102 protein-coding genes (1 of these 102 cut by a window edge) are annotated in these 84,545 nt (G+C 38.3%); 33 read left to right on the plus strand and 69 right to left on the minus strand.

Features of this window, described 5'->3' with window-relative positions:
* The 6 genes from tssF to B1202_RS11665 all read right to left on the minus strand — a co-directional run.
* Positions 1-282, minus strand: the start of a protein-coding gene (tssF, locus tag B1202_RS11640) for a type VI secretion system baseplate subunit TssF (protein WP_078190769.1). 1,527 nt of this gene lie to the left of the window's left edge; 282 of the gene's 1,809 nt are visible here — the first part of the coding sequence; the start codon lies at positions 280-282; its stop codon lies beyond the left edge, outside the window.
* A gap of 15 nt (positions 283-297) precedes the next feature.
* On the minus strand, positions 298-774 hold the full coding sequence (gene tssE, locus B1202_RS11645; protein ID WP_078190770.1) for a type VI secretion system baseplate subunit TssE: 477 nt from the start codon (positions 772-774) through the stop codon (positions 298-300).
* 70 nt (positions 775-844) lie between these two features.
* On the minus strand, positions 845-1,348 hold the full coding sequence (locus B1202_RS11650; protein WP_078190771.1) for an Hcp family type VI secretion system effector: 504 nt from the start codon (positions 1,346-1,348) through the stop codon (positions 845-847).
* A gap of 47 nt (positions 1,349-1,395) precedes the next feature.
* Positions 1,396-2,880, minus strand: a complete 1,485-nt coding sequence (gene tssC / locus B1202_RS11655; protein ID WP_078190772.1) for a type VI secretion system contractile sheath large subunit — start codon at positions 2,878-2,880, stop codon at positions 1,396-1,398.
* On the minus strand, positions 2,873-3,376 hold the full coding sequence (gene tssB / locus B1202_RS11660; protein ID WP_078190773.1) for a type VI secretion system contractile sheath small subunit: 504 nt from the start codon (positions 3,374-3,376) through the stop codon (positions 2,873-2,875). Before tssB ends, tssC begins: the two co-directional genes overlap by 8 nt.
* Before the next feature lie 15 nt (positions 3,377-3,391).
* The gene (locus B1202_RS11665; protein ID WP_078190774.1) at positions 3,392-4,087 is read right to left on the minus strand and encodes a hypothetical protein; all 696 of its coding nucleotides are present in this window, start codon (positions 4,085-4,087) and stop codon (positions 3,392-3,394) included.
* Positions 4,088-4,460: 373 nt separating this feature from the next.
* Between B1202_RS11665 and tssH the strand changes: the two genes are divergently transcribed.
* Genes tssH through B1202_RS11695 form a run of 6 tightly spaced genes read left to right on the plus strand, consistent with a single transcriptional unit; the run spans position 4,461 to position 12,103 of the window.
* Positions 4,461-7,133, plus strand: coding sequence for a type VI secretion system ATPase TssH (tssH, locus tag B1202_RS11670; protein WP_078190775.1), 2,673 nt, complete (start codon positions 4,461-4,463; stop codon positions 7,131-7,133).
* Between the two features lie 19 nt (positions 7,134-7,152).
* Positions 7,153-8,283 carry a type VI secretion system protein TssA gene (gene tssA, locus B1202_RS11675; protein ID WP_078190776.1) on the plus strand — a complete coding sequence of 377 codons (1,131 nt, stop codon included), beginning with the start codon at positions 7,153-7,155 and terminating at the stop codon, positions 8,281-8,283.
* Between the two features lie 5 nt (positions 8,284-8,288).
* Positions 8,289-9,653, plus strand: a complete 1,365-nt coding sequence (gene tssK, locus B1202_RS11680) for a type VI secretion system baseplate subunit TssK (protein WP_078190777.1) — start codon at positions 8,289-8,291, stop codon at positions 9,651-9,653.
* Positions 9,654-9,662: 9 nt separating this feature from the next.
* A complete protein-coding gene (icmH, locus tag B1202_RS11685; protein ID WP_078190778.1) occupies positions 9,663-10,466 on the plus strand; it encodes a type IVB secretion system protein IcmH/DotU in 804 nt (267 codons plus the stop codon).
* Positions 10,467-10,478: 12 nt separating this feature from the next.
* Complete coding sequence (locus tag B1202_RS11690; protein WP_078190779.1) at positions 10,479-11,150, plus strand: hypothetical protein; 672 nt, start codon at positions 10,479-10,481, stop codon at positions 11,148-11,150.
* Positions 11,147-12,103 (plus strand): M15 family metallopeptidase, encoded by a 957-nt coding sequence (locus B1202_RS11695; protein ID WP_078190780.1) that lies wholly within the window; start codon positions 11,147-11,149, stop codon positions 12,101-12,103. The genes B1202_RS11690 and B1202_RS11695 overlap by 4 nt, the downstream gene beginning before the upstream one ends.
* A gap of 43 nt (positions 12,104-12,146) precedes the next feature.
* On the opposite strand, the gene B1202_RS11700 is transcribed toward B1202_RS11695, so the two are convergent.
* The 9 genes from B1202_RS11700 to B1202_RS11740 all read right to left on the minus strand — a co-directional run bounded on the left by B1202_RS11700 (position 12,147) and on the right by B1202_RS11740 (position 17,705).
* Positions 12,147-12,911: an alpha/beta fold hydrolase gene (locus B1202_RS11700; RefSeq protein WP_078190781.1), complete on the minus strand. Its 765-nt coding sequence runs from the start codon at positions 12,909-12,911 to the stop codon at positions 12,147-12,149.
* A 175-nt stretch (positions 12,912-13,086) separates the two neighbouring features.
* Positions 13,087-13,971 carry an MBL fold metallo-hydrolase gene (locus tag B1202_RS11705; protein ID WP_078190782.1) on the minus strand — a complete coding sequence of 295 codons (885 nt, stop codon included), beginning with the start codon at positions 13,969-13,971 and terminating at the stop codon, positions 13,087-13,089.
* Complete coding sequence (locus B1202_RS11710) at positions 13,971-14,390, minus strand: DUF6691 family protein (protein WP_078190783.1); 420 nt, start codon at positions 14,388-14,390, stop codon at positions 13,971-13,973. Before B1202_RS11710 ends, B1202_RS11705 begins: the two co-directional genes overlap by 1 nt.
* Before the next feature lie 2 nt (positions 14,391-14,392).
* Positions 14,393-14,806 (minus strand): YeeE/YedE family protein, encoded by a 414-nt coding sequence (locus B1202_RS11715; RefSeq protein WP_078190784.1) that lies wholly within the window; start codon positions 14,804-14,806, stop codon positions 14,393-14,395.
* 240 nt (positions 14,807-15,046) lie between these two features.
* Positions 15,047-15,292 carry a hypothetical protein gene (locus B1202_RS11720; protein WP_078190785.1) on the minus strand — a complete coding sequence of 82 codons (246 nt, stop codon included), beginning with the start codon at positions 15,290-15,292 and terminating at the stop codon, positions 15,047-15,049.
* Positions 15,293-15,335: 43 nt separating this feature from the next.
* The gene (locus B1202_RS11725; RefSeq protein WP_078190866.1) at positions 15,336-16,067 is read right to left on the minus strand and encodes a zeta toxin family protein; all 732 of its coding nucleotides are present in this window, start codon (positions 16,065-16,067) and stop codon (positions 15,336-15,338) included.
* Positions 16,068-16,094: 27 nt separating this feature from the next.
* Entirely contained in the window at positions 16,095-16,355 is a 261-nt protein-coding gene (locus B1202_RS11730) for a hypothetical protein (protein WP_078190786.1), read from the minus strand.
* Positions 16,356-16,940: 585 nt separating this feature from the next.
* Complete coding sequence (locus B1202_RS11735) at positions 16,941-17,333, minus strand: hypothetical protein (protein WP_078190787.1); 393 nt, start codon at positions 17,331-17,333, stop codon at positions 16,941-16,943.
* Positions 17,334-17,336: 3 nt separating this feature from the next.
* Positions 17,337-17,705, minus strand: coding sequence for a hypothetical protein (locus B1202_RS11740; protein ID WP_078190788.1), 369 nt, complete (start codon positions 17,703-17,705; stop codon positions 17,337-17,339).
* Positions 17,706-18,822: 1,117 nt separating this feature from the next.
* On the opposite strand from B1202_RS11740, the gene aroQ reads away from it, so the two are divergent.
* From aroQ to accC, 3 genes are read left to right on the plus strand one after another with little or no spacing between them, the layout of a single operon-like run.
* Positions 18,823-19,278, plus strand: coding sequence for a type II 3-dehydroquinate dehydratase (gene aroQ / locus B1202_RS11745; protein WP_078190789.1), 456 nt, complete (start codon positions 18,823-18,825; stop codon positions 19,276-19,278).
* A 15-nt stretch (positions 19,279-19,293) separates the two neighbouring features.
* On the plus strand, positions 19,294-19,710 hold the full coding sequence (gene accB / locus B1202_RS11750; protein WP_078190790.1) for an acetyl-CoA carboxylase biotin carboxyl carrier protein: 417 nt from the start codon (positions 19,294-19,296) through the stop codon (positions 19,708-19,710).
* 17 nt (positions 19,711-19,727) lie between these two features.
* Positions 19,728-21,089 (plus strand): acetyl-CoA carboxylase biotin carboxylase subunit, encoded by a 1,362-nt coding sequence (gene accC / locus B1202_RS11755; RefSeq protein WP_078190791.1) that lies wholly within the window; start codon positions 19,728-19,730, stop codon positions 21,087-21,089.
* Positions 21,090-21,160: 71 nt separating this feature from the next.
* Here accC and B1202_RS11760 read toward each other — a convergent pair whose 3' ends face one another.
* Entirely contained in the window at positions 21,161-21,643 is a 483-nt protein-coding gene (locus B1202_RS11760) for a hypothetical protein (protein WP_078190792.1), read from the minus strand.
* A gap of 251 nt (positions 21,644-21,894) precedes the next feature.
* Here B1202_RS11760 and B1202_RS11765 point away from each other — a divergent pair, with 251 nt between their 5' ends.
* Positions 21,895-23,325, plus strand: coding sequence for a GGDEF domain-containing protein (locus tag B1202_RS11765; protein ID WP_078190793.1), 1,431 nt, complete (start codon positions 21,895-21,897; stop codon positions 23,323-23,325).
* 24 nt (positions 23,326-23,349) lie between these two features.
* On the opposite strand, the gene B1202_RS11770 is transcribed toward B1202_RS11765, so the two are convergent.
* Together B1202_RS11770 and B1202_RS11775 are read right to left on the minus strand one after the other, a co-directional pair.
* The gene (locus B1202_RS11770) at positions 23,350-24,510 is read right to left on the minus strand and encodes an MFS transporter (protein ID WP_078190867.1); all 1,161 of its coding nucleotides are present in this window, start codon (positions 24,508-24,510) and stop codon (positions 23,350-23,352) included.
* 263 nt (positions 24,511-24,773) lie between these two features.
* Positions 24,774-26,171, minus strand: coding sequence for an iron-containing redox enzyme family protein (locus B1202_RS11775; RefSeq protein ID WP_078190794.1), 1,398 nt, complete (start codon positions 26,169-26,171; stop codon positions 24,774-24,776).
* A gap of 248 nt (positions 26,172-26,419) precedes the next feature.
* Here B1202_RS11775 and B1202_RS11780 point away from each other — a divergent pair, with 248 nt between their 5' ends.
* The 5 genes from B1202_RS11780 to B1202_RS11800 all read left to right on the plus strand — a co-directional run bounded on the left by B1202_RS11780 (position 26,420) and on the right by B1202_RS11800 (position 30,788).
* Positions 26,420-26,893 (plus strand): CinA family protein, encoded by a 474-nt coding sequence (locus tag B1202_RS11780; protein WP_078190795.1) that lies wholly within the window; start codon positions 26,420-26,422, stop codon positions 26,891-26,893.
* A 189-nt stretch (positions 26,894-27,082) separates the two neighbouring features.
* Positions 27,083-27,466, plus strand: a complete 384-nt coding sequence (locus B1202_RS16390; protein ID WP_143221606.1) for a hypothetical protein — start codon at positions 27,083-27,085, stop codon at positions 27,464-27,466.
* An 84-nt stretch (positions 27,467-27,550) separates the two neighbouring features.
* Positions 27,551-27,847, plus strand: a complete 297-nt coding sequence (locus B1202_RS11790; protein ID WP_078190796.1) for a hypothetical protein — start codon at positions 27,551-27,553, stop codon at positions 27,845-27,847.
* Between the two features lie 40 nt (positions 27,848-27,887).
* Positions 27,888-28,583 carry a DUF421 domain-containing protein gene (locus tag B1202_RS11795; protein ID WP_078190797.1) on the plus strand — a complete coding sequence of 232 codons (696 nt, stop codon included), beginning with the start codon at positions 27,888-27,890 and terminating at the stop codon, positions 28,581-28,583.
* A 126-nt stretch (positions 28,584-28,709) separates the two neighbouring features.
* Complete coding sequence (locus tag B1202_RS11800; protein ID WP_078190798.1) at positions 28,710-30,788, plus strand: catalase; 2,079 nt, start codon at positions 28,710-28,712, stop codon at positions 30,786-30,788.
* 42 nt (positions 30,789-30,830) lie between these two features.
* On the opposite strand, the gene B1202_RS11805 is transcribed toward B1202_RS11800, so the two are convergent.
* Both B1202_RS11805 and B1202_RS16470 read right to left on the minus strand, forming a co-directional pair.
* Positions 30,831-31,679, minus strand: a complete 849-nt coding sequence (locus tag B1202_RS11805; protein ID WP_078190799.1) for a KilA-N domain-containing protein — start codon at positions 31,677-31,679, stop codon at positions 30,831-30,833.
* Between the two features lie 85 nt (positions 31,680-31,764).
* Positions 31,765-31,920 carry a hypothetical protein gene (locus B1202_RS16470; protein ID WP_171262646.1) on the minus strand — a complete coding sequence of 52 codons (156 nt, stop codon included), beginning with the start codon at positions 31,918-31,920 and terminating at the stop codon, positions 31,765-31,767.
* A 111-nt stretch (positions 31,921-32,031) separates the two neighbouring features.
* On the opposite strand from B1202_RS16470, the gene B1202_RS11810 reads away from it, so the two are divergent.
* Entirely contained in the window at positions 32,032-32,298 is a 267-nt protein-coding gene (locus B1202_RS11810; RefSeq protein ID WP_078190800.1) for an Arc family DNA-binding protein, read from the plus strand.
* 93 nt (positions 32,299-32,391) lie between these two features.
* The gene (locus tag B1202_RS11815; RefSeq protein WP_078190801.1) at positions 32,392-33,315 is read left to right on the plus strand and encodes a hypothetical protein; all 924 of its coding nucleotides are present in this window, start codon (positions 32,392-32,394) and stop codon (positions 33,313-33,315) included.
* 49 nt (positions 33,316-33,364) lie between these two features.
* Here the strand turns inward: B1202_RS11815 and B1202_RS11820 are convergent, their stop codons facing one another.
* Together B1202_RS11820 and B1202_RS11825 are read right to left on the minus strand one after the other, a co-directional pair.
* Positions 33,365-34,474 carry a hypothetical protein gene (locus tag B1202_RS11820; protein WP_078190802.1) on the minus strand — a complete coding sequence of 370 codons (1,110 nt, stop codon included), beginning with the start codon at positions 34,472-34,474 and terminating at the stop codon, positions 33,365-33,367.
* A gap of 12 nt (positions 34,475-34,486) precedes the next feature.
* The gene (locus B1202_RS11825) at positions 34,487-36,052 is read right to left on the minus strand and encodes an AAA family ATPase (protein WP_078190803.1); all 1,566 of its coding nucleotides are present in this window, start codon (positions 36,050-36,052) and stop codon (positions 34,487-34,489) included.
* Positions 36,053-36,237: 185 nt separating this feature from the next.
* On the opposite strand from B1202_RS11825, the gene B1202_RS11830 reads away from it, so the two are divergent.
* From B1202_RS11830 to B1202_RS11840, 3 genes are all read left to right on the plus strand, one after another.
* Positions 36,238-36,459 (plus strand): excalibur calcium-binding domain-containing protein, encoded by a 222-nt coding sequence (locus tag B1202_RS11830; protein WP_078190804.1) that lies wholly within the window; start codon positions 36,238-36,240, stop codon positions 36,457-36,459.
* A gap of 111 nt (positions 36,460-36,570) precedes the next feature.
* Positions 36,571-37,131 (plus strand): lipocalin family protein, encoded by a 561-nt coding sequence (locus tag B1202_RS11835; protein ID WP_078190805.1) that lies wholly within the window; start codon positions 36,571-36,573, stop codon positions 37,129-37,131.
* A 175-nt stretch (positions 37,132-37,306) separates the two neighbouring features.
* Complete coding sequence (locus tag B1202_RS11840) at positions 37,307-37,540, plus strand: DUF2171 domain-containing protein (RefSeq protein WP_078190806.1); 234 nt, start codon at positions 37,307-37,309, stop codon at positions 37,538-37,540.
* Positions 37,541-37,827: 287 nt separating this feature from the next.
* Here B1202_RS11840 and B1202_RS11845 read toward each other — a convergent pair whose 3' ends face one another.
* The 43 genes from B1202_RS11845 to B1202_RS12040 form a co-directional block, all read right to left on the minus strand.
* Positions 37,828-38,412: an N-acetylmuramidase family protein gene (locus B1202_RS11845; RefSeq protein ID WP_078190807.1), complete on the minus strand. Its 585-nt coding sequence runs from the start codon at positions 38,410-38,412 to the stop codon at positions 37,828-37,830.
* A gap of 434 nt (positions 38,413-38,846) precedes the next feature.
* On the minus strand, positions 38,847-38,972 hold the full coding sequence (locus B1202_RS16715) for a hypothetical protein (RefSeq protein WP_265733749.1): 126 nt from the start codon (positions 38,970-38,972) through the stop codon (positions 38,847-38,849).
* A gap of 132 nt (positions 38,973-39,104) precedes the next feature.
* Positions 39,105-39,491, minus strand: a complete 387-nt coding sequence (locus B1202_RS11850) for a hypothetical protein (RefSeq protein ID WP_078190808.1) — start codon at positions 39,489-39,491, stop codon at positions 39,105-39,107.
* Between the two features lie 60 nt (positions 39,492-39,551).
* Positions 39,552-39,785, minus strand: coding sequence for a hypothetical protein (locus B1202_RS11855; RefSeq protein WP_078190809.1), 234 nt, complete (start codon positions 39,783-39,785; stop codon positions 39,552-39,554).
* A complete protein-coding gene (locus tag B1202_RS11860; RefSeq protein WP_078190810.1) occupies positions 39,778-41,796 on the minus strand; it encodes a hypothetical protein in 2,019 nt (672 codons plus the stop codon). The genes B1202_RS11855 and B1202_RS11860 overlap by 8 nt, the downstream gene beginning before the upstream one ends.
* 13 nt (positions 41,797-41,809) lie before the next feature.
* Entirely contained in the window at positions 41,810-42,205 is a 396-nt protein-coding gene (locus B1202_RS11865) for a hypothetical protein (RefSeq protein ID WP_078190811.1), read from the minus strand.
* The gene (locus B1202_RS11870) at positions 42,202-42,555 is read right to left on the minus strand and encodes a hypothetical protein (RefSeq protein ID WP_078190812.1); all 354 of its coding nucleotides are present in this window, start codon (positions 42,553-42,555) and stop codon (positions 42,202-42,204) included. The genes B1202_RS11865 and B1202_RS11870 overlap by 4 nt, the downstream gene beginning before the upstream one ends.
* Positions 42,548-43,792, minus strand: coding sequence for a hypothetical protein (locus B1202_RS11875; RefSeq protein WP_078190813.1), 1,245 nt, complete (start codon positions 43,790-43,792; stop codon positions 42,548-42,550). The genes B1202_RS11870 and B1202_RS11875 overlap by 8 nt, the downstream gene beginning before the upstream one ends.
* 52 nt (positions 43,793-43,844) lie before the next feature.
* Positions 43,845-45,461 (minus strand): hypothetical protein, encoded by a 1,617-nt coding sequence (locus B1202_RS11880; protein ID WP_078190814.1) that lies wholly within the window; start codon positions 45,459-45,461, stop codon positions 43,845-43,847.
* A gap of 9 nt (positions 45,462-45,470) precedes the next feature.
* The gene (locus B1202_RS11885; RefSeq protein ID WP_078190815.1) at positions 45,471-47,438 is read right to left on the minus strand and encodes a hypothetical protein; all 1,968 of its coding nucleotides are present in this window, start codon (positions 47,436-47,438) and stop codon (positions 45,471-45,473) included.
* A complete protein-coding gene (locus tag B1202_RS11890) occupies positions 47,438-47,842 on the minus strand; it encodes a hypothetical protein (RefSeq protein WP_078190816.1) in 405 nt (134 codons plus the stop codon). Before B1202_RS11890 ends, B1202_RS11885 begins: the two co-directional genes overlap by 1 nt.
* Complete coding sequence (locus tag B1202_RS11895; protein ID WP_078190817.1) at positions 47,839-51,075, minus strand: tape measure protein; 3,237 nt, start codon at positions 51,073-51,075, stop codon at positions 47,839-47,841. Before B1202_RS11895 ends, B1202_RS11890 begins: the two co-directional genes overlap by 4 nt.
* Positions 51,076-51,161: 86 nt before the next feature.
* Positions 51,162-51,803 (minus strand): hypothetical protein, encoded by a 642-nt coding sequence (locus B1202_RS16620; RefSeq protein ID WP_228145161.1) that lies wholly within the window; start codon positions 51,801-51,803, stop codon positions 51,162-51,164.
* A 56-nt stretch (positions 51,804-51,859) separates the two neighbouring features.
* Positions 51,860-52,450 carry a hypothetical protein gene (locus B1202_RS11905; RefSeq protein WP_078190818.1) on the minus strand — a complete coding sequence of 197 codons (591 nt, stop codon included), beginning with the start codon at positions 52,448-52,450 and terminating at the stop codon, positions 51,860-51,862.
* A 73-nt stretch (positions 52,451-52,523) separates the two neighbouring features.
* Complete coding sequence (locus B1202_RS11910; RefSeq protein WP_078190819.1) at positions 52,524-53,258, minus strand: hypothetical protein; 735 nt, start codon at positions 53,256-53,258, stop codon at positions 52,524-52,526.
* On the minus strand, positions 53,251-53,421 hold the full coding sequence (locus tag B1202_RS16475; RefSeq protein ID WP_171262647.1) for a hypothetical protein: 171 nt from the start codon (positions 53,419-53,421) through the stop codon (positions 53,251-53,253). Before B1202_RS16475 ends, B1202_RS11910 begins: the two co-directional genes overlap by 8 nt.
* 9 nt (positions 53,422-53,430) lie before the next feature.
* A complete protein-coding gene (locus B1202_RS11915) occupies positions 53,431-53,853 on the minus strand; it encodes a hypothetical protein (protein WP_078190820.1) in 423 nt (140 codons plus the stop codon).
* Positions 53,828-54,343, minus strand: coding sequence for a phage virion morphogenesis protein (locus B1202_RS11920; RefSeq protein ID WP_078190821.1), 516 nt, complete (start codon positions 54,341-54,343; stop codon positions 53,828-53,830). The genes B1202_RS11915 and B1202_RS11920 overlap by 26 nt, the downstream gene beginning before the upstream one ends.
* 7 nt (positions 54,344-54,350) lie before the next feature.
* Positions 54,351-54,791 carry a gp436 family protein gene (locus tag B1202_RS11925; protein WP_078190822.1) on the minus strand — a complete coding sequence of 147 codons (441 nt, stop codon included), beginning with the start codon at positions 54,789-54,791 and terminating at the stop codon, positions 54,351-54,353.
* 7 nt (positions 54,792-54,798) lie between these two features.
* Complete coding sequence (locus tag B1202_RS11930) at positions 54,799-55,155, minus strand: hypothetical protein (protein WP_078190823.1); 357 nt, start codon at positions 55,153-55,155, stop codon at positions 54,799-54,801.
* A gap of 10 nt (positions 55,156-55,165) precedes the next feature.
* Positions 55,166-56,242, minus strand: coding sequence for a major capsid protein (locus B1202_RS11935; RefSeq protein WP_078190824.1), 1,077 nt, complete (start codon positions 56,240-56,242; stop codon positions 55,166-55,168).
* 3 nt (positions 56,243-56,245) lie between these two features.
* Positions 56,246-56,629: a hypothetical protein gene (locus B1202_RS11940; protein ID WP_078190825.1), complete on the minus strand. Its 384-nt coding sequence runs from the start codon at positions 56,627-56,629 to the stop codon at positions 56,246-56,248.
* Complete coding sequence (locus B1202_RS11945) at positions 56,629-57,612, minus strand: hypothetical protein (protein ID WP_078190826.1); 984 nt, start codon at positions 57,610-57,612, stop codon at positions 56,629-56,631. The genes B1202_RS11940 and B1202_RS11945 overlap by 1 nt, the downstream gene beginning before the upstream one ends.
* Positions 57,613-57,666: 54 nt before the next feature.
* Positions 57,667-58,869 (minus strand): phage minor head protein, encoded by a 1,203-nt coding sequence (locus B1202_RS11950; protein WP_078190827.1) that lies wholly within the window; start codon positions 58,867-58,869, stop codon positions 57,667-57,669.
* A complete protein-coding gene (locus B1202_RS11955) occupies positions 58,870-60,330 on the minus strand; it encodes a phage portal protein family protein (protein WP_078190828.1) in 1,461 nt (486 codons plus the stop codon). It lies immediately after the preceding gene.
* A gap of 12 nt (positions 60,331-60,342) precedes the next feature.
* Entirely contained in the window at positions 60,343-62,019 is a 1,677-nt protein-coding gene (locus tag B1202_RS11960; RefSeq protein WP_078190829.1) for a terminase, read from the minus strand.
* The gene (locus B1202_RS11965) at positions 62,016-62,510 is read right to left on the minus strand and encodes a DUF2280 domain-containing protein (protein WP_078190830.1); all 495 of its coding nucleotides are present in this window, start codon (positions 62,508-62,510) and stop codon (positions 62,016-62,018) included. The genes B1202_RS11960 and B1202_RS11965 overlap by 4 nt, the downstream gene beginning before the upstream one ends.
* Before the next feature lie 58 nt (positions 62,511-62,568).
* A complete protein-coding gene (locus B1202_RS11970) occupies positions 62,569-63,210 on the minus strand; it encodes a putative metallopeptidase (protein WP_078190831.1) in 642 nt (213 codons plus the stop codon).
* Between the two features lie 14 nt (positions 63,211-63,224).
* Positions 63,225-63,380 (minus strand): hypothetical protein, encoded by a 156-nt coding sequence (locus B1202_RS16480; RefSeq protein ID WP_171262648.1) that lies wholly within the window; start codon positions 63,378-63,380, stop codon positions 63,225-63,227.
* A gap of 120 nt (positions 63,381-63,500) precedes the next feature.
* A complete protein-coding gene (locus B1202_RS11975) occupies positions 63,501-63,710 on the minus strand; it encodes a cold-shock protein (protein ID WP_078190832.1) in 210 nt (69 codons plus the stop codon).
* Between the two features lie 370 nt (positions 63,711-64,080).
* Complete coding sequence (locus tag B1202_RS11980; RefSeq protein WP_078190833.1) at positions 64,081-64,350, minus strand: hypothetical protein; 270 nt, start codon at positions 64,348-64,350, stop codon at positions 64,081-64,083.
* Positions 64,351-64,456: 106 nt separating this feature from the next.
* Entirely contained in the window at positions 64,457-64,864 is a 408-nt protein-coding gene (locus B1202_RS11985; RefSeq protein WP_078190834.1) for a hypothetical protein, read from the minus strand.
* Between the two features lie 47 nt (positions 64,865-64,911).
* A complete protein-coding gene (locus B1202_RS11990) occupies positions 64,912-65,508 on the minus strand; it encodes a hypothetical protein (RefSeq protein ID WP_078190835.1) in 597 nt (198 codons plus the stop codon).
* A gap of 840 nt (positions 65,509-66,348) precedes the next feature.
* Positions 66,349-66,618 carry a hypothetical protein gene (locus B1202_RS11995; protein ID WP_078190836.1) on the minus strand — a complete coding sequence of 90 codons (270 nt, stop codon included), beginning with the start codon at positions 66,616-66,618 and terminating at the stop codon, positions 66,349-66,351.
* Positions 66,619-66,924: 306 nt separating this feature from the next.
* Positions 66,925-67,365: a hypothetical protein gene (locus tag B1202_RS12000; protein ID WP_078190837.1), complete on the minus strand. Its 441-nt coding sequence runs from the start codon at positions 67,363-67,365 to the stop codon at positions 66,925-66,927.
* A complete protein-coding gene (locus tag B1202_RS12005; protein ID WP_078190838.1) occupies positions 67,362-67,772 on the minus strand; it encodes a hypothetical protein in 411 nt (136 codons plus the stop codon). The genes B1202_RS12000 and B1202_RS12005 overlap by 4 nt, the downstream gene beginning before the upstream one ends.
* On the minus strand, positions 67,772-68,014 hold the full coding sequence (locus B1202_RS12010; RefSeq protein ID WP_078190839.1) for a hypothetical protein: 243 nt from the start codon (positions 68,012-68,014) through the stop codon (positions 67,772-67,774). The genes B1202_RS12005 and B1202_RS12010 overlap by 1 nt, the downstream gene beginning before the upstream one ends.
* The gene (locus B1202_RS12015; protein WP_078190840.1) at positions 68,011-68,754 is read right to left on the minus strand and encodes an ATP-binding protein; all 744 of its coding nucleotides are present in this window, start codon (positions 68,752-68,754) and stop codon (positions 68,011-68,013) included. The genes B1202_RS12010 and B1202_RS12015 overlap by 4 nt, the downstream gene beginning before the upstream one ends.
* On the minus strand, positions 68,751-69,560 hold the full coding sequence (locus tag B1202_RS12020) for a hypothetical protein (protein ID WP_078190841.1): 810 nt from the start codon (positions 69,558-69,560) through the stop codon (positions 68,751-68,753). Before B1202_RS12020 ends, B1202_RS12015 begins: the two co-directional genes overlap by 4 nt.
* Positions 69,557-69,865 (minus strand): hypothetical protein, encoded by a 309-nt coding sequence (locus B1202_RS12025; RefSeq protein WP_078190842.1) that lies wholly within the window; start codon positions 69,863-69,865, stop codon positions 69,557-69,559. Before B1202_RS12025 ends, B1202_RS12020 begins: the two co-directional genes overlap by 4 nt.
* Complete coding sequence (locus B1202_RS12030) at positions 69,862-70,116, minus strand: hypothetical protein (protein ID WP_078190843.1); 255 nt, start codon at positions 70,114-70,116, stop codon at positions 69,862-69,864. Before B1202_RS12030 ends, B1202_RS12025 begins: the two co-directional genes overlap by 4 nt.
* 58 nt (positions 70,117-70,174) lie before the next feature.
* Positions 70,175-70,621: a phage regulatory CII family protein gene (locus B1202_RS12035; protein WP_078190844.1), complete on the minus strand. Its 447-nt coding sequence runs from the start codon at positions 70,619-70,621 to the stop codon at positions 70,175-70,177.
* 21 nt (positions 70,622-70,642) lie between these two features.
* Entirely contained in the window at positions 70,643-70,897 is a 255-nt protein-coding gene (locus tag B1202_RS12040) for a hypothetical protein (protein WP_078190845.1), read from the minus strand.
* Positions 70,898-71,030: 133 nt separating this feature from the next.
* On the opposite strand from B1202_RS12040, the gene B1202_RS12045 reads away from it, so the two are divergent.
* The 5 genes from B1202_RS12045 to B1202_RS12060 all read left to right on the plus strand — a co-directional run bounded on the left by B1202_RS12045 (position 71,031) and on the right by B1202_RS12060 (position 74,862).
* Complete coding sequence (locus B1202_RS12045) at positions 71,031-71,693, plus strand: LexA family protein (RefSeq protein WP_078190846.1); 663 nt, start codon at positions 71,031-71,033, stop codon at positions 71,691-71,693.
* A 144-nt stretch (positions 71,694-71,837) separates the two neighbouring features.
* Positions 71,838-73,043, plus strand: a complete 1,206-nt coding sequence (locus tag B1202_RS12050; RefSeq protein ID WP_078190847.1) for a nucleoid-associated protein — start codon at positions 71,838-71,840, stop codon at positions 73,041-73,043.
* A complete protein-coding gene (locus B1202_RS12055) occupies positions 73,018-74,283 on the plus strand; it encodes a hypothetical protein (protein WP_078190848.1) in 1,266 nt (421 codons plus the stop codon). Before B1202_RS12050 ends, B1202_RS12055 begins: the two co-directional genes overlap by 26 nt.
* A gap of 83 nt (positions 74,284-74,366) precedes the next feature.
* Entirely contained in the window at positions 74,367-74,507 is a 141-nt protein-coding gene (locus B1202_RS16485) for a hypothetical protein (RefSeq protein ID WP_171262649.1), read from the plus strand.
* A 25-nt stretch (positions 74,508-74,532) separates the two neighbouring features.
* Positions 74,533-74,862: a hypothetical protein gene (locus B1202_RS12060; protein WP_078190849.1), complete on the plus strand. Its 330-nt coding sequence runs from the start codon at positions 74,533-74,535 to the stop codon at positions 74,860-74,862.
* 17 nt (positions 74,863-74,879) lie between these two features.
* Here the strand turns inward: B1202_RS12060 and B1202_RS12065 are convergent, their stop codons facing one another.
* Positions 74,880-75,206 carry a hypothetical protein gene (locus B1202_RS12065; RefSeq protein ID WP_078190850.1) on the minus strand — a complete coding sequence of 109 codons (327 nt, stop codon included), beginning with the start codon at positions 75,204-75,206 and terminating at the stop codon, positions 74,880-74,882.
* A 387-nt stretch (positions 75,207-75,593) separates the two neighbouring features.
* Between B1202_RS12065 and B1202_RS16625 the strand changes: the two genes are divergently transcribed.
* From B1202_RS16625 to B1202_RS12085, 4 genes are all read left to right on the plus strand, one after another.
* Positions 75,594-75,866, plus strand: a complete 273-nt coding sequence (locus B1202_RS16625) for a hypothetical protein (protein WP_228145162.1) — start codon at positions 75,594-75,596, stop codon at positions 75,864-75,866.
* The gene (locus B1202_RS12075; RefSeq protein WP_078190852.1) at positions 75,866-76,543 is read left to right on the plus strand and encodes an ERF family protein; all 678 of its coding nucleotides are present in this window, start codon (positions 75,866-75,868) and stop codon (positions 76,541-76,543) included. The genes B1202_RS16625 and B1202_RS12075 overlap by 1 nt, the downstream gene beginning before the upstream one ends.
* Positions 76,544-76,558: 15 nt before the next feature.
* The gene (locus tag B1202_RS12080; protein ID WP_078190853.1) at positions 76,559-77,740 is read left to right on the plus strand and encodes a hypothetical protein; all 1,182 of its coding nucleotides are present in this window, start codon (positions 76,559-76,561) and stop codon (positions 77,738-77,740) included.
* A 139-nt stretch (positions 77,741-77,879) separates the two neighbouring features.
* Positions 77,880-78,146 carry a helix-turn-helix domain-containing protein gene (locus B1202_RS12085; protein WP_078190854.1) on the plus strand — a complete coding sequence of 89 codons (267 nt, stop codon included), beginning with the start codon at positions 77,880-77,882 and terminating at the stop codon, positions 78,144-78,146.
* Between the two features lie 13 nt (positions 78,147-78,159).
* Here B1202_RS12085 and B1202_RS12090 read toward each other — a convergent pair whose 3' ends face one another.
* Positions 78,160-79,422, minus strand: a complete 1,263-nt coding sequence (locus tag B1202_RS12090) for an integrase family protein (protein WP_078190855.1) — start codon at positions 79,420-79,422, stop codon at positions 78,160-78,162.
* A gap of 513 nt (positions 79,423-79,935) precedes the next feature.
* Between B1202_RS12090 and B1202_RS12095 the strand changes: the two genes are divergently transcribed.
* Positions 79,936-80,442, plus strand: coding sequence for a GNAT family N-acetyltransferase (locus B1202_RS12095; protein ID WP_078190856.1), 507 nt, complete (start codon positions 79,936-79,938; stop codon positions 80,440-80,442).
* Between the two features lie 278 nt (positions 80,443-80,720).
* A complete protein-coding gene (locus B1202_RS12100; RefSeq protein ID WP_078190857.1) occupies positions 80,721-81,935 on the plus strand; it encodes an alpha/beta fold hydrolase in 1,215 nt (404 codons plus the stop codon).
* A gap of 551 nt (positions 81,936-82,486) precedes the next feature.
* Here B1202_RS12100 and B1202_RS12105 read toward each other — a convergent pair.
* Complete coding sequence (locus tag B1202_RS12105) at positions 82,487-82,717, minus strand: hypothetical protein (RefSeq protein WP_078190858.1); 231 nt, start codon at positions 82,715-82,717, stop codon at positions 82,487-82,489.
* Between the two features lie 236 nt (positions 82,718-82,953).
* Between B1202_RS12105 and B1202_RS12110 the strand changes: the two genes are divergently transcribed.
* Both B1202_RS12110 and B1202_RS12115 read left to right on the plus strand, forming a co-directional pair.
* Entirely contained in the window at positions 82,954-83,430 is a 477-nt protein-coding gene (locus B1202_RS12110; RefSeq protein WP_078190859.1) for a CinA family protein, read from the plus strand.
* Positions 83,431-83,508: 78 nt separating this feature from the next.
* Positions 83,509-84,126, plus strand: coding sequence for an aminotransferase (locus B1202_RS12115; protein WP_078190860.1), 618 nt, complete (start codon positions 83,509-83,511; stop codon positions 84,124-84,126).
* Positions 84,127-84,192: 66 nt separating this feature from the next.
* Here B1202_RS12115 and B1202_RS12120 read toward each other — a convergent pair.
* Positions 84,193-84,545: citrate/2-methylcitrate synthase (locus B1202_RS12120; protein WP_322852848.1), on the minus strand; the 353-nt coding region annotated here is incomplete at its 5' end.

Consider the following 84,545-nt stretch of genomic DNA (forward strand, 5'->3'; position numbering starts at 1 on the left):
GCTCACCACAGAACATGCAGGAAATGGTTTTAAATATTGAGGAAACATCACCTCAAAAATTGATCGGGTAAAAACGTCATAACTATCTGCAAGTTTTTTATCAATCCGTGCAGAAATTAAAGAAAAGGCTTGAATTAAACGCTCAATATGCGGGTCATCTATTTGTTCTTGGTTTAAAGACAAACGCTGGGCGATTTTGGGGTATTTACTAGCAAACTCACGGGATTGTTGTCCAAATTCCTGTAGTTGTTTTTCGTAATACGGTAACAGCTCTTCAATCACAGATAACCCACTTCATTAAGCTCTTGGAGAAATAACATATTGTTGTGTTGTTGGTTTTAATAAGGCATCAAAAATAACTGGTTCGTATAAAGGATGAATATTTAAATATGCCTGAATACTTAAACATAGTGCCCCCATATTATGGCCATCCATGAGCATTTCGACTCGAATCTGTTTTAAACGCGGTTCATGTGCAGCAATCGATTGCTCAATTGACTGGCAAATTTTGTCGCGATCCGATGGATTTGCAGTCGATAAGCCCACAAAATCGATAATGCCAAATTGCAAAATAGATTTTTTTGCTAATGGAAAGTCGTCAATCAGTTCATCTAATTTTGCCACACGACTATTGAGGAGATCCTCTAAATCGGAAGCAACAGATTCACGAAGTTCTTGCAAAGACAGACCTTGAGTCTGCTGAGCATCTGCTGGTAATAAGCGGTCAAATAAAGTCGTTCTAAAACCATAAGGATAAAGCTGATCGAGATTCATATCTTCTTATAAATATTTAAAAAAATGAAAATAGAGGCTACCCAAGTTAGCCTCTATCTGAATCCATCTATTACGCTGCGTATGAAGCAGTGTTGTTAGATAATGACCACTTCTTAGTAACAGCACCTTTCGCAGTACCGTTAATATCTTGTTGGTTATATGTCCACTCTACTGCAGCATATTTCAAACCAAATGATTCGTGCGGAACACCTTCATCATTTACAGTTGGAGTCACACTAGAAACCAACACATGTTTCAGTTTGATTTGAAGATATTTAATACGTTTATCGCCATTCGCACGGTAGAAATCAATTTGAACTTCATCAAATGTATAACCTGCTGAACATGCTTCCCAAAGTTTAGGGCTTGTCGCGTCTAAATCTTTAACAAAAACCATATCAGAATGTTCTACACGTTCTGCAGTGTGACCACCCACACTTGAAGAAGTCGCAGATTTAGGTTGACGGATGTTATGCGTCCAAGAGTTTACTTCTAACCAACTCTTGTGCTCTGCATCACGAGATTCGCCGTCTACTTTGTACTTACCACGAAATTGAATGTATATATCTTTCATTGTTCTGAATACCTATTTATTTAAAGTTATTATAGTGTTGACCCAAATTAATTTGAGGACTGAGGTAACTCGGTCACAAGTCGTAATGAAACAGACAACTCATCCAACTGGAAATGTGGTCTTAAGAAAACCACAGATTTGTAGTGACCAGGCAAAGCTGGATTTTCTACAACTTTTACAGAAGCTTCACGCAATGGATACTGAGCTTTAGCTTCTTGAGATGCACCATCATCGAGTAATACATATTGCGATAACCATTCATTTAAGAAGGTCTCAACATTACCAGCTGATGCAAAACTACCCACTTTGTCACGCATCATTGCTTTTAAATAATGTGCAATACGTGAAACTGCCATGATGTATTGGATCTGGCTAGACAATGCAGAGTTGGCATTTGCTGTATCGCTATCATATTTTTTAGGTTTTTGCGTCGATTGCGCACCAAAAAATGCTGCATAATCCGTATTTTTGCAGTGTACCAACGGAATAAAACCAAGATCACTCAGTTCTTTTTCACGACGGTCTGTAATGGCAATTTCAGTTGGGCATTTAAAGACCACTTCACCATCATTGGTTTTGAACGTATGGACAGGCAAACCTTCAACTAAACCACCACCTTCTACACCACGAATCGCAGCACACCAACCATGCATATCAAAAGCATTGGTTAAACGTGTACCAAAGGCATAAGCCGCGTTCATCCATAAATATTCATTATGGTTTTCGCCTGAAACTTCTTCAACGAAGTTAAATCCTTCAGTGGCAATACCTTCTTTTGGATCATATGGCAAACGACCCAATACACGTGGCATCGTCAATGCAACATAACGTGCATCATCACTTTCACGGAATGAACGCCATTGTACATATTCAGCGGTTTCAAAGATTTTAGACACATCGCGTGGACGATCAATATCAGTGAAAGATTCTAGACCCAACATATTCGGGCTTGCTGCCGAAATAAACGGTGCATGTGCAGCCGCCGCGACATGTGAAATTTGCTCAAGCAAGTACATGTCAGAAGGTGTACGGTCAAACTCAAAATCACCAATCAATGTTGCATAAGGCGCACCACCGAATGATCCATATTCTTCTTCATAGATTTTTTTGAACAACGTGCTTTGGTCAAAATCGGTCGCACCTTGGAAATCTTTAATCAACTCTTTTTTCGTCGTATTTAACATACGAATTTTTGTTAAAGAGTTTGAAGGCGTTTCTTGGCAGAAATAATACAAACCGCGCCATGTCGATTCAATTTTTTGAAATTCAGCATGGTGCATGATTTTACTTAACTGAGATGAAATCAATGCATCAATTTCAGCAATACGCTTATCAATTGATAAAGTCATATTGTCTGAAACGGTGATGGTACCTGCCATCACTTCTTTAGCAAGTTCACCGATCAAACTTTTTGCACGATCATGTTCTTGATCTGTACGCGCAATACGACTTTGTTCAACAATAGAATCTAAAAGTGAATATTCTTCGGTTGCTTCAACGTTTGCAGCAGTTGCAGTATTAAAATTACTCATTTTCTGCCTCCACACTCAACTTACGAATTTGATCAGTGTTATGTAACACTTCATCCAATAAATCTTCTAAGCGTTCATTATTTGAAATTTTATTACGCAAGTCAGACAGACGCTCACGCGCAGCAACTAACTTTTGTAAAGGATCAACCTGTTGTACAACTTGCTCAGGAGTAAAATCGGCCATGCTCTTAAATGTAAGATCTACCGACATTTTTCCACCGTCTTCAGTCAAGGTATTCTCAACTTGAAAATTAGCACGTGGCGCTAAAGAGTCCATGACTTCATCAATATTATCTAAATCAACATTAATGAATTTCTTGTCTTTTAATTTGGTTTTCTCTACTTCAGATGCCGCAGAGAAATCACCTAACACCCCTACAACGAATGGTAATTCTTTAATTTCTTTACCGTCGCCAACTTCAACATCGTAAGTCAATTGAACACGAGGAGGACGAATTCGTTGAAGTTTTTTCTGTACACTTTCACGTTTTGCCATGAGTGCTTTTCCTTGTTATTTATTTTTCAATGTATCGAAAGGTGAACCACTGGCAGCAGGTTTTTTCACTGTAGTCTGCGGTTTTGCTGTCGTGGTGGTTTTCTTTTTGCTTGCTACTGTAGTCGTTTGTTTAGGCTTGGTAGACGCTGTATTGGTTCGTTTTTTAGCTGGTGTTGTCTGTTTAGATTTCACATTGCTCGTAGATTCAGCGCTTTTTTCACGAACATCTGCGGCAGTAGACGTAGATTTATCAATCGTCGGCTGAATATAACGAATATTATCCGACAACACTTTGGCAGGAGAATAGGTCTGTTCATCTAGCGTACGATTTTCATTACTTCGCATATGATTCAGCGCATTATAAGAAATAGCGATACCTGCTAAAAAAGTGACATCAGTAAGTTCAGGCGACTGATAGTTCTTTTCTCGCAGCAGATTGACTGCTTGCAATGCTTTTAAATTGTAACCATTAGCTTGATATTTTTTGGCAATATCTACAAAGATTTCATTTTTTAAGTTCTCATTTTTCTTATTTTTTTTGTCACATAACTGATTATAAAAACCAATAATCTCTTGATCTGTATCACCTACTGCCAGCGGATAATCCTTTAAACAGGATTTTTTCACAGATGCCGCTTCATCTTTTGCAAAAACGGTTTGTGTTAAACTGGCTGCTAAAATTATAGGTAATAAAACACTAAATTTATTCAAAATTGCCTCTGTATTTCTACGTGCTAAAACTTAATTTATGTGGAGAAATCACCACTTATTTTCCCGTGGGTTTTCTCTTCATTTATCAAAATTAAAAATATGCTGCAGATTTAACAAAAAATAAGCACATAGAGTCAATACAAAAATGTGCCAAATGCCCCAAAGTTTGTCGACTATTTGTTTTTTTTTGTTTCATTTTATAAAAAAATCTTTTTCCTTTTTTTATTTAGTCTGTATTATATCGCCTAAAGCAAGACACTAATAATATATAAGGTGTTGATTTTAAAGTTTTTATTTTTATAGCAAGAAAAAAGAGATCACAGTCAAACTTGTAAAATTTCGTACTGTGGATTCTAAATTTGATGAGTTATTTATGAATAATTTAAAAGTTTTAATTACTAAACTTTCACCTCACGCCCGCATTTCACTCGAAAAGTCAGCCAATACATGTATTTCACAGCAAAATTATGAAATCGAAATTGAACATTTTTTGCTCGAATTATTAACCTATAACAATAAAAATGACCTTCAAATACTCTTAGAAAAATACAAAGTTTCTGCAGATGGTTTGGCAGATGACCTCAAAGAAAGTATCGCTCAACTTTCAAAAGGAAATACGCGCACCCCGATTTTTGCCCAATCCATTGTGCGCTTACTTGAACAAGCTTGGTTATTAGCATCTGCTGAACAAAATCCACAAATTCGTAGTGGTCATTTACTTGTTGCGCTCCTTACCGCGCCAGATTTATACCAAATTGCAGCAAGAGCCTCTTCCTTGTTCGATTTATTACCTATCGAAACGATTAAACATAAATTTTTAGATCTTTGCCTAAAGAGCATTGAAAATGAAGATTTAGCAACTGCATCACCAGATGAAAAATCAGCAGCACAAACGAATGCAACTACGCCAGTTAAAACACCTGCTCTAGACCAATACACCATTAATTTAACTGAAAAAGCTAAAAATGGTGGCATAGATCCTGTGATTGGTCGTGAGTTTGAAATCCGCCTAATGCTCGATATTTTGATGCGTCGTCGTCAAAACAATCCGATTTTAACGGGTGAGCCTGGTGTCGGTAAAACTGCCGTTGTTGAAGGTTTGGCATTAAAAATTGCAACCAACCAAGTTCCAGATGCTTTAAAAAACGTCAGTATTCATACTTTAGATATGGGCTTACTACAAGCGGGTGCCAGTGTTAAAGGTGAATTTGAAAATCGCTTAAAACAAGTCATTCATGAAGTTCAATCCTCTGCACATCCAATCATTTTATTTATCGATGAAGCACACACATTGATTGGTGCGGGTGGTCAAGCAGGTCAAAATGATGCAGCAAACCTATTAAAACCGGCGCTAGCGCGTGGTGAGTTAAGAACCATTGCCGCAACGACATGGGCTGAATATAAGCAGTATTTTGAAAAAGATGCCGCATTGAGCCGACGCTTCCAAGTAATTCAGGTCGATGAACCGACTGAGGAAGTCGCAATCGACATGCTGCGTGCCATGATTCCCGTAATGGCAAAACATTTCAACTTGCAAATTGACGATGAAGCTATTGTTACTGCAGTTCATGCATCACACCGTTATATCACTGGCCGTCAATTGCCTGATAAAGCGATTAGTGTCTTAGATACCGCTTCTGCGCGTGTTGCGTTAACGCAAAATGCACAACCTGTAAAATTGGATCAACTTCAAGCTCAATTACATAATTTGAAGCTTGAATTGGCGATTCTTGAAAATGAACATAAGAATATTCCGATTCACCACGAACGCATTGAAAATGTAAAAACACAAATATCCGCGCTTGAACAAGAGATTCAGTCGACTGAAGTACAGTGGAAAAAAGAACTCGAGTTTGTTCAACAAATTAAAACGCTTGAACAAGAGTCCGAGCAAAAACCAGAAAATATTGAAATTTTAAGCAATATTCGTAACCAATTGGCAACGTTACAAGGTCAAACGCCGCTGGTTTTTGAACGTGTAAATGCACAAATTATTAATGAAATCATTTCAGACTGGACCGGTATCCCTGTTGGGAAAATGGTGAATGATGAAATTCAGCAAATTTTGAAGCTTGAAACACAGTTAGAACAGCGTGTGATGGGTCAAGATTATGCACTACATCAACTGGTACAAGGCATTAAAACCTCTAAGGCAAAATTGGAAGATCCAAATAAACCTCAAGGCGTTTTCATGCTTGTTGGCCCAAGTGGTGTGGGTAAAACCGAAACTGCACTTGCGTTAGCAAACGAGTTATATGGTGGTGAGTCTCATTTAATCACAATTAACATGTCTGAGTATCAAGAAGCACATACCGTGTCGTCTTTAAAAGGTGCTCCCCCGGGCTATGTCGGTTATGGCCAAGGCGGCGTTTTAACCGAAGCTGTTCGCCGTAACCCATATAGTGTGGTTTTGCTCGATGAGATTGAAAAAGCACACAGCGATGTTCAAGAGCTATTCTACCAAGTATTCGATAAAGGTACTTTGGAAGATGGCGAAGGTCGTGTTATTGACTTTAAAAATACTACTATCCTGCTGACTTCAAATGCAGGCTCAAGTGCCATTATGCAGGCCTGTTTAAATCAGCCAGTAGAAGAATGGCCGTCAGCAGAAGAACTTTTAGATGTATTAAAACCAGCTTTATATAAACAATTTAAGCCGGCATTTTTAGGCCGTATGCGTATCGTGCCGTATTTCCCATTGCACGATGATCTGCTCGTACGCATTATTCAGCATAAATTAGGCAAAATCACCGCGCGTATTGAAAAACAATATGGTACGCAAACACGTTATACCGATGATTTAGTCGAATTATTATTAAGTCGCTGTACTGAGGTCGATAGTGGTGCGCGTAATGTCGATAACATTTTAAATGCGACGGTCTTGCCTGCTTTAGCCACTGAATTACTCATGGCGATGAGTGAACAAAAGATTCCATCGGTCATTGAAATCGATGTCAAAGATGATGAAATTATTTATGTTTTAGATCCTAAAAGTAAACCTGCGAAAAAACGCAGCAGCAAAAAGACTAAAACCTTAGAAGCATAAGCTAGGAACAATGTAGAATATGAGTTTAGAGCTCGACGCTTTATTGCAACCGATTACGGAAGATTTACCTTGCGGTAGTGATTTTTCATTTTCAAATGATTTTCATGCAATTAAAAAAGCTAAAACACAAGATGACCCGCTTTTGGATCAAGGCGACTGGATCGCAGAACCGAAACAGGCAGATTGGGGCTTTGTGCACCAAAAATCGTCAGATCTACTTCGCGAACAAACTAAAGATATTCGCTTATATGGTTGGTTGCTTGAAGCGTGGACTCACATTCATGGTTTTGAAGGGATTGCCAAAGGGATTGAACTTACACAAAAAAGTTTGCAAGACTTTTGGCTGCAACTTCATCCTGAAATTGAAGATGATGACCTTGATCAACGTCTAGGTTTATTACAAGGGATAATTAATCAAATCCCAACATTAATTAAATCAGTTTCAATCGTTCATGGCGCGGCAGCGTATTCCCTGTCCGACTATGATCGACTGCTCCACGTTCAAAACCAAAGACGTAAATCCAACCATGAAGATGATGATCAAGAAGAGTCTTTTAATGGTATGGAACAGTTTGAACATGCCTTGTTCAATACGTCAAAATCAATTCAATACCTGTATTACCAACAGTTTTTAGATATTTTAAACCATTGGGAAAACTTAAAAACGACTCTTGATGATTTGATGGGTTTAGATGCGCCAAGCTTTGCTGGCATTGACTCTCAAATCGAAATGATTCACTTAAGCTTGAAAAAAATCTATAAAGCAGATGCTTTTATCAATACATCGAGCGCTGAACAGGTTCAATCAAATTCTCCAATTGAAAGCCAAACACTACCCACTGTAAATTCCGTGCAGAATGATATGCAAATAATACAACAACAGCATACGCAGCAATTTAAACCTCAAGTGCAAAATCATCTTGAAAATCGTGAACAAGCCATGAAAGTCTTGCAAGATATTGCGGACTATTTCCAAGTGAATGAGCCGCATAGCCCTGTCAGTTATATGCTGCAAAAAACCATTAAATGGTCACAAATGCCACTGCATGAATGGTTAACTCATGTGATTAAGGATGAAAACCCTCTTGAAGCTGTACAAGAAATGTTAGGTGTTCAGCAACAAAGCAATGAATCAAATAGCGACTGGTAAAAACAATGTTTAAAGCAGAAAAAATTTTATGGGGTGAAGGATTATTTTTACGCCCACAACACTTTCAATTACAAGATGCTTATCATGAACAGCGTTTAAACCATACGGTTCGCGCAACGATACCGTTCGCTTATGGTATTCAAAGTTTAATTTTTGATGAATCACAACTCAGTACCAATACTTTGGCTTTGAATAAAGTCGAAATGATTTGGCAAGATGGCGAGATTTATCAAGCGCCTGCACAAGATTTATTACCTGAGCCTGTACTACTTGATTCATTAAATTTACGCGGCGAAATGCAAATTTATTTGGCATTACCGATTGTTCAACCGAATAAGCGAAACGTCAATTTTGAAGAAAATACCCAATCGAGTCGCTATCATTCACATTTGACTGAAACTCATGATTTGTTTACAGATGCGACGGCTGCTGAAATTACCTTATTACGTCGCCGTGCAGAGTTCAAAATCTTTGAATTAGGCCAAGAACCACAGCACAATCTTGATGGTTTTCTTTATATGCCAATAGGCCGCATCAAGCGCCAAAGTTCTGGTAATTTTGTTTTAGATTATCAATTTATCCCACCAATATTACATATTAGTTCGTGTGATTCGCTCATTACTGGGCTTAAACGAACGCTCAATATTATCAAAGCTAAAATTAAAACCATTCAATCGAATAATCGTGAAAACGAACAAAAGTTAATTGAATTCCGTTCAGGCGATATTGTGTCGTTTTGGTTGGTTAATGCGCTGAACACTGCACATGCAACATTAAACCATTTATTGCAATATCCAATGATTCATCCTGAACGTTTATATTTTGAATTATTACGTCTGACAGGTTCGTTACTGACCTTCTCGACAGCTTACGAAGTAGATCAGCTTCCACAGTATCAACATCATAATTTGCAAGAAAGTTTTGCTCAATTAGATGTGATTTTACGTGAGTTGCTCGATACGATTATTTCAAATCGATATATCAGTATTAACTTGAAAGAAACCCGTCAATCCTACTGGGTGGGCAGCCTTGAAAGTGACAAAATTACTCGCGATTCTCGCCTGTATTTAGCTGTTTCAAGTAGCGTGATGCCTACACATGATATTATTTCTTATGTACCGCTGCGCTTTAAAGTCGGTAATACCGTCGATGTTGAACAGCGTGTCATGGCGGCCCTACCTGCTGTTCCATTGCAACATATGATGCAAGTGCCAACAGCAATTCCAGTACGTTCAGGTGTAAGTTATTTTGAAGTTGAGCCAAATAATGATTTGTATCAGCGTATGCTTGATTCTGAATCGATCTGTGTTTACATACCAGCTGGCTTCCAAGATATCTCGATTGAACTTATTGCAGTGATGAATGGTTAAGGAGCAATCATGAATATTTCAAATAATGCCCCTTCACTTTTTGACGATGGTCAAATTGGATTAGGCTCTTCAAAACCAAGTGCTGAACCTAAAATCAACAGTTCAACCAATTTAGTTGATCTACTGCATGATGGTTTTTACATCGTATTCTTACTCAAAAATCAATATGTTCCATCCAGCCCTGAAAGTTTCAGGACAAAAATTATGGATCTATTAAACCGATTTGAAAGCCAAGCCCGTAAGCTTCAATTCAGCAATGAAGATATCACGGACGCAAAATATGCCTATTGCGCTTTATTAGATGAAACCATTGTCACCCAACAAGATGCACGTTTTTTTGATTTACAAAACAATTGGATGATGAATCCACTGCAATTAAGTCTTTTTGGGTCACAGCTTGCGGGTTACCGCTTTTTTGAAAATTTAGAGCAAATTCGCTCTAAGAATAAAGATCGCTTAGCCGCACTTGAAGTTTATCATTACTGCATGCTCCTTGGTTTTCATGGTAAATACCGACTTGAATCGATTGAAATGCTCAATTCACTCGTTGCACGTGTCGGCGATGAAATTGATTATATGAAAGGTAAAAAGGCGTTTTCGCCTTTCGCGGCATTGCCGGATCAAATTAAAAATATTATTCACCGTGAATTACCATTTTTTTGGATCATTATCTTTTGGGCATTGTTTGCTGTATTAGCATTTGGTGGACTGAAATATATGTTATCCAGTCAAAATAATCAGGCGTTATCACAATATCAAAATGTCATAACTGCCCCATCGGAACAGGCTTATATCACCATTCATTTACCATAAGACTTAGACACCATGGCAAACGAAAAATCGAATAACGTTAGAATTTTACAGTCGACTCAAAAGAATAATTTACCGCCTTTAGCTCATGCTGCGATTGGCTTTCTTGTTGGTGCAGCGGTCATTATTGTTGTTGGCCTGGGATATTTTTATCTAAGTTCTGACGATCAGCCTGCAAATGCAGAAATGACTACTTCTGCCCCAACTGAAGATAAAGCTGAAACTGAGGCAACCACTGCACCCCGTCAAAACGAAAATGAGCAAGCTTCAGCTGAAAAAGCGCTGCAAACCGTTCATGCAACTGAAGAAAAAGATCCGGATAATGGTTTATATTCGAATGATTTAGCTACCGCTTTCAATCATGGCAATACGACTAAAGTGACTCAACCTGTTCAATCTGTAGCGAATAACCGTTCACCTTTTGAAATTACCCAACCGCAGCGCCCTGTTGTAGCTGCTACAACAACCGTTAAACAACATATTCCAACCACATTAGCAAAACCAAAAGCTGCGCCAACAACAGCTAAAGTGACCAAGCCTACAGAGCCATCTACGAAAGCAGCCAAAGAAGATGAGCACTTTGAAGAGCCGATGGGCGGAACGCAAATTTCTGAAACCAAACGTCCAAAAGTGGTTGCTGCAACCAACACTGCCAATGCGACTGTGAGCGCTCCAGTTTCCCCATGATCATCTTTTTGGTTAGTTGTTTCTTTGTCTTAGCACTGGTGACAGTGCTTTGTTTTTCTTATGAACTCAGAATTAAAGTTCAGGATTTTTTCTTTCAAATCATTCCACAAAGTAAAAAAAGAATTCAGCACGCCAAAAATTTTGCTTATGAACTGAACTATGCTGCAGCACCACAACAGATTCAATCACACTGGCATTTACAACAATGGTGGATTTTATTTGCAGGCTTTTTACTGTTTGCCAGTATTTTATTATTTGCTTTTACGCGCCCGATTACTGCAAGTAAAGTAGAAGCAGATTATTTACGTAAAGTCGACCCACAAATTTACGCCATGCTCGATGGACAGGTTTTAGATGCACCTCCTGAGGTTGAAGAATATCTTGTTCAAGAGGCGATCGCTGAAGAAGCAGCAATGATTGAGCAACCATCTGTTATGGCCTCAAGTTTCAATCCAGAAGTTCAAGATATCCATACGCATTCGTTTTCAACAGATGTGCCTTCAGCAGACCGTAAATGGCATAAAATGAACCCTCGTTATAAGCAGCGCTTATTAATGGTGTTTAAAATTATGCGTGAACAGCATGGTTATGAAATGGTTTTGCTTGAAGGCTATAGAAGTCCAGAGCGTCAAAATAATTTAGCCACCAATAAAAATACCACTCGTGCCCGTGGTTTCCAAAGTTATCATCAGTTTGGTTTAGCAGCCGATGTCGCCTTTAAACGCAATGGCAAAGTGGTCATTACTGAACGAGACCCTTGGGCTATGCGTGGTTATCAACTTTATGGTCAAGCCGCTGAGTCTGTCGGTTTAACATGGGGCGGACGCTGGAAATCCATTCAAGATTATGGTCATACAGAATATCGTATGCCAGGCCTGAAAAAAACTGCAGAGATGGCGGCACTACTTACTTCTGAAGGTCAGCTTCAAGCCAATAACATTTCGATTGAGTAATTTCGATGTTGTGCCTGCAAAATATATTTGAAGGCACACCGTATTAATCTAAATAATTTTGTATTTGCTCTATAACTTCAGTTGTTTTTTCTGCATGTAGCCAATGGCCTGCACCTTCTATTTCTACAATTTTTGCATGTGGAAATTGGTGTTCTATCGCATTGATATGTTCCGCTTTTGAAATATAAGGTGACTCTCCACCTTTGATGAACAATACAGGCTGTTGCAAAGTATTTCCGATATTTTCCCAACCAATAATTTGGTCATACTGTTTATAAAGCGCATCTACATTAAACAACCATTGTCCTTTGCTAAAAGACTTGAGTAGAAACTGTATCACCATATCCGAATGAATATATTCACGCATAATTTCAACCGCTTGCTGTCTAGATTGAATTTGTGCATTTTGTACGGCGATCAATGCTTTAAATATTTCATCATGATGACGTTCTTGATATGCAAAAGGCGCGATATCCAATATAACAAGTTGCTCTACCCGCTCTGAGATTAAAGCCAATTGCATTGCGACCTTGCCCCCCATGGAATGGCCAATCACTGAAAACTTATCGATGCCAATTACATCTAATGTCTCAAGTACATCTTTTGCCATCTCACGATAATTCATTTCTGTACTTTGTGGTGATTTACCATGATTTCGTAAATCAAGCTGAATTACTGAATGTGAATTTTGAAAAGCTCTGGCAAGCATTCCTAAGTTGCTCAAGCTGCCAAATAAACCGTGAATAAAGACAAGTGGATACGTTTCTTCGCCTTCTAATTTTTGATGATATTCGTAATTTAGGATCATTTTTGATTACTTTGCTATGTTGATATTATGATGCCTAGTTGACGGAATGAAATCAAATGACAGTTAAAAATTATTAGACTTACTTAGGCTATTTGTATGTGGCAATGATTTAACTTGCTTAGGCTATTTTATAAATGAAATAGCCAACCGCATTCAACTTAAAGAATCTTTGTCTTTAATTTGTAGATTTAAAGTGATTAAAAGGAATTTTTAAATAGCGAATACCATTCCCTTCTGGTTCTGGAAATATACCTGCATCCATATTGATTTGTATCGCAGGTAAAATCAGTTTGGGCATAGCCAAATTTGCGTCACGCTGAGTTCGCATTGTGACAAAATCTTCTTTTTTCGTATCAACATGGATATGAATATTCTGCTGTTTTTGCGCATGCACGCTGCTTTCGCAGCAGTATTTTGACCGGTTTTCTGGTAAATAGTCATGACATAAAAATACGCGCATTTCAGGTGCTAACTGATAAATCTTTTGTACTGAGTCGAATAATACTGCCGCACTACCCTTGGGAAAATCACAGCGTGCTGTGCCATAATCTGGCATAAATAAGGTATCACCGACAAACACAGCATCATCACCAACAACATAGCTCAGACAAGCAGGTGTATGTCCAGGCGTTGGAATGTTATAGGCATTTAACTCACCGATTTTAAATGCCTCATGATCTGCAAATAAATAATCAAAAGACTGATGTGAATTAAAATATTTCACATCAAAATTATAAATGGCGCTGAATGCTTCCTGCACAATCTTGATGTTATGGCTCATCGCAATTTTGCCACCAAGAACCTGTTTTAAATATTGAGATGCGGTTAAGTGATCTGCATGCACATGCGTTTCTAAAATCCATTCTACGCTTAGGCTATTTTCTTGAATATAATGAATAATCAAATCTGCATGCTTCGTTTGAGTAGTTGCAGAAGCGGCATCATAATCCAATACACTGTCTATAATCGCACATCGGTTTGTTTGCGGATCGGCTACCACATAACTGAATGTATTGGTATTTTCATCAAAAAAATGTTGTACCTGTGCACGATTTGACATTAATTTGCTCCCGAAAATTTACGATGTATATAGACGCCCGCAAACATCGCTACAACGAAATAGATCGCTTGATAATAGCCAAGCCCGATCAAAGTAAAGGCTGGCGCAGGACAAATCCCAGCAATCCCCCAACCTATTCCAAAGATAACACTCCCCATGACAAGTTTTGCATCAATTTGATTATTACTCGGTAATTCAATCACCTTCCCATCAAAGGTTGTCGGTTTTGATTGACGAACGGCTATTTGAAATGGAATAAATGCAACTGCTATGGCTCCCATCATCACAAAAGCTAAACTCGCATCCCATTGCCCTGTTATATCAAGGAAACTTAAGACCTTTTCTGGATTAGACATGCCCGAAATCATTAAACCTAATGAGAAAATTCCACCAAAAATAAAAGCCAATATATTTTTCATCATTAAGCTCCGATTACATGTCTAATCACATAAACTGTGATGATCCCAGCCAACATAAAACTAGCAGTTGCAACGAATGAACGCTTAGAAAGACGACTAATACCGCAAATGCCATGACCGCTAGTACAACCTGAACCTAATCTCGTTCCGAATCCAACCAATACCCCGGCAATGATCATCATCCATGGACTTGCATCCAGTTCAATTGTCACAGAGGTCAATTGCCCGTAGATAAAAGGCACAATAAAAAGTCCTGCTAAAAACCAGATCGCAGGTGTTTTTAAAATCGTTTGGATATTCAACGTTTGCGCAATTAAACCACTGATACCGGCGATTCGACCATGTACGTATAGGTAGCCAACTGCGGCCAGGCCCAATAAGGTCCCACCGAGAAAAGCAGTTAGAAATGGATGCATATTCATCTGCCACAAAACATTATATGTTTTTATAATATGTTATTTAGAAAAAGATGCAAGCTCTCACACCGAAATATTCGTTCTAATTTGCTTTTTCCTAATTTAATAATTTAACGGTTCAAGAGTGTTTGATTAATTTATTTAGAAATAATTTATAAACTTGAAAAATCACGAAATATATCCTCGGAGATTTTTCAATAAAGGCTGTTTATTATGAAGTTAATTGAAATAATAGATAATTTATAGATCAATACTGATATCGCTGAGTGCATCGCTCACCCACGTTAAAGCATCTGAACCCAATTCTATAATATTCGAACCAATTTCAGCTAAGTCAGTCAAATCTACAGAAGACAACGGATCAGATGATGTGCTATTTTTTTGCTGTTCTTGTTCAGCTTGCTGCTCAATGGCTTGATCAAGATGAGTTTGATCTAATGGTGATGAGTTTGCATGCTGTTGTAATTCATAGTCGTTATTTTGCATAGGTTTATCCTGTTATTTTGTATTATATTACGTTCAGTTGATATTAATTTGGTTCAAACTCTTTAAGCACCTTATCTACAAACCACCACGGTAAACGCTGAATACTTGAATTCATCTTTAAAATTTCAGCTTGTTCAATTTCCGCAATGAAAGAAGCATGCTGTCCATCGGCAGAGTTATCAAATAAATAACTTCGATCCGTTGCTTCTACCGCCTGCATTAACAGATCCATACTTCGATAATAACGTTCGCGAATTTTTTGTTCTGGCACACCATGTCCACCCGTTTTCACGCGGTACTGAACACGTGAAATATTGATAACAGGATCAATAGTGGAAACATAATACAGATAGGTTCTAAAGCCTTTTCTTTTTGCTTCGCGTAGAAACTCCACCTTTGAAATATGGGACATCACCGTTTCAAAGGTAAAACTAATTTTTAGTTCTAAAAACTGCAAACGGATGTAATCAATAATTCTTGCACAAAGATATGAGTCAATCTGGTCTGGATGAAACTCAATTTTCCACGGATCTAATATCTGAGGTTTACGTGCTAATAGAGGAATAAATTCTCCATCAGCGGGACGCTTTTTCGTATCGAGAAAGTCAATTAATTCTTCTGATTTTAAAGCGGGATGGTAATCCAACAAATTGAGCCGGTGTGAATGTTTCAGTTGAGCTTCGAGTTCATCCGCATTTAAATATGCCCCAATATGATGGGGCAATAAATATTCTTTAACTGTGCTTTTACCTGAACCATTTGGACCCGCGAACATTCTAATGCGAGGTTGTGGAGGCATGTATTAAACAAATTCCTCTGTTTTCTTTTTACGTTTTAAAATTTTAGGTAGATCATCCACTTGTACAAAGTCGGCTGATACATCTTTTATTTGTACTTCTTGACCATTTTGCAGACGTTGAACCAGTTGTAGACCTTTTACATAAACCACAGTGGATGACGCACTTGCTTGTTCAAAAGCATGGCGAAATGCATGGATAGCAAGGCTCGGGATCATATCGTCCTCATATTGGCTTGCTTTCATTACTGAAGTATAAGCTGTCATGGAAACAACTCCTCAAACATCAAAAATAATGTGTTCAATCATCTTATCATACTCGCAATATTTGTCTATTTATCCATCAGTCATACTGAGAGGAAATCGATAAAAATTCAAAGTGCTTAAATCATTTAATTGTATTGCTCGAAAAGAATGTCGTATATGAATCAATGTGTGTGGATAGTTAATCAAGAATTATGTAAATGTTACCTACATTAGATTTATCACCCAATTAAGCATTTAATTTTTCACAAAAAAAATAGCCACTTATTCAGTGGCCAAAAGAGAACGACATCAACAAGTTGATGTATTAGTACTGACCTATGCAACAGGACCAGGGATGTTTGTTGCATATAAATCGTTCTAACCTGATCATAATAATGTGATGGACTTATCATTTTGAGCATATTTCATATCATTTTCTGACAATCTACATTTTCAACTTCCAAGATTATTAGAAACTGTACCTATAGTGAATAATGCTGTAATAATTTTGAAATATTAGACCATTTCGAATTATGAAAAATAGAACAAAATGAAAGAAAGTGAGGCTAGAGCCCAAAAGTTTTAGAAGAGAAATTTAAACCTAAATTATTTTGTAGGACTCGAACAAAATGCACTTTCGTTTAAGCCAGATGACTGCATACCCTGTTGCTGTTGTTGTAAATAATGCTGTGAAGCCACTCGCATTAGATTGGCCATTTCAAGAGCTGAGTTTTGCTGAGAAATTTCTAAAATCTGTCGATATGCATTCAATCTTAAACAAAACGCTTGAGTTTGCTGTTGACCCGTTGCAGTAGATGCAGGATCATCCAAAATAGCTTTGGTTGAATTAATTTGCTCAGTATATGCTTGTATCTGAGCATTATATTCAGCTTGAGTCAGTTGTGGAGTAACCGCTTCTTTCACATTTGCATGTATTACAGAAGCAGTAAACACAGAGAAAATAAAGACATAAAGTTTATACATCAATGGAGAATGCATAAATTAAGCCTCATCACCTTCTTTCCAGACATCTTCATAATCATCAGCATCGATCATAAAACGATAGCCTACATCCAAAGCTAAATACGGTAGCACTTCAGGCACGACATCTTGCAGTTTACGCACAGTCATTGTTTCAAAGTTATCTGCGCCTTCAAGCTCACCACCATAAATATACCAACTGACATTTTCATCACCTTCTGCAGGCTTACGAATACCAACAATTGGATCTTTATTTAAGGTATGAACAGCCACAGCAATTACATCATCGCCCTGCACTTCTACATATGCAGAACCCACTTCTTCACATAAAAGCTTTTGTTCTGCAATCAATTCTGCCAAAGGTGATGAATTTTGCGTATGTTTTGCCATGTTTGTTCTCAGGCCATATAGGTTTCGGGCATTCTACCGTGAATTACACGTATATAGATAAATTTTTTCCGTGCGAAAGCATTCGTGCCTTGTTTTATTAATTCATTTATAGCAAAAGACTCAATGCAGTAGATTCCATGTAAAGATATAAACAGGAATAAAGGAAACTTAATTCAAGACATATACCGCTCAAACACAGTAATAGATGAATAAAAAATTGAATCAGCATGCAAACAGCAAGCTTCTTTACCACCACAGATTTAACTTTTGCCAATACCTGTACAAATTTGGACAAATACCCAGTTTTCCAAACTTACATGATTTATGAAAGAAATCGTCAATGCCTTGCACACTTCATACATCCAAAACACTGACTAAAAAATACACAAGATGATTAATACGCTCATATATAGGACTATAAAATATGACTTAGCTACACAATAGATGCTCAGCTTATCTAAAGCTACCTACTTCCAAGGAAATATTCCCACAGAATATTCAATTCGCTAAGGCAAACAAAATATCTAGCGTGAGCCCTCTCATTTATGAAAGCATTTCATTGGCTTAAAAATATGCCTTATAAACCAAAAAATTAACTATCTTTTTAATTTTTATATACTTAGGATACAAATTAGCTTTATTCTTTCAAATAACTCGATTAAATGCCGCGAGCAATTTAGATTCCTTTACACTCGAAATAAGTTAAACCTTAGAATTTTTTAAATCGCTGTATAAATACCATCTTTACGACTATGCATGAGTAGGCTGTTCAACTGACGATCTATAAGGTGGATACACAAGCCATCTCACCTTTAAGATCATTCGCACTGATTATTGCTAAACGTATGCACCACGATAAAGCAAGTTTACACAAAAGATATCAACAGTTTTAGCCAATTGGGTTTAAAATGATGTCCTACAATATAACGATAAAAATGTAATCTTTTAACATTGCCAATTCTTTGCAAAGTTCGCATTATATAGCCCAATCTCGGCACATGCTTTTCACGTCAATTCAAAGAAATTATAAAAAAAATGTGGAATTTTATGCCATAATGAGCAAACTTTGCAGGTATCTTGCAAAGTAAATTTGCAACTTTTTATTGGAGCAAGCTGAATGAGCTCGACCATTTTGGTCATTCATGGACCGAATCTCAACTTACTGGGAAAACGTGAACCCGAAGTTTATGGCTATCTAACACTCGAAGATATCAACCAAAAACTGATTTCACAGGCTCAAAACGCTTCCATTTCTCTCGACACTTTCCAAAGTAATTGGGAAGGTGCTGTCGTCGACCGAATTCATCAAGCGCAACAAGAAGGTGTTCAATTCATCATTATTAACCCAGCAGCCCTGACACATACTTCGGTTGCTGTGCGTGATGCCCTTCTTGGTGTAGCCATTCCGTTTATCGAAGTACATCTATCAAATGTCCACGCTCGCGAAGCATTTAGACATCACTCCTATCTATCTGATAAAGCCGTTGGCGTTATTTGTGGTTTAGGTGCAAAAGGTTATGCCGCAGCACTAGACTTCGCCATCGAAAAAATTCAACCAACTTCTCAATCTTAATTAGGAATACTGTTCATGGATATCCGTAAAATCAAGAAACTCATCGATTTGATGATTGAATCTGACTTACAGGCGATTGAAGTTAAAGAAGGCGATCAATCTATCGCTCTAACTCGTCGCAATCCAGTTGTTGCTGCCGCTGCGCCTGCTATGGCTGCTCCTGCCGCTGCGCCTGCTGCACCTCGTTCACCACGTGGTGCTGTTGAGCCGTCTCCTATGGTTGGTGTGTTCTATGCTGCGCCAAATCCAGGTGAAGCACCATTTGTGAAAGTTGGTCAAACTGTATCTGCTGGTGAAACACTCGGTATCATCGAAGCAATGAAAATCATGAACCCAATTGAAGCAACTCAAAGCGGTGTGATTGAAGAAATTTTGGTTAAAAATGGCGAAGTGATCCAATTCGGTCAACCATTATTCCGCTATCGCGCTTAAGACCACGGGGAATCACAATGTTGCAAAAAGTTTTAATTGCAAACCGTGGTGAGATTGCGCTCCGCATCACCCGCGCTTGCAAAACTTTAGGAATTAAAACCGTAGGGATTTATTCCGATGCCGACAAAGACCTAATGCATTTACGCTTCTGTGACGAAGCCGTGTGTATTGGACCAGGTGCCAGCAGCGAAAGTTATCTTAATATCCCTGCCATTATTACAGCGGCTGAAATCACCGGTGCAGATGCCATCCATCCAGGTTATGGTTTCTTATCTGAAAACGCTGAGTTTGCTGAAATTGTAGAAAACTCAGGTTTTATCTTTATTGGTCCGCGTCCTGAACACATTCGCTTAATGGGGAACAAAGTTTCTGCCATTATTGCCATGAAAAAAGCTGGTGTACCGACTGTTCCGGGTTGTGACCATGCTGTAACGATTCACAATGCATTGGCAGAAGCCAAAGAAATTGGCTTCCCATTGATCGTAAAAGCTGCCTCAGGTGGTGGTGGTCGTGGTATGCGTATCGTTGAACGTGTAGACACGCTACTCGAATCTGTACAAGCTGCTCAACGTGATGCGGAAATGTGGTTTGGTGACGATACCGTTTATATGGAACGTTTCCTTCAAAAGCCACGCCATGTCGAAGTGCAAGTTCTTGCAGATGGTAATGGCCATGCAATTCACCTTTATGATCGTGACTGTTCTTTGCAACGTCGCCATCAAAAAGTGCTTGAAGAAGCGCCTGCTCCGGGTTTACCTGAAGAAGCACGTGCGCATATTCTTGAAGCATGTGTAAATGCTTGTAAATTAATGCAATACCGTGGTGCGGGTACATTCGAGTTCTTATTTGAAGAAGGTGAATTCTTCTTTATTGAAATGAATACTCGTGTACAAGTAGAACATCCTGTTACTGAGCAAGTTACTGGTGTAGATATTATCGAGCAACAATTACGCATTGCTGCTGGCTTAGGTTTGGATCTTCAACAAGAAGATATTCAACTTAAAGGTCATGCGATTGAATGTCGTATTAATGCAGAAGATCCATCTACATTTATGCCTTCACCGGGTAAAATCGACCATTTCTATGCACCGGGTGGCGCAGGTATCCGACTAGATTCTCATATCTATCAAGGATATAGCATCCCACCATACTATGATTCAATGATTGCAAAACTCATTGCGCATGGTAAAGACCGTGACACCTCTATTGCGCGCATGAAACAAGCTCTAGAAGAGATTATCTTAACTGGCGTGAAAACCAATATTCCGCTACATAAAGATTTGATTCTTCAAGATAAAAATTTCTGCGAACAAGCAATGGATATTCACTATCTTGAAAAGCATCTATTAAAGAAAGTCGAAGGACATGAAGATAAATAAATCTTCAGCGTCAAAAAAACCACTCAAATGAGTGGTTTTTTATTTTCATAATAAAAGGTCTATAATCATGCTTAAGGCAAAACTCGACGCAATGTCGCAAAACACTGCTGAGCCTGATCATTGGCACAGAAATTTATAACCGATGGACTTTTCCACTTTACAAAGTACTGTGAAATCTCGCCGGTTTGATCTTGAATATTGCCCGAACAATCCATCTGATTATTGTCATATTTCACTTGCAAAATCAGTGCTGGAATTTGCACATTCGGATCTTGCGCAGGTTGATAGTCATACACCCCTGATGACCACTCTTCACCGCTTTTGATCACAACATCATTATTACTCTTAAAATTATAATATTCGACGCACTTTTTATTGGTCGGAATTTCCATGCCCCATAAGCCAACCAATTCAGAACGTGTTGTCACCCTAAAGCTATTCACCGCTTCAACTTGATTTTTAGCCTCTGAATTTTGAGTTGTATTCTTATTATCTGCCGCCATCACCAACGATGAACTCAACATGAGTAAAACTGTAAGATATGCTATTTTCATACATTTAATCAGTCATATAAATCATGCTCTTAAAGTAACACATTTTTTTACAAATCCGCGGTTTATCACATTTTCATAACAATCATTTTTCATCTTTATCCAGAAAATCAATCTCTGTTAACGAAACTACAAATCAGCTAAATGCCAAACAAATCACACTTTTTACAATAAAATAATATAAAATCTTTTTTATCGTTTAATATACGAAAAAAACGAATTCTCCCATATTTAACCTAGGCTTACATAAGCTAATGAAACTGCATTCGAATAGTCTTGCTCCGCTTAATACACGCCACAGCATGGCTTTTGTCATAGTCGCTGCAGTTATTTTTTGCTGCTGCTTAGTCGGTATTTTCAGCCGCCCATTAAGCTATTTAGCGATTTTTTGGCCTGCGAATGCAGTGTTGTTAGCAATATTCTTAAGGTTTCCCAAACTCAGTAATCTGGGGGGATGGTTAGGTGCATTTACCGGCTATATGCTCGCAGATTTAGTGACAGGCAATTATTTCCAACTCACCCTATTTCTCACTTTTTCGAATTTAACCAACAGCATGGTATCGCTATTTTTTATGCGATATTTTCAGGTGAACTATCAAAACTATAATAAAGGTTTCACCTTTCTGACCATGATTGTCATCATCGCCTGCGGTGGATGTCTTGCGGGTGCTCTTTTTGCTATTTTCACCGTGCCTTATATACCCAATACGTTTATGTCGACCGATCGATTATCGATTGATTTTGGTATGTGGTGGATTACCGAAATTTTAAATGCGCTGATTATATTACCGCTTATTCTGTCTTTTCCTAAACTGGCCGATCTTAAACTTTATTTCAAAGATCGACGTCATCAAAGCTTTCAGATCAATAAAATATTTCCGGCAATTGCAGTTGTCTTCTGTGTATTTTTAACAGCAGTTTCTACAGGCTCAGGGGCAATTCTCTACCCTTTAGCGGCTCTAATTTGGGCAGCATTAACCTATCGATTATTTACCTTATCCCTAATTAATGCCGTGGTAATTTTAGCGACCTATTACAATTTAAATGCGTTCTATTTACACGATTCTTCGCTTGCCTATTTATCGACAGCAATTTCAGTCCGTATTGGCCTAGCCATGCTGATTCTGTCGCCGTTGATTCTTTGTATTATTAGCCGAAATCGGCACGAGCTATATAAAGAGGTTTTATACCTTGCAAATCATGATAGTTTAACGCATGCGATGAATCGTCGATATTTTTTCGAGCAAGGTGAGCTTTACCTACAAAACCAAATTCAGCTTAACTTTTCCATTATCATGATGGATATTGATCATTTTAAAAAATTGAATGATCAATATGGGCATTATGTCGGTGACCAAGTTTTACAAGAGTTTTCGAGTGTTGTGCGTAAGAATTTACGTGAAACAGATTTATTTGCACGTATTGGTGGCGAAGAGTTTAGTGTATTACTCACGAACATTGCAGCAACTGAAGCTCAAGGTATTGCTGAACGCATCCGAAAAGTCGTTGAAACTACGCCTATCATCATTGATGAACAAAATACGATTTATATTACGGTGAGTATTGGTCTGATTCATCAGTCTTTGCCCAATGCTCCAAGTTTGCAAAGTATGATTAACCAAGCCGATCAGGCCTTATATCAAGCTAAAGAGCTCGGCCGTAATCAGGTGATTTTAGTTCATTGAGACTTATCAAAATACTGAATTGTTTCAAGCTGGCTTTTGAATCGTTTTAGGCAAACCCACGACCAAAAACATGGCAGGTACAACAGCCAGTCCTGCGATCATAAAAATAACGGGTCCCGAAAGCGTGTCCCAATATCGGCCTGCTAAAATACTGCCACTCGCAACACCTAAGCCCCACATGGTACTGTATAGCGCTTGACCACGCCCTTGTTGACTTGCGGTAAAATTTTGAAAAATGATTCGCATCGCGATTAAGTGGAATAATCCAAAACTAAAGGCATGAATCGTTTGCGCAGCAAATTGAGTGATAAACACTGTCGGATATAAGCCAACTATCAACCATCGCATCCCTGTTAACCCCAGACAAATGAGCACTAAGTTTCGCCAAGAATATCGATTAAAAAAGACATTGGCATAGGCAAACATAATGATTTCTGCAATGACTCCGACAGACCATAAAAAACCGATTTGGCTCGTCGAAAAATCAGCTTGCTTAAGGTAGTTACTATAAAAACTATAAAACGGCGCATGCGAAAAGAGCAGAAAAAATTCAATGATAAAAAAACTCGCTACAACTGGTCGTTTTAAGATAGGCCAAAGTGGTTCAAGTTTTTTCTGTGAAGATGGTGCAGTAGCAGGCTCTTTAATCGTAAATGACCAAATAAATGTGAGAAATGCAATGCATAACAACATGATAGGCAGCATTGAAACAGGTATTATTTCTAGCAAAGCCCCTATTCCAAATACCCCAACAATGAAACCAACTGAGCCCCATTTTCTGACTTTTCCATAAAGTTCTGCACGACGCTCAGCTAACCAAAATAAAGTTACCCCTTCAAACTGAGCCAATATGGCATTTTGAAAGAAACTGAATACCAGCATGAGTAATGCAACAGACTGAAAACTGTTGGGAATTATAAAAATCAGAAACCAAATACAGGCTTCCATCCATGTTGCAATTCGGACTAAAAGCATGCGCTTGCCGGATTTATCTGCAATCCAACCCCAAATAAATGGGGCAAAAAAACGTGTCACAATTGCAATCGAAGATAAAACACCAATTTCTTGATAGTTAAACCCTTGATCCTCTAAATACAAACTCCAATACGGCATGAATGTACCCACTATTGAATAATAGAAAAAGTAGAATCCACCTAGTTTTGTTTGGATTGGAATTGATTGCATTTGGTTGTATTCACTTGTATTTTCAAACACTTAAATAATTTAATGGTTGTATAAGATTGCACTCATTTGGCTGTATTTGTAGCTCAACAGTCTACAAATGAGTCTACAAATTGCAAAAAAATATTTTTTTTGATTTTTTGTAGACTGCTTTAAAAACTCATTAATTTTCACTATTTTATCATTGTTTTTTGCATAAAAGAAAAACCGCCCGAAGGCGGTTATTTTTTGACGATGAAAGTTATAAATCTTTTGGAGTATTTATTTTATTGGCGGGCTAGAGATGGAAATAAACTCTCTACGATACGCTGGGTACTCCATAACCCAATTTCTTGATGATGCATATGAGGTGCTAAATACTTTAGAAGTTTGTTGATCTTGTATCCGGTATTCGTACTTCCATCATATTGTTTCTTAAGCTCAGCCATTTCATGGTTGGCTAAATAACTAAATGAATTGGTCTCTAGGAAGTTTTTCACAAACTCATTATTCACTTGGTTTTGCTTAGGATCTATTGATTTGCCAGCAATCCAATCATAGATAAAAGTCTTTTCAACAGCACTAAACACCCCAAACATTTTTCCCTCTTCGTCGTGAATCATCTGCCAAAATCTACTTTCTTCAGGTGGTTGATTCAGTTTTATCCACCCCATACGAACAAGTTCAAAAATAAACTCTTCAACACTGTCATCTTCAGACAACCATTCATTCGTTGTTTTATTATTAAACATGCACTTATTGCTATGCATGTGTTTACCAACGATTGCTTTTTTCTTAAATATTTCAAGCACCATCTTTTCAGTGCTTAAATTTTTAATTATCTGAACTGAACTCATTCCCTTGTTATTTAGGAGAAACCCGATTTTGAGTTTACGAATGAACTCTTCTTTAGATCTGTACCTTGTAGAAAGTTTTTTAATGGCATTGGTTGCAAGCTGCGCATGCCCATTATCAAAATTATCTATCGTGATATGAACATTAAAATAGTGTGCATCAATTCCAAGTTCTTTTAACTCGTAATTGCTAATTAGCAAATGTAAAGGAAGTTGTTCATAGCCTAAATTAAAACCTGCTATCTCTGGTATAAACTCTGAAGGTGCATAGGCAAGCGCAAGCTGTATTGCTGCTTGATGGTAATAAGCATCTGATAAGTTTAAAGAAAGTTGATTCAAACCATGTGCCAATAGTAGGTTGTCATACATTCGCACGTGATTGGCTTTTTCTGAACCGAGACCAAGTTCCTCTAAATATATCTGGATAAAATCCCTAAATACTGGATCATTCCAATACTGAGTAAAGCTGTACAGCCATGAACCATCCACTTTTTTTGTGGGTGCAACCTTGTATAAAAACTCATAAGCTTTACTAACTGATGAAAAATACTCTCTTCCTCCACCTTGCTTTCGTCTATCTAGGTATTCTTTATAATATTCACACTGTGTGCGGTTATTATGATGAATCCAATCGACAAGATGGTCTAGTTCATCTGGCATGTCACTGATATGGTCGAGAGTTTTTATTTCATTTTCTAAAACATTAAAAGCTTTTAATTCTTTGGCTGAAACCGGTATTGATGAGTCTAAGAAGAACTCAACGATTTCAAAATATTTCTGATGATCTTTGGTTATTAAGTTTAAGATTCTTTCTTTTACTGCTGTAGGCATTATAATTCTCTCGCGGTAAATGATTCTTCTCAACCATAAATCAGAAAATTAGAGTATTTGTTAATTTTTTTTAATGAAATTTAACACAATGTAATATTTTAAAAATTTTAATATATAAAACATATTCTTAGCATTGTTTTTAACCAATTGGTAAAAAGTAACAATTTTTTATGATGTGATTTAATTCACATATTCATATTTAAATATCAATTATGATTCTAATATAAAATATTTATAGGATAATTTATATGAAATCACTTTTTGACTTTATTTCTAAAAAATCCCTATCAATAACGCTATTTGAAAGTGCTAGTGCTGGATATTTAGCATATAGAATTTCACAAGATAAAAACTCTGGGGTACTTCTTGATGGCTCTATTGTTAGTTATGACTTACGATTTAAGAAGCGTATTTTAAATATAAAACAATCACTTATAAGAAAATATACGGCTGAGTCTCAACAAGTCACCACACAATTGATAGTGAATGGTAAAAAACTTTTTAAATCAGATATTTATATTTCTTGCACTGGGCTTTTAAAGCGTGGAGGATCTGAAAACAAATATAAACCTGTAGGTACTTTTTTCTATTGCATCTACTTTAAAAAAGACTTCTATAACTTCAAAATTACAACTAAAGGAAAACCTACTAAAAAATTAAAAATTCTATATAAAGCTATTATGAAATCACTTTCAAAAATATTAAAAAATTATTATTGTTAGCTTCATGTAATTAAATAAAACCCATTTATCCATATAAAACAGTACCCAATAATTTACTTTTAAACACAGTGAAACCTAATAAAGATTATGTAACATCTTAAATATTTAAATTAATAATATTCATGTTACTAATAAATGATCTACTGTAATTGAGTAGATTATCTAATCAATCTTTGAAGGAACAGTATTATGTCTATTTATAACCAAGATCAAGAGAACAACAACACTCAAAAGCCGCTGCACCAACAAAATCAGCAGTCTGATCAACAACGTCAACAGAATGGTCAGCAACAGCAGCAGCAACCCCAACATCAACAAAACCAGCAGTCTGATCAACAACGTCAACAGAATGGTCAGCAACAGCAGCAACCCCAACATCAACAAAACCAACAGTCTGATCAACAGCGTCAGCAAAATGGTCAGCAACAGCAGCAGCAACCCCAACATCAACAAAACCAACAGTCTGATCAACAACGTCAACAGAATGGTCAGCAACAACAGCAGCAACCCCAACATCAACAAAACCAGCAGTCTGATCAACAACGTCAGCAGAATGAACAGCAAGAGCAATAGTCAAAGTAACAACAGTAATTTTTATTTGCAGAAGTAGCCCAGGGATCACTACTTTTGCAATTTATTAAATAATTTATCGGAGTTATTACTATGAACGACCATCAAAATGAACATCCAATACATCATGACTGGCGTACGGATTACTCCAATAGACCGTACTATGGCGATCTTCAACGAGAAGTACCCGATATTGACTATGACCGTGATCTAAGGTCAGCTTATGAGCTTGGTGAGCGCGAACGTAATTTATACGGTGAGAATGCGCGTTTCGAAGATTCTGAGCCGGATTTACAAACCAAATGGGAAGAGTTTAAAGCAGATTCCCGTTTGAAATGGGAACATGCTAAGCATGCTATTAAGGATGCTTGGGATAAAATTTAAATCATTGTTTAAAAATTAGAATTACTAAAATGTATTAAACATGGACTTTATAAAAATAATTCTGCATGACACCTCTTTTAATTTTGCATTGGAAATTATTTTCCGATGCATCATTATGTTTATCTTAATTATTATATTTTTAAGATTTTCAGGTAAAAGAGGTGTCAGGCAACTTTCATTATTCGAGTTAGCTATTATCTTAAGTTTGGGTTCTGCAGCTGGCGATCCCATGTTTAATGATGATATCCCCATCGTACAAGCACTCATTGTGTTTGCAGTCATTATTCTTCTATATAGATTTACAACGTATCTAATCATGAAATCAGATACTTTTGAAACAATGTTAGAAGGTAGGCCAATGTATATCGTCAAAGAAGGCTTATTGATTGTTGAAGATATCAAACAGGAAAAATATTCATATGACGAATTTTTTGCTGAGTTAAGGCAAAACAAAATAGAACACTTAGGGCAAGTCAAATCAGCATTACTTGAAACAGATGGGTGTCTAAGTGTGATTCCTTATGCCAAAGATAATATTAAATGGGGACTACCAATTTTTCCTGATCACTACCAAAAAGCAAAGCGTTTTGATTCTAAAACATACTATTCATGCATGCTGTGTGGTCAAACACAATTTATTAGTTCTCTAAATGCTCAATGCCCCCGCTGCAAATGTGAGCGCTGGGCTGAATCTGCTTTTTATTGTGAAAGCAACTCTATTCAACCCTCAGATTGAACACAAAATAGACAATTTTTTACTTTAAATTTGCCAAGCATCTTTATTGTCTATATTAGCTTTATGCAATAGCAAAACCTTATCTAGCACATGTACTAAATAACATCAGACAAAGGGATGTAGCTCATGAAAAAATCAAATAATCCTAAAATTGATCAGTTTGAAAAAGAGGCATATGTAGATCCTAAAGGTAAAACACTGACCTCATCTTTGGGTGTACCTGTAGCCGACAATCAAAATAGTTTAAAGATAAATCAGACTGGCCCTACTCTATTAGAAGATTTTCTCTTACGAGATAAGTTAATTCATTTTGACCGTGAACGTATCCCTGAGCGTGTAGTGCATGCTCGTGGTGTTGGAGCGCATGGTTATTTTGAAGCTTATGAAGGCAACGAAAAATGGACTAAGGCTAAATTTTTGACTAACACTCAAAATCCAACACCAATCTTTGTCAGGATTTCTACAGTACAAGGTGGACGCGGATCAGCTGATGTAGTCCGTGATGTACGCGGGTTTTCCATTAAGTTTTATACCGAAGATGGAAACTACGATTTAGTCGGCAATAACATTCCTGTATTTTTTATTCAGGACGCAATCAAGTTCCCTGACTTTGTCCACGCTGTAAAGCCTGAAGATCCGAATGAAGTTCCAACAGGTCAATCAGCGCATGATACGTTTTGGGATTTCATTTCTTTAAATACCGAAGCCTCTCACATGACAACTTGGGTGATGTCAGATCGTGCTATTCCTAGAAATTTACGATCGATTCAAGGTTTTGGTGTACATACCTTCAGATTAATCAATAAAGAAAATCAGGCGCATTTAGTTAAATTCCACTGGACACCAAAACAAGGTGTAGCCCAAGTCGTTTGGGATGAGGCCTTAAAGCTTAATGGTAAAGATCCCGACTTCCACCGCCGCGATCTATGGGATGCCATTGAACGTGGAAATTATCCAGAGTGGGAATTAGGGGCACAGATCTTTACTGAAGAACAAGCGGCTCAATGGGACTTTGATGTATTAGATGCTACAAAATTGGTACCTGAAGAGCTCGTACCTATTACCCCACTAGGTAAATTTACTCTAAATCGCAATACAGATGATTTCTTTGCTGAAACAGAGCAAGTTGCTTTTAGTCCAGCCAATATCGTTTCAGGAATTGATTTTAGTAATGATCCTTTACTACAGGGTCGTTTGTTCAGCTATACAGATACACATCTGCACCGCTTAGGAACAGCAAACTTTAATCAAATTCCAATCAATAAGCCTGTCTGCCCTTTCCATACTAATCGACGTGGCGGATATGCAAACCATGAAGTCTATAAAGGTAAAGCGAATTATGAACCAAATTCTGTAGATGAAAATTGGCCTAGAGAATCTACTAATGATCCCCACGCATTTCGAACCCATCCTGAACAAATCGAAGGCAGCAAGTTAAGAATCCGACCAGAAAGCTTCGCAGATCATTTCTCGCAAGCGACCATGCATTACCAAAGTCTTGCTAAGCATGAACAGCAACATATAAAGGATGCCTATGCATTTGAACTTTCAAAAGTGAAAGCTATTGAAATTAGGGAGCGAGTTGTAAATGAGGTGCTTGCAAATATTGACTTGGATTTAGCTCAATTTGTAGCAAATGAATTGGGGTTAGATGCTCCGACTAAGCAAAGTAATTCGGTTAAGAAAGCTACCGTCACTAAATCTGATCACTTAAGCACATTGGCATACCCTGCATCTGATATTAAGCAACGTAAAATTGCACTGTTGGTACACAACGGTGCAAATGCATCCTCTATCGATGCAATTAAGACTTGGGGCGATTCAGAAAGCGCTGTAGTAGAAGTATTAGCGCCAAATGCCGCGCCGGTGAAATCTAACGATGGTAAAGAAATTGCAGTTGATGGACGTCAGAATGGCGAACCTTCAGTTACCTACGATGCTGTCGTTATTGTTGATGGAGATAATTTAGATGAGTTCTTGAATGATGGTGTAGCTAAACACTATGTATTGGAAACCTTTAAGCATCTTAAACCTATAGTTTTATTGGGTGATAAAGAGGCTTTAATTAAAGAGCTTAATCTAACTCAAGATGCTGCGCTTTTCACTTCACAAAGTTTCAAAGATGTCAGTGATCAATTTAAAATAGCGATACAGAATCACCGATATTGGGATCGTGAAGATAAAGTTGCTTCTATTCCTGCTTAATTTAACTAAGAATAAAAAACCGCCCTTCTGGGCGGTTTTTTATTACTTCAACAATCTGTATCTTGCATGTGGTAGTGTCTGAAGTTCAAACATGTGGTCGTAATCATAGTTTGGTATTTTGAATCCGCATTTTTTACTCACGTCTGAAATAGCACTGCTCATAGAAAACATATTGTCGTTGAGCATAGTCACCAGTAATGGGTTTAGTTTGGCCAATGCCGGGCTATGTGTGTACCACCATGCTTGAAAGAAGCGAGCATGTACGCACAGCATTTCTAGGGATTGTTTTTCATCTATATAGATACTGCCTTTTGACTTAATTTCTAGAGTTTCTAGGTAATTCACTGCATCTTGGAAATGAATGGCCAACAGATCGCTATAACGTGTGATACGGAAGTGTTTGTTATGACGCGACCACATTTCAGCGTAGATTTTGCGCTCACCCTCAGATCGACGGGACACGATTTCATGAAGTAAGGCTTGTTGCTCTGGTGATATTGATTGGCGGTCGTTAATTTTCCATTGCATAACCATTGCGTCATAAGCGCGGATCACCATTAAATGGAATTTTGCAAAAATCCACATTGCGTATGAATAAACGAGTTCTTTGACTACATATGTACCATTATTTTTGCCATCATTAACTTTACCAACAGCGGGCATCTGCAAATTTGCAGATGCCCCATTTGAGGGATTTTCAATCTCAGCAATTAGGTCTTTGGTTTGCTGATTGCGAATAAAGTAAGCAGGCTGGTGTTTCTTATCATACCCACTCGCTTTATGAAGATCATTCAAGCAATAACGCCCATCTTCATCCTGACGAATTGAAAATTCACCAATAACTAAAGGTTGGTTGTTTGGGTTTAAAAGATTTTGTTGTATAGTGGTCATAGTTCTAATCCTTGGTTTGGGTTAAACAACACGAAAGCTCCTTGATCCGCCAAGATTACTAGGGGCTTTTTTGTGTCTGTTGATTTCATGCTTTCGCACTCTTATGTTTTTCTACCAGTAACTTGACTGCTTCATTCATAAGATAAACGATTGATCTCTTATCCTCTTTAGCAATCAGCTTAAGTTCTTTGTGTAGATCGCTGTCTAATCGACCTTTTATGTAAACAAATTCTTCTTTCACAGCATTCTCCCTAGTCCCCATTTTGGGGTGTTAGATCATAGTACCCACTTTGGGGTTATTGGTCAATACCCATAATGGGGTTATTATTATTTTTATTTTTGGCAGTGTTTTATGAGCGAAGATCAAAGCAGCGTTGTTACCCTCAAGGTTCGCGTAACACCTGAATTTCGTGAAAAAATTATCTCCTCCGCTAAAGAAAATAATCGCTCTATGAATGCTGAAATAGTGCATAGATTGGAGGAGAGTTACTACACACGAGCTCATTCTGAAGATAAGTTTTTGTTATTTGGTAGTGAAGCTGAAAAAATAAAAATGGATTTACAAAAAATACAAGCGACCATGGATCAACTATTGAATCAAAAAAACCAAGAAAAGTAAGTCAGTTCTGACTTAGCATCATATCTGGTGCCTTCTTCCACAACCTCAATCCGAGGTTGTGGAATTTCTAAAACCTAACTACTTAATAAAAATATGAAATTTTCTTTTAACTTTGACTTAGCCGTTATCCTTTCATTCTTTACTGGCTATCTATACTGGTGTGGTTACTGGTATCAATATGGCTACACTAGTTTCTTTAATTATCCAATTACCCCATATGAGCTGCCTTTAATAGCTACCATAATACAAGGGTTGTTAATTTCTTTTGAGGGAACATTATATTTAACTCTCTCATTCGTCTTCATAGCCTTTTTAAGTGGATTTTCTTCAAAGCAATGGGATTTCGGCATTACGAAATTAAGCGCTTGGTGTGCAAACTTCATTATTCTTGTTTATTTTCTTATATCTAAACGCTTTAACCCATTTTTAGAAAACTTAATTGCAAGTAAAATTTCTAAGTTCTACATGCAATTCCAGATCCTTAATCCTCAAAATGTAGAAACCAATAATCAGGCGACACCCTCTCTTTTAACTACACAAAATTCAAAATGGGCGAAATTTAAAAAATGGATTATTACACTCAACCAGGATTCGAAAACGTATACAAACCACGTAATGTTTGAGCAAAATATGACCACCGATGCGATCTCATATCAAATTTATGGCCGCGATAAACGAACATCCGAGGCTCAAAATGTTTTAAAAACAGTTCTGTATTTTATGCTTATATTCCTTATTCTTCTTTTACTCATGTGGATGCTTAAAAGCGGGACTAAAGCAATCAACCGTGGATATCAGGATGCTCATTTGAATTATGTGTACACTTTTTCACCTCAAAAAGAGAATTCAGCACCAATATTTCCTTTGGTTAGTTCAAAGACCAAACCTGAGTTAAAGAACTATCATTTGACAGATTTTTGTATGCAAGGATCCTGCTTACTGGTTAATAAAAACAAAAATATTCAAACCTTTAAAATAGATGATTTGATCATCAAAAATAGGCCAAATTCGGATTAAAAAAAGCACCTTAAGGTGCTTTTTTCGTAAACCAGAAGATAAATACAATTTATAATCTAATTTTAGGCATAGCACATCCTAATTCAAATAGTTTTCTTCCATGATCTAACCAAATCAATCCGTCACTAGTATCCAATTGCTGATGAGGCGATTTTGGATGATTTTTAGATTCATGAGATAACCACTTAAGTACATTAACTGCCATGTTGCTACAAATTTGGGAAATTAATAAGTTCGGATGTGATCTATGAGGACTTTTATATGAACTAATAAAGCTAGGATCTAAGGCATCTAACTCTTCAACTACACGATTCCAAAAAATCTTACAATCAGAGCCTTTACCTAGTTTTGCAATCCAGTTTGGACTCAAACCTTCTTTGAGATCAACGTATTTAAAAAATGGGGTTTTTAATTTTCCTTTTAAGGTGGAAATTTCACTAATATTTTTTAATACAGCTGGATCTTGAAGATGCCCGTTCTCAATAAAGAGTAATGGAATATCATTCTCAATTTCTCTGCCATCAGTATGAAAAAAACAGCCAAATGAAGTTTCTTCATCAGCTATATCATGACACTTTTGTGTTACTTCACTAAAATTTGCTTGAGGTGAAAATTTATCACTATCACAGAAGGCAATTACAAAATTTGATTGAGGCTCGAGAGACTTTTTAAAATTCTTAGCAATATTAGCTCCACCACCATTACGTGGCGTTATATTAAAACCCAATCTTTTAATTGAATTTAATTTTATATAATGCTTAACTGCATATAATAAAAGTTCTCCATCACTTAAATCTTCTGCTAGTAATTCAACTGAATCTAAATAGCCATACTCTATTTTTTCTAAAGGGAAATACCATGTAGTACTATCTTCATCCTTATAAACTGATGCTTTAGTATTAGTGATAATAATTTTATATGTCAACTTCTCGAAAAAATCTGTGTATTCAAAATTAAATCTTAGTATTTGCTCCAAATGAGTTTTATCAATATCAGATAACCCATCACTATTAATTAAAGATTTAAAAGTTTTTTTCTTAGCATTTAACAAATTACAACCATGAACAGCTGAAGTGATTAATAAACTCAACTTCAAAGCAAGTTTAGGGTTATTTTTTAAATCTAATTCTGCCAAATCATCATCTAAATAAATATACATAAAAAACCTATTTTACAATGACTGAAAAAATCCAATAGGCCAATTTTTAAGTGTTCCTTCATCATCAAAATAAGCTGTATCCACTTCACTATAACCATCTTTTTCATTAAAAATTAAGACTTGTATATTATCTGGAGATAGCACTCCCTCCTCAATTAGCTCACCAAATCTATAAATTAAATGAGGACTATGTGTTTCCATAATAATATTAAAATTATCAGCATTTTTATTTGAGACGCTTGAAATTACATCGGCAATTTGTGCTTGATAGGCTGGATGTAAATGTAGCTCGGGTTGCTCAATAATAAAACATTTTCCAGAGTTTCTTGTATTCCAAAACTTTGAAATAATTCTATTTCCCCTATTTTTTCTTTCTGTTGCAGCCCACAGTTGAATAATAAAGGGCAAAATTTGTGAATACCCCACACCAAGATCAGCTAAGTTTGTTTCTTTATCAAAAATATTATTAGTATGTGATAAGGTTAATGCAATATGCCCCTCATCTCGGCTAGGCTGTACCTCAATACCAAAGTGGGTAGACATCATAGCTTTTAAACTTTTAAGTTCTTCTTGATTCAAGCTATCAACAAACATTGCAATGTTTGAACCCTTGGAATCAATCTCATCAATTGCTAGTTCCTGCCTGCGATAATATCGTTGCGCTGTTGCACGTAGAGGTTCAAGATAATGAGTATTACTGAAATATCTAGATAATTGTTCATCTAAAATATAAGTAATACCATCTAGTTTGCTTAAATAGACTAATGCACAAAAATCATTAAAGATATCACTATCAACTGAAAGATCTTCCACTGCTTTTTTGACTGATTTTAGTCGGGTTTCATTACGAAGGTAGTTATATATTACTTCCTTTCTATCAAAAGGAATAAACCTAACTATTCTATTTAAAGTTTCTGGTTTTATAATATTATTCTTAATTATCTTCTTTAAATCACTTAGCAATAAATTTTGTATTATATCTCTATCTAAATATAATTCTTTTTCTCTAATATTATAAACCCTAATAAAAGGAAGAAAATCCTTTTGCATCGCCAAAAAACAAATTGATCTCTCTTTACAAAATGCTTTATCCCACACATTTTTATTGAACTTAATATTTTCGACTTTACCATCTTTTCCGATATTGATTTCAAACTCTTGTTCTAATATTTCAACTTTCAGATATGATGCAAATGTATTACCTTCACTCTCCTCAACTCTTAACGCCAATTTAATATCAGGATATTCATTTGATCTATTAGAACGCCTAGGATTATTTTCCAAGTTTCTAATTATATTTTTTCCTTCTACAGTAAATGAAAACTCAATATATTTATCTTCAGTTGAACGATTTATAACAGTCTTAAAATCACCAAAGTCAACAAGTTTACCGTACCACAATATTGGTGCTCGCTTTTCTTCAGCGCAACTTTGGCGAATCAAAGGAAATGTACGTGCAAAAGTACTTTTTCCAACACTATTTTTTCCAACTAATAAAGTGATAGGTTTCATTTCAATGTCACCAGTATCACGCAAACTTCTTAGGTTTTTTAGCCTTATTGATTTAACTAAGTTCATAATATTTAATGTAAAAATAAAATTGTAAAATATTGGTAAAATTTATAACTGTCAACCAAAAATTCAGGGTAATTCAACGATTCGTCAACTAAACCATTATTCATACGACTTTCTAACTAGATTCGTTGAGCAAACAAGTCGAGAGTTGTTAGACTTCAGCTAATGTTTTGACTTTAAAATAATTTATGAAATTTCTACTCATTTTAGTTTTGGGGTTCACTTCCATCCAAGTTTATGCAAAAAAGTGCGCTGACTTTAGTACTCAACAGCAAGCACAGAAATGGTATGAACAAAGAAAAAAATCAGGACAAACGGGCTGGAAAAGCTTAGACCGCGACGGCGATGGCCAGGCCTGCGATTGCCTGCCGGGTGGAAATGGGAAGAAGTACCCAAAGAAGAAAAAGTAGAAAAGTTAAACAATGATTAAAGATCAAATACTTAATACATAAAAAAACAAAATGAGCTTAAAACCAATTTATAGTAATTAATTCACTTTCAAATTAAAGCAGGCTTATAACATGAATTCAAAAACCCGTAAGCTCCTTTTAGCTGGTGGTGCCGTACTTATTGCTGGTTCAATGCTCTCAACTGCAAATGCAAACACTACGGAAGTCCAAGCGGTATCAAAGGTAGATTTAAATAAATATCTTGGTACATGGCATGAAATTGCACGTAAGCCGCTATATTTCCAGAACAAATGTGATTACAACGTCACTGCGAAATATTCTTTAAATGAAAATGGTAACGTGAAAGTAGATAATAGTTGCTATAGCGCAGACGGCAAACTTAACCAATCAATTGGTGAAGCATATGTTCAGAACGCGCCAGCTAACTCGAAACTTAAAGTAAGCTTTTTACCAAAAGCAATTCGTTGGTTGCCAGTAGGCCGTGGTGATTATTGGGTTCTAAAAATTGATGATGACTATCAAACTGCATTAGTTGGGTCACCAAATAAAAAATATCTTTGGGTACTCAGCAGAACTGCTAACCCTGACCAGGCCACAGTTGATGAATACTTAGATTATGCAAAATCCATCGGTTTTGATTTATCAGATCTGATTAAGACTAAGCATAAGTAATATTCCAATAAGTCCCCATCATGGGGACTTATTTCTAAATAATACAATGTAATTTATCTGGCCATGAACGTAAGAATATAAGGCCCTTTGTATCCCTTCTATTTCAAACCCTGATATCAGCGTCTATTTACGATAGGCTGAATGCTCACTCACATTGAAATAGGAAAATATTCTAATGACTACTATTAATGTTGAAAATATTAAAAGCCATGCAGATGTAATTGCTTCATGTGGGACTAAAGTTGGTGAAGTAGACCACTTGCAAGGTTCAGATCAAATTAAACTGACTAAACATGGTGACGGCCATCACCACTTAATTCCAGTTTCATGGGTTGGTGAAATTACAGACAATAAAATTGTACTGACTAAAGACTCTCAAGAAGTTAAAGATACTTGGGTTGAAGCTTAAAACCCCAATCCTACAAAACCCTCTTAGTGAGGGTTTTTTTATATCTGCTGTAATAATCATTGGAGCATATTAGTCTTTATCTAATGTATGAGGTGTTGTCGTCTCTTCATTTTCATTACTGTCTTTTTGCTGGCAACCTACCAGCCCCATTACTAGTACCACGCTTATAATTGCTAACGCTTTCATACTTAGGCCTATATATTTGTTAAAGCTCTACACTAACAAAGCATGACTGTTACTGTGTAAATTTATGAAAATTCATCATTGAGTTAATAATAAGAAAGAAATCAATTGAGGGCTTTTTTATACGCGTTAGCCAACTTCACGTCATAACTATTCTTGGCATATGCAATACCGTTATAGCCACGCGCAAAGGCTTTCCAGTCCTTATTTTTCAATGCATTCATCAGGCCATTCACTTGAATGTATCGACACATGGCTTCTAATTGCGTTGATTCATCTTTATACATCGCATTAATAAATGCTTGTAGAGATGAATATCCTAAAGCCTTCCAGTGATAGCCCATCACCTGCCCAATTCCCCAACTAGCCGACTCTAGTGCTGAAGCCCGATGATATTGCGAAGCAGCATTTAAGCGACCGTGTTGAGCTGAATACAGACCATAGCCACCTGTACTTTTACTGCATAGATCCGGACGCTTAACCATCATAAGATCCACTGTCTTTGCTTGGCCATTGGCAATCAAGCGCTGCCGCATTACATGACGTTCAAATAGAATCACTGGTGTATTGTCGGCATTAAAGCCTGATCCTTTACATTCAACGTCTATCACAGCCCGCAATGCTGCAGTTTCAATCCCTAGCAATTTTGCTTGGGTTTCAATTTGTGCTGTTGTTAATTTTTTACTCATTCCACTTTCCTTTAGGCATAAAAAAAGCGCCTTATGGCGCACAGACAATAAAAAACCGACATCTAAAAGAAGTCGGTTTAAGATTTGATAGCTAAGATAATTTCAGGTAATTTCCAAATTAGAATTGGAATGGAAAATAATATTAAGAAGGCAAAAATAGTTTGCCATAATCCATGTTTTTCAATAGACACTTTAATAAGCTCCACTATTGGTTTAGAATATTCGAACATAGATTGATCATGTCTCCTTTCCTTTAGGTTGATATGAAAAAAACCTCAGTGCGCTAACACTGGGGTTTTTCTTTAGGCATAAAAAAAGCACCTTTCGGTGCGTATGTAATAAAAACGGACTATCAGTAGCCGGTTCACATTCTCGAAATAAATGTACAGACAATGATCGTGAAAAGAATTGCTATAAATCGCCATACTGCCATATCACACAATCCATTTCATTAATGCTGTTATGGCGACTATTGCGCCTGTAAGACTACCAACCACCAGTGAAATAGACTTACCCCACGCCATAATGATGGCTACTTTTCCTGTATCTTTTTCGCTCATTTTTCCCTCTATGCTGATATCGGGTTTGGTGTTAAAATTCACTAATGTTCTCACTTATTTCTTGTCAATTTGTGGGAAACAAAAAAGCCCATGACTGCGAATCACGGGCTTTTTACTTTTTAAAATGTTTGATTATTTTCTAAGATCATTTCTCGCATCTTTCAGCTCTTTCACAACTTCAATAATCGTCTTACCTTCCTGCTTATTGATGAAGTTAAATGTCCAACGCACAATAGCCCAACCGGGTAAACCACAGATAAAGAAGAAACCACCCAGGGCAATCATTCCCCATATATCAGTTACCCATTCATGTAAGCCCCATTTCACGATAATGAATGCACCACCGGTCAGACTCGATACAACGGTACAGATTAAGCCAACAGCCCATTCCTGTGGTGAGCGCGGTAAACGCATCATAATGACGACTGTTGCAACCAAGCAGATGGCCAATGTTACTGCAACTGCAGCACCGTAAAATTTTAAAAAAGCTGCGAAACCACTTGTAGAGACAGGCTCCATTAAATTCCCCTAATTTTTAGGCATAAAAAAAGCACCTTTCGGTGCCATTATTTAAATGATTCAGACTTCAATCTGACTGTGTTGACCTGATGGAGCTGGCCGCAAGATTTGTTGATTTGAAATGAACACACGTTGCCCTATGTTGTAGGCTGTCCCGCTTGTGCAAAGCACTGGTCCGGATCCTCCATCCACTTGAACACGATATTCAGGATGACTTGCAGAAGTGATTGTTCCAATTAACTCAGCATGCGTCGGGTTCAGTAGTTTACGAAGTTCAAATAATGGATTACTCACGATGAATGCGCTCCACTTTGATAGATTCTGTGACTTTGCCATGACTAAATGAACCACTCACAGAATCAATTACACCCCACCACTGTCCATGGAATGCTATAGTTTTACCTGGCAACAACTCACCAACTTCTTGAGAGACCGGTAAACCTGACAAGGTGTGAAATTCTTGAATATTGGCTTTGATTAACTCCATCTTGCCAAAACTTGCACCTGATACGACATCGAACATTGGACCAGTCACAGCCTCAAGAGGAATATCACCTGCAGTATTGCGCTGTTTCACAATCAGGCTGTCGCCACTTCGACTGTTCACGACGTTAATGGCATTGTAGTCAGCGATGTAATCCTTGTTTTGCTCAATAGTTTGTTGAATCACGATACTTGGCGCTATCAAAATGTCGTAGTCGTCCACAGTCATAGCATCCCAATAGCCTTTTTTATAGCGTGGTAACACTGAAACTTTATTACCCGCTTTTTGGCTGTAGATGAATCCACCGCCAGCTTCGACCACTTGCTTAATCGCATCCATTGGTGCCAGTTCTGCGTAGCTCAAACTCTCCGTTGCCACAATCCAGCCCACATCATCAATCAACTCCCAATCGAGTTCGGTGGCTGATTGTGATCGATCAATTTCGGCTTGAACTAACTGCACCGACGTTCGCTCATTGTCCTGAATGAATGAACGTTTAGCCGCGTAATCGGCCGCATTCAAAGCAGTAACACTTCGACCATCATAGGTATAAGATTTATTCGCAAACTTAATGGTCTCTGTTTCACTTTCTAGTAATACATGATGTTCAAAACCATTGATCATCAATTTCAGAATCACCGGCTGATCATTGATCGGCAGCAGCTTCTCTTTTTCAGTATGCGCTACTGTGATTGAATACGACCAACACCAGGTACTTCGACTAGCACTATAAGAACCGTTAATCACTTTGATTGGCTCAGCATTATCTAAGCGTTCTGCACTTAAACTATTCACGATATACCACCAGTTTTTCTTCTGTAGTGCTGGGATACAATCATCCGCACCAAAATTTAAAATGACATTATGGGAATCAACTTCAGTACATGAACAAATAAAGTTGAGATTTCCATCGCCAACATATTCAGGTAACTCCGGCTTTGGCCAAGGTTGAACCAGATGCTTGCGATAATGAATAGATTTGGCTTTGTCCCAAGGCAATTCGGACTTAGTGATGATCTCTAGACCCTTGTCCCACTCGAATGAAAAGCGCTTATCGAATTGCTCAGCCACTTCATGTGAATAGGTGAATTGCTTACGCCGACGAATCATTTCCTGCCACTTTGATTCACGATTGTGACGCAGCTTGATTGTGTCCTGATGCACATAACGTTGGTGAATAAAGTGCGTCTCACCTTCTTCCCAAACCATATAGGTATCAGAACCCAAGCCAGTGGCTTTCTTATGCAGTATTCGTACGGCTTTGCTCAGCAATGTCGCCTCATTAAATTCAGCATTTGAAATGTTTGAGACAACTAAACTCTTATCAAAAAAAAGAGCCTCATTTGAGACTCTGAAAATCGATTTTGACCAGGAATAGTCTTGGGGTCTAGATCTTGTTGCTGCTTGTTCAAAGAGACTAATCAACCCTAGGCTCACACCCAGCTGATGGTTCATATTCAGTTTGAGTTGAATATCATGCGAAATAGCACAATCCACAATAAACTCAATTGCACCTAATTGATCAATGCCCACAACATTAAGTTCAGGCTCAATACGTGTTTGCGCAGTAAAATCACTTTGAGCTAGCTGGCCAACCAGTGCTGTTACTTCAATATTTACAGCAGTATTGGTAACTACATCAATTTGATTAAAAGAAGATTGGTGTGCAAATACTCCAGCCAAGATTCCAACATTTACTTCGAAATCAATTTGCGCTGATACTTGATCCTGATCACCAAAATTAAGATTGCTATCACCAGTGATTAAATCTTCGAAATTCAGAATTACATGATGCGCATCCTGAGGGATGTAATTAGACACATAAATCCCCTCATTAAATTGATGGTCGGATCTTAAAGCTGTTAATCATTAAAGTACTGCCAAGGGGTAAATCTGGATTGGCCAAGGTAATGTGTGTGCCCACTTCTAGATCTACGTACACCTTGCCAGAACCGCTATAAATACGCGCCCAAGTTGCCACTCCAGCTTTAGTAACCAAAGCTGCATCAGTTTGCTGAAGCTCAATATAATCTGCGCCAAGGGACTTAAAACACGGCTTGGGCAAAGTTAATGTCACCAATTTTGCAGATTGATTTATGGGATCTGTTACATCTGCAGGTTTGCCATCATCAAAAAAGACAACGGTGGCATTTTGAGTACCACCATCGAGAAAATTTACGTGTGCCTGAATTGCGGCAAGCCCAGCTTCCAGAGAGGTGTTTACACTCATTTCGCCACCACTTTGTCAGAGATTACGGCGTTGTAGTTTTGCTCTGGATCAAAACCCACAACAAAGCATTCAAGTCCTGCTGCAATATTTCTAAATGCATATGAACCATCTTGTTTAGATCGTACTGTCCACAAGTGAGTTTTATCACTACGTTTAAATGCCGAAACCTCAACGCCCGGGTAAATCACACCTTTCTTTTGTGTAAATCCCTTGATTTGTCCCAAACCCTGGTTTGTATTTAGCACAGTAATAATTGGCTTTGGCGTCATAGCAACCACATAACCAATTGCTTGCAGCTTTGTATGATTTGGCTCATAACCACCAAAAAAGATTCTAAAAACTTTAAGCAATTTTTATCTCCTCTAATGGCGCAGCTATGTAAGTAGCTATTGAAGAGCTACCCTCAACCATGGGGTGAATAAGAATCGTCGATGCTAAATCGATATCACTTGTGATTGATGGGCTTGTTGTGTGTGTATTTGCCGGTGTGTTTGTGTTTGAGTAGCGACACAAATATGCACCATAACAATACCCCATAAACTGTCGTGTTTCTTGAAGCTGCACAGCGATCGGATACGCAGATGTTGTGTTAAAGTCTTCAATTGAGCTGGGATAAAAAGAGTTATAAGCATTATTAGTATCAACTAATTTGTAATTAGAAACAGAGAGATTTGTGTTATTGTTAAAATCAACCTTATAGTTGCCAACCCACGCCTCACCATAGCCAGTTACACTTGATACACTGTATTGATAAGCTTGACCATAAGCTGATCGTGTTGCATCTCCATTGGAGGATTTCCAACCTATAAGCACTGGATATTTTAATTTCTCATGTGAATTGCTATGTGGTAAAAATCCATTTACAGAAGCTCGCCAAGACGAGGTTGATTGCCAGTTCAATGCTAAAAAATGATACTTACTACCGATGATTTTAAATTCACCGAATATCGAATACCCTTGACTAAATGAATAATTGTCGTAAGAAGCAGTACGAGAGTCTGTGAAATCCCATGAGAACTTTTCAGGAGAAGCAATATTTTTGGTGGATTGTAAACAATTAGGATCATTAATATTTCCGGTTATTACATCATAAGATTTACCAATGCACGGGGATATATTTGATCGTCGGGCCGAGTTATTTTCAAAACAGAGTCGTATGTAAAAGTCAGTCTCATCCAAGTGCTTAAACTTATAGATGTGAATATTTAGTTGTTCATAAACCAGTTCCCATCCTAAGGGCGCGACAATTGTTGTAAACCCTCCTGCTATTGATATTGGCGCATCGTCAATTGTAACGGTCAACGAGGTTGCGGCAACACTATCAATTACAAACTCCCCACCGTGAATTGCCGCTAAAGGCCCAGAGGTGACTTTCAACACACGATCAGCGACATAGCCATGGGAGACACCATACTCAAATGTCACTTGATTGCCCGCCACAGAAACACTTGCTACAGTTTGCAAGTTGTAGCCTAGAGCCAATATACGTTTAAAACGATCGGGGAATAAAGTTTTTGAACCGGCACAAAAATCCAAACCCACATCAGAAAAATCAAATAATTTAGTTTGTGTTTGCTTCATCGCCATATTCTTTTACTCATAAAAAAGACCGCAATTGCGGCCATATTTGAATTGGATTTTAAACAACACGGTCAATATCACCGCGCAACATAATCTGGAATGAATCCGAAATTACAGCAGGTTCAGACTGTTTTACTGTTCGAATCACCCATACTGGAAAGTTACAAGCAATGGTATTAAATCGCAAAACGTTACCATTGGCCCAACCGCTCCCCCAACCTTCTTTTTTAATTACAAAGTAAGGTGCGCCAGTCACTGGGTTAATTGGAGAAAAGTCAGTGTTAATAGTTCCTGTTGCAATTTGACCGGTATATTCACCCACACACTTAAAGTTAGTGCCATCAGTAAACTGAATATACCAGTGTTCCTGAATTGCACCCTTATTGGTGACCTGAATGGGATACAGTGCATCATTGTAATTGGCACTAATCAAGGTACCAGTCGGCTCATCCAACCATTGATTCGACCAGGCCTGCTGCACGAATTTTCGAGTGTACCGTGCCTGCATATCATTGATGACCAATGCTGATCCAACGATTGTATTGTCCGAATCATAGTTATGGGTTAATGGTTTAGTAAAAGTGACTTGGCCATTAATTTGAACATCACGGATCTGCCCCATATCTTGATAACGATATTTGGCAGTTAATGGCTCAACCAAGCCCACCAGCGTAAAATCACCACCAAGCGTCACGCGACCATAATCATAATTAATGGTGTATAGGTCATAACCGACTTTTACGCCGTTTGCATCTTCAATCTCACACCACGCAATACGTTGGTCATTTAAATCATAAGTTGTTCCTGCAATTGCACTCGGTAACTCCTGCGACTTGGTTGAGCTTACAATACCAATACCACCTACTCGAAAAATCGGCACACGACCATCGATCGGCAAACGTGTGGCTGATAAACCTAATAACTCAGAATCAATCGGCAGATAAGTATAAGCAATAGCGTTGTAGCGAACACTTGAAGAATCTACCCACACTGGCACATTGATGTAAGTCTTACTCGCTTCTTCATATTCTAGTAGCGGATCATACCAATTATGTGCTTCTATCTCTGTACGATTAGCAGCTGTGATTTCGGTTTTGGTATGGAAATAGATCTGCACAAATCCATTATCCCAGTTCACTTGGCCATGAGCACGAGATGTTTCAATCACCCCGTTTTCATCAGCATTCAATGTGAGCTGACCATGCTCAAGCGTGCCGACAACGACTGTCAATGACTGTACTCGCAGCGGAATGACCGGTGTGCGAAAGGCAATCTTATTGATTGGCAATAAATCCGTTGTCGTGGTCAATGACTGCAATTGAATACTGTTGTCAGCATTCGGCGTCCAACTATCAATTTCAACAACACCTGTACCATACTGAATCAAACCTGACTGAATACCTGAATTAGTGGCAGGATCCACATTGCGATACAGCAAACCAGAGCGGTCCAAGAAAGTATCCAATCCAACCTTAAAGCGAGCTGAACCCGTGAGAATCTGCTCATCAAAACCGGAGGACAAATCAACTTTGAGTTTATCTGCAGTAAACGTATGTGTAGCTGAATTTGAACCCGAGGTATCGCGATATTGAACTTTAATATCAACAGTATGAAAGGCTTTTAAAGTAGTCTCGCTACCAACAATACTAGATGTTTGTGGACTATAAAAAGTCATAGAAATCCCCTAAGCGGTACCATAAGTAACAGCTGCTTCAAATTTGGTAATAAACTGCTTGTAAACGGTTTGCGGTGTGACTTCACAAAGACCAGTCGAATAATTAATTGATCCTTGAACAGCACCTCGACTATTCACTAAATTCCCCAGCGCGCTGGTTACTGGAACATCGGTGAGCAAAACATTGGTTTCAAAATTTCCTGTCTCAGTAGACACAGGAATTTCCAACTCAACACTGTTGGGTTGAATCGCCGAACCAGTACCAATCGTGAATACCAACTTTTGACTCGAGTCCGGGATAACATCATTTTTGGTTTGCGTAAGCGAAGTACCGAAGTTATAGATCACATTAAAAGTTGTCGATTTCTGCGGTAACTTATTTGGGATGATCTTGCCTGTGCCTAATGCATAATTAATTGAACCCGTAGCATCGCCAGTAAATTTGCCTTGCGCATTCGAAGTAGCCGTTTTGGTTACACCTTCGAGCAACCAAGTAATTGTCACCCCTGAAAAAATACTTGCGTGACCAAGATCAAACTCAAATGCAGCTTTATCTACACTCAGATTTGAGCGTATAAAAGTGACAATCGGTGTTCCCCAATTCAGCAGAATCACACTATCCACATCAGGCAATGCGCCTGCAGTTAAAAGCCATGATCCTGTCTCGTAATTGATCATGCCTGAACCAAAGGAGCTATTTGCTGCTCTTAACTGCCCTGATCCATCGTCCTTGAGCTCGTAAAACTTACCTTGTGCCATATAGGAAATAGACAAAGCACCTGGCGCAGGAATCGGAATCAACACACCTGACCAACTGGTACTTTGGTTATTCTGAGTCACTGGAATGGCACTATTTTGGTAATACTGATTTGGTGCAGCCGCTGGCTTGAACGTAATGTTTAAACTCATATTGCCGGTTGGTGCAGTAGAGGTCCATTTCACCAGTCCACGCTGATAGTCGATCGTACCGACTTGTGTACCCAATGAGTTCTTGAGCAAACCACCTTGATCTGTGATTGACTGGCCTTGCATGCTAAATGACACAGAACTTGGCATTACAGCTGAACCTATATACAGGTTCTGACTTTCACTCACGATTTGTGATGAGTAATTCACAGTAATCAAGCCATCACTACCCGGCACTAGCACAACACTTTCACCTGCCGCATTTACATCAATAATTGGTGTTTCACTTTGAGCAGATGGAATCAATTGAGTAAACATTGAATCAGCGTTAACCGTGTATTCACCCACGGACGCATTCGATGCCAATTGAGTAGATGAATAATACAAACCAGTATCAGCAACTAGCGTATCGCGAATAATAGTTTTAGATGCCTCGCCTGCATACCACTGACGTGCTGACAAGCCTACAATGTCACGCTCTAAAGGATCATTGATTTGGTAAGTCGCAACTATGTATTCGATTCGTTCCTTATCAATCACCATGACTGATATACGTGTTTCAACTTTGGTAATTCGAACATACTGTTCAAATTGAAGTGCTTTACCCTCATCTGAAATGAGTACGATCGTATCGCCAACATTTGCTTCAGTTTCTTCTGGGAACATCACGACTTGCAGTGATGACATACCCTGCCAATGTGTGTCTAGAGGTGTACCGGCAGTCTGACCACCTTTGGCCAAGTAGTTTTCAACTCGGTTTTGTGCAGCCTGGCGTTCGTCGGTCCATGATTCAGTGCTGAACAATAATGCTGATACGCTTGGATCCTTAGGAAGCTCTGAGACGAATACAGTGGCACCCATCAATAGATCAGTATCATCCGTGGTCACAGCCGGGAAGATTTTACGCATTGATACATCACCGACGGTACGATCTAGCTCGGAGATGTCATTGAATAGGTTGTTGCTCAACCCATCTTGTACAATCTGACCATTATATTTCCCACCTCCGTCGCTATTATCGGTGTCACGCTCAGCGTGATAGATCACTAAATCTTTGGTTTCAATTGGCATTACTCACTCCAAAATCTGAGCGTTAAATTCATAGGATCATCAAGTGATACTGGCGGGATTCCTTTAACGGGTGTGGCTTCTAAAGCACCATCAACATGATTAAAAACCACGTTAAATTTCCGTGTGTCATGCGCCCACTCAAACTGAATCTGAAACTGCTCATTGAGCACCGACCAGGCCTGCAACTTACGAACGACAGCTAATGAAGCCCACCCCATTCCACTGTCAGCTGGCTGCAAAGTAATTGGGCGCCCTGAGAGCTTGGTACCTTCCTGAATATTTGGTGTACCATCCATGGCGTACTCCAAAGACTGCTCTTTAGCCTTCCAGCTAAATTCATCAGACCAAAAAAAACCGTCTTCAATTGAGACGGCTTCTGCGGTTGAGATGCGTTTTATTTTCATGTTGATTTACTCAATGTACCCAACTGTTTAAGCATCGCCTCAAGGCTTGATTGACTCTCAGGCGATCCTGCTAGTTTCACTGTTTCATTACCTAATTTGAGTTCATATGAAATACTCTTCGATGAAGCCCCTAAACTACTAGCTTTGGTAGATACATTATTAGGCGCATATTGCTGCATACGCTCTAATTCTCGATTCACTTGCTCTACGTTGCTTAAACCACCAAAGAAACCAAAGCCTGATGATTTATAGCCATTCACACCTTTGGTTCCTTCATAGATATCTTTCGCATGCTGTTTAGCAGCTGCATCCGAATATCCCATGGCTTTAAGCTCAGCTTCGATATCCTCGGCATTTTTAGCCATCTTGCCTTTGGTACCTTTTCGAGTCCCATGCATACCGCTTGAAGCAGCACTAACCGCTTCTTCCCACGCACTTCTAACCGAATCAGCCTCTTCACGACCAGTTTGGCCAAGGTTACGGAATCCATCTTCAGCACTACTAGAAGCACGGCGTACACGATGAATTGATTCTTCAAGCTCGCCATAGCTTTTGACTGATGCTTTACCTGATGAATCAATTTGGACTTCAAGGCCAAGAGATGCAGCTTTGGCTTGAGTTGCAGCAATGACTGCCTGATCACCTGATGCTGCTGCAGCTTGCATAGTTCTCTCATACGCTTGTCGCAAGCTTTCAGCTGTAGCTTCTCCACTTGATTGAATGGTATTGAAATCTGCTAAGGCACTTTGTGCTGCAAGCTTAAGCTGCTCTTTTGTTTTGATCCCAAGGCGTTCAAAAGCTTGTTCTACTGGGTCCAAGTCTGCTGGTAATTGGGATACTACTTGGCGTACTGCCAACATACCAAGTTCAACTTGTTTCGCAGACATCTGCCCTGTTTTACCAAACTCCTGAAGTTTTGATATTGCTAGATCTACTTCATTTTGGCTTTGAGCTGTTTCAAGCCACTTTAACCAGGCTTGATATACCGCCTCTCCAGCTGCTTCTCCCTTTAAGCCTAAAGCTTCAACATTATTAGCAAAATCATTTAGAACTTTTGCATTACTATTAAATGCTTCGGTAACACCATTCTTTAGCTCATATAGATCAAGTTTTAATGTCGCCGCAGCTTTACGCGCTTTATCTGCTGACAGTGCTGCCTTTTCGGCACCTGTAGCATTTGCATCCCAAGTTTGAATAGCAACTTTCCCAGCTTCATCCAAAGTGACGATGTAACCCTTCGTCATCAGATCAGCTTGCATTACACCATCCATTGCACCGTTATTGGCTGCAATCGCGGCTTCTGCATAGGCTTGAACAGCATCTAACTTTTCTTGTTCATTTACCTTCTTCCCATCGAGTTCTCGCTGGCCTTCCAAGAGCAACTGGTCAACCAAGCTTTTAGCCTCAAGTAATGTTTGTGCATTCTTCTCTTCTTGGGTTTGCGCAGCTTCCTCTAACCGCTGCAAACCCTTAGATTCAAAGGCAACCGCATCCTTATCAGCCTCAGCGTAATATTCTTTAGCCTTGCTTTTCATCAAATCTGCATTTGATGCAAATTGCTTACTAACATCACCCCATGTGACTGCCGATAAGACACTATTCGCTGCTGATGCTAAGTCGAAGAATGCTCCTGCTAGGAGATTTACACCGATTTTTATTGCTGTTACGCCATCCGCAATAAAACCAAACGTAATAGATAGCCCTTGAAGTATTCGCTCAAGGAAACTAACTTGCTCTCCTGCTGCTGTTGCTTCACCTGTAAATGATGAAAGGACAGATAAAACATTGGTTAGCGATGTACTTAATATTTCTGTAATTGTTTTACTCAAATCAGCAGTAACTACAACCACCTCTTTGATTGCATCGTAAGCACTTGATAGCGCAGATTTAAGGCTTTCAAAAATAGATACATCAATAAATGAAAGCTGATCACCAATCCAAACAAAACCAGAGCCAACATCATTAAGTAGTATTTCAACAATACCCATATTATCAGCAAGAGTTACCAACCATTGCGCTACAGTTGCTGATGCCCCGTTCGCCTGATCCATGGTACCGATCAAAATTTGCCATTGTGTCGAAATACGCTGTAATGCATTTCCAATAGTTGTCGGAAATTTCGCATAATCCGCCTCAATAGCCGCAGATTGTTTATGAAGGCCATTAATAACCTTCTCCGCAGTTAACTCACCATTCTCTGCCATCTTACGCAATTCACTGGTGGTCACACCAAGTGACTGAGCCAAGGCTTTGGAAATCCCTGGCGCTTGTTCCATGATCGAGTTGAACTCGTCACCGCGAAGTACACCAGATTGCAAGGCCTGTGTAAGCTGAGTGATTGCAGCATCAGCCGAAGCAGCAGACCCACCACCTGTTTGGATGGCCATATTGATGGTTTTTGTGAGATCTAATGTTTGTTGCTGGGTCATTCCCATTTGCTTGCCAACGTCATTCACTTTCGTGAATAGGCCTGCTGTGGCGTCAAGGCTTGTATTTGTCATCAATGCGACTTGATGAACACCAGCCATGGCCTGGGTAAAATTACCGCTTTCACTTGTCGCAATGTTGATACGTGCTGAAAGATTTGTATATGAGTCAGCTACTTCTGCTAATTCTTTAATGCCAAGACCTATGCCAAGAGCAGCCATAGCACCAACAAGAGCCGTATACCCAGTCTTAAGTCCAGCAATACCTTTCTGAGCGGTTTGAGCAGCATTATCAGTTTCTTTTAAATTATTATTTGCCCTGCCAACTTCAGCGTGAAAATCGTTAAATGCTTGGTCTGCTTGCTGAACTTCTTTTTCAAGTTGATCGACTTGCCGCTGTGCGACTTCAATATCGGCTGGTGATGCATTTGTTTTGGAGAATGCCTCTAAATTTCGCTTAGCTTCGGTCAAGTCACTTTTTAATTGACCTAATGCTTTTTCAGCCTTATTCCCAAAATCAGTAAAATTACCTGCTGTGGATTTAGCATTATCCCCCGCATCCTGAATGATTCCAGTTGCAGCTGTTAGAGATTGAGTTAATTTATCAGCTAATTCAGTCGTGCCCTTTGGAATGATATTCCCAACTTGGCCCGACGCCGCTTCTGAAGCCTGTTTAATTTTCTCTGATTCAGACTTAATTGAATCAAACAGTCTTTTCGTTACATCTTCGGACTGCTTTGCAGCAGATACCAGACCTTTACTATCGCCATCAAGAATAAGTTTGAACGTTAGATTTTTTCCGGACATAGCGAACCTCAAAATTTAGGCATTAAAAAAACCCACATATCTGTGGGTTTTCATGAAACTGTCTTAAAAAAAGATTTTTTAATTAATTACTTGCAAATCTGATCCCATACCTTTTGAAACTCTGAAGAATCCATATTCTCACCCTCAATCGCAACTATTGCGGAACTAGCGATAAATCTTCTAAATCCAGTATAGCCACCAAAAGAATTTTTACTGTTAACCTCACCACAGAAGCCATTTTGATTTCTAATGGTTGCGCTATCTGGATCTTTTAAAACGGAAATTAGCGCTCTTTTGGCATCAATTTGCATTGATATTTCCTTATCATGCTGTTCCCTTTCATATATTTCTTGGGCTTCTTTTTCAGCTCTTTTAGCATCCCGTTCTTGTTGCAATTTTAACTCGGCTGCTGCACGCTGTTTACGTTCAGCGTCTTGCTTAACTAGTTCTGGACTCGCGGTTCCATTGGCTAGAGCTGCTTCTTCAGCATGTTTTAAAGTATTCCCTGATAAACTTAAAATGAGAATTGCAAATGCAGCAAACCACCCACCATGGATGGGAAATCCTGCAATTTCTCTAATTTTTTTATGAAATGGCGGTAGGACAGCAACCCCACCAACTACCATTAATAAGCTACCAAAAAAGCTATCCCCTATTAACGTTACGCCCCTTAAGATAAATATTAGTCCCAATACCCATAAAATAGTCGATAAAATTTTACTCTTCACCCCAGCATCCTCAATATAATTATTGATCACATATTAAGTGAAAATAGTAACTTACCTCAATGTTTACTTAGCTCATCTTGGAACGTTAAGAAGCCTTTCTTATCCGCATGGTGCGCTGCCCGAATGATATTTGAATCAAACTTTCCTCGGCTGCGTTGATACTTTTCAGCCGCCTTTAAGTAGCCAACAAAAGCCCCATAGGTCATTTGCAAAATATCCTCATGTCGATGGCCATACGCTATCAAGTACTGGAATGAATCAAACCAAGTTTGTTCAACACCACCTTTCTTCTTACGTATTTTAGGGCCTGGCTTAACGTCTTCTTTGAAATATGCACCATTTACTTCGATCACATGTTTAAGCAGATGACTAAACTCCAAAGGATCTGATTCAGCGAGATCTAATAGCGACTCCATTTCAGTGTCTGTACACATTGAGCAAAGTTGAAATACATGAGCGCCATAATCTTTTACCAAGCCAGCGCCGATTAAATCTGAATAATCACTTTGCTTTAGGCTGTCACGAATAACTGATGCAATCGGTGACCAGATATCAAAGTTAAAAATTTGAAGTTGCTTCACTTCTACATCATTGCCAAGCACTTTAATTTTGATCGAGCGATTATTCGCTAAAAAGAAATCATTCATGATTGAATCTCTAAAATTCAGGCACAAAAAAAGACGCTTAAGCGCCGTGGAGATTCTTTGTGCCTGAATGGGTTTAAGCTTTAGGAATTGTTACCACATGACCATATAGGCCCAGTGTTTCATCTGATCCTTTGCTGACATCAGATAATGCCTGACCTGAAATTTCAAACTGGCCAAGTTCTTCGTGAATCAGTGGGAATGTTGTTTCAGGTGATTTCTTCGTACGCCATAAGCGCACCGCCATATTGTTACCGGTCGCAGTGTTAATCCCTTTAAAGAACAATTCATATTCTTTATTAAAATCACTGGCAATGGTCGTATGACTTACTGCACCCGTGGTGTAAGTGGCTGTGACTGGCTCGGCAATCGACTCTTTAAAGATGACGGTACCAAACACAGCATCAAGCTCATATTTCGATTCATCAATAGCTGTTGAACCTGCAGTAAATGCAACAGCAGTTAAGCTATAGCCATTGAGCTTTATTTCTTCGCCAACTTTCACAGCACCAAGTGCTTGGTCAGTCACCGTATCACTTGCAACATCAGACTTCATGCCTGAAAGGATGTACTGAAGATTGGCATCATCCACTTCTTCAAGTTGCCCTGAGAAGTTAACACCGGTGGTCTTAGTTAGCACAAAGTCTGTTGTACGCTGACCGGATGTGCTTTCAGTGTGCTCAACCTGATCAGTTGTGATTTCAAGTTCAAATTCAGGCACGTTACCAATATGGCGCATTGCACCTGCTACACCATTTGCTATTTCAGATAAATAGAATTTACCTTGGAGTGAAATATAATTTTTAGCCATCGGTTTTCACCTCTTTAACGGGTTTATTTGGAGCAGATGGCTTCACTTCTTCAATGATTTTATCTGCGAGTAGTTTGCTGATTTGATTCTCTGACAGCCCACCAACAATATCGCCGGCAGAAAAACGCCCGACGGGTTGCCGGGCTTTATATTGTTTGGCCATGAATGACTCCTAAATAAATTTTTGTGATTCAAAAATAATAGTGATGTATGCAAACCCGGGGCTATAGCCATCACGAACCGAAATCAGATCTAATTCATTGCGAGATGATTGCGGCTTCCAACCCGAAAGAAGTTGAATTACTTTCTCAGTTAAAAGCCCAGCTTCATCACTGACTACCCGACCATCATTCTGCTGCGACTGAGCATTACGACACGCCACAGTCACGGCCCACTGTTGGCCTATCTGATTAATACTCCCTTTACCTGCGCTTGCTTTCTTGTCTATGCGTACAAAGTTAATATGCGCCGATGGAGTGACCTGCGACATTTCTGTGACCACTACAGAATTTAGCGGGGTATAAATCTGCTTAAATTCTGAAATTTCTTTCAGTTTTTCTGCAATCTCATCACGTACCGCGAAGAAGGTACTCATCTATAAAACTTCCTACGATATTTAGGATCATTTCTTCATCTGCAGAATTGATACCTAATTGTGTCCTTGGGGGATTCACCACCTGTTTTACTTTTCTGTATTGACCACCAACAGCAAAGGTAATGTATTGGCTTGTCTTTGGCAGAATCGTAGCACCGAAGTGAAGGTATGGCGCATAAAAGACGTTTGTCCCAACCTCAACACCATTCGACAGAACGTTGTATGTGTAAGAATTCATCAAACGCCCAGTATCCCGTAGCGTTTGACCACCTTGCATACCCTCTCTTCCCTTCATACTGGCACGCCAAGACACCTTCCATGGATTACCATCAACATCAAACCCACCAATGAATCTTTCTTGAACACTGTTTGTTAATGCCAGGCCAATGTCTTCATAAAGTCGAGCTTTTTCAGCATCAATATCCAGTAATTGAGTCATTACAGCACTAATCGCTGACTGATTAGATTTGATAGTTAACGCAAAAGCCATAGCTGCCTCACTTGATGCTAGGCATCATATTTAAGACATCGTCACCAAATACCCCACCACGATAAGTACTACCGATAGGTAAAGTACTTGGCTTCTTTGTAGGCTCATCATCAATAATCTCGTCCGATTCCTCAGACTGGATCTGTAAATGTGCCTTGTTTTCAGCCACGCGCTTTAAGAATGAGATTGCATCCTCATAGCGCTTTCGAACTTCTTCAGTTGGTTGCTGGAAGTACAAACGATAGCGTGCAATATCACATGCCATACGTTTCAAGTTACTTGGCACGTTGGGTAACGGCAAAGAATAACGGCCACCTATGTGACCGTTAATTTCCTCTGTCGCGTCCTGAATGGCATCATCTACAGCGGTGACATTGGGTAGCATCATTAACAGTTGCTCCAACTCACCACCGAACCGCGCTACCAAGTCAGTTTTGGTTGCATACATAGATCACCTACTTGGCTTCTGTAGCAGCCTTCTTCGCGTCGGCGGTTGCCTTTTTCAGGGCAGCGTCAGATGTAGCCAATGCTTTTTCAAGCTCTGTAACCTTCGCTTTAAGCTCACCATTCTCCTGATCTGATTTGACCTTTTCATCAGTCATCAGCTTATTTGCTGCAACAAGATCAGTATTGGCTTTTTCAAGCTCAGCTAAACGAGCGGGTGAACCATCAGCCTTAGGTTCTTCTGGAGCTTTTTCTTCTTCAATAACCCCAGATGCTAAAAGGGCCTGAAGTTGTTTAGCTTCAAGCCCTGTGATTTCTTGGCCTGGACGAAAGTGTCCAAGCGACTGCTTTGCAATGTACTTCGTCATAATAATTTCCTTATACGAACCCGCGACCGCCTACCAGGCCATTCTTATTGTTTGGAATCGCCAATGGAGATGATTCAGCAAGCATTTGAATGCTTGAAGGGTTCTTTTCTTGCCATTGGCTTAGATAGAACTCTAGAGCTTGGCCAAAAGCTTCTACGTTTTGGATAGCGCAGTGAGCGATCCAGCCATTAGCATCAGAGATTAGACCGAAGAAGTCTTCCGGAATAAAACGATCTGGTGTACCGCCACCAATACTGTGTTGAACGTCATACGTCCAAATTTCAATGTTGTCGACCGTACCACGGAATTGTGGTTTATCCATCTGATCAAAGGTTGGAGTCAAAGGAACACTAATACCCGCATATGGTGCAATGAACTTCTCTTTAAACTCAGGATCTTTGATTAAAGTGTTGTACACCTTAGAAGTTGTCAACGCCATTGTTGGAGAAGTACCTGAATGTTCTACTGATAGATCAATCATGGTCTGGATATCTTTTACTGGTGTAGCACCCGCTTGCCCCCATTTGATCAATGGAGCAAATGTACAAGCAGCATTACGCTCATAATCTACTTCATACATTGGAAAGTCAGCAGAAGCGAAGGTTGTCTTGCCATATAGCAATACATCACGGGCAATCAGCAACTTTCGGTTTTCAATCGATTGACGTAAATATAAAGCCTTTTGCGCTTGGTCAATCAAGAGTAAATCAGCATCGCTTAAACGGTTTGAGCCTGTAGCAATCACACCAAATTTACGCAACTGGGTAATCAGTGCGGTATTTTGAACATCGCTTGGAAATACCGTCATCATCGGCTTTAAATATGCCGGCTTAACAAATTTAACGTTACCAGACTCACCAACTTTAATTTGGCGACCAGCAGCTGTAGGTGTAACGAATGGCGCGAGCGGCGTTGCTGTATTTAACTCACCCACTGGCACTTCTTTTTTGGTGTACGAGACACGTTGAGGAAAGAAGCGGTCCATTAACCACGTGTCTACCTTCTGTGTGGTATCCGTTAATAACACCAACTGCGGTACATCCAGTAATTCAACCGGTGCGTTCTGAAATGTAAAAGTTTGACTCATTGATTATTTCCCCACGACTTTACGAAGTTCGATTTTATTAATTAAGGCCTGGGCACGTACTGCGTCATATTGAGCTTCCGTTAACGGTGCACCATTCACCGTTACAACTGCAATATCAAATGCACCCTGTACGTAAATTGGCATTTCCAGACCATTGGTTGCATGGTAAGTAGCCTGCTCTACAGTCATATCTGTATTGGCAATGGCATTCCAATCACCGACGACGCCTTCTGTTACTACCGGGTGATCTGCAAGGTTGTTTGTAGCTACCTTCAACAAATCACCGCGTTTATATGCAGTCGCCGTTTTTACTTTGGCATTTTCCGTACGAACACCATCACCGACTACAAGTTGCGTAGTGGTAATTGTTTGAGTAATTGTGCCCATTAATTTTTTGCTCCTTGTTGAGCTGCAGCAAATTGGTTAAACGCATGGTCTAAGGCTGTACCTTGCTGATCGTCTTGGCCTTGTCGCGCACCTTGGTATCCATTCGCTTGATGGGTAAATAAGTGTGCGAATGCTGGATTCACACCAGGTGCTGGCTGTGCTTGTTGTTGCTGAACAGCTGGTTGTTGAATAACTGCAGAGAATTGCTTTAACTGCTGTGCCATAAATACGAATGCAGCATCATCCATATCGGTATAGGATTTCTTTTCTTCAGCACTGAATTGCTTATTCATTGCTGTTTCTAAGCTTTTAATGTCATCTTCACGCTTATCTGCTTTGAACTTTTTAAGTTCGGCTTGTGCAGCATCGCGGTCTGTTTCAGCCTGCTTTAATTTGGCCTGGGTTTGTTCTAATTCGGTCACGTTAGTGTCCTCTTTGGTTGGGGTAAACGTTTGTGGATTATGGCTTGCAGCTACAGCCATGGTGTTTTCATCTGCACCTAATGCGCAAAATGAAACTTCGCGAATACGACCACCACGGAATACTGTGATTGGTCCTTGCAAAGTCTTGCCATTTACAATGACCGTCTGATCGGCAGCCACCTCCTCGGTTTTTGCTGGCTCAATTCGAACTGACATCTGCCATGGAAAGCCATCGTCAGAATCCTGAGCAACCTGAACACCAAACTCATTACTCATCAGATCACCCTGCACAACTAAACCATCTTGATGGCTAATCGTATGGCTATTGATGGCTCCTGCACGTTGTCGGGAGCTATGTTCAAGTAATGCAGGGATACGACCTTTAATTTGCATGCTGTCCAAATCAAAGATGACGCGCGTCCAATACCAGTGATCCGTAATAACTTCACCGCTATATGCAATCCCTGAAAAGGTTCGCTTCTTTTTTCCGTCTTCAGCTGGATCAACACTTAAATCACCCAACCGAAAACAGTAGTGATCCTGTTTTTCATCTATTGGCATTTTCATGCTCCATAAAAAAACCGCCCTTTCGGACGGTCTCTAGTTAATTTCAATTTAATTTATCAATGCCTTCAGCGTGTAAACCATTTTCCCCTCAACCATCTCTATCGAAACAACTTCTAAAGAGACTCCCAAAGGTAATAAAACCCCTTCACCGGCATTCAACTTTTCAAGATCAATCCCCAGGCCATTAGCATTCTCAATGTGAATCATGATGTTTGACTGACCTGCCAAAAGCATTGGTGCATCCAAGGTCAACACCTTGCCTACTTCAAGTGAAGCTGCATAAGCCAGTGTGGTTGTGCCAGTAACAACATTTGAAGTGTTCTTAGCCACAGAATGAATCGCTCCCATATCCTGAACCAACCATTGCTTAAGCACCTGGTCAGCCTTAGATGAGGTTTTGCTATTCAAATAGCCTGTAATGGCCTGGTCATTGCCTTGCACATAATCCAAGAAAGTACGAATAGCACTTGGTCGAATCGACGGATCTAACGGAATCACCGTATTGGCCACCGAATCGAATAAGTCCCGAGTTTTTTCATCCATCGGAGCAAATAGACTCGTAAGATTTTTCGATGCAGCCCACTCAGCTTTGATGACTTCCTTCTGCTCGAGGAGGTATTCCTTATCTAGTACTGACACATTGATCTTTTTATCAACCAACTCTTCCAAATCACCAAATTGCAAAGGATGCGATGACCAGTCTAAGGCCTCAGCAACTTCAGGCAACTTATCATCCGGTGTAATACCGTATTTGAGTGCCTGAGCTTCTGTAAGTGCGATAACAGTACAGCGGCAACGGAATCCCAATGGCGGATAATGTGTCAGCCAAAATGGGTGATCAATCGGCAATACAATTCGATTCAATGCCAAATGTGCTGGGCGTACACGACTATCATCGATAGCCGAATACATCAGGTAAGGACGTTTGGCTTTATTTCGATTCTGCTGCTGCCATCGCCCATGACCATAAGCACTTTGGATATTGGTACGAAATACGGTATCTAGATAATGCTTAGGTAGAATAATCTCTGATTCTGCAATGAGTTTTTGAAAGTCGTTGAATGTGCCGCCATTGGCCAAAGTCTTATTCAGTGACTTAATCACTGTCTCAACTTGCTCAAGACTCGAAAGAAAGCTCACCGTAGTAGCCATCTGCCTAGTCTTTAAGTCCATTGAGTAAAACTCATCAGGTAGCACAATCTTTTTCTCATGCGCGTACTGGAGCGCCTCAAGGAACGTGACTGGTTGCATCTATTTCCCCTTAGCAGCAGTCGCATACCCCAATACATCTGCAGCATATAAAGCCTGATCTAAATTGGCCTTAAACTGAGATTCAGATACAGACGGAATCAACTGCATTAAATTGAATGCCAAGCCTTCAGGACTATCCGACTCAGCAACAAGTTGCTTAATCTGCTCATTACTTAAAAGCTGCAGATCCTTTTGGCCATCGGTTAATTCCTCAACTTCTTGCTGTTCAGCTGAAAGTTTATTGGCCTGGGCTTTAAAGCTAAATGCACGTTTAGGTAGAGCTGAGAATACTTGTTGAGGCGCATCTATAGCGGGTTTTAAATCACCTTCCTGTAGCCCATATTCACGAATGAAGTACTGATCTGAAAGATTTGCACCGGCATTTTTTAAATGTGTATCGCGAGTGGCCTGCTCGACGTTCAGTACTTTTTCTTTCTCGCCTAACTTAATTTTGTGCGGTTCCCAATTATTCAGAACACACAAAGCATTTACTACAGCCTGAACAGTTGGAGTCACTAAACGAATATCAGATTTAAGCTTATCAAGACGTACATTTTCATGGACCTTACCCAGGCCATAACTCCCTTTACCATCAGTACCACTAGTGAGCGTTTGACCGAGTACAACTTTTTGAATCTGCTGTATCAATGTTTTATTGAACATCTCAAATGCTGATCCTGCGGTACCATTTGCACCCTGAGCAGATAACACCTCAACGCTGTCTTTGGCATCAATCGATAGAATACTTTGAGCATGTGCATCTAAAAGCGCATGACTCATTGCTTCGGTTGTGATTTTACTGCCAACTTTACCCACTAGGATTGGGGTACCAAAGCGTTCAAGAAACTTGGCCCAAAACTTAAAGCCGTTTTGCTTAAAGAATGAAAGCCAATAAAGTGTTGCCAACATGGCTTTACCGTATGGCTGCTCATATGTGGCTTTACGACGTGTTAGGAAAAACTTAAACACCTGATCAACGACGAGTTCTTGAGAATTGCCTTCCTTACGTAAAATCAAACGTCCGTCATTCTTTGGCTCAAACCACTGCATTGGCTTTTCACCAATCCACTGCAAACCAATATAACCTTCGGGTTTAAGCTCATATACCGCTTCCTGTACTGCATAACCAAAGAACAAAGCATTCAGAGATGCAGCAGCAATTTCACAGTACCATTCGTCGAGTATGAGCTTTAACGTTTTAGAAGCAGCAGAATCACTAGGTTCCAACTGATAAGGTGTTGAAAGCAATGCATCGATGCGTGTTTCAACGGCCTGGGCAATTTCATCGTCATCTAACAGTACACGTAGCTTGTGGCGAGTAATGCCAGCTTTACGAAGTACTTCATCGTTATCAGGCTGACGGCCAAAATTGGTTAGAAAATTAAAAACAGCTTCTTGAGAGTACAGACTCCCCTTGGACAAAGCCTTTTTAGATTCTTTGCCCTTTTTAGACTTTGCCATGTCAGCACCTAATTAAAAGATTCGATTACCAGCAACATAAGGTTGCTTAGTCTCTTGTTCTTGCACATCACTAAAGCAGATCATCACGCTATCAGCTCTGTTTGGTGAAGCCGCACCTGCAGGTTGTTTATTGACTAATATCTTCCCTGCACCATTTTTGGTGTAGGTCGGCTGAGATAATTCCACGGTCAATGCTTTCAGCTCAGACTCATTCAAATCATCAGAACTAAGTGAAATGATTGAATCAGGATCGTATTCCATGCCATTCAATGCCCTATATGTATTTTGGAAACGCATACGAAGCGACCACCACATTTGAGCTTTGAGGTTGGCAAAGAAATCAATATTCTTACGAGCTTCTACCATTTCCTCATCAGGCTCATGAACTGAACCTGAACCTCTAAATGGATCAGTTTGAATCTCAGCAATACCTTGATCCTCATTGCGCTCATTAATGACACGTGCATCGCCACGGACACCTGCGCCCAGGCCATCGGCATCATAGAGAAATGCTCGAATATTCAGATCCAAGCAGATATCAATTGCCTTCTGAGTTGTCCCAAAGATGTCATCACCCTTACCAGACCATGTGTCTAGATAATTCAAAACAACACCATGACGTCCTGCAAATGAGTTTTTATCCTTACCCTCATCTGCAACGTCTAAGCCACCAATTCGATCACCTGAAGGACGTATATCGAGTTTCTTATGAGCATCAATAGCAGATTGAACCCAAGCTGATGGGATCAAGACGCCTTCGACCGATGCTGCATAGTTAATATCTACTTCTTGAGCCAGTACCACATCATCTAAAGTGGCTACTTGCTTTTCGTACCATGGGTAGATCAACTTACCTCTCAGCTCAACCTGCCAATTCTTATCTGGATTCAAGCGCCATGGCATGGTAAATACAGCATATCGACCACTGAAACGATCCTGATAAAAGCGATCACCAATACCATTTGGAGTAGATCCTTTGATATGTACGTTGGTGTTTTGAGATATCGCAGCATCTACTGCTTCCTGACGCTCTACGAATGCCCATTCATCTAGAAAGTACATTGTGGTACGTCCACCACGACCAATGTTGTCACCGGCTTCACCAGTAACAGTTGAGCCATTATCAGGATTAATGATTCGAAGGTAGTTATCGTGGACTTTCGCCACAAAACCTTCAGGCTTCATCCAATCAGGGAGTTTTGAAAACATATCGCGAAATTTGTGTAATAACGTCTTTGGATCGCCTTTCTTATCCACTAGATCCTCTTTACGACTTCCCACACCACCGGCAAAGCCATCAACATACAACCAGCGGTGTAAATAGAATCCGAGTAGCACGTAACTCATTCCCTCATCTCGCGACTTTTCAATCAGTCCATGGGTTTGGGTACTTTCACGCTCTAATAGCCAATGAACCAAATCGACCTGACCAGGCCGCAACACAAATGGGATGTTGGCAGGTAAACCAAAAGGCATACCGCGTGGATCGTATGTCCAGACCCAATGATTAAACCAATGAATCGGATCTTGACTGCATTTGTATATTTCGGCCTGGCGACTTAATTCATTCTGTTCAATTAAAGCTCGGTAGTAATAGCGTCTGGTCATTTCAGCTATTACTTCGGGTAAACGAGTGTTTATGGTCCACTCTTTAATGAGCGGTGCTATTTCCTCAATTGAATAACTCATAATTTGCCATTAATTGCTAAACGCGAAAGCTCCTGAGCGCTCATTCCTGCCAGTTGCTCAGGTGTATAAGCCGGCAGTGCATGTTTATGCTCTGTTTCAATCGGATTGCCACCTTTGCCCGTAATCTCTTGCTTAGTGATACGACCATCAGTTTCTTGGAATGCTTGCTTTAGAAGGTTTTGTTTCGCCCGTTTATTTCGACCTGAGTCTTCATACATCTTTTGAAGTTCCATGAGTCGAAAAGCCTTATTCGCAATCGCAATATCTTCGATATTTTTTCGAAAATCTTCGCGAGTTCGCTTGAATAGATCCTTGAGTTTTTTACTTAGATTACGTCCAGCCACTTTAGTTGGGTCATAAAGTGCAACCTGTTGACGGGTAATTTCAATCTTATAATCTTGCTTTACAGCTTCTACTACTTGTTGAGGGGTTTCAAAGCATGCAAGAGACTGAACAATAAACATTTTTACAGGCTCTTTTAGTGCTGCCATAAACACCTCTTTGTATAGCTACGTATAGCAAGATAGGCAAAAAAAAGAGCCTTTCGGCTCAGTTAATCACACAGTTTCCGCAACACGCTGCAATGTTTTTCTCCGATACAAATGGAGCATTTTTAGCAATGTCCAATAATCGCTGTACTGAGCTATCAATTCCGTGTTGACGTATTTCACCAAAGAACACTTCAACATCATGGCCAGCTAAGTAATGCTTCGGTAAGCCAGTCGTATCGCTATAAATGATCTCACCATCTTCATCGCGTTCCACACCAATGTGATAAAGCTCGTGTTCTATCAAACGGCAGAATTCACGATCAGAGGTTTGCTCACAAAATGCTGCATCAATCGTAATTAAGTACTGAGGTACAAAACCAAACCAGTCTCGCATTTGTTGTTCTTGACGGGCTTTCTTCCATCCGCCTTGGTTAAACATCACCTTTTCACACTGACCGAGTACCATGCGCTTTTTGGCCATAGCCGCTGAAGAAGCCCAAGCAAATGCCAAAAACTCTTCATTGTCGTGAATCAGCTCAGCGATATGATCATGGTCTGGGTTATGTAGTTGACCACCCATCGTCAGATAATTATCTTTCACCCAGGCCAGTAATTCTTGTGCTGGTGCAAGGCGTATAGCGTCTTCTTCCTCAGCCTGATCCATAAGTTCAGTCGGTGGGAATGGTCTAAAGGGATACATAAGTTTAGCTCCTGTTATTGAGCGTGACTTAATCCTGCTCTAGCTTCGATAATGATTTTTTGAATCTCTTCACGACGTTGTTTTTTCTTTTCGTGGTAGATCCATATTGTGGAAATAAAGACACTTATGATTAAGCCACCAATCAATAATTGCATTCTAGTAAAGGTCATTTTTTATTGCTCTTATAATGTCATTTTCACCTAAATTAAGCATTTCAATATTAAAACTTAATGGCAATTAATGACAAAAACCCGTCAATTAATGACGGGTCATTTAAAGAGAAATTAGATTTAAATAATATTGATATTACTAGCTTGCTTTCCCTTTTTTCCATTCGTGATTTCAAACTCTACTCTTTGGCCTTCACGTAAAACCTTAAAACCGTCAATTTTGACCTCACTATAATGTGCAAAAAGATCCTCTCCTGCATCACTAAGAATGAACCCATAGCCTTTTGCTTCGTTGAACCATTTGACGGTGCCAGTAGTTAAATTTGTCATTACTTATCCTTAGATGTTTTAAATATTAATGATGAATACGCTTGTTTAATCTGATTAATAATCAAGCTATACCAATATAAACAATCAATCTAAAACATCCTGATACATATGTTATTCGTGTGTTGAAAATTGGATTTTAAAAGTAACCTATCAAGAGTAAAATCGTTGTTTAATTCAATAAATTATGCCGAAATGCAAAACAGTTCAAATTACTTATTCTGCATTAAATATAAGGTATCAGCATAAAAAAGCCCCACATATTCATGTAGGGCTTCACCCAATTCATTTGCGCTGATATGAGCCAGCGGATTATAGGGCTATTTAATTAAATATGCATTTAAAATATATCTTTAAATCATATTGGTATTAACTATCGATTCAACTGTGTGTATGCCCACTTTAAAAATCTATCTTTATCATCAAAGTTTGGGACATTGATTAAGTGAATGAAATTTACTGCACCAAATTTACCCGCTATCTTTTTAGGATCGACTATTTCAAAATCATCATCATTACCTAAATTCAGTTCTTTAAAAAACTCAAGAACCTTGTTATGCAAACCTTGATGTGAATGTTCAGTTCGCTCTATTAGAAAATCATAAATCTGGCTTAAAACATGTAATTCAAAATTTTTATTCATGACTTTCTTCTCATAATTGTTAAGGTTGAAATTCCAAACTAACGGATATTATGAGAAAGTTAAAGTAATCAAACATCCTGAAACAATAAGCTTTGAAATATCTAACTTATAATAATTCATCTTTTTTTAAAGCTTTTAACCAAGCCGTTGCACGCCCCATATTGATATCAGCTAATTCAAACCTGTGAAATCGATATCCCAATTCTTCAGCATGGTCATAACGATCCATACTCCAAGCCTTCGTTGCAAGTTTACCCTTACGACCGCCAGACCATGGACCAGTTGCTATTTCAATTAGCATGCGATGTTCAATAAGGTGTAAGTCAAAACGCCAGTGTTTAGTGCTTTTGAAATGAAAGTATTCCTCATACTTCATTTCCATCCGATCTAATATTTCTTTTAGTCGGTCGAATGCTTCTAAGTATTTTTCACTGGCTTTAGGTAATGGCCTGGTACGTGTTTTCTTTTTATGAGGAATCTTTTTAGTTAGGGTTTTATATGCATCAGGTTCCATATTTCTCCCATAAAAAAAACCTCCCGAAGGAGGTTTGATTTTGCAACTTACTTATATCCATTTAATTTGAGCATTTCATACTGTGGTTTAAGCCTCTTCTTTAATTCCGCCAGCACTTCCTCTTTAGGCACAAACGTTCGTTTTTGATTCATCATCTCGTTTGCAACATAGATATTAAAATCAAAGTAATCCATATTGTTATTTAAAACTTGCGATAGACGAACCTTCGATAAAAGCCCCGGGAATAAAAGATCCATATCTTCTTTTTTTTCAATCCCCAAGTAGACATATTGTTTCCACTTATCCGTCTGCAAGTTTCTAACATAAATACTGTCATAAGTAGTACTTATTTCACGCTCATACATAACGCTTTGGCTGTGTACAGGCACAACACAAATTTCACCATAATCAGATAAATAATTTATTTTAGGCTTTCCGAATGAAAAGGCACCAAATTTATGCTGCATTAAATCCCCGCCCATTAATGCAGTCTTAGTATTTTGCTTAAACTCTTTTTTACTGATCCACTCACCCAAAAAAAATGTATCTTTCTTAGAAATGGCTCCTTTAAAATTCATGGGGTAATACATAGAGTTTGAATATTCTAATATTGCATCTAGATCACGCACATCATAATTTTTCATTTCCTCTGAAGCTTTTGTTTTGAAGTATTCGAACTATCCTCACACTTCAGTTCATTCGCTTTTAAGGGTAAAGATAAAAGCATTCCAGCAATAAGTAGTATTTTTTTCATTTTTTTAATCTAAAATATTTTCTACTGGAATATACAATTTTAACGCCCTTCAACTCAACTATAATACAAAGCTTCACGCAAATTCTTAATGCGTTCTTTCAACTTAATCATGATGCCATCTATTGCTAGCATTTCATTTCGCGTCAATCCTGTTCGACTTAGATTCTGATACTTTGACAGCTCAGCACTGCAATATTCTAAGTCGTGTTTTGCTTGTACTTTGTCCGTCATGGCTCAATCTTTTTTTTAGATGCTACATAAACACCTTCGTTAAACGCGATCGGCTTACCTTCAACAATGTCTTTCTTAAACCACTTAAAGCACAACCCGTACCCAAATAAGAATGAAACTAAACCCACTACGATATAAGCCATACCAACCACCAAATAAGAAAAGAAAAACCCCTCAACATTAGAATGTGAAGGGCTGTTATGCGCCGTAATACGTTCGGCAAATTATCTAACTTCTTTCAAACAACTACGACAAACTTTTATCTCATCACCATCGATTGTGTGGTCAATCTCCGTCACGTCATGCAATCCAAATAAGCACATTAGAATTCGGATCATTGCTTTCCCCTATACAAAAAAAAGCCTACTTTCAGGGAAGTAGGCTCGAAGGATTACCCGTTAGGGTGACAGAAACTACAGCAGTTTCTATTGATTATTTTCCAACCTGTTACATAAATTTACACTGGCGAAAAATGACAATATTTAAAACCGCATGATTTTTAATTCATTGATTTTGCAACCCAATTTACAAACTTATCCTTATCAAAGAATTCCGGTGCAGCATCTGCATATATCTTTTTTTCGACTCCATTAAAAACACCAAAATAAGTAAATGGTTTATATGCAATGAATCTATCTTTTGATGATTCATGAAGCTCTTCAAAGAAGATATACAACTGCATGTATTTACTTTTTGACTGAATATTTGGCTTCATACATACGAAATTATAGATTTGCTCAATCATTAAATGCGAATTCTTATCTGGCATCTTAAACTAAAACTATAGTAAAACAGTCAACTATATATATCACACAAATATTAAAAATAAATATTTATTTTATATCAACTTTTTTAATATATTTAAAATATATATTTAAACATCATTAAGCGAAACTTTAAATTTTTGACAAAAAAATACCCGCCTAGGAAGGTCGGGTATATCAACTGTTAAATTTCATTAAAAAGCCTAATCAACGGACTAGGCTATTAGCTTGCATATTTAACTAAATAGGTTCAGTGAATTACTATAACTTCGTCCACTATAGCAGAAATATGCCATATCCTGTCCGGACAGTCAAATAATTCTTAATCGCTTATCATGCCCATTCAAAAAGTATTTTCCTGCAAAAATCATGCTATCCAAAGCAGTTCTTCCAAATTTAAATTGATACTCCATTTGACGAAGCGACATCCCGCGCACATTCTTTTCAATAAAAAGATTAACTGCTACTTTGGCTGAGTCGCAAATACGTGGCGAATACTTTAGGTCAATAATTATTTTGCGTACTTCTTCAGCTTCAAAATCTGAGATGGTGCAAATTAATTGATTTTTTCTCGGTGCGACCCCTTTATTGTTCTCACAAATTAACCAGTAAATTTGATTTATTCCCAATGTATCTGGAGCATTCCCTGATTTCATTCTGCAGGTCTGAATGTAAGCACCATATTGTTTAAACCATTCTTCGGCTGTGTATTTAGACCAATCCATTACTTCTAGCTTTGCCGCTGCATTCATCCTAAATCCCCTACCATTTTCTCAATCTGCTGAATTGCTAAACCTGACTTCACTTGCTCTGTACTAAACCGTATGACTTGATAACCCAGCATCGTCGCTGCGTTATATTTCTGCATATCACCGATATATCCTTTACCCCTTGTATGCCGTCCACCACTCCAAATACCACCTTCAACCTCTAGCAAAATCATTCTTCCCTTTAGATGGAAATCAGCTCTCCATTTACGGCTCGGGTGAAACTTAAACTCTTGCTCGAAATCTATCTTTAATGCTTTAAGCTCCAGCGCTAGTTTCAATTCAAACTCATTCGGTACCTTTTGACTTTTAACCTTAGGTCTTTTGCTACCTCGTTTAGGTTTGGCACCACCGATCATTTGTTTATATTCAGCAATTGAGTAGCTGATCACTACTTCACCCCAAATAACTGCTTTGTTTTGTTAGTAGCGGTATAAGCACGTTCTACTTGCTTGCCATTACTCTGCAGATACCCTGCTTCTACAAGTTTCTTAAGATGTAAATTTAATTGGCAACGGCCCCAATCAGTCACGTTTTCCTCAAGCTCTAAAGCAGTCACCTCACCAGTAGAAAATGCGATGTATACAAGTACGTTTTTAATCTCTTCAAATTTTTTAACGTATGACGTATTCATGCTGCACCGCCTGTTCGCTGATCTTCCCAATTGCATTCCACTGTGACCAGGCCATCATGTTGAAAACGAGACCAAAGACGATCACCTAGATCTTTTTGCAACTCCTCAATTGTCATGTTAGAAATCAGCATAGTTGGTTTGGCTTGGTCATAACGTGCATATAAAACTTTGTGGACCAACTGGAGTCGATTTTCATAGCGGTCATGTAAACCATATTCATCCAAAATCAGTAAGTCATATTCCGTAAAACGGTGAATTGCATTAGATTCGTTGTCATCAGCTTTTTTCCATGCATTGGCAATTTCGTTACCCATGTCTTCAGATGTGATGTAACGAGCGTATTTGCGAGACTGCAAGACATTACGTGCAACAGCACATGCCAAATGCGTTTTGCCTGTACCGGTACGACCAACCATGATCAGATTACGGTTCATTCCCTCATTAAAATCTTTCGTGAAGGATGTGCATTGCTGCTTGGCATTTTGCTGACCATTGTTTTCAACTAAGTAATTTCTGAAACCATTGTTAGCATGACGTGCCGGCAACTTGGCTCCTTCAAAATGCTTTTCACGAACCATTCGATTTACTTCGATCTCATGATCCTGATGGGCTTTATTCAATATTTCAGTTGCACATTGCTTGCAAATTGCAGTACGACCAACTAAGACTTTTTGAGCTCGGTGTGTTTCACAGTATTCAGAACTCAACTGGATCTGCGCATTTAAAATTGAGGCGTTCATAGCAGTCCTCCACAGTCGATATCACTTGCAGGTGCATACTGCTGTACTTCACCCCAAGCATCATTTACGTTTCGAGAGTTTTGTTTTTCAGTGGTATGTGTTTTCGTTTTTGTTGCTTCACGTTCAGCCTTGGCCAATTGTTTTTCAAATTCCTGAAAAATCCATTGTGCAAACTTACGAAGTTTTTGGTTGTTCGTGATTTGGTGATTATTTTCGTGGTGAGCATTGAAGTTCCCAAGATGGAATTGAAAATCTGCCATGCCTAGAATTTCAGAAACTCGTTGAGAGTATTTTGTAGTTTTCAAAGCGAATGCCAGCTGCTCAAGATCTGGTGTCCACGAATCCACGTTTTGATTTTCTGCGTGCGCGTTACTGTGTGTGTTTATATCTGTTGTATTCTCTGTAGGAACGAATTGCGCTTTTGTTTGCTCCCGAACTGCGCTTTCGTCAGTTGGGGAAATTACACTTTGTAAGTTCGCCAAAATCATCTCTGAAAGCCACTCGTCAAAGCGTTCTTCGTTAAATTTGAAGTACAAGCGATGATCTAAACGCTTATATGTTTCTGAGATTAAACCTAAGGCAACAAGCTTCTTTCGAGCACTCACTTGTTCTCGATATGACAAGCCAGTTTCTTCTTCAATTTGATCAGAAGTCTTGTACACGCCTAATGGGCTATCAGTCTTATCTGACCAAAAAACCATTTGGCCAAGAAAGATTCCTGCCTTCACACAGCCAATGTATTTACCTAGCTTGGGGAAATAGGCAATAGGTTGCCCTGTGCCACGTAGTGACAGAATATGGCTCACTGCTCACCCCTTGTTTCATTAATCCATATAAAACGTCCAAACATCAAAATCATTTCTGAACGCAGTAAGCTTGAGATAATTTCACCGGCATACCAGGCCGAGATCCGATGTTCATTGGTGAGCATTTCGATAAACTCATCACGCGTGACTGCAGCATTGGCTTCGTCACGATTAATCTTGCGTAAGTTGGCCTTACGGATGTCCAATAAACCATTGAGCGTGCGTAGCGCTGGGTCATACCAACTCTGAACGCCTTGCAGGTGTTTATGCTCAGGCTGCTTTTTAATTGCCTTGTTGGTTATCATGGAACCTCCGCAAGCGCTTGTTCAGCAGTAGTCAAACGACGTTTAGCCAAGACCTCTGCAACTGTTGCTGGACGTACTAAATGGCTCAGCGCAAAGTTGTGATTTCCATCCAGTAGCACACCATCACCTTGGACTTTATGTACGGTCATTAGATGGCCTAGTTTGATTGGGTCTGTGAAGACCACGACGTCGCCGGTTAAGAAATCTGTTTTGTTATCACTGGATTGTTGTGTTAAATTTAATTTGTTCATTTGGTTACCGCCATTTCCAATTTGAGCACTAGAGCCTGATTTCCGAGATCAGGCTTTTTTATTGCTCGACGCATTTGTTTATTTGAGCTTCAAGCTCGGCCAATATTTCGTGCAAAAAATGGATGACCTTCGACATATCTATCGCTTCACCTCGGGTGATCCGACCGTCTGCCATCATTTCTTTGAACTGCGCACATATATCCCCACCGCCCATTCCAATACTCAGCACTAAGTCTGTGAGCGCTGTATCTCGACACTCGGGTATGCATGGCAAGTTGATGGCCACTTTTCCGTGTTGAGCATTCAGTCTTTGCAGAATTCGGTAATCCCCTGTTAGCTCCATAAGTTTTGAAGCCTCAAGCAAGGTGATGTGGTGTGTTTCCGTATTGGGGTTTACTTTGCTGTTCAGTACCGCTGGGCTTTTGATGCCCATTCGTGGCGCTAATGCATTCGCTCCACCTTGGTAGTCGTGAACTGTGTTGTAAGCAGCATCCAATATGTTCATATCGGTGTCCTTTGAACGTGGTTATTGGAGGGCTGGGTTATTACCATTTTGGTTATTAGGAATTTGATTAGGATATAACCCAAAATGTTGAAGTACTTCCATTTCAGAAACCTCACCATTACTAGCTGTAGACAATGCTTTACGCAGCGTTTTACGCGGTTCTTTATATCCATACAGCAAATGTGACTTTATATAACCAACTGTTGTTCCTGCATCTTTTGCATATTTTTCTAAATCTTCTGGGCTTTTATTAAGAATAAAGTCGCGGAAATTCATAGATTGATCCTCTCGTATCAATCCAAATATTACCTTTTAGGTAATGTAAATACAACCTTTTTTCTTGTTTACCTTTTTGGTGATGAAACTACAATTAACAAATGTGACGTGTCACAACAATTTCAGGAAATTTATGGACAGCAAATCAATTAGATACCAAAACACTCGCTTACTTGTTGATCAAGTTGGTGGTGTATCCAGTTTTGCTGACAAAATTGGGAAAGGACAATCTCAAACAAGCCAATTTGCAGGCACAAATCCAATTAAAGGTATTGGTAATAAAGTTGCCCGAGAAATCGAGGATGCTTTTGGTAAGCCACATGGTTGGTTAGATTTACCGCAAGAAGGCACACAAAATATTGAAAAGAATGTGTCAGATCCAATCCCTTTAATTGGGAAATTAGTACCAGTAATTTCATGGGTACAAGCCGGTGCATGGACTACTGTTGATTCTGTTCCTGCAGGCACACAGTTTGAGGAATGGTTACCGCCAAATCCTAAATGTGGAAAGAATGGCTATGGTTTGGAAGTGGTTGGAGAGTCAATGCTCCCCGACTTTCGGCCTGGCGATAAGATTTATGTAAATCCTGACTTTCAAATAACAGATTTAAAAACAGGTGATTTAGTTATTGTTTCTTGCCAAGGCGATAGTGAAGCGACGTTTAAGAAGCTTATCGTTGAAAGCGGAAATATGTATTTGCAGCCTTTAAACCCAGACTGGCCAGAAAAAACCATTGCTTTAGAGGATGGTTGTAAGTTAGTAGGGAAAGTTGTTGGGTTGTATCGGGATGTTTAATTAAATCATTAAAAATACATTTATAAGCTGTGCCACCTACACAGGCTTTTAAACTAGACAGGGTAGAGAGAATATGCGGTGGAAATAAATATGGCTAGTAGCTTTAAGTTTTATATCAATAAATAGCCAAATAGTGAGAGTATTATGACCAATTCAAGTGAACCTATTATACAAGCAGCAATTATTCATCGAATTTTAAAGAAGAAAGATCAAAAAAAAGTTGATGCAACTTCGCCGATCATTCGTTCTAATCTACACATTAATAATGAGCAGACAATTAAATTAATTCAGTTTTTAGATCAAGAGCTTGGAAAATATGGTTTTGCGCATTCAATATCATCTAAATTTAATGAAAGTACAACATTTAGTAAAATTATTAATGATTATTTATTTAATAAAAATGAGTTATTAGCAGAGGATGATGAAACAGAAACTGCTATCGACTCTGAAAATGAAGCTCAAACAAGATATAGGCGAATTACAAATAAACTTACTCACGCTTTAAACTATCAAATTTACGAAGAGCTAAAAACGACTGGTGATCATTTGCCAATTATTTTTTATCAACAAGGGGAAAATAATTATGTTTATATGGCTCTATTAAGTTTAAAACCATCCATTACAATTAATGAGGATACTGGTGAAATTATTGATACATCAATGATTGATACACAAGCGCTAAAAGTTGCTTTTAAAGTCAAACTAGATGATATGCATTTACACTCACAATCAGATGATTCATATAAACCATCAAATTATATTTCTTGGGTACAAAAAGGTAATGATGATATACCCAAATATATTCAAAAATATATTCCTATTAAATATAGTATTGATGATAAAATTTCAACTAGAAAACTCATGGATACTTTGGAAGCATATTTAGCACAAAGTAATTTTACAAATGAAATATCAAGTACAATCCATGAAGAAGTACTCACTCTATTAAAAACTAAAGCATCTCAAAAGAAACCAATAAATATCACTGAAGAAATTGATCCTATTATTGAAAATAAAGCTTCAATTCATGGTGTTGACATTATTAGTAATAATTTTAAAAGTTATAGGGAGTCAAATGGCTACAGCAGCAATGACTTAGATGCGAGCAATATTTTTTCACCAGCTGGTACGACACTGACTAGTTTTGAGAAGTTCACCTTGACTGTTGGAGCTCAAAAACAAATAAAAATTAGTGGAAGAAAGGCGGACATTGCACATACAATAGTTTTATGTGATCAAGACGAGAGTAATCCATATGTTAGAGTTGACATCAAAGCTAGTGAATTATCTGGCGCTAGAAAGATTTTAAATAACAAAAAGCCTTATGAATCAAATGAAATTGAAGATTGAGCAACTACTCAATCTAAGTCATACGGTAACTTTTGATGAACAAAACATCAATGGTTTTGTTCGTCTTGAAAAAAAAGCTGATGTGGATCTAGTTAATGAATTTAATGACACTAATTTTGATGACTTAAGTTTTAAATTGGAATCATATAGATTTGATATCGGTGATGAGGTTAATTATAAAATTGACCTATACCACACAGGCACACAATTTGCGTCATATGAAAATTTTATTTTTCATAGATTTGACCTCACTAAAAATGAAGATACAGATGAACCTTTTGTGATATATGAGGAAATATACTCAAAACTTAAAGGTAAAAAACCTATCTCACATAATTTAGAGCTATTTTCAAAATTTATAAAATGTTTGTCTGAAAAATATTATCATAGAGATAATCAAATAATATTTTTTTCAAAAACTCATTGCGAAATTTTCATTCAACCAAGAAATTATGAAAAATACATTAATCTTGCTTTAGTTTATGATGAATTGAACCTATCTGAAATTCTAAAAAGTTTTATAGATTGGTTATCAGTTGAAACTCCAAAGCTAGATAGTGGTATCAGTACAACATTAACAACACACCAGAATGAACGATATGCAATTGCAGCAACTGAGTTTATAGATCATTTAATAACTTTTAATAAGAATGAAAAAATTTTTATGTTGCTTAAGAATATAGATGATATTTATAAATCTATTATTTCTAAGTATTCTTTATATCTTGAAGACTTTAAGTACTCCAAATTCACTGAAAAAATCACTGAACATTCAGATGAATTTTTGAATAAAATTAACAAAATTATATCTGATTTGCAGACTCAAATTTTGGCTGTACCACTTGCGGTCTCCTTTATTACTGTGTTTAAAAAAGCCGAAGAAGTTAATCAATTCGTTTATAGTGGTTTTCTCATATATTTACTTATTGTTTTATATTCATGCATTCAGCAAGCATATAATCTTAAGCATATTGAACTGCAAATCCAACAATTTAATCAAATTGCTAAACTACCTACAGAGCTTTCATCTCAATGGAGTCAGGAGATTGCACCTGTTAAGAAAAAGCTAATTTTACATAAATTATTTTTCATATTAATCTCTATTTTTATTGGAGTATTGATGGGTGTTTGTATTACACATATAACTATTTTTAAGGGCTTTAATATTAATGATTGTATTTTTATACTTATATTTATATCTATCCTAATAAAAATTTATAGGTATTTTAGTTCAGAATAACTCTTATTAACTACTATCCCTATACAGTTTTTCTTTTTCAAATTTCTGCCCAGAATTCACCTATCAATAACAACAAAAAATCCATGAAAACTAAACTAACTATTGCCCTACTTCTTGCAATTTCAATCACTAGCTGCCAAATGCAGCATACGGAAGTACTCAAAGTAGATACGGATAACCCACCTACTTTGGGTTTTCTTTTATTACCTGTGCTATTAGACTAAGCACAACTTAGAAGAACCTAAACCAATGGAAACTATCTCTTTTTTATGTTTAATCACCTTTGGAATTTTTGGCTGCTATGAGCCTGAGCAGCCAGATCCTGAGCGTGAACAATTACTACTGGAGTATAAAGAACTTGATTCAAAGTTTATGTGGTATCAAGCTCAATTGGTGGGTCCCGCAACAGAAAATGAGCTTCGTAAGCAAATTATTTGTAGTGACTTCCCTACTGCATATGAACAAGAATACAAACCTTTAATGATCAAGCTTGAGGGTACTCATGAAACAGACCATTCTAAAGATCTAATGAATGCTTTCGACTCATACAAATCGAAATATAATATTCAATGTAACTAAGGTTTAGAAGTTAACGTCTATTGGGCATTTCCGGCATCAGTTTTTTCTATCTTAGGATAAAGATCGCGTTCCGCAGCGTCTAGTCTTGCTTTTGCATCAGCGATAACTTTTGCATAATACGCATCAGATGTTCTTGCTTTAACTGCATCACAATTTATTTTTTTCTGGCAATTGTTGTATTCTTGTTTGGCTATACTTGCTCTTTTCATAACATCATCATAATGCTTAACAGCCTCATACCATCTAACTTGCACATTTTCATCAAAAGTTGATTGGTCAGCATTCGCATGACACGTCATCACTGTTGCACAGCCAATCATGATTAAAGAGTATAATTTGAACATTTAAATACTCATATTTTTATTAGGAGTAGTGAGAGCTTATCATAACTCCATCCAACCCACCTCGTGTGGGTTTTCTTTTGCCTACCACAAAGCAAAAACAACCAAAAAGATAACTTAAGATAATTTTATCTTGCATTTAATTACCTTTTAGGTAATATTTATCTCATCAAACAACAAAAAAGCGCACCGACCTGAGAAATCTAATGCGCTTTTACAGAAAACTGCGAGATAAGTATGAACAAAACCCTAACCCCTTTCAATAGCCTCAAGGTAACACTTGTCGCTGCAACCGTAACAATCGGTGTTTTAGCATGTGCCTATAAGCCTGCTTTAAGTAACACTCAGGTACTTCACAAAAGCATTCCTGAAGTTACTACCGTCGCAGCAATGGAACTTACTTCCAAAACTTCAGGTAGCGCAGTTATCCGTTTAGACAACTTTACCCTAGACGTAAGCTTTGACTTTGAACCATTTGAAGACAGCTACGGCGTACCCGGTAGTGAATTTGATACGGCTGAAATTACCCAGCTATCTGTAGATCACATCACCGATGAATACGGCAACCCTTTCCCTGACTTCACGGACTACAACGACCACCGCAACATCAATGAAATGCTGGTGCAGCACATGATTAAAAATCGTTTGTTGGGAGAAGTGTGATGAATGCCTTACAACAAATCCAGTTAGAACTGAAAGCGCCAAAAAGTAAGTACAACAATTTCGGTAAATTTCACTACCGTAGCTGCGAAGATATCCTTGAAGCTGTTAAACCACTACTCCAGGCCACAAACTCAACTTTAGTTATCACTGACGAAGTTCAACAAGTTGGACCAGTAGTTGTTGTTACTGCAAAAGTTATTTTTACAGATGCTGAGGGTAAAGAAACTGTTGTCACGGCACATGCTGGTGTGGAGATTGAAAAGAAAGGAATGGATGTAGCACAGACGTTTGGTACCTCTAGTTCGTATGCAAGGAAATATGCGCTTAACGGCATGTTCCTAATTGACGACACAAAAGACTATGACACTGATGAATATCATAACCAAGTAAACCAGCAGTCCAACCGAGGCCAATCCAATCAAAGTCAGCTGCGTCAATCAACTCCAGGAAACACTGAACAGCAAAAGCCGTTAGATCAGCGCTATCAAGATGCATTGGTATCTATTCGAAATGCGAAGAAGCCTGAAACTTTAGATAAAGCCATTAATACCTTTGGTAATACTAAATTCAACAATCAAATTCGTCAGGCTTGTCGTGCTCGTGCGGATCAGATGGGTTGGTCGGAAGCACCTCCACAGCAAAATAATCATCAACAGCAAAGTAATGTTCGACATTAAGGGAGTGAACTAAAAATGAATAATATTATTACGAGCTCTCTCGCATATGAAGCACTAATGGCTGGTAAGCATGTTATGTGTCGCCCTGTTGGTGACATGCTAGATTTTAATGACTTGGATCAATTTCCAGCGACAATTTTTGCTAAAGAGGGTTATGAGTTCTGCATCAAAATTGAAACTTTAGAAGTTGCAGGCATCACCTTTACTAAACCTCTTAAGCTAGATGAAGCTCAGGTTGGTGATGATATTTTTGTTGTCCAGGCCAGCGATGAAATTCATCACTATAAATATGTGGTATGCCATGAAATTTTGAATCAATCGATTGCTCGAGGTTTTGCCCAGCGTGATTTGGAAAATGCAAAGTTACAAGCCGAAGCTTTTTGTAAGCTATTTGATCGTGTATATCGTGCATCGAATGTTATTGAGATACCGGAGCAATCAAAAAAACGTACACGTAAATCTAAAATTGATGAGTCGGATAAGGTTCAAAATTCAACTTCAAATGATGTGGAAGCAAAGACATTTGAACAATCTGCAGTTGAAGAGATTGAAACAGATCCAGTGAAACTGGTTGAAAAGTTCACTATGCAAATTAATGCATGTACCACCAACGAAGCAGTCTTGGCATTACGTCCGGTGTTCATGGCAAATGGTCATTTAGAACGTGAACACACTCAGCACCTATGTAAGTTAACTGAGGACAAGCTGCTTGAACTAGATCCTGAGCAATATTCACCTAAGCCAGAACATACGACTGACAACTTAAGTGTAGAAGAACTCAAACGTTTGCAGGTTGAGGCTGAAAAGTTTGTAGTAGAGAAAAAGTTAGATTGTGATTCAACAGATGATGAATATCAAAATCTTTTAAATGATCTACTAACACGTGCAACAAATGCTCCAACTCCTAGAGAAGCCACCGCCCTTACCGGCTATACACGCAACTGGACGGAAGCACAGCGCAAACCATTATTGGATGCTATTCATAAGCGCCTACGTGAGCTTGCACCTGCAGAAGCTGAAATTAAAACTCCCCCTTCACTGATGGTTCAGATTCAGAATGCACCAGACTTAACGGCATTAGATGCATTGGAAATTGATGTTTCTGCACGTAGTCCTGAAATTCAACCAAAGTTAATGGACTACGTTAAAAAGCGTCGCTTCGAGCTTAAAAATCAAGCAAGTGAGGTTGTCCAATGAAATTCAACTACTCGTCTATGACTCGAATACTGACTGTATACGGGGCAAAAATGACTCACATATTTAACAATGTAGGCGCTGGTGAAATTGAAGAGCTGCTTACTGATGCAAAATTTAAAGAAGCGACATGGAGAAATTAATGGCTCTTAAAACGTTAAATAAAGTTGATGAAAATGACCGTCAAGAAGTATTGGAACGCTTTATTGCCGCGCCATTGGAACAAAACTTCCCTCAAGAAGTTGTAGCTTTATATTTAGATTGCTCACCTTGGACTTTGGCAAAAATGCGCTGCGAATCAAACACCTTGCCATTTAAAAAGATTGGACGACGCGTTGCATATAAAAAGTCAGATGTGCTGGCTTTTGAGGAAAGCAAGACAGTAAATTCCACAGCACAATATGCATAATATAAAGGCAGGGTTACCCTGCCTTTATTTGTTTTAGTCTCTCACTCCAAACGCTCTCATAATTGAAGCAATCAATTTTTCCTTGATATACAGCCTCAACCATATTCATTGAAGCACGAAGTTCTTCCATTGGAATTTGAACATAACCACCAGTTACATCAATTCTTGGCTTAGCTGTATGATTAAGAAGACGTTTCGTTACATAGATGTTGAACCTTAAAAGGTTGCAGATCGTCGCAAAGGTACGTCGGAAGTCATGCATAGATACATAAAAATCCACTTCATCTCCAACTCGCTTCAACAATGTATCCACCTTAGTGGCATGAACATTTGAAGAAGTAGGCATTTTGGTTGCAGGAAAAACCCAATCATTTTCTCTTAGTAAATATCGATCTTTTAGGATTGACAGCAAGTGGTCACCTATCGGGAAAAGATGATCGGTACCATTTTTAGTATCCCGGAATAACACAGTACCATTCTTGAAATTAACATCTGCCCAGCTGAGACCACAAACCTCTTGACGTCTACAGCCTGTGTACATCGCGAATAAAATAATATCTCTATTGGTATTTGAACGAGCCGTATTTTCTAAATTCAGTTCATCCTGATAATTCAGCACAGCATTGTAATATTTAAAAATCACATCCTTATGAAGATATTTTTCTCTACGCTGAAGTACATTCCACCCTTTTGTTACAGCAATGACGTCTACAGGATTAGATTTCAGGATGGGTTTTTCATCTGTCGAATAAACGACGTGCATATATTTCCATAGTGTACCCAAAAGAGATATTGACCCATTTGCTGCAGAAGGACTTTTTTCAGAGACTTCTAAAAATTTATTCAAAAGTTCATCTTTGGTAATTTCAAATAACTTTCTATTTGACCAACCCAAATATAGATCAAAGTACTTTTTATATTGTCGTATCGTCTTAGGCCTAAAATCATTTCGGCTGATATAAATGCTTAAAGCTTCTGCTACTGTAATGTCTAATGGATTATCTTTGACTGCACCCTTCAAAGTTGCTTTGTAGGTGCCATTTGCGATCTGCGCTAAAATAAGCTGAGCCTTTGCCCGAGCTGCAGCGACTGGCAAGTCTGAAGTTTTGCCTAATGTAACTCGGAAGAGTTCACCATTAAAACGTCGTTCGATAATGTAAGATTTACTTTTTGTTGTAGCGCGAACAGCGAAACCGATTAGATCCTGGTCACGATAAATTTTTTGACCTTTTTCTGTTAATGTTATTGCGTCAACATTAGATTTATTTAGCTTCATGGTTGCATCTAAAATTATTGATGCTTAATTTAAACACCATTTGCAACAGTCTACAAATAGTCTACAAGCTAAGTTTTCAAGCTATAAATACCCTATTATTTCAACTATAACTCATTGTTTATTATTACTATATTAAATTTAAAAACCCTATAGGTGTGTTATAGAAAAAGTAGAATCCACCGAGTTTTGTTTGGATTGGAATGTTAAGCATCAAGCTGTATTCCTTAGTATTTACAGTAGGTTATAAACTTTTCAGAGTTGTATGCTTTTGCATCTAAAAGGCTTGGTTAGGATATGGCGAGTATACAAATCAGTATACAAATTTATTTTAATTAAATTATTTCAAAATTTGTATACTTTTAAAATCATTAAGAAAATTCATTACTTTAAATTTTAAAGTGATAGGATATTTCTCATACATAAAAGTAACCTAAGCATTAAAAAATCGTCATTTCATTCATTATATGATTTACTTCAACAACATATATATTTTGCTTTAATAAGAGAATCTTGATGAGTTTTATAATTCGAGACGAAAAACCAGAAGATATAAATTCTATTACAGAATTAACCAAAGCTGCTTTTTTAAATGCAGAGCACTCCAGCCATACTGAGCAATTTATCGTAAATAGCCTTCGAGAACATGGCCAACTCAGCATTTCCTTAGTCGCACTTGAAAACAATACGCTCGTGGGTCATGTTGCAGTTTCGCCAGTCTTAATTTCCTCAGGTGACATGGGCTGGTATGGTTTAGGCCCAATTTTAGTTTTGCCAAATAAACAAGGTATGGGCGTTGGCACTTTGCTAATGAAAAAATCACTGGAAAAACTAAAACAATTAGGAGCAAGTGGTTGTGTTCTGTTAGGTGATCCAAATTATTACCATCGATTTGGTTTTAAATCATATCCTCGTTTAACTTTAGCAAACGTACCGCAAGAATACTTTCAGGCTATCAGCTTCATCAATCACATCCCTACGGGTGAAGTTCACTATCCTGATGCCTTTAATGCAACTGCGTAAATAATAAAGATTCCCTCCAATAATTTTATTGATAAAAGCCGCTCATATTGACGGCTGAGTTTTAAAGGAAATAACAAAAGACTATATTTTCAGCAAAAAGCATTGTGTATGAGTAAATTTATATTCATCCACTACAATTGATCCATTTTAAATCAAAAAATAAGTTCAACTTTGAACTTTATTTTATGCAGATTAGCCACTATATTAAAAATTCATAGAATAATTGATACAACGTGAAAACTTGAAATTAACCTTTTGAAATGAAGACGGTGCCCATAATGGAAACTAAGCATTTTATTCTCAAATTGGTTGCTAGCTGTATTTGTCTAGCTTCAACATACACAACTGCATCTCCTGTACCTTCCAAAATAAATGAAGGTCAAATCGCCAATATAACCGCCCTTACACCCGGCACAATACTGTCTTTACAAGCTCAAACGCCTGATCTTTTTAGCAATGCAGCAGAACAATATATCATCACTTATCGAAGTCGAGGTGTTCATGCAGAACCGATTGTTGCTTCTGGATATATCCTATTACCTAAAGGTAAAGCCCCGAAAAGCGGTTGGCCAGTTTTGGCATGGGCACATGGTACAACTGGTGTAGCTGATACCTGCGCACCTTCGGGTGATTATGCTGATGGACCCGTTCACGTATACCAACAAATTACAGCCAAAGCTTTAAACGCTTGGCTTGCTCGTGGCTATGCAGTCGTTGCACCGGATTATCAAGGTTTAGGCACACCAGGCGGTCACCCCTATATGAATGCTCAAAGCCAGTTACATACTGTCGTTGATGCTGTCCGTGCCATGCATCAATTAAAATCAGTCAAATTAAGTAAAAACTGGTATGTCATGGGCCACAGTCAAGGCGGCGCTGCTTCCCTAACCGTAGCAGCGTTTGGACAAAAGGATGCCCCTGAACTCAATTTACGCGGCGCAATTGCATTGGCACCCGGCGGTTACCAATATGAAGGGATTGCTGAATATGTAGCAAATCAGTCTAATATTAATCCGAGCGTTGCAGCATTTTTACCTATCGTCCTGTTAGGTGCTGAAGCTGTAGAGCCTACACTTTCAGCAAAAGATTTTGTCAGCCCAGAAATGCAGAAAATCCTCAATCAAGCTCGCAATCGCTGTTTATCAGAACTACAAACTGAACTAAAAGTATCGCCAAAAACTGTTTTTAAACCCAATGTAGATTTAACGCCATTGACCCGTTATTTAAAAAAACAGTCGATCGAATTGATGACACCTCAGGTACCTTTACTGTTAGTACAAGGTGATCAAGATCAATTGGTAGATTATCGGGGTGTCCATGCTTATTACCAAAAAGTCTGCAAGGAAAATAAACCCATAGCATTTCACCCAATTAAAAATGGTGATCATCGTGATTCACTCAAACAAAGTGAATATTTAATCGACAACTTTATTTATTCAACTGAAAATAAGACGTATTTAAATACCTGTCCAACAAACTCATACTCAAAATAAAAGCGCCTTCGTGGCGCTTCTTCTTTCATAATGTCGTACACAGAAAAACTTTCACGATCGTTGTGGCTTTATCAATACACATATGAATTAAAACCATCAGCTCTATTTTAAATTTATTCAAAAATTTATATCAATATTTTTGATACAAAATTTAATTATGTAGTTTTATTTACTAAGTTCTTTATTTAAAGCCAAAGATGTTAGTAGTCAACTTAGATCAGTTTGGATTAATAAAGTAGAAATACACAACTAAGCAAACAAGCGAAATCGTTGAAATTAAAAGATAAGTGCCCGTTGTGTTAAAGCTTTTTAGAAATTTAAATAAATCCATCATTTCTTCCCCCATGAAAAAACAGATAAATTATACTAAATAATATCTGGGGGATTAAATAGCTGTTGGTCGAATAGCTAAATCGATATGATCAAATGATCATTAAAAATACACATCTTCTTTAAATCTAGATTTATCTATAAGTTTGAGTCTGTCAAATACAAAAATACAGCTCCCAACTCAATGAAAACTGTATTTTTAAACTAAAAATTGATCAAAATTAAACTGCAAGTACTTTCACAATAATGGTTTGCATGTCTTCATTTTCTTCTGCCAAATAAACACGTTTTAACTCTTTGCTTTTCACTTTGAATTGATGATTTTGATACTGAATTACAGCCGGAATTTGATCAAAATACAGGCTATCTGCGTCTAATTCTTCTTGAAAAAGTGGCGTGCCCAATTGATAGTCTAGGCTTTTTAATACTACATATTTAACAGTCGTTTTCATTGAAATAAACCTACTTTTGTTACGCTCTTTATTTTAAGTTTTAACATCGTTTTCCTTCCGAAGAAACCTTTATTTCATATTTTCGTACAGCTTCTAAGCAATCACGCTATTTTTGTGAATTCCACAACACCCACAGTACCAGCTTAGACTTTTAGTGAAATTACAGGCGAGCAGAATCAATGCTAAAATTTTAAGAATACTAATGATCAATCACCATTCTACTTTGGGGTAAGCACATGCTTAAACAGTGTTGCGATGCTTTAGAACAAAAATCTATGACCATTGCGTTTATCGAGAGTGCAAGCTCTGGTTATTTATGTAGTCAATTTTCCATCTATAAGAATAGTGGTGCAGATATCTTGTTAGGTGGTCTTGTGAGCTATGATCCATCGATCAAACGTGAAATTTTAAAAGTAGATCCTCTACTAATAGAAAAATTTACGGCCGAATCCGCAGAAGTGACTCAAGCGATGGCTGAGCAAGGACAACAACTATTTTTACATGCGGACTTTGTGGTGGCCTGCACTGGATTACTCAAACCTGGTGGCAGTGCAACCGTAGAAAAACCCGAAGGTACATTTTATATTTCAATCTTACATGACGGTAGTATCTATAATTATCACTATTTTATTTTAGGTACGGCTTTAGAACGCCTAGATCAGTTAACTGAAAATGTTGCTCACAGTGTATTAGACATCTTAAATGCAGAATAAAACATACATAATCTTCATATTTAAATATCATTTTGCATCGCATACTGTATTGAGGAATTTACTCATCAGGACAAGACAATGCAGCTACGTCATTTCAATGCATTCGCAATTAGCACACTACTGTCCTGCTCTGCTTTGGCGACGGTAGGCGGTCCTCAAAACATTGAAGTTTTAGGTTTTGATAAAAAAGACCAAAAAATCTATTTAATGCGTCATTTTGAAGATGGTCGTGGTCGTTTACCACAATTATATTATTATCAATTAAATAGCCAAAAACCGACGCAATTAATTACAGTGAGATCTTTATATATTAATCCCAAGACAAAACGGATTGATTACGATCAAGACAGCACCCAGTTTGATAAAGAAATTGCGAAAATAAAAAAGCGTTTAGTTAAATTAACACCAGTAAATAACAATAATGCTCGAATACAGTTATTAACAACCATGAATGGTACTGCAAAATCATGGTATGACCCGAATGAAACCATTGATAAATGGACCTATCAATATCGTGTTAAAAATTCCCAGTATAAAAGCGCTGTACAAAAGGCTGAGACGTATAAAGAAGGTTTAAAAATCTCTAAAACTTATCGTGTAGTGCAAAAGCCCTTTTATTTAGTGACTGTTAAATATCTAGGGATTCCATTTGAAACGGGATATAGCGTTGAAGATCCGGTTTTACTAACAAAATAGATTGTTAACTCAATTAGCAAATATTAAAAAAAGCCTCTTTTGAGGCTTTTTTATTACACTTTAAAATTATGCCGCAGAACGCTCTGCAATAGGCACAACTTTACGTAGTTCAGGGCCCGTATAGTCCGCGCTTGGGCGGATAATACGGTTGTCTGCACGTTGTTCCATCACGTGTGCTGCCCAGCCTGTTACACGTGACATTACAAAGATTGGCGTGAATAATTTGGTTGCAATATCCATAAAGTGATATGCAGATGCATGGAAGAAGTCTGCATTACAGAACAATTTCTTCTCACGCCACATCACTTCTTCACAGCGTACTGATACTGGATAAAGTACGGTATCACCCACGTCTTTAGCTAGGCGCTCAGACCAGATTTTGATGATGCCATTACGTGGATCATTGTCTTTATAGATCG

Origin of the sequence: Acinetobacter amyesii (genome assembly GCF_002018365.1) — a bacterium.
Classification (GTDB): Bacteria; Pseudomonadota; Gammaproteobacteria; order Pseudomonadales; family Moraxellaceae; genus Acinetobacter; species Acinetobacter amyesii.

Coding starts and splice junctions, on each gene's coding strand:
- B1202_RS11890 (WP_078190816.1), bottom strand. CDS start 47,842: ATGAAAATAAAACGCATCTCAACCGCAGAAGCCGTCTCAATTGAAGAC.
- B1202_RS11760 (WP_078190792.1), bottom strand. CDS start 21,643: ATGAAAATAGCATATCTTACAGTTTTACTCATGTTGAGTTCATCGTTG.
- B1202_RS11695 (WP_078190780.1), top strand. CDS start 11,147: ATGATCATCTTTTTGGTTAGTTGTTTCTTTGTCTTAGCACTGGTGACA.
- B1202_RS11960 (WP_078190829.1), bottom strand. CDS start 62,019: ATGAGTTATTCAATTGAGGAAATAGCACCGCTCATTAAAGAGTGGACC.
- B1202_RS11995 (WP_078190836.1), bottom strand. CDS start 66,618: ATGCCAGATAAGAATTCGCATTTAATGATTGAGCAAATCTATAATTTC.
- B1202_RS11925 (WP_078190822.1), bottom strand. CDS start 54,791: ATGTATGCAACCAAAACTGACTTGGTAGCGCGGTTCGGTGGTGAGTTG.
- B1202_RS11720 (WP_078190785.1), bottom strand. CDS start 15,292: ATGCAAAATAACGACTATGAATTACAACAGCATGCAAACTCATCACCA.
- B1202_RS12065 (WP_078190850.1), bottom strand. CDS start 75,206: ATGTTCAAATTATACTCTTTAATCATGATTGGCTGTGCAACAGTGATG.
- B1202_RS11920 (WP_078190821.1), bottom strand. CDS start 54,343: ATGGCTTTTGCGTTAACTATCAAATCTAATCAGTCAGCGATTAGTGCT.
- B1202_RS11835 (WP_078190805.1), top strand. CDS start 36,571: ATGAATTCAAAAACCCGTAAGCTCCTTTTAGCTGGTGGTGCCGTACTT.
- B1202_RS12055 (WP_078190848.1), top strand. CDS start 73,018: ATGAATCAAATGAAATTGAAGATTGAGCAACTACTCAATCTAAGTCAT.
- B1202_RS11825 (WP_078190803.1), bottom strand. CDS start 36,052: ATGAACTTAGTTAAATCAATAAGGCTAAAAAACCTAAGAAGTTTGCGT.
- B1202_RS12110 (WP_078190859.1), top strand. CDS start 82,954: ATGCTTAAACAGTGTTGCGATGCTTTAGAACAAAAATCTATGACCATT.
- B1202_RS12040 (WP_078190845.1), bottom strand. CDS start 70,897: ATGAATTTCCGCGACTTTATTCTTAATAAAAGCCCAGAAGATTTAGAA.
- B1202_RS11910 (WP_078190819.1), bottom strand. CDS start 53,258: ATGGCTAAAAATTATATTTCACTCCAAGGTAAATTCTATTTATCTGAA.
- B1202_RS12045 (WP_078190846.1), top strand. CDS start 71,031: ATGGACAGCAAATCAATTAGATACCAAAACACTCGCTTACTTGTTGAT.
- B1202_RS11875 (WP_078190813.1), bottom strand. CDS start 43,792: ATGGCGATGAAGCAAACACAAACTAAATTATTTGATTTTTCTGATGTG.
- tssC (WP_078190772.1), bottom strand. CDS start 2,880: ATGAGTAATTTTAATACTGCAACTGCTGCAAACGTTGAAGCAACCGAA.
- B1202_RS11710 (WP_078190783.1), bottom strand. CDS start 14,390: ATGAAAAATATATTGGCTTTTATTTTTGGTGGAATTTTCTCATTAGGT.
- B1202_RS11915 (WP_078190820.1), bottom strand. CDS start 53,853: ATGAGTACCTTCTTCGCGGTACGTGATGAGATTGCAGAAAAACTGAAA.
- B1202_RS11940 (WP_078190825.1), bottom strand. CDS start 56,629: ATGGGCACAATTACTCAAACAATTACCACTACGCAACTTGTAGTCGGT.
- B1202_RS16390 (WP_143221606.1), top strand. CDS start 27,083: ATGTCTATTTATAACCAAGATCAAGAGAACAACAACACTCAAAAGCCG.
- B1202_RS11880 (WP_078190814.1), bottom strand. CDS start 45,461: ATGACTTTTTATAGTCCACAAACATCTAGTATTGTTGGTAGCGAGACT.
- B1202_RS11935 (WP_078190824.1), bottom strand. CDS start 56,242: ATGAGTCAAACTTTTACATTTCAGAACGCACCGGTTGAATTACTGGAT.
- tssK (WP_078190777.1), top strand. CDS start 8,289: ATGTTTAAAGCAGAAAAAATTTTATGGGGTGAAGGATTATTTTTACGC.
- B1202_RS12030 (WP_078190843.1), bottom strand. CDS start 70,116: ATGAACAAATTAAATTTAACACAACAATCCAGTGATAACAAAACAGAT.
- tssH (WP_078190775.1), top strand. CDS start 4,461: ATGAATAATTTAAAAGTTTTAATTACTAAACTTTCACCTCACGCCCGC.
- B1202_RS12085 (WP_078190854.1), top strand. CDS start 77,880: ATGGCTCTTAAAACGTTAAATAAAGTTGATGAAAATGACCGTCAAGAA.
- B1202_RS11895 (WP_078190817.1), bottom strand. CDS start 51,075: ATGTCCGGAAAAAATCTAACGTTCAAACTTATTCTTGATGGCGATAGT.
- B1202_RS11830 (WP_078190804.1), top strand. CDS start 36,238: ATGAAATTTCTACTCATTTTAGTTTTGGGGTTCACTTCCATCCAAGTT.
- B1202_RS12090 (WP_078190855.1), bottom strand. CDS start 79,422: ATGAAGCTAAATAAATCTAATGTTGACGCAATAACATTAACAGAAAAA.
- B1202_RS11800 (WP_078190798.1), top strand. CDS start 28,710: ATGAAAAAATCAAATAATCCTAAAATTGATCAGTTTGAAAAAGAGGCA.
- B1202_RS11770 (WP_078190867.1), bottom strand. CDS start 24,510: ATGCAATCAATTCCAATCCAAACAAAACTAGGTGGATTCTACTTTTTC.
- B1202_RS11810 (WP_078190800.1), top strand. CDS start 32,032: ATGAGCGAAGATCAAAGCAGCGTTGTTACCCTCAAGGTTCGCGTAACA.
- B1202_RS16625 (WP_228145162.1), top strand. CDS start 75,594: ATGGAACTTACTTCCAAAACTTCAGGTAGCGCAGTTATCCGTTTAGAC.
- B1202_RS11840 (WP_078190806.1), top strand. CDS start 37,307: ATGACTACTATTAATGTTGAAAATATTAAAAGCCATGCAGATGTAATT.
- B1202_RS12050 (WP_078190847.1), top strand. CDS start 71,838: ATGACCAATTCAAGTGAACCTATTATACAAGCAGCAATTATTCATCGA.
- B1202_RS12010 (WP_078190839.1), bottom strand. CDS start 68,014: ATGAATACGTCATACGTTAAAAAATTTGAAGAGATTAAAAACGTACTT.
- B1202_RS11700 (WP_078190781.1), bottom strand. CDS start 12,911: ATGATCCTAAATTACGAATATCATCAAAAATTAGAAGGCGAAGAAACG.
- B1202_RS12025 (WP_078190842.1), bottom strand. CDS start 69,865: ATGATAACCAACAAGGCAATTAAAAAGCAGCCTGAGCATAAACACCTG.
- B1202_RS12015 (WP_078190840.1), bottom strand. CDS start 68,754: ATGAACGCCTCAATTTTAAATGCGCAGATCCAGTTGAGTTCTGAATAC.
- B1202_RS11780 (WP_078190795.1), top strand. CDS start 26,420: ATGAAATCACTTTTTGACTTTATTTCTAAAAAATCCCTATCAATAACG.
- B1202_RS16715 (WP_265733749.1), bottom strand. CDS start 38,972: ATGAGCGAAAAAGATACAGGAAAAGTAGCCATCATTATGGCGTGGGGT.
- B1202_RS12095 (WP_078190856.1), top strand. CDS start 79,936: ATGAGTTTTATAATTCGAGACGAAAAACCAGAAGATATAAATTCTATT.
- accC (WP_078190791.1), top strand. CDS start 19,728: ATGTTGCAAAAAGTTTTAATTGCAAACCGTGGTGAGATTGCGCTCCGC.
- B1202_RS12060 (WP_078190849.1), top strand. CDS start 74,533: ATGGAAACTATCTCTTTTTTATGTTTAATCACCTTTGGAATTTTTGGC.
- B1202_RS11970 (WP_078190831.1), bottom strand. CDS start 63,210: ATGTATCCCTTTAGACCATTCCCACCGACTGAACTTATGGATCAGGCT.
- B1202_RS11795 (WP_078190797.1), top strand. CDS start 27,888: ATGGACTTTATAAAAATAATTCTGCATGACACCTCTTTTAATTTTGCA.
- B1202_RS11740 (WP_078190788.1), bottom strand. CDS start 17,705: ATGGCAAAACATACGCAAAATTCATCACCTTTGGCAGAATTGATTGCA.
- B1202_RS12080 (WP_078190853.1), top strand. CDS start 76,559: ATGAATAATATTATTACGAGCTCTCTCGCATATGAAGCACTAATGGCT.
- tssA (WP_078190776.1), top strand. CDS start 7,153: ATGAGTTTAGAGCTCGACGCTTTATTGCAACCGATTACGGAAGATTTA.
- B1202_RS11735 (WP_078190787.1), bottom strand. CDS start 17,333: ATGCATTCTCCATTGATGTATAAACTTTATGTCTTTATTTTCTCTGTG.
- B1202_RS11850 (WP_078190808.1), bottom strand. CDS start 39,491: ATGGAGCCTGTCTCTACAAGTGGTTTCGCAGCTTTTTTAAAATTTTAC.
- B1202_RS11990 (WP_078190835.1), bottom strand. CDS start 65,508: ATGAAAAATTATGATGTGCGTGATCTAGATGCAATATTAGAATATTCA.
- B1202_RS11805 (WP_078190799.1), bottom strand. CDS start 31,679: ATGACCACTATACAACAAAATCTTTTAAACCCAAACAACCAACCTTTA.
- B1202_RS12115 (WP_078190860.1), top strand. CDS start 83,509: ATGCAGCTACGTCATTTCAATGCATTCGCAATTAGCACACTACTGTCC.
- B1202_RS11820 (WP_078190802.1), bottom strand. CDS start 34,474: ATGTATATTTATTTAGATGATGATTTGGCAGAATTAGATTTAAAAAAT.
- B1202_RS12075 (WP_078190852.1), top strand. CDS start 75,866: ATGAATGCCTTACAACAAATCCAGTTAGAACTGAAAGCGCCAAAAAGT.
- B1202_RS16485 (WP_171262649.1), top strand. CDS start 74,367: ATGAAAACTAAACTAACTATTGCCCTACTTCTTGCAATTTCAATCACT.
- B1202_RS11765 (WP_078190793.1), top strand. CDS start 21,895: ATGAAACTGCATTCGAATAGTCTTGCTCCGCTTAATACACGCCACAGC.
- B1202_RS12035 (WP_078190844.1), bottom strand. CDS start 70,621: ATGAACATATTGGATGCTGCTTACAACACAGTTCACGACTACCAAGGT.
- B1202_RS11775 (WP_078190794.1), bottom strand. CDS start 26,171: ATGCCTACAGCAGTAAAAGAAAGAATCTTAAACTTAATAACCAAAGAT.
- aroQ (WP_078190789.1), top strand. CDS start 18,823: ATGAGCTCGACCATTTTGGTCATTCATGGACCGAATCTCAACTTACTG.
- B1202_RS12105 (WP_078190858.1), bottom strand. CDS start 82,717: ATGAAAACGACTGTTAAATATGTAGTATTAAAAAGCCTAGACTATCAA.
- B1202_RS11950 (WP_078190827.1), bottom strand. CDS start 58,869: ATGCAACCAGTCACGTTCCTTGAGGCGCTCCAGTACGCGCATGAGAAA.
- B1202_RS11980 (WP_078190833.1), bottom strand. CDS start 64,350: ATGAATAAAAATTTTGAATTACATGTTTTAAGCCAGATTTATGATTTT.
- B1202_RS11955 (WP_078190828.1), bottom strand. CDS start 60,330: ATGGCAAAGTCTAAAAAGGGCAAAGAATCTAAAAAGGCTTTGTCCAAG.
- accB (WP_078190790.1), top strand. CDS start 19,294: ATGGATATCCGTAAAATCAAGAAACTCATCGATTTGATGATTGAATCT.
- B1202_RS11730 (WP_078190786.1), bottom strand. CDS start 16,355: ATGACAGCTTATACTTCAGTAATGAAAGCAAGCCAATATGAGGACGAT.
- icmH (WP_078190778.1), top strand. CDS start 9,663: ATGAATATTTCAAATAATGCCCCTTCACTTTTTGACGATGGTCAAATT.
- tssB (WP_078190773.1), bottom strand. CDS start 3,376: ATGGCAAAACGTGAAAGTGTACAGAAAAAACTTCAACGAATTCGTCCT.
- B1202_RS11945 (WP_078190826.1), bottom strand. CDS start 57,612: ATGCCAATAGATGAAAAACAGGATCACTACTGTTTTCGGTTGGGTGAT.
- B1202_RS11650 (WP_078190771.1), bottom strand. CDS start 1,348: ATGAAAGATATATACATTCAATTTCGTGGTAAGTACAAAGTAGACGGC.
- B1202_RS11845 (WP_078190807.1), bottom strand. CDS start 38,412: ATGAGTAAAAAATTAACAACAGCACAAATTGAAACCCAAGCAAAATTG.
- B1202_RS11975 (WP_078190832.1), bottom strand. CDS start 63,710: ATGACAAATTTAACTACTGGCACCGTCAAATGGTTCAACGAAGCAAAA.
- B1202_RS11930 (WP_078190823.1), bottom strand. CDS start 55,155: ATGACGAAGTACATTGCAAAGCAGTCGCTTGGACACTTTCGTCCAGGC.
- B1202_RS11705 (WP_078190782.1), bottom strand. CDS start 13,971: ATGTCAAATCGTGCACAGGTACAACATTTTTTTGATGAAAATACCAAT.
- B1202_RS12000 (WP_078190837.1), bottom strand. CDS start 67,365: ATGAATGCAGCGGCAAAGCTAGAAGTAATGGATTGGTCTAAATACACA.
- B1202_RS11965 (WP_078190830.1), bottom strand. CDS start 62,510: ATGGCAGCACTAAAAGAGCCTGTAAAAATGTTTATTGTTCAGTCTCTT.
- B1202_RS11815 (WP_078190801.1), top strand. CDS start 32,392: ATGAAATTTTCTTTTAACTTTGACTTAGCCGTTATCCTTTCATTCTTT.
- B1202_RS11865 (WP_078190811.1), bottom strand. CDS start 42,205: ATGAGTGTAAACACCTCTCTGGAAGCTGGGCTTGCCGCAATTCAGGCA.
- B1202_RS11690 (WP_078190779.1), top strand. CDS start 10,479: ATGGCAAACGAAAAATCGAATAACGTTAGAATTTTACAGTCGACTCAA.
- B1202_RS11715 (WP_078190784.1), bottom strand. CDS start 14,806: ATGCATCCATTTCTAACTGCTTTTCTCGGTGGGACCTTATTGGGCCTG.
- B1202_RS16480 (WP_171262648.1), bottom strand. CDS start 63,380: ATGACCTTTACTAGAATGCAATTATTGATTGGTGGCTTAATCATAAGT.
- B1202_RS11885 (WP_078190815.1), bottom strand. CDS start 47,438: ATGCCAATTGAAACCAAAGATTTAGTGATCTATCACGCTGAGCGTGAC.
- tssE (WP_078190770.1), bottom strand. CDS start 774: ATGAATCTCGATCAGCTTTATCCTTATGGTTTTAGAACGACTTTATTT.
- B1202_RS11725 (WP_078190866.1), bottom strand. CDS start 16,067: ATGTTCGCGGGTCCAAATGGTTCAGGTAAAAGCACAGTTAAAGAATAT.
- B1202_RS11985 (WP_078190834.1), bottom strand. CDS start 64,864: ATGGAACCTGATGCATATAAAACCCTAACTAAAAAGATTCCTCATAAA.
- B1202_RS11905 (WP_078190818.1), bottom strand. CDS start 52,450: ATGAATGATTTCTTTTTAGCGAATAATCGCTCGATCAAAATTAAAGTG.
- B1202_RS12100 (WP_078190857.1), top strand. CDS start 80,721: ATGGAAACTAAGCATTTTATTCTCAAATTGGTTGCTAGCTGTATTTGT.
- B1202_RS16475 (WP_171262647.1), bottom strand. CDS start 53,421: ATGGCCAAACAATATAAAGCCCGGCAACCCGTCGGGCGTTTTTCTGCC.